The 103543-nt window shown below is 37.3% G+C and carries 82 protein-coding genes, 2 tRNA genes, 2 other RNA genes and 1 pseudogene; 52 read left to right on the forward strand and 35 right to left on the reverse strand.

Features of this window, described 5'->3' with window-relative positions:
• Nucleotides 1-115: DnaB-like helicase C-terminal domain-containing protein (locus tag ACFINU_RS04170; RefSeq protein ID WP_375667382.1), on the forward strand; the 115-nt coding region annotated here is incomplete at its 5' end.
• 224 nt (nt 116-339) lie between these two features.
• Here the strand turns inward: ACFINU_RS04170 and ACFINU_RS04175 are convergent.
• Nucleotides 340-416, reverse strand: a tRNA-Met gene (locus tag ACFINU_RS04175).
• 164 nt (nt 417-580) lie between these two features.
• On the opposite strand from ACFINU_RS04175, the gene ACFINU_RS04180 reads away from it, so the two are divergent.
• Together ACFINU_RS04180 and ACFINU_RS04185 are read left to right on the forward strand one after the other, a co-directional pair.
• Complete coding sequence (locus ACFINU_RS04180; RefSeq protein ID WP_375618255.1) at nt 581-1537, forward strand: Gfo/Idh/MocA family protein; 957 nt, start codon at nt 581-583, stop codon at nt 1535-1537.
• A 49-nt stretch (nt 1538-1586) separates the two neighbouring features.
• Entirely contained in the window at nt 1587-2705 is a 1119-nt protein-coding gene (locus tag ACFINU_RS04185) for a DegT/DnrJ/EryC1/StrS family aminotransferase (RefSeq protein ID WP_375618185.1), read from the forward strand.
• Nucleotides 2706-3029: 324 nt separating this feature from the next.
• Here the strand turns inward: ACFINU_RS04185 and ACFINU_RS04190 are convergent, their stop codons facing one another.
• The 3 genes from ACFINU_RS04190 to ACFINU_RS04200 are packed head-to-tail and all read right to left on the reverse strand — an operon-like array spanning nt 3030 to nt 4296.
• The gene (locus ACFINU_RS04190) at nt 3030-3296 is read right to left on the reverse strand and encodes a hypothetical protein (protein ID WP_375618186.1); all 267 of its coding nucleotides are present in this window, start codon (nt 3294-3296) and stop codon (nt 3030-3032) included.
• Entirely contained in the window at nt 3286-3672 is a 387-nt protein-coding gene (locus ACFINU_RS04195) for a hypothetical protein (protein ID WP_375618187.1), read from the reverse strand. Before ACFINU_RS04195 ends, ACFINU_RS04190 begins: the two co-directional genes overlap by 11 nt.
• Nucleotides 3673-3699: 27 nt before the next feature.
• Nucleotides 3700-4296, reverse strand: coding sequence for a DUF1134 domain-containing protein (locus ACFINU_RS04200; protein ID WP_375618188.1), 597 nt, complete (start codon nt 4294-4296; stop codon nt 3700-3702).
• A 214-nt stretch (nt 4297-4510) separates the two neighbouring features.
• Here ACFINU_RS04200 and chpT point away from each other — a divergent pair, with 214 nt between their 5' ends.
• Nucleotides 4511-5149: a histidine phosphotransferase ChpT gene (gene chpT / locus ACFINU_RS04205; RefSeq protein ID WP_375618189.1), complete on the forward strand. Its 639-nt coding sequence runs from the start codon at nt 4511-4513 to the stop codon at nt 5147-5149.
• A gap of 224 nt (nt 5150-5373) precedes the next feature.
• Here chpT and ctrA read toward each other — a convergent pair whose 3' ends face one another.
• Nucleotides 5374-6075, reverse strand: coding sequence for a response regulator transcription factor CtrA (ctrA, locus tag ACFINU_RS04210; protein WP_273790819.1), 702 nt, complete (start codon nt 6073-6075; stop codon nt 5374-5376).
• Nucleotides 6076-6640: 565 nt separating this feature from the next.
• Between ctrA and ACFINU_RS04215 the strand changes: the two genes are divergently transcribed.
• Nucleotides 6641-7027 carry a flagellar export protein FliJ gene (locus ACFINU_RS04215; RefSeq protein ID WP_375606932.1) on the forward strand — a complete coding sequence of 129 codons (387 nt, stop codon included), beginning with the start codon at nt 6641-6643 and terminating at the stop codon, nt 7025-7027.
• A gap of 124 nt (nt 7028-7151) precedes the next feature.
• On the opposite strand, the gene ACFINU_RS04220 is transcribed toward ACFINU_RS04215, so the two are convergent.
• Nucleotides 7152-7442, reverse strand: coding sequence for a DUF1153 domain-containing protein (locus ACFINU_RS04220; RefSeq protein WP_375618190.1), 291 nt, complete (start codon nt 7440-7442; stop codon nt 7152-7154).
• 389 nt (nt 7443-7831) lie between these two features.
• On the opposite strand from ACFINU_RS04220, the gene mnmA reads away from it, so the two are divergent.
• Nucleotides 7832-9055: a tRNA 2-thiouridine(34) synthase MnmA gene (gene mnmA, locus ACFINU_RS04225; protein WP_375618191.1), complete on the forward strand. Its 1224-nt coding sequence runs from the start codon at nt 7832-7834 to the stop codon at nt 9053-9055.
• A 274-nt stretch (nt 9056-9329) separates the two neighbouring features.
• Here mnmA and ACFINU_RS04230 read toward each other — a convergent pair whose 3' ends face one another.
• Nucleotides 9330-10139, reverse strand: a complete 810-nt coding sequence (locus ACFINU_RS04230; RefSeq protein WP_375618192.1) for a TrmH family RNA methyltransferase — start codon at nt 10137-10139, stop codon at nt 9330-9332.
• A gap of 764 nt (nt 10140-10903) precedes the next feature.
• Here ACFINU_RS04230 and ACFINU_RS04235 point away from each other — a divergent pair.
• The gene (locus tag ACFINU_RS04235) at nt 10904-11812 is read left to right on the forward strand and encodes a cation diffusion facilitator family transporter (protein ID WP_375618193.1); all 909 of its coding nucleotides are present in this window, start codon (nt 10904-10906) and stop codon (nt 11810-11812) included.
• A 718-nt stretch (nt 11813-12530) separates the two neighbouring features.
• Here the strand turns inward: ACFINU_RS04235 and ACFINU_RS04240 are convergent.
• Nucleotides 12531-13370 carry a DUF1460 domain-containing protein gene (locus ACFINU_RS04240; RefSeq protein ID WP_375618194.1) on the reverse strand — a complete coding sequence of 280 codons (840 nt, stop codon included), beginning with the start codon at nt 13368-13370 and terminating at the stop codon, nt 12531-12533.
• Between the two features lie 547 nt (nt 13371-13917).
• Here ACFINU_RS04240 and ACFINU_RS04245 point away from each other — a divergent pair.
• Nucleotides 13918-15138: an MFS transporter gene (locus ACFINU_RS04245; RefSeq protein ID WP_375618195.1), complete on the forward strand. Its 1221-nt coding sequence runs from the start codon at nt 13918-13920 to the stop codon at nt 15136-15138.
• Between the two features lie 869 nt (nt 15139-16007).
• Here ACFINU_RS04245 and carA read toward each other — a convergent pair.
• On the reverse strand, nt 16008-17204 hold the full coding sequence (carA, locus tag ACFINU_RS04250; RefSeq protein ID WP_375618196.1) for a glutamine-hydrolyzing carbamoyl-phosphate synthase small subunit: 1197 nt from the start codon (nt 17202-17204) through the stop codon (nt 16008-16010).
• Between the two features lie 259 nt (nt 17205-17463).
• Between carA and ACFINU_RS04255 the strand changes: the two genes are divergently transcribed.
• The gene (locus ACFINU_RS04255) at nt 17464-17916 is read left to right on the forward strand and encodes a GatB/YqeY domain-containing protein (protein WP_375609255.1); all 453 of its coding nucleotides are present in this window, start codon (nt 17464-17466) and stop codon (nt 17914-17916) included.
• Between the two features lie 675 nt (nt 17917-18591).
• Here the strand turns inward: ACFINU_RS04255 and ubiC are convergent.
• From ubiC to ACFINU_RS04275, 4 genes are all read right to left on the reverse strand, one after another.
• Complete coding sequence (ubiC, locus tag ACFINU_RS04260; RefSeq protein ID WP_375618197.1) at nt 18592-19098, reverse strand: chorismate lyase; 507 nt, start codon at nt 19096-19098, stop codon at nt 18592-18594.
• 1097 nt (nt 19099-20195) lie between these two features.
• Nucleotides 20196-20447, reverse strand: a complete 252-nt coding sequence (locus ACFINU_RS04265) for a GlsB/YeaQ/YmgE family stress response membrane protein (protein WP_375611967.1) — start codon at nt 20445-20447, stop codon at nt 20196-20198.
• Nucleotides 20448-21304: 857 nt separating this feature from the next.
• Complete coding sequence (locus tag ACFINU_RS04270; protein WP_375618198.1) at nt 21305-22996, reverse strand: Na/Pi cotransporter family protein; 1692 nt, start codon at nt 22994-22996, stop codon at nt 21305-21307.
• Nucleotides 22997-23065: 69 nt separating this feature from the next.
• A complete protein-coding gene (locus ACFINU_RS04275; protein ID WP_375618199.1) occupies nt 23066-24283 on the reverse strand; it encodes a mechanosensitive ion channel family protein in 1218 nt (405 codons plus the stop codon).
• Between the two features lie 134 nt (nt 24284-24417).
• On the opposite strand from ACFINU_RS04275, the gene dnaG reads away from it, so the two are divergent.
• The 3 genes from dnaG (at nt 24418) to ACFINU_RS04290 (ending at nt 29816) form a co-directional block, all read left to right on the forward strand.
• Nucleotides 24418-26355: a DNA primase gene (dnaG, locus tag ACFINU_RS04280; RefSeq protein ID WP_375618200.1), complete on the forward strand. Its 1938-nt coding sequence runs from the start codon at nt 24418-24420 to the stop codon at nt 26353-26355.
• A gap of 374 nt (nt 26356-26729) precedes the next feature.
• Nucleotides 26730-28745, forward strand: a complete 2016-nt coding sequence (gene rpoD / locus ACFINU_RS04285) for an RNA polymerase sigma factor RpoD (RefSeq protein ID WP_375618201.1) — start codon at nt 26730-26732, stop codon at nt 28743-28745.
• A 609-nt stretch (nt 28746-29354) separates the two neighbouring features.
• Entirely contained in the window at nt 29355-29816 is a 462-nt protein-coding gene (locus ACFINU_RS04290; RefSeq protein ID WP_375618202.1) for a YcgN family cysteine cluster protein, read from the forward strand.
• A 29-nt stretch (nt 29817-29845) separates the two neighbouring features.
• Here the strand turns inward: ACFINU_RS04290 and ACFINU_RS04295 are convergent, their stop codons facing one another.
• Nucleotides 29846-30589 (reverse strand): SIMPL domain-containing protein, encoded by a 744-nt coding sequence (locus ACFINU_RS04295; protein ID WP_375618203.1) that lies wholly within the window; start codon nt 30587-30589, stop codon nt 29846-29848.
• A 170-nt stretch (nt 30590-30759) separates the two neighbouring features.
• Between ACFINU_RS04295 and ACFINU_RS04300 the strand changes: the two genes are divergently transcribed.
• A tRNA-Ile gene (locus ACFINU_RS04300) sits at nt 30760-30836 on the forward strand.
• 1696 nt (nt 30837-32532) lie between these two features.
• On the forward strand, nt 32533-32715 hold the full coding sequence (locus tag ACFINU_RS04305; protein ID WP_273790801.1) for a hypothetical protein: 183 nt from the start codon (nt 32533-32535) through the stop codon (nt 32713-32715).
• Here ACFINU_RS04305 and ACFINU_RS04310 read toward each other — a convergent pair.
• Entirely contained in the window at nt 32639-32953 is a 315-nt protein-coding gene (locus ACFINU_RS04310; RefSeq protein WP_007347852.1) for a helix-turn-helix domain-containing protein, read from the reverse strand. The two genes, ACFINU_RS04305 and ACFINU_RS04310, sit on opposite strands and share 77 nt — an antisense overlap.
• Nucleotides 32954-33562: 609 nt before the next feature.
• Here ACFINU_RS04310 and ACFINU_RS04315 point away from each other — a divergent pair.
• The 3 genes from ACFINU_RS04315 to ACFINU_RS04325 all read left to right on the forward strand — a co-directional run bounded on the left by ACFINU_RS04315 (nt 33563) and on the right by ACFINU_RS04325 (nt 34576).
• Entirely contained in the window at nt 33563-33688 is a 126-nt protein-coding gene (locus ACFINU_RS04315) for a hypothetical protein (RefSeq protein ID WP_375618204.1), read from the forward strand.
• A gap of 15 nt (nt 33689-33703) precedes the next feature.
• A complete protein-coding gene (locus tag ACFINU_RS04320) occupies nt 33704-33958 on the forward strand; it encodes a hypothetical protein (protein ID WP_375640424.1) in 255 nt (84 codons plus the stop codon).
• Nucleotides 33959-34264: 306 nt separating this feature from the next.
• The gene (locus ACFINU_RS04325) at nt 34265-34576 is read left to right on the forward strand and encodes a hypothetical protein (protein WP_375613354.1); all 312 of its coding nucleotides are present in this window, start codon (nt 34265-34267) and stop codon (nt 34574-34576) included.
• Between the two features lie 753 nt (nt 34577-35329).
• Here the strand turns inward: ACFINU_RS04325 and ACFINU_RS04330 are convergent.
• Together ACFINU_RS04330 and ACFINU_RS04335 are read right to left on the reverse strand one after the other, a co-directional pair.
• Nucleotides 35330-35509: a YegP family protein gene (locus ACFINU_RS04330; RefSeq protein WP_375618206.1), complete on the reverse strand. Its 180-nt coding sequence runs from the start codon at nt 35507-35509 to the stop codon at nt 35330-35332.
• Nucleotides 35510-35898: 389 nt separating this feature from the next.
• Entirely contained in the window at nt 35899-36438 is a 540-nt protein-coding gene (locus ACFINU_RS04335; RefSeq protein ID WP_375618207.1) for a helix-turn-helix domain-containing protein, read from the reverse strand.
• A gap of 359 nt (nt 36439-36797) precedes the next feature.
• Between ACFINU_RS04335 and ACFINU_RS04340 the strand changes: the two genes are divergently transcribed.
• Complete coding sequence (locus ACFINU_RS04340; protein ID WP_375618208.1) at nt 36798-37850, forward strand: DUF475 domain-containing protein; 1053 nt, start codon at nt 36798-36800, stop codon at nt 37848-37850.
• A 451-nt stretch (nt 37851-38301) separates the two neighbouring features.
• Here ACFINU_RS04340 and pncA read toward each other — a convergent pair whose 3' ends face one another.
• Together pncA and ACFINU_RS04350 are read right to left on the reverse strand one after the other, a co-directional pair.
• Nucleotides 38302-38910 carry a bifunctional nicotinamidase/pyrazinamidase gene (gene pncA, locus ACFINU_RS04345; protein ID WP_375618209.1) on the reverse strand — a complete coding sequence of 203 codons (609 nt, stop codon included), beginning with the start codon at nt 38908-38910 and terminating at the stop codon, nt 38302-38304.
• A 46-nt stretch (nt 38911-38956) separates the two neighbouring features.
• Nucleotides 38957-39493 carry a hypothetical protein gene (locus ACFINU_RS04350; RefSeq protein WP_375618210.1) on the reverse strand — a complete coding sequence of 179 codons (537 nt, stop codon included), beginning with the start codon at nt 39491-39493 and terminating at the stop codon, nt 38957-38959.
• Nucleotides 39494-39653: 160 nt separating this feature from the next.
• On the opposite strand from ACFINU_RS04350, the gene ettA reads away from it, so the two are divergent.
• The 25 genes from ettA to ligA all read left to right on the forward strand — a co-directional run bounded on the left by ettA (nt 39654) and on the right by ligA (nt 72909).
• Nucleotides 39654-41303: an energy-dependent translational throttle protein EttA gene (gene ettA, locus ACFINU_RS04355; protein WP_375618211.1), complete on the forward strand. Its 1650-nt coding sequence runs from the start codon at nt 39654-39656 to the stop codon at nt 41301-41303.
• A 585-nt stretch (nt 41304-41888) separates the two neighbouring features.
• The gene (locus ACFINU_RS04360) at nt 41889-42827 is read left to right on the forward strand and encodes an ArsR/SmtB family transcription factor (RefSeq protein WP_375618212.1); all 939 of its coding nucleotides are present in this window, start codon (nt 41889-41891) and stop codon (nt 42825-42827) included.
• 650 nt (nt 42828-43477) lie between these two features.
• Nucleotides 43478-43738 carry a hypothetical protein gene (locus tag ACFINU_RS04365; protein ID WP_375618213.1) on the forward strand — a complete coding sequence of 87 codons (261 nt, stop codon included), beginning with the start codon at nt 43478-43480 and terminating at the stop codon, nt 43736-43738.
• 1578 nt (nt 43739-45316) lie between these two features.
• A complete protein-coding gene (locus ACFINU_RS04370; RefSeq protein WP_375618214.1) occupies nt 45317-45694 on the forward strand; it encodes a hypothetical protein in 378 nt (125 codons plus the stop codon).
• Nucleotides 45695-47063: 1369 nt separating this feature from the next.
• Nucleotides 47064-47573, forward strand: a complete 510-nt coding sequence (locus ACFINU_RS04375) for a lytic transglycosylase domain-containing protein (protein WP_375618215.1) — start codon at nt 47064-47066, stop codon at nt 47571-47573.
• Nucleotides 47574-47656: 83 nt separating this feature from the next.
• Nucleotides 47657-48047: RNase P RNA component class A (gene rnpB, locus ACFINU_RS04380), an RNA gene on the forward strand.
• Between the two features lie 265 nt (nt 48048-48312).
• The gene (gene rsmH, locus ACFINU_RS04385; protein ID WP_375618216.1) at nt 48313-49311 is read left to right on the forward strand and encodes a 16S rRNA (cytosine(1402)-N(4))-methyltransferase RsmH; all 999 of its coding nucleotides are present in this window, start codon (nt 48313-48315) and stop codon (nt 49309-49311) included.
• A complete protein-coding gene (locus ACFINU_RS04390; protein WP_375618217.1) occupies nt 49308-49712 on the forward strand; it encodes a hypothetical protein in 405 nt (134 codons plus the stop codon). Before rsmH ends, ACFINU_RS04390 begins: the two co-directional genes overlap by 4 nt.
• Nucleotides 49712-51454, forward strand: a complete 1743-nt coding sequence (locus ACFINU_RS04395) for a peptidoglycan D,D-transpeptidase FtsI family protein (RefSeq protein WP_375618218.1) — start codon at nt 49712-49714, stop codon at nt 51452-51454. Before ACFINU_RS04390 ends, ACFINU_RS04395 begins: the two co-directional genes overlap by 1 nt.
• A 23-nt stretch (nt 51455-51477) precedes the next feature.
• Nucleotides 51478-52929, forward strand: a complete 1452-nt coding sequence (locus ACFINU_RS04400) for a UDP-N-acetylmuramoyl-L-alanyl-D-glutamate--2,6-diaminopimelate ligase (RefSeq protein WP_375618219.1) — start codon at nt 51478-51480, stop codon at nt 52927-52929.
• On the forward strand, nt 52926-54347 hold the full coding sequence (murF, locus tag ACFINU_RS04405) for a UDP-N-acetylmuramoyl-tripeptide--D-alanyl-D-alanine ligase (protein ID WP_375618220.1): 1422 nt from the start codon (nt 52926-52928) through the stop codon (nt 54345-54347). The genes ACFINU_RS04400 and murF overlap by 4 nt, the downstream gene beginning before the upstream one ends.
• 22 nt (nt 54348-54369) lie before the next feature.
• A complete protein-coding gene (gene mraY, locus ACFINU_RS04410) occupies nt 54370-55440 on the forward strand; it encodes a phospho-N-acetylmuramoyl-pentapeptide-transferase (RefSeq protein ID WP_375618221.1) in 1071 nt (356 codons plus the stop codon).
• Nucleotides 55441-55444: 4 nt separating this feature from the next.
• Nucleotides 55445-56839 (forward strand): UDP-N-acetylmuramoyl-L-alanine--D-glutamate ligase, encoded by a 1395-nt coding sequence (murD, locus tag ACFINU_RS04415; RefSeq protein ID WP_375618222.1) that lies wholly within the window; start codon nt 55445-55447, stop codon nt 56837-56839.
• Nucleotides 56840-56981: 142 nt separating this feature from the next.
• Complete coding sequence (locus ACFINU_RS04420) at nt 56982-58136, forward strand: FtsW/RodA/SpoVE family cell cycle protein (RefSeq protein WP_015856642.1); 1155 nt, start codon at nt 56982-56984, stop codon at nt 58134-58136.
• Entirely contained in the window at nt 58129-59265 is a 1137-nt protein-coding gene (gene murG, locus ACFINU_RS04425) for an undecaprenyldiphospho-muramoylpentapeptide beta-N-acetylglucosaminyltransferase (protein ID WP_375618223.1), read from the forward strand. Before ACFINU_RS04420 ends, murG begins: the two co-directional genes overlap by 8 nt.
• Nucleotides 59249-60676 (forward strand): UDP-N-acetylmuramate--L-alanine ligase, encoded by a 1428-nt coding sequence (gene murC, locus ACFINU_RS04430; protein WP_375618224.1) that lies wholly within the window; start codon nt 59249-59251, stop codon nt 60674-60676. The genes murG and murC overlap by 17 nt, the downstream gene beginning before the upstream one ends.
• The gene (gene murB / locus ACFINU_RS04435; RefSeq protein ID WP_375618225.1) at nt 60654-61631 is read left to right on the forward strand and encodes a UDP-N-acetylmuramate dehydrogenase; all 978 of its coding nucleotides are present in this window, start codon (nt 60654-60656) and stop codon (nt 61629-61631) included. Before murC ends, murB begins: the two co-directional genes overlap by 23 nt.
• 237 nt (nt 61632-61868) lie before the next feature.
• On the forward strand, nt 61869-62789 hold the full coding sequence (locus ACFINU_RS04440; RefSeq protein WP_375618226.1) for a D-alanine--D-alanine ligase: 921 nt from the start codon (nt 61869-61871) through the stop codon (nt 62787-62789).
• Entirely contained in the window at nt 62777-63688 is a 912-nt protein-coding gene (locus tag ACFINU_RS04445) for a cell division protein FtsQ/DivIB (protein WP_375618227.1), read from the forward strand. Before ACFINU_RS04440 ends, ACFINU_RS04445 begins: the two co-directional genes overlap by 13 nt.
• Nucleotides 63685-64986, forward strand: a complete 1302-nt coding sequence (gene ftsA / locus ACFINU_RS04450; RefSeq protein WP_375618228.1) for a cell division protein FtsA — start codon at nt 63685-63687, stop codon at nt 64984-64986. The genes ACFINU_RS04445 and ftsA overlap by 4 nt, the downstream gene beginning before the upstream one ends.
• A 63-nt stretch (nt 64987-65049) precedes the next feature.
• Complete coding sequence (gene ftsZ, locus ACFINU_RS04455; protein WP_375618229.1) at nt 65050-66822, forward strand: cell division protein FtsZ; 1773 nt, start codon at nt 65050-65052, stop codon at nt 66820-66822.
• A 211-nt stretch (nt 66823-67033) separates the two neighbouring features.
• On the forward strand, nt 67034-67918 hold the full coding sequence (gene lpxC, locus ACFINU_RS04460) for a UDP-3-O-acyl-N-acetylglucosamine deacetylase (protein WP_375618256.1): 885 nt from the start codon (nt 67034-67036) through the stop codon (nt 67916-67918).
• 158 nt (nt 67919-68076) lie between these two features.
• Complete coding sequence (locus ACFINU_RS04465) at nt 68077-68970, forward strand: outer membrane protein assembly factor BamD (protein ID WP_375612003.1); 894 nt, start codon at nt 68077-68079, stop codon at nt 68968-68970.
• A gap of 6 nt (nt 68971-68976) precedes the next feature.
• Nucleotides 68977-70638: a DNA repair protein RecN gene (recN, locus tag ACFINU_RS04470; RefSeq protein WP_375618230.1), complete on the forward strand. Its 1662-nt coding sequence runs from the start codon at nt 68977-68979 to the stop codon at nt 70636-70638.
• 111 nt (nt 70639-70749) lie between these two features.
• Nucleotides 70750-72909 carry an NAD-dependent DNA ligase LigA gene (ligA, locus tag ACFINU_RS04475; protein ID WP_375618231.1) on the forward strand — a complete coding sequence of 720 codons (2160 nt, stop codon included), beginning with the start codon at nt 70750-70752 and terminating at the stop codon, nt 72907-72909.
• A 1979-nt stretch (nt 72910-74888) separates the two neighbouring features.
• Here the strand turns inward: ligA and ACFINU_RS04480 are convergent.
• The 3 genes from ACFINU_RS04480 to ACFINU_RS04490 are packed head-to-tail and all read right to left on the reverse strand — an operon-like array spanning nt 74889 to nt 78217.
• Nucleotides 74889-76715, reverse strand: coding sequence for an aminopeptidase P family protein (locus tag ACFINU_RS04480; protein ID WP_375618233.1), 1827 nt, complete (start codon nt 76713-76715; stop codon nt 74889-74891).
• Between the two features lie 22 nt (nt 76716-76737).
• Nucleotides 76738-77607, reverse strand: a complete 870-nt coding sequence (locus tag ACFINU_RS04485; RefSeq protein WP_375618234.1) for a 50S ribosomal protein L11 methyltransferase — start codon at nt 77605-77607, stop codon at nt 76738-76740.
• Between the two features lie 28 nt (nt 77608-77635).
• Nucleotides 77636-78217, reverse strand: coding sequence for an SCO family protein (locus ACFINU_RS04490; RefSeq protein ID WP_375618235.1), 582 nt, complete (start codon nt 78215-78217; stop codon nt 77636-77638).
• A 136-nt stretch (nt 78218-78353) separates the two neighbouring features.
• Here ACFINU_RS04490 and ACFINU_RS04495 point away from each other — a divergent pair.
• Nucleotides 78354-78983: pseudogene (locus tag ACFINU_RS04495) on the forward strand (DapH/DapD/GlmU-related protein).
• 56 nt (nt 78984-79039) lie between these two features.
• Here ACFINU_RS04495 and ACFINU_RS04500 read toward each other — a convergent pair.
• The 5 genes from ACFINU_RS04500 to ssrA all read right to left on the reverse strand — a co-directional run bounded on the left by ACFINU_RS04500 (nt 79040) and on the right by ssrA (nt 83040).
• Nucleotides 79040-81379 (reverse strand): ATP-dependent helicase, encoded by a 2340-nt coding sequence (locus ACFINU_RS04500; RefSeq protein ID WP_375618236.1) that lies wholly within the window; start codon nt 81377-81379, stop codon nt 79040-79042.
• A gap of 120 nt (nt 81380-81499) precedes the next feature.
• Complete coding sequence (locus ACFINU_RS04505; protein WP_273788067.1) at nt 81500-81751, reverse strand: ribbon-helix-helix domain-containing protein; 252 nt, start codon at nt 81749-81751, stop codon at nt 81500-81502.
• Nucleotides 81752-81761: 10 nt separating this feature from the next.
• Nucleotides 81762-81944: a DUF4169 family protein gene (locus ACFINU_RS04510; RefSeq protein WP_375612011.1), complete on the reverse strand. Its 183-nt coding sequence runs from the start codon at nt 81942-81944 to the stop codon at nt 81762-81764.
• An 8-nt stretch (nt 81945-81952) separates the two neighbouring features.
• Entirely contained in the window at nt 81953-82504 is a 552-nt protein-coding gene (locus tag ACFINU_RS04515; RefSeq protein WP_375618237.1) for an SspB family protein, read from the reverse strand.
• Between the two features lie 179 nt (nt 82505-82683).
• Nucleotides 82684-83040, reverse strand: a transfer-messenger RNA (tmRNA) gene (gene ssrA, locus ACFINU_RS04520).
• Nucleotides 83041-83138: 98 nt separating this feature from the next.
• Between ssrA and ACFINU_RS04525 the strand changes: the two genes are divergently transcribed.
• The gene (locus ACFINU_RS04525) at nt 83139-83444 is read left to right on the forward strand and encodes a DUF2853 family protein (RefSeq protein ID WP_375618238.1); all 306 of its coding nucleotides are present in this window, start codon (nt 83139-83141) and stop codon (nt 83442-83444) included.
• Between the two features lie 69 nt (nt 83445-83513).
• Here ACFINU_RS04525 and ACFINU_RS04530 read toward each other — a convergent pair whose 3' ends face one another.
• The 3 genes from ACFINU_RS04530 to ACFINU_RS04540 form a co-directional block, all read right to left on the reverse strand.
• Nucleotides 83514-84821 carry an MFS transporter gene (locus tag ACFINU_RS04530; protein WP_375618239.1) on the reverse strand — a complete coding sequence of 436 codons (1308 nt, stop codon included), beginning with the start codon at nt 84819-84821 and terminating at the stop codon, nt 83514-83516.
• A gap of 654 nt (nt 84822-85475) precedes the next feature.
• Nucleotides 85476-86786, reverse strand: a complete 1311-nt coding sequence (locus ACFINU_RS04535) for an MFS family transporter (protein ID WP_375618240.1) — start codon at nt 86784-86786, stop codon at nt 85476-85478.
• Between the two features lie 952 nt (nt 86787-87738).
• A complete protein-coding gene (locus ACFINU_RS04540) occupies nt 87739-89046 on the reverse strand; it encodes an MFS family transporter (protein WP_375618241.1) in 1308 nt (435 codons plus the stop codon).
• A gap of 213 nt (nt 89047-89259) precedes the next feature.
• Between ACFINU_RS04540 and ACFINU_RS04545 the strand changes: the two genes are divergently transcribed.
• The 7 genes from ACFINU_RS04545 to ACFINU_RS04575 all read left to right on the forward strand — a co-directional run bounded on the left by ACFINU_RS04545 (nt 89260) and on the right by ACFINU_RS04575 (nt 98155).
• Nucleotides 89260-90054, forward strand: coding sequence for a thymidylate synthase (locus ACFINU_RS04545; protein WP_375618242.1), 795 nt, complete (start codon nt 89260-89262; stop codon nt 90052-90054).
• Entirely contained in the window at nt 90051-90560 is a 510-nt protein-coding gene (locus tag ACFINU_RS04550) for a dihydrofolate reductase (protein ID WP_375618243.1), read from the forward strand. The genes ACFINU_RS04545 and ACFINU_RS04550 overlap by 4 nt, the downstream gene beginning before the upstream one ends.
• Nucleotides 90561-90679: 119 nt before the next feature.
• Entirely contained in the window at nt 90680-91819 is a 1140-nt protein-coding gene (gene hflK, locus ACFINU_RS04555) for an FtsH protease activity modulator HflK (protein WP_375618244.1), read from the forward strand.
• A gap of 2 nt (nt 91820-91821) precedes the next feature.
• On the forward strand, nt 91822-92760 hold the full coding sequence (hflC, locus tag ACFINU_RS04560; protein WP_375618245.1) for a protease modulator HflC: 939 nt from the start codon (nt 91822-91824) through the stop codon (nt 92758-92760).
• Nucleotides 92761-92909: 149 nt separating this feature from the next.
• The gene (locus ACFINU_RS04565; protein ID WP_375618246.1) at nt 92910-94433 is read left to right on the forward strand and encodes a Do family serine endopeptidase; all 1524 of its coding nucleotides are present in this window, start codon (nt 92910-92912) and stop codon (nt 94431-94433) included.
• A 778-nt stretch (nt 94434-95211) separates the two neighbouring features.
• The gene (miaA, locus tag ACFINU_RS04570; protein ID WP_375618247.1) at nt 95212-96084 is read left to right on the forward strand and encodes a tRNA (adenosine(37)-N6)-dimethylallyltransferase MiaA; all 873 of its coding nucleotides are present in this window, start codon (nt 95212-95214) and stop codon (nt 96082-96084) included.
• Nucleotides 96085-96355: 271 nt separating this feature from the next.
• Nucleotides 96356-98155 carry an acetolactate synthase 3 large subunit gene (locus ACFINU_RS04575; RefSeq protein ID WP_375618248.1) on the forward strand — a complete coding sequence of 600 codons (1800 nt, stop codon included), beginning with the start codon at nt 96356-96358 and terminating at the stop codon, nt 98153-98155.
• A gap of 672 nt (nt 98156-98827) precedes the next feature.
• Here the strand turns inward: ACFINU_RS04575 and ACFINU_RS04580 are convergent.
• The 5 genes from ACFINU_RS04580 to ACFINU_RS04600 form a co-directional block, all read right to left on the reverse strand.
• Nucleotides 98828-99655, reverse strand: a complete 828-nt coding sequence (locus tag ACFINU_RS04580) for a TauD/TfdA family dioxygenase (protein ID WP_375618249.1) — start codon at nt 99653-99655, stop codon at nt 98828-98830.
• A 202-nt stretch (nt 99656-99857) separates the two neighbouring features.
• Complete coding sequence (locus ACFINU_RS04585) at nt 99858-100406, reverse strand: MFS transporter (protein WP_375618250.1); 549 nt, start codon at nt 100404-100406, stop codon at nt 99858-99860.
• A 14-nt stretch (nt 100407-100420) separates the two neighbouring features.
• The gene (locus ACFINU_RS04590; RefSeq protein WP_375618251.1) at nt 100421-101011 is read right to left on the reverse strand and encodes an MFS transporter; all 591 of its coding nucleotides are present in this window, start codon (nt 101009-101011) and stop codon (nt 100421-100423) included.
• Between the two features lie 280 nt (nt 101012-101291).
• A complete protein-coding gene (locus ACFINU_RS04595; RefSeq protein WP_375618252.1) occupies nt 101292-102218 on the reverse strand; it encodes a D-2-hydroxyacid dehydrogenase family protein in 927 nt (308 codons plus the stop codon).
• 236 nt (nt 102219-102454) lie between these two features.
• Nucleotides 102455-103492, reverse strand: coding sequence for a tyrosine-type recombinase/integrase (locus ACFINU_RS04600; protein WP_375618253.1), 1038 nt, complete (start codon nt 103490-103492; stop codon nt 102455-102457).
• Between the last annotated feature and the right edge of the window lie 51 nt (nt 103493-103543).

Raw genomic sequence — 103543 nt, forward strand, 5'->3', positions numbered from 1 at the left:
GCAAGCCAAGGGCAAAGCTGAGGTTATTATAGCAAAACAACGCCATGGTCCGACAGGAATCGTTTCCCTTGCCTTTCAATCCGATTTTACATGCTTTAGTGATTTGGAAAAATAGGAGCAGAAAAACGCGTTAAAGGGAGCTTTAAATACCCTTTAGATAAGGTCTTTAAAGACCCTTTGAGAACACCTTTAAAACTCTTTGAAAAAAAATGAATTGGTACAAAACCTAGTGGCAAAATATACAAAACCTGCTGGCAAGCTACACTAGTGGCAAAATATACAAAACCCGCTGGCAAGCTACACCCGCTGGCAAGCTACATACACACAACAAACAAGTAATGGTAGCGGAGGAGGGATTTGAACCCCCGACACAAGGATTATGATTCCTCTGCTCTAACCTACTGAGCTACTCCGCCAAAATAAGCAATCATAATTGTCAATAATTACATCTTTTGCGGATATAAGGGGTAGAATAGTAAGATGTCAAGCATCGTTTTTAAGCTTTTCTCTTGTCATTCTATTTTATCCTCGATATGTAAAAGTGTAATTTTCATATGATAAAGTAAGGTAAGGCATGAAAATGGTGCCACGTGTAGCGGTTTTAGGATGCGGTCATTGGGGTGAAAATCATATACGGACACTCCACTCTCTCGGGGCTTTAGCAGCAGTTTCTGATATTGATAATGATCGTGCTGCTAGTTTTGCAACACTGTATGGTGTAAAGGTTGTTACACCAGATGATCTTTTTACTCATCGAGATATTGATGCGCTGGTATTAGCGTTGCCGCCACAATTGCATACGCAAAATGTGCTCCGTGCTGTTAAAAATGGTAAAGATGTTTTGGTGGAAAAACCAATAGCCTTGAATGTTTCTGATGCTAAACGCCAAGTTCAGGAGGCTGAGGCTTATGAGCGAGTTTTTATGGTGGGCCATATTTTGCGTTTTCATCCAGCTTTTGAAAAAATGTGTGAATTGGTGAAAAACGGAGATGTGGGAGATGTGCGATATATTTATTCTCATAGATTAGGCTTTGGAAAATTTCACACACACAGTGATGCTTTATGGGATCTTGCCCCTCATGATCTCTCAATGATTTTGGCGTTGACAGGATGTGAACCTTCCGAAATTCGCGGTGAGGGGGCTGCTGTCGTTGATCAGATTTCTGATTTTTCTCATATTCATATGATTTTTCCAAATGGCGTGCGTAGTCATCTTTTTACTTCACGCTTGAGTTCTTATCGTGAGAGGCGTTTAATTGTTGTTGGAACAAAGGCTATACTCGTTTTTGATGATATGGAACCGTGGAGTCGTAAATTGGCAATGCACTATTTTGCCGTTTGGAAAGAAAATCAAGAGTGGGCTTTTAGCATGGATGAGCTGAATTATATTGATGTTTGTGAAGATTTGCCGCTTACTTGCGAATTACGGCATTTCCTTCATTGTATTGAAACGCGTCAATCACCTCGTACAAATGGTGATGATGCTATTGCGGTTTTACGGATTTTAACAGCTGCTGATGTCAATTATGATAGATAAAAGAGATAGGTAGCGCTTTTGCATTCTTGTGATGATCAATGGAGTTAATATGCAATTCATCGACCTTGGGGCGCAGCGTGCGCGTATTGAAGATAAAATTAATTTTGCAATTGCGCATGTAGTCGCTAGTGGTAAGTATATTTTGGGGCCAAAAGTGACAGAATTTGAAGAGAAATTGGCAGAATATCTTGGCGTTAAACATGTGATTGCATGTGCTAATGGAACAGATGCTTTGAAGATGCCTCTTATGGCTAAAAATATTGGTCCAGGGGATGCTGTTTTTTGTCCTAGTTTTACATTTTCAGCAACGGCTGAAGTGGTTGCTTTGGTGGGGGCTAAACCTGTTTTTGTTGATGTTTTACCTGATACATTCAATATTGATGTTGAAAAACTTTCTCACGCTATCGAAATGGTAAAAAAAGAGGGCCGTCTAAAGCCAAAAGCTATTATTGCCGTTGATTTATTTGGGCTTTCTGCTGACTATGTGCAAATTGCTCAAGTGGCTGCAAAGGAAAATCTTTTTATAATTGAAGATGCTGCTCAATCTATGGGGGGGAGAAGCGGTAATACTATGTGTGGTGCTTTTGGTGATGTGGCTGCTACAAGTTTTTATCCTGCAAAACCATTAGGATGTTATGGTGATGGAGGCGCTATGATGACCAATGATGATCATTTTGCAGAACTTTTACGCTCTATTTTGTTTCATGGTAAAGGTGAAACGCAATATGACAATGTACGTATTGGTATGAATTCGCGTCTAGATAGCATTCAGGCTGCAATTTTACTAGAAAAGTTTGCGATTTTTGAAGATGAAATGGAAAAGCGTGTGGAAATTGCTCAACGCTATTCCAATGGCTTAAGAGATATTGTTACAGTTCCAGAAATAGGAGAAAATATTCGTTCTGCTTATGCACAATATACGATTAAGGTAAAAGAACGGGATAAATTAAAAGATTTTTTACAAAAAAATTCTATCCCTACAATGATTTATTATAAAACTCCTTTACATCAACAGCCAGCTTATAAACACTTCCCTTATGTAAAAGATTCCCTTTCTGTTTCAGAGTCTTTAGGAGAGTGTGTTTTAAGTTTACCAATGCATCCTTACTTGACACAAACGGATCAGGATATGATTATCAAAAAAATAAGAGATTTTTATCACTCTTGAGAGCGTGTTTTTATCCTTAAAATTATGGTCAAAGCTTTATTGGTGATTCATCTTAGAAGGTATTTTTTGTTAGAGTGTGTGGACAATGTTTTGGTATTATTTCCTTTCTAGGACCTATGAAATGTTGTCCTTTAGAGCGGTGATATGATTAGAAAGTGAAGCTTCTAGACAAGAAGATATTTTTTAACAGAACGGTATGGGCTAAAAAACTTTGTCCTTTAGCTTAGCAAAAAAGTCACGTTTAATAAAAAGGATTTGGGTTATGAAAGTTACAATGAACCTTTGTTGATTTTACTCTTCATTTAAGGTGTTTTAAAAGATAACTTATTTAACGGGGCTTTTGGAGAGAAAAGTTATTTTTTGGTGAATACGTGATGCTAGGTCATTTTTGCTTTTGGATTTTTGAATCAATGTGTTGATGGGTGATGTATTCCCCTCTTGTAGCGCTATTTGAGCTGCTAATGTTGCTGCAAGTTCTTTTGTTTCTTCTCGGAGTTCTTCTAGCAATTGGTGGTTAGCGGTCGTGTCCAGCTCATGAGTTTGGATTTTTTGTAAGCGTTGCTGATAGTGTGCGACTTTTTCACGCATCATTTGTCTTTCCTTTGGAAGTGTGTAGTGTGGCGATATTTTGTTTGATTGCTATCACTTCTTTGGTGAGAGTATCTTTTGTGGGGAGGCATAGCCGATAAAACTGTTCTGTTACTTGGCTCAGTTGTATTTTTTGTTGGACATATTTTTTTTGCAAAAATTCGTACTTTTGTTGGTTGTTTGCTAATTCTACAGCATGTTGTGCACGAAGAAAATCGTGATTTGCTTCTATTTCCGCGAGTGATAATGGCATTTTCGCACAAACATCTTTATACGCAAAATGAACGGCTTTACGCCAAATAAAAGGAGATAAAAGCACCAGTAACCAGGAAGTGAAAGCAACTCCAAGTATAAAAAAAAGAAATGATTGAATAAGCATAATACCCCTTTTCAAATAAGAATACGTTTAAAACGGATTCCATGTTGGTCTAGGTGTTAATTTTAAATATCCTATATTGATACCAAGGCGTGCGCCGACTCCTGTACGTATTGGGATTAACAAGGTATTATGGTATTTTAGGACATGAAAACCAACACCTGCAATTAAATAGGCCGAACCTGAAATACCACCATAGCGTCTCCATAAATTATTTATGCCATTAAGATTGTAAACTAAGATCATTAAACGGGAGCCTTGGCCGCCAAAATCCCATCCTACTGAGGGACCTTGCCAAAAAACTTTATGTTGACCATAGCTTTTGGTAAAAACCATTCCTTCGCCATAGGTTAATCCAGCAAAAAAGGCACCAGAAGCTTCTTCTCCTAAAATATAGGCATTGGGATAACCGTATTTTGAAAAAATATTTTGAATTGCAACAGCCAGACCACTAGCTGTTTTTCCAAAAAAAATATGACCAGAATCAATAATTTCTTGGAGTGAATAATGAGGTTCGTTTTGCTCTATTGGTTTTAGTCGAGCTTGTGTAGTGTTTATGGTGATGAATAAAAGGAAGATTAAAGATATAATATTTTTGTACCAGTATTTGAGCAGAGAGAGAGCCATGGAGTTTTCTCCTTTTATTAGTGATAAACAAAAAGATAATATTAGAATTTTCATTCTATTCAAATAAAAAATAAGCTATAAGGTTATTTAAATTCTTGAATTTATTTCTGAATTTTTTAACATGATTGTTAATGTTTCCTATTATGCATCAGATGTTAAGAGTTTTTCTTTAAAATAAAGTTTGTTTTTTTGAATCTAGGAGTTTTCAATCATTATGACGTTAGATATTTCTTTGAAGCCTATGGATCTTGCTGCTTTGCTTTGTAGTCGTATTTGCCATGATTTGATTTCACCTGTGGGGGCTATTCAAAATGCAATGGAGCTTTATGATGAAGGAGGAGCTGAAGAAGATGCTTTACAATTGGTGCGTTTATCCGTTGCGAGTGCTGCTGCACGTCTACAATTTGCGCGATTGGCTTTTGGTTTTGCTGGTGCAAGTGGAGGACAAATAGATACACGGACTGCAGAGCAGGTTGCTCAACAATATATGAAAGAAGAAAAAGCAACTTTAAAATGGCAAGCTTCTTCTTTATTGTTAGAAAAAGATGAAGTTAAACTTTTGCTTAATTTATTATTGATTGCAAACGCAACAGTTTCTCGTGGTGGTGAAATTGTTGTTATGATTTTGCAAGAAGAAAATAAACGTTCTTTTCGATTTGAGGTTTTCGGTAGAACTCTCCGTATCCCCCCTCATTTTCTTGCGTTATTTCATGGAGAAGTTCAAGAAGAGCTTATTGATGCACATGTCATCCAATTTTATTACACAATGTTACTTGCTCAGATGACAGAGATGAAAATAAATATTGATGAAAGTGATGGTTGTATTGTTTTAGAAAGTGTAAAAAAGCTTTGAATAAGAGAGAAGCGCTTAAGCTGTGTTGGGAAAAGTGGCTTCGATTGAACTTATGAGCGATAAGGTTATATGTGTAAATTGGGTGTGGTTACTTCTTAAGCTTTAAGCGCTTTCTATATGAGATTTTTAGTGTGCGAGTTCTCTACTTTTAATAGAGAAAAGATCTCGGGGAAAAAATCTCGGCCCGCTACACTCCGAGATTTTACAATGTGCATGTTCACTGCTTAAGCGGTTTTTCGTACGTTCTCTTCAACTGGATCACGTAATACATAACCACGTCCCCAAACTGTATCAATGTAATTTACACTGGAAGAGACTGCTTCCAATTTTTTCCGCAATTTACAGATAAAAACATCGATAATCTTTAGTTCTGGTTCATCCATTCCACCATAGAGATGATTGAGAAACATTTCCTTGGTAAGGGTGGTGCCTTTGCGTAAAGAGAGAAGCTCTAACATTTGGTATTCTTTACCGGTTAAATGAACAGGGCGCCCTGCAACTTCGACAGTTTTTGTGTCAAGGTTAACGGTGAGGTCTCCGGTAACAATGACCGATTGTGCATGTCCTTTTGAACGACGAACAACTGCATGGATACGTGCAATGAGCTCATCCTTATGAAAAGGCTTCGTCATATAGTCGTCTGCCCCAAAGCCAAAACCACGAACCTTGTCTTCAATGGCATTCATACCAGAAAGGATTAAGACAGGAGTTTTTATTTTTGCCAACCTTAGAGTCCGCAAGACATCGTACCCTGACATGTCAGGCAAATTCAGATCAAGCAAAATGATATCATAATCATAGAGTTTTCCTAAATCGATACCTTCTTCACCCAGATCAGTGATATAAACATTAAAGTTAGCCGACTTTAACATCAGCTCAATGCTTTGAGTAACTGCTCTATCATCTTCAATTAATAATACGCGCATTTTAGATCCCTCACTTTGCTCCTTCACGAATCATAAGGAGCATTTCTATTTTATATCAGTTGGCAAAACCACTGTTATAAAAACAATTCATTAAATCAAACACTTATAACAAAGCGTTTATGAACATTTCAGTAGTACGCGTAACAATCACTACTAAATTCCCCACTATCCATGATAGTGGTTAACAAAATATTTTTATTTTTGAAAGAGGCTACAAAATTATTTTAGAAAAATCCTATATTTTTTAACATAATAAAAAGGGAGAGCTTTTTCTATAAACTTTAACTTAAAAAAAATTTGTAAAAGAGCTTTATAAATTACTTTTTTACAATTTCAGTGTTTATTTACTGAGCTTTAAACCTCTTCAGTTTATAATGGGGGAAAAATTAAAGAAATAGTTATTGTTCTATTAAAGCAGATTGTATTTTCAGATGCTTTAATGAAAGGCAAAAATTATTATAATTTCAAGTTAATAGACTGTTTTTGTCGGATAGATATATAACTAAAAGATATTTATTGGGTGTGAATGCGAGTTTTGAGTTGGCGCAATCAAGGAGTAGTGAGTATGAAGCCACGAGAAAATATGGTGCGATTGAGGATGTTTCAAGTGCGTGGAAAGCGCCGTGAAATTGCACAGCTTGAGATGATGATCGCAGAATTTGAACGAATGGTGTTAGAGTTGGAAGCACAGATTACTCATGAAGAACGTAAATCTGGAAACAATGATGTTCACCATTTTGCTTATTCTGCTTTTGCGCGTGCAGCGCGGCAAAGACGTGATAATCTGATCAATTCAATTCGTGATTTAGAACTTCAAAAAACAAATGCTGAAATTGCTCTCCATGAAGCTAATACAGAGCTGCAACGTGCACAGCTTTTGGAAGCACGAGAAAAGAAGATTGCTGCGGATGATAAGGATATTTTGATTCAATCTAATTCAATGGTTGGCTAATTTAATGGCTGGATGATAAAAGAAATTATTGAAAAATCCATTCTTTCAGGTTTATCTTTTGGATATAGTATAAAACAGCCAAACTTTTATCAAGTTTGGCTGTTTTATAGATTGCTTTATGTTATTAATCAATGGCAACTTCATGCCTGTAGTGTTGAATCTTGGTCGTTCGTAATCCCGCTAAACCGTGTTCATCGATTAAACTTTGCCATGAAAGAAATTCTTCTACAGTCAAAGTATAACGGTGGCACGCTTCGTCAAGACTTAACAATCCACCTCTGACAGCCGCAACAACTTCAGCTTTGCGACGAATCACCCAGCGCCGTGTTGTTTGTGGCGGTAGGTCGGCAATTGTAAGCGGACTTCCATCTGGCCCAATAACATATTTCATTTGTGTTTTTATCAAGTTGCTCATTCGTATCCTCTACTTTAGTCAAGGACTTGATTCGTTTATAGAGCATGAAATTTAAAAAAGAGCTAAAAGCGCTGAAAGAAAAAATTAATAAAGTGATTGGGTATGTAAAAAGAAGCTCAAGTTGAAGTGTGTAGAAGAGATTCTTGCAATATTTTACTGGATTTTTCAAAAGAGAAAAAAGGATTTCTCCTAAACGATTACCATTATGCCTTATTTCCATCATTCTTTTTTTGTTTGCAGCAGCTCTTAAGAAAGTAATGCCTATGGTTGTGGAAAGGATAAAAAAATAATATAAAGACAATCAATCATGTAAAAGTGCTAAAGAGCGTGCATCAGAATGTCAACATATAGGTAGCCATTAAACAGAGCATTAAATAGAGAATGAATACATGTTTTTAAACAGTCTTGATTTACCAGGGCAACCTGAGGATTCTCGCATTGTTGTTGCAATGTCGGGGGGGGTTGATTCATCGGTTGTTGCAGGTCTTTTGAAAAAGGAAGGGTATAATGTTATTGGCATTACGTTGCAGCTTTATGATCATGGGGAAGCAACGCATCGGGTGGGGGCGTGTTGTGCAGGACAAGATATTGAGGATGCACGCCGCGTTGCAGAAACACTAGGAATACCGCATTATGTTCTTGATTATGAAAAGCGCTTTCGCGAAGCTGTTATTGATCCTTTTGCAGAAAGTTATGCTCATGGAGAGACCCCAGTACCATGTATTGCATGTAATCAAACGGTTAAGTTTGCTGATTTATTAGCAACGGCACGCGAATTGGGGGCAGATGCTTTGGCTACGGGACATTATATTCGTTCGCGTTCCCACGGAGCGCATCGAGCACTCTTTCGTCCTCTCGATAATGATCGTGATCAGAGTTATTTTCTCTTTGCAACGACACAAGAACAGATTGATTATTTGCGTTTTCCACTTGGTGACCTTCCAAAAGCCCGCGTTCGTGAAATGGCAGCAGAAATGGGCTTTGTGGTTGCCAATAAGCATGATAGTCAGGATATTTGCTTTGTTCCACAAGGAAAATATTCAGATGTTATCGCAAAACTGCGTCCAGAAGCAGCTAATCCTGGCGTTATTGTCCATATTGATGGAAAGATTTTAGGTAAACATTCGGGAATTGTTAATTATACGGTTGGTCAACGTCGTGGTATTGGGGTGTCAACGGGTGAAGCGCTTTATGTGGTTTATCTCGATGTGGAAAATGCACGTGTTATTGTTGGACCGCGTGAAATGTTAGAAACGCATAAGCTTTTTTTACGTGATGTGAATTGGCTTGGTGATGAGTCGTTAGATAATTTTCCTTCTCAAGGTATTGAGGTGGCTGTAAAGGTGCGTTCAACGCGTCCTCCTCACCTTGCGCGTTTACATTATAAAGAAGGTATTTTTTCCGTTGATTTATTGGAATGTGAAAATGGTGTGGCACCAGGGCAAGCTTGCGTTCTTTATGATGGAAATGGTCATGAGGCGCGTATTCTTGGGGGAGGATTTGTAACACATTCAGAACGTGCAGCCGATACTGAAATGATGTTGAAGCGCGTTTTATGCAATCTCGAAACAAAAGATTCTGTTTCCTCAGAACTAAAAACAACAGCTTTATAAAGCATAGTAAATTGATTTAATGATATCTTTTAACCTTAAACTTGAATGAGAGACTTCCGGAAGATTTTCTCATTGAAAATTTGTTTTATGATTGAATCCATCACATTATATCTTCTGCACGTCATAAGTGGGGTTAGGGTGTGGAAAGTGATGAAAAAAATGTAAAAATGTTTTTTATCAATGCTTTCAAAGGCAAAGGAACGGCAATATTATTGGAGACTGGTAGATAACACACAACATTAGGTATGTTCTATAACTTGAAGTGTTATCATCTTTAGTGGTCAAAGTTGGTAAAATGAGCAAGTGCAATACCTGAGGCTGTGGCAACATTGAGGCTGTCAAAACCGTCAGTCATGGGAATACGTAAGGTGTTTGATTGTTGTAGTATATGGGGTGGTAAGCCATCGCCTTCTGTTCCAAAAATAAGTGCCATTCTTTTGGTTTTGTTGGCTTGTTTGAGAGTGTGTGAGGCAGAAGGGGAGAGTGCATAAAGATGAAAGTTTTCATCGTTTAGAGCAGCTATAATGTCATCTATATCAGCGTTTTGTGTATAGGGTACTTTTAAAGCAGCGCCGGCAGAAACTCTTATTGATTTGCGATAAAGTGGATCGCATGAGGTTTTGTCGACAATAATGCCATTACTGGCAAAGGCTGCTGCATTACGAAAAATTGATCCCATATTATCATGATTCGAGATACCACATAAAACAAGAATCAAAGCTTTTTCTGGAAGATATTGTAAAAAACTTTGTAAAGATGGCAGTATTTTGCGTTTACCAATACCCAGAACACCACGATGAACATGGAAACCGGTGATATTATCCATAACTTTTTGTGGAACGCAATAAATGGGACATAGGGGCTGTGTTTTTTCTAAAAGCGGTAGAAGTCCAGAGAGACGGTTTGCTACGATAAGCAGTGAGATGGCAGAAAACTCTTTTGAGTGCAGTAATGCGGACAAAGTTACTTTGCCTTCAGCAATAAATTGATGTTGCCGTCCAACAAGATCTTTTTCACGGATATTATGATAGGCTTTTAGGCGTGGATCATCTGTTTCATTGATTGTTGTGATATTCAAATGCATGCGAGATTTTTAGTGCTTTTTTCTTATGATTTCCAGATGTTAGAATTTTTTTTATTTTAAAAGAGAGATAAAAAAATACTTTTTTAAAACTTATGGTAGAATTTATGTTGACAATATGCAACCATAGGTATAATGTGAAAATACTGATACGGAATCATATATTTTTCTCGTATCGGGTGCAGTGTCTTGGGTCCCCGCTATTTCCCAAGTTCTGTATGCCCTTAATTTCTAAGGGAAAAGAATCTGGGTCCCCAATGCCCAGATTCTTTTTTTTGAGGGTAATCATTGTTCTTCATTTCTATATCTAAATTTTTTAGTAAATCATATTTTAAAATCCAGTTGACCTGTAAGGTTACAGTAGAGTGCTAAGATATTTTTTCTAAGGTGCAAAGATGGCTTATAGATGGGTTATAATGCACATCATAAGACTAAAAAAATGCATGATTATGATAGATTTGAGCAAAAACAAGTTTTTCGTTTATGAGAAGTGAGATGGCTTTAAGTTATTCAGAAAACGATTAATAATGAAGGTTATGTGTTTGATTGCTCTTGGGAAAGCTCTTCTTTCTATTATTTTCTCTCTTCTTTATTTATTGGTGCTGTTCGTGTAACTGAGCAGTTTTTACGATAATAATGGTGAGCTGAAGCGTTTATTGTATGATGAAGCTTCTGTAATATTGAGGAAAGATCGTCGTTATGCCAAAAGTATAATGATATGGTTGAAAATATTAATTCCCTATTTCGTGAAGAAAAGGATGAGGTTCATGGATGTAAAAATCAATATACAAAGCTTAACTTTATACTCTATTTTTATTGCGTGTATTGTTTTTGCTTTGAAATATTGGGCATATCACATCACAGGTTCGGTTGCACTTTATTCTGATGCATTGGAATCAATCGTTAATATCCTTGCATCATTGGCAGCATGGTGGGCTGTTAAAGTAAGTATGAAGCCAGCAGATCATGATCATCCCTTTGGGCATCATAAAGCGGAATATTTTTCCGCAATTCTTGAAGGGGTACTCATTATTATTGCGGCAATTGTTATTTTAAGAGAAGCATGGATAGCTCTTTCTACCGTTAAATTGTTGCAGAAACCTGGAATATGGCTTGCTATTCATCTTATTGCAACTGTCATAAACTGTATGTGGGGAATGGTTCTTATTGGGCAGGGAAAACTCCATCGCTCACCGGCTCTTAAAGCTGATGGAGTACATTTTATAACTGATGTTTTTACGTCTCTTGCAATTTTAATTGGTTTGATTGCTGGTTTTGTCGGAGGATGGGGAGCTTTAGATCCAATTTTAGCGATAATCGTTGCTGTTAATATTCTCTTACAGGGCTGGAAGGTGATTAGAAATGCTGTTCAGGGATTAATGGATGTTGGCGTTGAATTGAATGAAAGCATGCGGATTCGGGAGCTGATTTCTGCAAATGCATCGGGTGCGCTTGAGGTCCATGATTTGCGGACGCGTGTTGCTGGGAGGGTTACTTTTATAGAGTTTCATTTGGTTGTGCCTGCTATAATGCAGGTAGGAGAAGCACATAAAATTTGTGATAAAATCGAAGCTGTTCTTCAAAAAGAATTTGATAATGTGCGTATTTCTATTCATGTCGAGCCTGAAGATGAGGCAAAATTGCCTCCTGGTACAACGGTGATCCCTTTTATATAAAAAGATTTTTTCAATTGGGTTGTCATGTTACGAACATTAATTTTTTACGGTGTGGCAACTCATATCTCTTGAAAATACGATGATGCTCTTTTGTTGATTGTATTTTTGCATCAATAAAGGGGAAGATTAAACAGAGTCTCTTAAGGCAAGATTTATTCTGTTATCGTACACTGTCATTTAAGGTGTGGTGAGATAAGACCTATAAAATTTGATCTCTTAAGCATTTTTTGAGTGCGCGGTCAATGCCGAGAAGTAAGGCTTGCTGGTGGCATTTAATTGAATTACATGAAATGGTTATCCGCTGAAATTGGCTTAAGAAGATGTATTGTTTACAGGGCTGTCAAGAATAGATCTCTTGTTTTTGAGGGCGAGAGGAAATAGAGCTTAATTATAAATTTTATATAAAATACTTTGTGAGACAATAATCATAACATACCTTATTTTACTTATGCTTGCAAAAAATATTTTTTATATTCATAAAGATTAGAATGGCGGTGGTCTATAGATAATTCTTAGCTCGAGCATATGAAAAGAAAGTATGATACAAGAAATAACAGAGTTTTGCTTGCCTTCAGCTTTCAGTCAGTAAAGGTAATTATAACCGCCATTCTTCAAATATGATTTTATCCGTGTAGATTATACAAAGTTAGACGTTTATCTGAATAGCTTCAGTATATCTCTATTAAGAATAGAAAAGCTATTTCATATCGCTATGATGTTATTCAAGGGCTCTTAAAACGACGATTCCTGGTGTTTTTGCAACATAATCCATAAAAGGGGTATCGACGACTTTTTCATTTTCTTTGTGTGAAGGAGCATGTCGTAACATCGGCCCTTTATCTGTCATGATAAAGAAACTCACATGTGTTACATCCAATCCAGCAAGTTTTGCATAAATGCCAATGAAATCCCCTGATTTTAAACGGCTTATAACCTCTTCATTAATAAAGTTACTTGGAATATACGTTATTGTGCGTTTCACAACTGGAAGTCCAGGAAGATAGCTTTCACCATCAGCTTTTTTGTTTAGATATTTTTCTATTTTTACCGCATGGGGACTTATTTCAGCGGTAATATCAGTGGCGAGTTTATATTCTCTATAAGCCCAATCCGTAAAAAAATGTTTCCGATTTAAAAAATCAACATTACCGTTAATATAACGCGTTTTTATGACGTTATTTATGAATTCTGTTTGGGATGTTGATTTGCGCAATGCTTCAACATAATCCATACAAGTGAAGTTATCTAAGCTTCTAAAATCAATAATCAGTTTTTCTGGTGTATTTTCTGAGCCATGTAACATATTAGCTTTGTAAGGTGTTCCTAAAAAAGCTTCAGAAAGAAAGTCAATCATGGCTCCTTTTTCGTGATCATTTATTTCTGAACGTTTTTTGAGAAGAGCATTTAATTTATTTAAAGTATAGGGATCTAGCTCTACGCTGGTTGTTTGTTGTGTTTCTATTTTATTTTCTATCCCCCCCTCTTGTGAATAAGAATTTTGGACATCACGTCCTATCACTAACATTAAAGTGAGAATTAATAGGGATATTTTTTGCATTTTATACACCATTTTTAAATTTAACAGTTCACGGACAACACGTACTAAAAGAACTGTTTTCTCATGCTTATTAGATTTGAATGTAATAATAACATATAATATTGATTGATTCAATAAATATAATCAGTTTTTACAGTATTAATATATTTTTACGATGATTATTAAATATTTAAATTATTATATGTTATTGATTTATATAATAGAGTTGATGTTTTAAAAATTAGCAGTATGATAAGTTGAATAATGTATTATAAAATTAATCATAATATCTATAAAATTATTTTGATATTCTATGTCTTACGAGGAGTTGTTAATGATTTATTCTCATAAGTATTTTTTTCATTTAATATAAAATATATTTTTTTATAATTTGATAATTATATATCAAGTAAAAATAATTTTATATTTTTATCTTGACTCTTTTTGTAATTTTTAATTTGTTATTATTTTGTATATGAAAAGTATAGGGTATAGAATACTTTTAAAAGGAAACGGGAGTTAAAAGAGAGCGGGGGAGTCATTGTATGCGTAAAATAGTGTGTATGTTATGCAAGACCAAATGCTCAATCCGAAATTTGTTCAGCGTGGGCTCATTTTAGTGTTCATCACTTTATTGTTAGATATTCTTTGTATTGCGATCATTTGTCCTGTTTTGCCTGAATATTTTTCTCAATTAACTGGAAAAGAGGTCAGTACATCTTTTGTAGAAAGAGGAAAATTACTTGCAGCTTATTCAGTGATGCAGTTTTTGTTTGCTCCTGTTATTGGCAATCTCTCTGATCGTTATGGTCGTCGTCCTATTTTGCTTCTCTCTATTATCTGCTTTGCTCTTGATAATCTCATATGTGCTATAGCATGGAGCTATTCTATGTTATTTATCGGGCGTCTTTTGTCAGGGATAAGTGGCGCTAGTTTTGCAACTTGTACAGCTTATCTTGCGGATATATCCGATGATAAAACCCGTACACGCAATTTTGGTTTGTTAGGCATTGCATCCGCATTGGGGTTTATTTTAGGATCGTTTATTGGTGGTTTTTTAGGTCAGTTTGGTCCGCGTATTCCGTTTTATTTTGCTGCTGGTTTTTCTCTCATTAATTTTATTTTTTCTTGGGTTATGCTTCCAGAAACCCTTTCTTTATGGAATAGGCGCTTTTTTGATATTAAGCGGGCAAATCCCTTAGGTGCTTTTTGGCATCTGAAACAATACCCGATGGTTCTTTGGGTGTTATTGGTCTTTTTTCTTTATTGGTTTGCGGAATCTGTATGGTTAAGCATTTGGGCTTTCATTGCAAAAGAACGCTATGATTGGAGTTCTTTTTCTATTGGACTCTCCTATAGTGTTTTTGGGATAGGCCAATTTATTGTAGTCGCTCTCATTTTGCCTTATTTTTCTAAACGATGGAGTGATTGGCATATTGTTATAGTGGGGCTTTTGTTTGCCTCTGTTGCTATGCTGGGCTATACATTCGCGACGCAGGGGTGGATGGTATATATGGTTTGTGTGTGTACTATGCTTGAGTATCTTGTTCATGCACCTATACGTGCTATTGCTTCAGCGCAGGTACCGACAAATGTACAAGGAGAACTGCAAGGAGCGATGACATCTGTTATTTCGTTGAGTTTAACATTTGGTTCTGTTTTTTATGTGTTTCTTTTTGAATGTTTTACAGATAAAAATGCACTGTTTTATTTTTCTGGTGCTCCTTTTGTTGGAGGCTTTTTTCTTCTTGTTGTTGCGACAGTTATTTTTGTCTTGCGGGTACGTTAATTTATTGAGAGGGGCTGGTACGTACTATTTTGCTAGAGAATGCACAAGATAAACAAAATGTATCATTTTATAGGCAGAAAGTTTTTTGTGATATTTATTTCACAAAGTGTTGTATAGAATATCGATATATCCTTCTCATTTAGTGAAAATAATTTTTTTATTTTGTGATATTGTTTGTATAGGGGAGTCCGTATTTTTTCTATTGCTTGCAAATTAATATCCAATGCTAATGCAGCAGCATATTGAAAACAAAGATTAAAACGTATCTGAGTTAGATTTATCAGTATTGTATGAACAATTCCAAATTTTATATGGAAAATTGGAAGTAAAATATTGCTTATATTTGTTGCCATAACTTCTGGAATCAAAAGAAAACCTCATTTTGGAAGAATATAAATTTGTAAAATTGAAAAGATGTTTTCTGTTTTGCGATTACTTTTTTATTCGACTTTACAGTTTTCAAAACCATCTACGGCAATATCTTTTAAAAAGTAGAGATTTATTGCATTGTCTCACACTTTATTTTTTTTATTCTTTAGGAGGGATTATGTTTCTCATGCACAATAGAATGCTTAAAATTGTACTGTGAATCAAATACTTATTTGAAGGTTAGGCACTTTACTCTTTTTAAAAATGGTTTTTATCGACCCACTTATCTTTCTTGGGGGGAGAAGTCAATGATTTTGATGGATACGACCTTAAGAGGAGAGGAATGAGAAAAATTTAAGCTATTCAGAGCGCTCTTTTTAGTTTCAGAATGATAAATAAGAATATTTATTCAATAAGTTGTAGGTATAAAAATAATATAATTGTGCGTAGGAAGATGATATAATTTGAAGGAGAGAAGCTAAAAGGTGAGGCTTTTTATTTTAAGATATTTTTTTATAATTCATAATGAGATCACTAAAATGCTGAAAGAGGTAGTGGCTATCTTGTGGTCCCGGAGAAGCTTCAGGGTGATATTGAACAGAAAAAACAGGTTTTCCAATGATTCGAATACCACAGTTTGAGCCATCAAAGAGAGAAATATGTGTTTCTTGAACATGTTGTGGTAAAGAGGCAGAATCTACGGCAAAACCGTGATTCATCGATACAATCTCAACTTTTCCAGTGTTAAGGTCTTTAACTGGGTGGTTGGCACCATGATGTCCTTGGTGCATTTTCACGGTCTTTGCACCAACTGTAAGAGCGAGAAGTTGATGACCAAGACATATTCCAAAAATTGGTAAATTATGATCAATTAATGTTTTGATTGTTGGAATGGCATATTGAGCCGTAGCTGCGGGGTCTCCTGGTCCATTAGAAAGAAAAACGCCATCAGGGTTCATTGCCAGAATTTCTTTTGCAGTTGTGTGGGCAGGCACAACAGTAATGCGGGCTTTTTGTGTTGCCATAAGGCGAAGAATATTACGTTTAATACCGTAGTCAATTGCAATGATATGAAGATTGTGCACATTGTTTGTACCGTATCCTTTATTCCAACTCCATGGTTTTTCATCCCATTGCATTGATGATTGAGATGTCACATCTTTCGTAAGGTCAAGATTGACGAGACCGTGCCATTTTTGCGCACGTTTCTTTAAAGAAGGAATATCAAAATTTCCATTAGAATCATGTGCAATGACAGCATTTTGCGCACCTTTTTCACGAATAAGAATTGTGAGCGCACGTGTATCAATACCACAAAGTGCAATAATTTTACGCATTTTAAGCCATTGATGAAGATTTTCATTGGCACGATAATTTGAAGGATTTGTAATATCTGCCTTGAAAATAGCGCCAACAGCACCATGACAATTGAGAGGAGAGAGATCTTCAATATCTTCGCTATTTGCCCCTACATTTCCTATATGAGGAAAAGTAAAATTAACGATTTGTTGTGTGTATGACGGGTCTGTGAGGATTTCTTCATAGCCTGTGATGGCGGTGTTAAAACACACTTCAGCTTCAGCGATACCTGTAGCACCTGCTCCTTTGCCTTCAATAACGGTTCCATCTGCTAAGACTAAGAGGGCTGTAGGTTTTTTGATACTCCAAGGGTGGCTGGGTGAAGTCGCTTGTATCATAGTATGTATCCACAATTTATTCTCTGAAAGGTATAATGATCAACTTTACACAAAAATCATACCTTTAGCAGATGCTGTGTATATTATTCTGGTAACGTTTTGCTTGAAGTAGGCAGTATAAGTACATTCCATGAAGAGGTAAAGTCTTGTTTTAGCTTTTCGAAGATCGAGTCCTTAATTATTTTTTTTATCCTCCATTGCAAGATGGATAAAGATTGGTTAAAAGGCATCTTCTTCTTGAACAAAATTGGATAAATTTATGTTGCGTAACCAGATTGATGGGGCTCTTAGGGCTGCTTTGAAAGCGCAAGATAGTGCGCGTCTTGCTACACTTCGTTTAATGAATGCTGCAGTTAGGGATCGTGATATTCTTTATTATGATGAGGGGAAGCTAGAAGTGGATGATCAGCAGATACAGTCTGTTTTCACTAAAATGCTTCAACAGCGTGAAGAATTGATGCGAGCCTATAAAGAGTCTGGTTGTTTGGAATTGGCAGAGAGAGGACAAGCAGAAATAGAAGTTATTCGTGAATTTCTTCCCTATCAACTTAAGGAGATGGAAGTAGAACAGGTTCTTTGTGAAGCTTTGGCACAAACAAAGGCTGAAAAATTACGCGATATCGGTAAGGTGATGGCATGGCTTAAGGAACGGTATGCGGGGCAAATGAATTTTTCTAAAGTGTGCAATAGTCTTCGTAAGAAATTGCAATAGATCTTGTTAATTCAAGGGGATTGGAAAATATTTTTTATTGTGCGTCGCCTTTGTAAGTCAGTAGGATGTTGATAAATTTCATTTATTTGTACACACATACTATTATAAAAAAAATAACTTTTTGATATCAACGAAACTTTTTGGGCTCTCATAGAGCAATGAAACATCTTTTATGTATTATATTTTCTGTTTTTCAAAGCTGTTAGACCATTAAAAAACAAAAGTATTATAGAGTTTTTACTTTTTTAAAAAGATCTATTGTCAGCACTGTTAAAAATTTTAAAATAGGATGATTAAGGTAATTGATACAGATTTCCAATTTTGGGGAGTGTATTATTGTCTTTTTTGCTGTTTCAAAGTATTTTTTTGATAAAAAGTTTCCGTATTTTAGAGTGGTGATTATTCAGCAAGAAATTTAAATATAGATGGTTTTATCAATATGGTGTGTATCTTTTTAATTCAAGTGCTGGTTTTAATGATAAGAAAATCAAAACTTTAAAACGTTTTTTCTAGGGAAGAGATTTTTAAGTTGAGTTTATGAAATAAAAAGATCTTTTGAAAAGAAGTCTCTGTTTGTAATGTGTTCTTGAGATAATTTTGAAATTCTTTTCTCTGATTAAATCCCTTATAAGCTATATAAAATCTATAAATTATGCAGAATAAAATGAGTAACCTCTATTTGTGGGGATACAGTGGTGAATCTGTTAAAAATAGTTCAGTTAGCAATAATGGCTTACCCGTTAACCGCAAGCGGGAACGACGTGCCCATAGTGCACCTTGTTGACCAATATGAATGTAATCGCGGGTTAATTTGTCATTGTTAAATAAATAATGTCCTAGAGGTACAGTTCCCAAATGCATTAAGGCTTGATTGTGTAGGAGGGTTTCTTGTGGAATTACAGTGCGTCCAAGGAGCCAAGGTTTATTATCTCCCATTAATATGACTTCACGTAGCCAATAATGCGCACTTTCGGGGAGATGCTCTGCTTCTTCTGTTAATTTATCTCGCGTAATAAAACATTCGCGTTGTGGTTGAACTTGGAGGCAGGTACAATATTTCTTTAATCGAAGCGTCATTGAGCCCGATTCCATGAGCCAATCGCGAACGTTTTCTGGTATTGGAGGACTTTGATCAGAAAACCACTTTAGAGGTGGTAAGATGGAATCTTCAAGATCAGACATCGTTTTACTCCACAGCTAAAGTCTTATTCCATATGTTATGTTGGGTTAAATAGATAGCTCTATTGTAATACAAGGAGTATAAAAGCAGCAAGATTTTAACAGGAAGATATCAAAGGGAAAATCGAAAGCAAAGGTCTTTAAAAGAAGATATGCAGGAAGTATATATTATAGGATTATTTTCATTTAAAAAAGCAAAATAAAGTATTATGTTTTGTTCAAGGCGCTTTCACAATGTGTTACGGAAATTTCTTTATCGCATGAGAGCAATGGGAAAAATGTTTCGTGCTTTAAAATTCGTTTGTAACGCATATAAAGAAGAGCTAAAAATTCATCTATGCAAGATGATATAAAGAGGAATTTTTAAGAGGAACAAAACTTTATTTTATACTTTAGAAAGTGAAGAGATATTCAAAACTTTTGAATTGAGATGTAAAGGAGATCGTATTCTTTATAATAAAGAAGTTTATATTAATGCATATATTTTTGAAAACTTTAAAATATATTATATTATTAAAATTGTTAAAAATTACTTCATATAACATAATATGTAGTAATTCTATAATAAAGTTACATTAATATTATTTCATATTTATTTTATATACTATTTTATTTCATAGATTAGAAAAAATTATTTATCATTTTGTTCTTTCCGTCTCTCTTTATTTCTTAAGATGCAAAAAAGCTCTTCGAGTTTTCTTGGTAAAAAGGGTATTGTTGATAGAGTGTAAGCTATTAAGCATTATACGGTAGAATCTTTAATCATCGTTAGTGATTTTTGTAACCTTATGGGTTGTTATTCCAGTGAGATAAGCTGGATTTGCGCACGTGGTACAAAAATCAGTTCGTATTTCGTTAAAGTAACGCAACATATCTCTCCTGATATGCGTAAGTTTATATAGGTATGAAATGGTGCGTTATAAAGTTCTTTACTGCATTTGGTTTTATAATACGGTGATGGTGTATGCCTAAAATCGCAGCTTAAGCATCTCACCATCATATCAAAATTGGTAACAACAAGTTACAGGGGAATATTTCAAACTCTGCTAGTTGTTTCCTAGTTTTGTATTGAATCCCAAAAGGTGTAAAAAATAAATACTCTATGATCGAATTTTTTGTCCTATCCATATAAGAATACAGGCTCCTATAAAACCTGAAATAAGATAGCCAAGCCAACCAGCAAAACTTACACCTAAAAGACTAAAAAGAAAGCTTGCTAGCGCAGCGCCAATAATCCCTAAGATAATATTTAACAATATTCCTGTTTGGCTTTTCATAATATACTGTGCTGCCCAACCTGCAATCCCGCCGATAATAATAGCTGCAATCCAACCTATGTTTGCATTTTCCATGATATCCTCCTTTGCCTGAATTTAAATTGTAACTAGAGTAAACTTTGTAAAAATCAAGATTTATTACTTTTTTACCCAGTGGAAAGGATATTTCTGTTAGAGATTTTACTTATTACTTTCCTTTATATTAAAATAATAATCACATTTATATTATATATAATAATTAATAAGTATAAATTATATAATACATTTTAATTTATAAACAAATTAATTAATTGAGAAATATGAATAAAAGAAGAAAATATTAGTGAAAATGTTTTAAGAACTCATAAAGTGTATTTATAAGCTTTTTAAGCTCTCTCTTACATTTAAAAAACAATTGTGATTAAAGTAATAAGTAAAATGGATATTTAAAAATTTGGAGCTTGCCAATTGATATCAATGATTTTTGAAATGAAAACTGTTTCGTTGACACGTTATAGCATGGCTGTATAGGTTGAACCTCTACCAATCTTGATATAAACGTTGCATTTTTGTGGGGTTTTGTATTCCTTATAGAGTATTTCTGTTTCGTTGCTACTGTGAAGCGGTTCCCTTTTTACAAGGCGGGTTTAGGTTAGAACTATCATACTCTTGACCTATTCTTTATGTGTTTAACAGTTTTGGCTTTGAGATGGTTAGGCATTTTTACGTCTTTCTTCAAGAGTTCTATTCTATATGCTGCTTTGTTTGTAATGTGCAAGCAAATGACTTTGAGCAATTCATCATGAATAGATTTTAAATGAAAGAAACTTACGATGAAGAAAGCTCATTTAAATTGTCGAATAATAAGATATTTTGATTAAATCAATATCTTGACCATATTCAAAATTGAATAATCGATGTGATGTGTGTTTTATTCAAGTTATTTGAAAAGTTTAATTTTTTTCTGCTTGTTCTTCAGCAGGGTTGCGTAGACGAGAATTTTGAAGAAGTCCCTGTTCTTCTAAAATGGGGTAGATCATTGAGGTCAAAAGAGAGTTGATTTGTTTGAGGTCGCGCACAGTGTCGAGATGAAGACTGGATGATTCTACATTTTTGAGATCCCCTTCACGCAGACGTTTAAAATGTTTTAAACTCATCTCTTTTTCTAAGTTTCGTAGTTGATCTTTTTTTTGTACCAATAGGTGTGCAGTGTGTGTATCACGTGAGACGAGAACGTTAAATGCTATATGCGCGTTGGCTAGTACAATGGCGTGGAAACGAAGGAGGTCACTCCAGCCCTCGCTGCTGAACTGTAAACCTTTTTGTTGTTTCTTTTTAACCAGCATCAACATATTATGAATAATGATATCGCCTGCTTGGTCTAATTTTATACAGGCGCCTAGAAGTTCTTGCGTTTGAAGAGCTTCTTCGTCAGATAATTTTTGTCCCGCTAATCGGGCAAGATAAAGTTTGATGGCGATATGTTTTTTGTCCAATATGGTGTTGAATTGGTTGAGTTCACGAATAATATTGGGATCAGGCTTTTCATAAAGTCCCATAATTTTTTCTAGCATGATGTCTACAAGATCACAAATATGAATGACTTCACGCATGACATTTGAGAGGGCGAGAGTTGGGCGATCAAGAACACTGTCATCAAGAGCTGTTTGATCAGATAAATTGAGCGTTTTGTCGGCTTGCATTTTTTTTGCACTTATATTCACGATCTGAGTGGTTAATTTTAAAACCCATTTTGAAAGCGGTATTCCAGCAAGGAGAATGAAAATATTAAAAATGATATGGGCGTTGATCACTTGAGTAGGGGCGTTATTGCCAAGCCATGTGATGGGAGGGTGAAAGGAGAGAAATAAGATAAGTATAAGGATTGACCCTGCCCCACGCATGAGTAAATTTCCTAAGGGAACGAGGCGGGTATTAGGAGAGGCGTTGCGCGTTAAAAGTGGTGCTATAAGAGAAGAGCCAAAGTTGACACCAAGAACCATGACAACACAGAGTTGCGTATGGATAAGATCGTAGTTGGCAAAATTGACCAGCAAAATGATTCCTGCAATGGATGAATGTAAGAGGTAGGTTAAGCCAGCAGCCAACAAAAAAGTGGAAATAGGATCGCTTGAAAGATAACGAATGATGCTAGGCAAAACTTCGCTTTCACGTAAAGGTTCTGTCGCGGTACTTATCATTTCTAAAGATAAAATCAAAAGACCAATACCGATGACAATACGTCCTATTTGACGCCATTCACGTTTTTCTGTTGCCATGAAGATACAAGTGCCAATTAAAAGACACAAGGGTACAACAAGAGTGAGGTCATAGGTGAGAATTTTTACAACGATTGCTGATCCTAATTCTCCTCCACGTACAGCCATAAGTCCTGCTACTCCAGAGACAAAACCAGATTCAACGAAAGAGCCAACGAGGAGTGTTATTGCTGTAGAGCTTTGTAAAATCATTGCTGTAAAAAGCCCAAAACTTACGGCAAACAATGGTTTTGAAACGACGTGGCACATTTTATATTTAAGTCTGTCACCATAGGCGCGTTCAACTCCTGTGCGCACCATGCGTGTGGCCCAGAGAAGTAAAGAAATAGCGCCGGCAAGATGAAGGAGTACCAATGAACCATTCATGATACTTTATTCTTTCTTTGTTGTTGTGAATGTGGTTGCCTCAAATTAATAAATTGAAGTTTATTGTTTTTATTTCACTTTTGCTTTTAATACTTGATTAAAATCATAACCGCTTGGATTTTGAAAAACCTTTAGACCGAAACAGGGTAGAATGGAATAGAGGTGATCAAAGATATCGCCTTGAATTTGTTCATAGTCGATCCAAACGGTGGTGTTCGTAAAGCAATAGATTTCTAAGGGTAAACCATTTTCTGTAGGAGGTAATTGTCGTGCCATATAGGTCATATTAGGGTTGATGTTTAGATGCTGTTGTAGATAAGCAAAAACATAAGCACGAAAAGTTCCAATGTTGGTTAAACGGCGCGTATTGGCTAAGATATCATGATTTTTATCTAATTGAGCATTCCATTGATCAATTTCTGCTACTTTTTGCGTGAAATAATTTTCTAATAAATTAAATCGGGAAAGATATTTTTGTTCTTCTTTTGTGAGAAAATGGATACTTGATTGATCAATAAAAAGAGAGCGTTTGATGCGTCTTCCACCCGATTCTTGCATTCCACGCCAATTTTTAAAAGGGTCGGTCACAAGTTTACGGATAGGAACTGAGGTGATGGTGTTGTCGAAATTTTGAACTTTAACAGTATGCAAGGCAATTTCAATAACATCACCATCGGCACCGAGATTGGGGATTTCAATCCAATCCCCAACACGAACCATATCAGTGGATGAAATTTGAATACCGGCAACGAGAGAAAGAAGCGTATCTTGAAAAATTAACATGAGAACCGCGGCCATTGCACCAAGACCGGAGAAGAGAATAAGAGGGGAGCGGTCAATCAATGTAGCGACCATTAAAATTGTTGCAACAGCAAAAAGTGCAATTTTAGCAATTTGAATATAACCTTTTATTGGTTTTAGTCGTGCTGTTGGTCGTTGTTCGTAAAGGATGTTAATGACATTGAGACAGGAAGAAATTGTCAGGACGACAAAGAAGATAATGAAGGCGTTAGCAACATTACCGATGATAGTGCTAAATGCATCGGGCAATGTTGAGATAAAATTAACACCAATTGAAAGAATAAAAGCTGAAATGATATCCGCTATGTATTGAATAGCATTATTAATATCGATCGTTGTATTTTGGGGGAGAAAAGAAGAGAGTTTTTTTGCTCCGTGAATAAGTAATTTTCGTCCTAGAAAGTTCACTAAAAGGGCAGCTATAATAAGAATAACAAGCCAAGAAATAGCCTCTAACCACGGATATTGAGCAATAAATTCGATCACTTTTTATTCTCCATTTCTAAAAATATATGCAGTTGAGGGTTTAAAATTTTACAACTGCTTAAGAGGAAGTATTGGAATTATGCTCTAAAGTCGTTAAATATGCAAAAAAGAATTTTCAAACTCTGTGAGAGATAATGCGTTTTCCGCCCGATTTCCTTAATGAACTGCGTACGAGACTCCCAATTTCAACAGTGATTGGTCAACGGGTGGATTTTGATCCTCGAAAAAGTAAGCCTTCACGGGGAGACTTTTGGTGTTGTTGTCCATTTCATGGTGAAAAAACGCCAAGTTTTCATTGTGATGATCATAAAGGGCGCTATTATTGTTTTGGTTGTGGTGTAAGTGGAGATATTTTTACCTTTTTGTGTGAGCTTGATGGACTGCACTTTTCAGAAAGTGTAGAGCGTTTGGCTGATTTTGCGGGAATGAAACTCCCTATTTTGGATTCACAAAGTCATAAACGTCAACTGGAAAAAGCTGACCTTTATGATGTGATGAAAATTGCCACAGATTTTTTTCAATATAATTTACGCGATAAAGGAGGTATGCAAGCACGTCGTTATCTGGATGCACGTGGTGTTACACCAGAGCTTGTAGAGCGTTTCCGCATTGGTTTTGCACCGGTAAGGCGTACAGCTTTGAAAGAAGCTTTGAGTGCACGGGGCATTTCAATAAAGCAAATGGAAGAATGTGGGCTTCTCTCAGTGCATGAGGAGAGCGCGGATTCTTATGACCGATTTAGAAATCGCATTATGTTTCCTATCGAAGATTTGCGTGGACGTGTGGTGGCTTTCGGAGGGCGTGCATTAGAGAAAGAGACACGAGCAAAATATCTCAATAGCCCTGAAACAGTGCTGTTTCATAAAGGAAATATACTTTATAACGCGGCAGCAGCTCGCAAAAATAGTCGCTTTGTTGGCGATGAAAAAATTCATTCACTCCTTGTTGTTGAGGGGTATATGGATGTCATTGCATTGACTAAAGCTGGTTTTGAAGGAGTTGTAGCACCCTTAGGAACAGCATTAACGGAAGCGCAAATTGAGCTTTTATGGCAGATGGGGAAGGAACCTATTTTGTGTTTTGATGGTGATGATGCTGGTTTAAAAGCTGCTTTTCGTGTTGCTGATCGTGTGTTGCCTCTTTTAAAGGCTGGGGTTTGTGTACGCTTTGTTTTGTTGCCACAAGGGAAAGATCCTGATGAAATTGTTTGTGCTGGTGGAGCACAGCTTTTTTCTTCTTTTTTGCAAAAAGCTATTCCTTTGAGTGAGCTTTTATGGTGGCGTGCTACCTATGGAAAGCATTTTGAAATTCCAGAGACACGAGCAGCGCTAGAAAAACAACTAAAACAACAAATTTTTACGATTAAGGATGAAGATGTCCGTCGTTATTATTTGCAAGATGTAAAAAAACGCCTTTTTGATTTTTTTCGTCCCTCTTTTTCGAAAAAAAGGGGGGAAGGGCGATATGGTCAATCTTCACCAAATAGGACCTTTAAAGATCAAACCTTTTCTCTGTTAGCAAATTCTGAAATAGTACGAAATTCTTCGCAATCTATCCCTTTGCGTGAAGCAGTGATTTTACTCACTTTAGCTTACTATCCTGAGTTGTGGTATGAAAATTTTGAAATTCTTTCTGAGTTAGAATTAAAAAATACTCAATTGATAATTTTTCATCAAGCTATGTTGGAAATTCTTGGGGACCAACAGCTTCATGATAAAGAGACGATGGTTGCATTCTTAGAAAAAAGAGGGCAAAAGGCTCTGTTAGAGCGTATGAAATATCTTGTGCAAAATATTGGTATGCGTATTATCCTTGGTGGAGCCCCTATAGAAAATGCACGTGCTATATTAAAACAAGCTGTCTACTTGCATCTTCAAGAACACCACCTACATAAGAGGTTACAGGATATTGAAGAGCAACTTGTAGAAAATCCTAAGAGTGAGGTTTTTGATCTGCTTCGTGAGGTAAAAAATGAGCTGGAACAGATGCAGGCAACAGAAGCGTTAATTGAAGGATTTGGAAGTTGGTTGGATGAAAAAATAGACGGGAATACACAAGATACGATAAAATGATTCGCTTTTTTAATGCGAATCAGTCACTTAAATTTTAGATGAGGAAGTTTATGTGGAGTGACATTTTTATAAAGATGACAATTAAATTTTAGGAAAAGCGGGTAAATTTTAGGAAAAGCGGGAAATTGGTTCTTACGATAGGGTGCAGAGATTATCTCAGAAGGGCTGAGAGGTGTCGGGGAAACTTCTGGAGTTTTCCCGCGTTTTTGTCTGGGTATCAAGTTTGTCTGGATGTCAGGGCGTATACAAAATGTATTCTTTCCAATGGTAATCTCTTAACAGGAAGTATATATTGAGTAACTATTGGTAGATTTTAGTGAGAACAAAAAAACTGGTCACATGGAAACTGTGAAGTGATCGAGTGGAGTTATGGTATGGCAACAAAGGTTAAACAGAAAGATAATGCAGAAGTAACAAACCAAGCGAGTTTGGATAGTCCTCTTCTTGATTTTTCTGATGATGCCATCAAGAAAATGATTAAACTTGCCAAAAAAAATGGTTACGTAACAATGGATGAACTCAATGCTGTTCTTCCTTCTGACGAGGTTACATCCGAACAAATTGAAGATATCTTGGCGATGTTCTCTGAGATGGGGGTTAATGTTGTGGATGATGAGGATGAAGTTGAGTCTGAAAATTATGAAGAAGAAGTTACGGTAGAGGGGGGTGATTTAGTAGAAGCCTCTAACCACGCAATTGCAACGACAACGAATAAACGCGAAGTAACAGATCGTACGGATGATCCGGTGCGTATGTATTTGCGTGAGATGGGAGCTGTTGAGCTTCTTTCGCGGGAAGGCGAAATTGCCATTGCTAAGCGTATTGAAGCAGGGCGTGAGACAATGATTGCGGGACTTTGTGAGAGTCCTTTAACTTTTCAGGCTCTTATTATCTGGCGTGACGAGTTAAAAGAGCAGCGTATTCTTCTTCGTGAAATTATTGATCTTGAAACGACTTATGCTGGTCCAGAAGCAAAGCAGGCTCCTGTTATTGAGCGAAGTGAAGTTGATAAGACCGTAGAAGAAAAAATGTCTTCTGGTATACGTAATATGGGGGAGAGCGCAGGAGAGAGAAACATTGAAGACGATGATGAAGAGGACGAGGACGATGTTAACTTATCGCTTGCTGCAATGGAAAATGAACTTTGTCCTCAAGTTATGGAAACATTGGATTTTATTGCTCAAACCTATGTAAAATTACGAAAATTACAAGATCAGCATGTTGAAAGCAGTTTGGCAGAGCGTAAAGAGGGGGCCCTTACATCTTCTCAGAAGAAGAAATATATTCAATTAAAGGGTGAGTTGATTCAAGCAGTAAAATCTCTTTCTTTAAACCAAAATCGTATCGAAGCTTTGGTTGAACAGCTTTATGACATCAATAAGAGATTGATTCATAATGAAGGTAAGTTGAAACGGATTGCCAATAGTTATGGCATTGGCCATGAGGACTTTTTAAAAGAATACCAAGGGCGTGAATTGGACGCAGATTGGATGAATTATATTGCTGCTTTGCCTACACCTGGTTGGAAAGAGTTTTCGGTGCGTGAAGCAAAAGAAATCCAAAAACTGCGAAGTGATATACAAAATCTTGCGCAAGAAACGGCTATTTCGATTGGTGAATTTCGTCGGATTGTTATGCAGGTGCAGAAAGGTGAACGCGAATCAACAATTGCAAAAAAAGAGATGGTAGAATCTAATTTGCGTCTTGTCATTTCAATTGCAAAAAAATACACCAATCGTGGTTTGCAGTTTCTTGATCTTATTCAAGAGGGCAATATCGGTTTGATGAAGGCTGTGGATAAGTTTGAATATCGGCGCGGCTACAAATTTTCAACTTATGCAACATGGTGGATTCGTCAAGCTATTACACGTTCAATTGCTGATCAGGCACGTACAATTCGTATTCCTGTTCATATGATTGAAACAATTAATAAAATTGTTCGTACCTCGCGTCAGATTCTCCATGAAATTGGACGAGAACCAACACCAGAAGAATTATCTAGCAAGCTTTCTATGCCGTTAGAAAAAGTACGAAAAGTTCTTAAAATTGCAAAAGAACCTATTTCTCTCGAAACACCTGTTGGTGATGAAGATGATTCCCATTTGGGTGATTTTATTGAGGATAGGAATGCGTTATTACCAATTGATGCTGCTATCCAAGCTAATCTGCGAGATACGACAACACGCGTTCTTGCTTCATTAACACCACGAGAAGAACGTGTTTTGCGGATGCGTTTTGGAATAGGGATGAATACAGATCACACGTTGGAAGAAGTAGGACAACAATTTTCAGTTACAAGAGAGCGTATTCGTCAAATTGAAGCAAAGGCACTTCGTAAATTGAAACATCCTAGCCGTTCACGAAAATTGCGCAGTTTTCTCGATTCTTAAATAAGGAATGCGTGTCCATTTTAATAACTTCCTCCTTCTTCTTAATGAAGGGGGGAGGTGCTTCATGTTGTACTTGGATACTTTCTTGAGAAAAACATAGGAAGAATTTGAACAATCTAGAAAGTTTGCGATGTTTAATGTTTTTCTTAGCTTTGGGGCTTTATACTTCTCTGTCTCAAAAGAATAGATATAGGGCAAAGGGTGGTTATGGAGTAGAGAGTAGGGGGCTTTCAAGAAATGAACGATAAAAACATTACCTTGCGTATAGCACGGCTCGTTTTTAAGAAATGAGATCTGTTAGGAATAAACTTATATTGCAACATACGGACTTTTTGATGAAAAATGTATATTCTTTGCGGAATTTTTCTATCATTTTAGGTGACGCATTTTATTCTTCGTTAAGTTTACAAAGAGATGTTTCAATAGGTTATGTTCATTTATATGCGCTATTTTTGAATATTCTCTTTTTATTCAGATAGCTTTTAAGAACATGGTTTAAAGTATACATTGAGTTGAATCTTTTTAAGAGACAGAAATAGATGAAATTATAGAAATTAAACGTTTCATTTTTTTTAGATCGTCTTAATTAAAAAAGGTGTGTCTGATTTTATGAGTGGAGAACTTCCCTTTTGGAAAGTAAAAAAATTAGAAGAGATTTCCATTTCTGAGTGGGAGAGCCTTTGTGATGGCTGTGGCCGTTGTTGTCTCCATAAAGTTGAGGACGATGATACGGGTGACCTTTATGCAACCAGTATTGCTTGTCGTCTTTTAGATGAGGAAACCTGCAAGTGTCGAGATTATGCTCATCGTAAATTAATTGTACCAGATTGTATATCGCTAGACATTACGATAGTTAAAACAGCGCGTTGGCTTCCAGAAAGTTGTGCTTATAGATTAATTTATGAGGGAAAAGATCTTCATTGGTGGCATCCATTGGTATCAGAGGATTGTCAGACGATACATACAGCGCATATTTCTGCACGCGGACAAATAGAGATTTACGAAGACGAATTATTATCTGAGGAAGATTATCTTTATCATATTACTGGTCTTCTACGTGAAGGCCAGTAATATGATTTTTTATACAACTTGTTTGTGACTTAATCGATCGCAAAGACTACAGTGACGCTCACGTTATAATTTAATTCACCACCTGCAAAATTTGTATTTGCGTAGCTTACATCTGCTGCTCTACTCATGAGACGTGGTGTTGGGTGATAGTAATCATCCTTTTCATTGATTTCAATAATTTTTCCTAATTTTAAATCGGCTGCTTGCGCTATCGTTTGCGCTTTTTCAATGGCTTCAGTAATGGCTTTTTTACGTGCTTCTTGATAAAATGGCTTTGTATCTGCGTTGGTAAAAGTAATGCCGTTAACTGAATTAACACCTAGTGTCATCGCTTGATCAAAGATTTTACCAGCATTGGTAAGATCACGAATGCGCACGGTTAAAGAATTTGAAACATGATAGAGTTTTTCATTATTCTTTTTTTCGTGGTGTTTATCAGAGGTCGACTGATAAATGGATAAGCCTGATGTTTGCAAATCATTTGCTTGGATGCCATTGTTTTTAAAAGCTTGTATAATATCATTGATGGATTGATTATTGGAAGCTAATGCCTTTTGGGCAGTTTTGTCATAGGTAACAACGGCTAGATTAATAATGGCCATATCCGGTGCTGCTTGACTTTCTCCGATTGCTGTCACTGTAATCGTTGCATTTTTTATTTTATTTTCTTCAGCATAAGCATGTACAGTCAACGATGTGGCTAAGAGTGTAAATGCTAATATAACTGTTTTAACCAGAGAACCCTTCAGTGGTTGAATTTTCTTTTCTATCATATCTATACCTTTATATTTGTCAGTTAATTATTCTCTCATTTTTAAGAGTTTTTGTAAAGAAATTAGAGCACTGAAAAAAAAACCAATAGAAAAGAGAAAAAGATGGGTTATAATCTTTGTCAGCTCTTGTATCATAGGGCATTTTAGTTTAGAGAGAAACAACCTATGTGGGGCCTGTAGCTCAATTGGTTAGAGCCAGCGGCTCATAACCGCTTGGTTGGGGGTTCGAGTCCCTCCGGGCCCACCAATAGGGAAATGTCCAATAGAAAAATGGATCGCTTATATAAAAGTTTTGAGATTCTACCTTTTTCGTTTTTTATTTATTTTCCTGTTTGTTTTAGAAGCTTTTGGTCGTTGTTTGTTGTAGTTTTTTCTCTCAGTCGCTTTAATATGATGGTATGTTTTCTTAGTCTCATCAAAGAAGTTCTCTCATTTGCAACCTTTTAGCATTTGGATTAACTGATATGTGTCGCTATTTACTTTCTTAATTCATATACTGTTTTGTGCTTTTTCTGTGTGGTGCTCTTCATAAAATAGAAGGCTAAAAGCTTCATTGGATAAGTTTATTTATACTTGTTCTGCAAATAAATAGACCTCAATAAAACCAATTTTAAAGATTGGACCTGTTCAGAACAAATGGCTCAAAAAACATTTAGTGTAAATTTGCTTTTTTCTTAAGTGATGTTAAGGTCTTTTAGACGTTCGAATAGCATCATCGTGATGAAAGGTTAGTGTATAAGAGAATGTGATCTATGGGCATTCATATGTATCATGGGGCAACGATGATAACATTTGTTGATATTTTCTTTTTCCCAAGAAAGGAATTCTATTTGATATTTTGAGAAATATTGTTCATAATGACGGGGGCGTGTTCTCTGAAAAGAATTTTATTAATTGTTCTTTGAAAAGTCAATTGAGTAATTATTTCTATCGCTTTGCATCATCCAGATTCTATTGTAATAAGCATTTTATTATTCTGTAAGAAATATTTTCTATGATATTGGAAAATTCATTAAAATGCCATTTTCTTTTTTTGTGTATTTTTTGCTTAATGTTTAAATTATAGAGTTTTCATGTGATCCGAATTATTATTGAAAAGCAGACGTCTTTTTTGATTTTACTCTCATAAGGAATTGGCAATATTGCGGTAACCCTAGCACTTTTTTGTATTGCTAACATTTTTCTCGTATTGATCGTATAGAGAGTTTTATCTTTATTATGAGTTTTTTCTCTTATGAAAAATTATTGGCAGGGAGGGTGTTTTTTTGGAAAAGTATACTTCTTCTTCAAAGTCATACTTTGAAAATATAATTCTTCATTTGCATAAGGGAATTTCTCTCTTGTTGTAAATCTGTATAAAATTTACGTACAAAGATTGTGCGTGGTGATTCGTTTTATTTTTTTATAGTATCATTTTTGCTTATGATAGAGACTTATATTAGTATTTACAAGGAGCGTTTAGAGGGGAGGTTACCTGTAAACGTGTTACAGAGTTTTAGGTAATGTGGCTCTGTCTATAAGAATTTATTCCTATAACATTGTTATATTCTTGCTTTGCAATATTGTTAAAAAAACATAGATGGTGCTATGTAGAATAAATTGTGATGTATTTTTTTCAAAAAGCTTTTTCGTGTTCTCTTATATAGAGTTCAGGAGTGTCTTCAGGGATATTTTCACATTAGTTTTTATTGGTCCGAATCGCAAGATCTGCGTAACATTATTCGCGTTTTTGATAGATTATACCAATTTTCATAAGAAGGTCTGGATCGTGTGATGCTTTCTGTTTCACCATGGTGCATGACTAATAGAACTTCATCTGATTTTGTAAAATAAGTTTGTATACAATTGCTTCCATACTGCCTATTGCAAATATTTTTTTCTAAGGTATGAGATATATTTTAAACGCTTTAGCGTTATATAGTGTGACTACATGGAGTATGACTATGAAGAATGATAAAAAATTTGAAACAACTTTATCTGATATTATTGTGAAATGGGAGTCTTTATCGACGTCTCAAAAGCAAGCGATATTGGATAAAGTAGAAAATTCTACAGATTCTGCTCATTCAACAGAACATTTAAGGCTTCAATCTTCTTTTTATCTCCAGACGAAATCAAAGTTATGAGTTTTAAGTCTTCATCGGAGATGTTGAAACCAGTTATTACATATATGGCACTAGCATTTCCCAGTGTATTCAAAATAGCCATGAGTTTATCTACAGAAGGCCTCTTGCCTCCATTTATCATTTGTTGGACGTAATTTTGTCCACAGCCTGCAGCTCTGCTTATTTCAATCATTGTTCGTCCGTCACTTTTTATCAATTCAACTAAGCGTTGGAACCAATCTTTTTCAGTCTTTGTCATTTTTAGACCTTTACATATTTACGCTATAGCGTTAATATTGCGTTGCGAATCCAGAATATATGATACAAGGAGCGTGAAAATATCCATGTGTAGCTCTTCGCTAAGGAAGCATATAGAGTTGTTTTTAACTAATAACAAAATGTCCCCATACACTTTCAGATTCGAATCAATAAAAATGGTTGCTTAGTTCCACGGTTGTGAAAAAGTAAATGTGTATACCAGAAAGGGCGATGCACACTCGTATGTTTATGAGATTTCACTATAATAGTATACGTAGCAGCATTATAAATCAAGATATACCCCAACATCAGAATTTGTAAAAAAAATTCTGCGTTGAGGTAGTGTGTGAATATAACGAAGCTTTAGAGCCTTAAGAGATAGGATAATGGCTGTAGAAAAAATGTAAATTGCATAGACAAAGAATACTGATTTCTTCTTTATTGTAATAAATTAGATCACTATCAGATGGTATATCGTATATATGCGTAAAAAAATGGGAAATATCAAAAAAGTGATCTTGGATATTTTATTAAACAGGAAGGTAATCTGATCCACAAAGGTGGTTGTTTGGTAGAATTGTACATTCGATCAATGCCCTTATGGCGATGAATGTGTTTTTATGATGCTGCGGTTTATAATGAAGTCTGTGTTTATAATGATGTTATTATTGATAAAAATGCATTAACATATGGTTGTTTAGTCGTTCGTAAGAGTTCGCATGTTTATGAAAAATAAGAACTTTATCGTTATTTGAATATGAGTGGAGATGCATATGTTTATGCTAATGCGGTCTTTTTTGATCAAGTTTTGAATGCTCAATGTATTGAATTTTGTGGTGATACTCGTGATTTTAGAAAGGCTCGAGTTTATAATGATGCTTTAGTTTGTGGTGATGTAAAGATTTGTGGGAAGGCAAAATTTTATAGAAATGCTGTGCTTTGTGACACTGAAGATTTTTGTAATAATGAAAAATTTTCATATATAGCCGCATTCCTCATGGCGTAAAAAAGGAAGATAGGAACGATTTGGGCAAGGCTTGTATGATTGGATTGCGTCGTTAGTTTTATTTGACGTTCCTTATTTTTTGTATTTTGTGTCAATAAACGTGTCGCAAATAATTGGTGTGAGTGTAGATTTAGCCTCTTTCAGAGATTTGTTTGCGTCATTTATCAATGCTTTAATGGAGAAAATAAGAACGCCGAGAGTGACTTTTCACACTTGGAACATGCAATTTATTGCATTCTTTTTTTGATTGAGGATAAAACAAATTGGTCAAGATGATCACTTGAGCGACAATTAAGGGAGATCCAAATGAGTGTAAACGAAATTTTATTGGGAGCAATGATTGTTGTTTTGTTGTGCAGCGGGGTTATATTTCGATTTTCTTTATATTATCGCAGTCAAGTGAAAATTTTAAAAGAGGAATCTAGAAGAATAAAGCATGAGTTTTTAAGAGATTCTATGAAGATGACTGAAGAACGAGATAGGGCTATTAGAGAGCAAAGTATGGTGATTAAAAGACGCGACCAAGCAATTGAAAAACTGAAAAAACAAATTAAGCAATATGAAAAAAATGAAAAGAAATATAAAAAAATGCTTAAATCTGAAGATGATAAAGAGTGATTGTATTCATATTTTGCATTAAAGGGTTTGGAAATGTGTTAGGAAGATTGGAATGACGAGAGAGATAAACTTTAATAAAGCCAATTATGGTGCTGATGGAGAGATTGTATTGGAAGAGAATATTCAAGTTTACTCTGATTTTATGACAACATTTAAGTTTATAAGACAGAGCGTCGTTGATTATAAAATAAGAGTTTATGATGATAAATCAGTTTATAGGTAGGCTGGTTATTAAAAAGCGCGTCTATACAATCCAGCAATTTTATATTATTACTGGAAACAATTTTGCACGTTCTTTTTAGATGTAAGGTATAAATGCTACGATAGTTTCAGCTAATAGGTATAAAAAATTGCATGATAATAGAAAGAAAGAGATATTTACTTTTTATGAAGATGAAATGGGTAAGTCAGTTATGATTATCAGATACAGAAGAGGAATATGAACGTAAAAGATATTAATATCTTGTAGAGTAAATATATTTCATCATTGATGATTTATCTTCTCTTCATGTGCGTTTATTTTTTATGGAAAATACAAAACTTAAAAGATTTTCTTTTTGATAAAGGCTATAGAGATTTGAGTATGATTGAAAATAAACATATAATCTGTAAGAATATGACTGTTATTTGTGAGCGTCAGAAATAATACAGAACTTCCTCTCATTGAGGGGAAATCAATCACTTTTCATTTGTCACAAAAGTGACTACCATACCATTATACAAAATAGACGCTTGTTTTAATGGTAAAGAACGTTAGGACTGTAGTTCTCTAATAAGAGCCTTATGTGTAATTTCTTTTATTTGCTCAATATTGATTAGGATATCTTGTTTTGTTGGATAACCTTTACTAGAAAAAGCAATTTTTTGTGCATCTCTTGAGATTAAACGCCAGTACCATTGATTGTGAACTCCTTGAAACACCTCAAAATACATGCTTCCCACCTCATAAAATAGCTGATAATTTTCAGGATAAATATTTAACTAATCCGCTTGTAAACATTAATGTATGTCTCTCTAGGAAGTCGTCAATATATTCCCCTTAAATTTTCTGACCTTAAAAAATAATTTCTATGAGAGCTATTATTCTTTTAACAAGAAAAAATTTATTGTCAATAAGATATGAATGAGAATTTTATACTATAAAATTATTTTTTTTAATTTAAAGACACTATACTTTCATTTACAACGCAAATATTTTTCTGTCGTTACAGAAAAAAGTTTATAAATTATATAAAATTTCACCAGCAAGGATAAAGTAAAAAATACTTTTTCCATACTGGTAGAGTTTAATCATTTCTTGTTTTTTCTTTTTAAATAGACGTTTATTGATTAGCTATAACCTCTTTTTGGGATACGCTTCGAATGAGTAAATCAATGAATAAGCTAAGGGTATAAGAATTGGCCATTTTAGCTTTTATATCGATAAGAGAGGTTGTAGTTTTAGGGTTAAAACCATTTGATAAACCTTGTCTTGACAAATATTGCTGCAGTTTTTCATAAGAACTGTCGATTTTTTCTTGATTTAGTTTTTCGTTACGATCACTATCGGCAAGAGTTTCTTCCAGTCCCTCGATTTTTTTAATAAAATAATTCCAGTCAAAATCACCTTTTGTATATTCGGTGTCAAACATTTTTCCTTGTCCAGTTAAAAGCCAATTAATATTGACACCATATAACGTGCGGTATGTTTGTAAGACACTAAGATTGGGTTCTCTCTCTCCACGCTCATAAAAAGCAATGGAATTTTTTGTCATGCTAAAACTTTTAGCTAAGGTTTCACGTGATGGATCGCCTAAAGCAAGACGTACATAACGTAAACGTTTTCCAAATATGGTTTTTGATTCAGTTTCAGGACGTGCCACGAATTATCTCCCTCGGTAAATCATCATGGTATAAATCATTAAATAATAAAAGCACACTATGTATTAATATTCTATGATATAATGTCAATATTATAGCTTTAATTTCTTGTTATTTTTTTTATTTGTGTAGATAGAAAGCAATCTTGCACTTATTGTATTGAAAATTGATATTCACTTCAAAACAAAATTCCTTGTTGCTACATTTGTCTCTTGCTTTTTTTGAGAGAATTTTCATGTAACTTTACCATATATATTCTATACACCTCTGCATTAATAGATGCAACTTTAAAGAGATGCAAACTTTGGATTGGTACTGGGTGTACTTAGATGAAGTAGAAAATAAACTTTGAGGAATGATCATGGCCCTATTACGCTATTTTGGGTTTGCTTTTTTTTTCACGATTATTGGTGTCTTTTTAGGAGGGGTTATTGGTTGGTTTGAAACGGAAAGTATTACTGGTTTTCTTAAATATTTTTTTATTTGCTTTGTTTTAGGAATTTTGGAAATTTCTTTATCTTTTGATAATTCTATTATCAATGCGCGTGTTCTTAGTAGAATGAGTCCATTGTGGCGTCGTCGTTTTCTTATGTGGGGCATTTTGATAGCTGTATTTGGGATGAGAATTGTTTTTCCATTATTGGTGGTTGTCGTTGCTGTTGGGATTAATCCAATTGCGGCAGTCAAATTAGCGATATGGGAACCACATCGATATGCTGAAGTTTTAACCGATGCGCATATGGGGATTGCTGCTTTTGGAGGAACTTTCCTTACGATGGTTGGCTTAAAATATTTTTTTGATTCTGAAAAAGAAGTGCATTGGCTTAATGTTATAGAGAGACCTGCTCAAAAGTTTGGGGCGCTTGTTGGAATTGATATTGCAATTGTTTTGATTTTGATCTTATTGGTTTCAGGTCAGATTGACGCAGAAAATAAAATAACTTTTTTATTGGCAGCACTTTATGGACTTTTAACCTTTATCGGTGTTGAAGTTGTCGGTCATCTTTTGGATACTCCTCAAAAGACTTTAACAACAGTAGCTCACGGGGGAGTAGGGGCGTTTCTTTATTTAGAAGTTCTTGATGCTAGTTTTTCTTTCGATGGCGTGGTTGGTGCTTTTGCCTTTTCACACAACCTTTTTATTATTGCGATAGGTCTTGGTATCGGAGCATTTTACGTTCGTTCTATGACAATTATGTTGGTTGAATCAGGAACATTATTGCATTATCGTTATTTAGAGCATGGTGCTTTTTATGCAATTCTAGTTCTTGCAGTGATTATGTATCTGCAAACGATTATATCGGTTCCTGAAGTTTTAACAGGACTTGTGGGAGTCTGTATTATTGGAATGGCATTATATTCTTCGATTCGTTTTAAGCATCGTCAATTAGATAAACATGTTGTATCTAAGTAATGGAGATTTCTCCCTTTTTCACACTTTTGTTTATCGCATATCTTTGAATAGAAAGAGGGCTTTTATGCAAAATAAAATACTATTTTATTGCTTATTTGCATTTTTTAAAGTTGAGTTCATTGCATAATACTACCCATGAAGGGAATAATATACAATCTCTAGAATACTTTTTGATCTAAATATAAGATAGAAAGCTGATGCTATAATTTTTACCAGCTTTCAATACTATGACAAGCTTTTGCATTAATAGTTCATAAGAGGTCTTTTTGCTGTTTTTTTGAATGATTTCTATTCATACATTGGATTCTCTTTGTAACGTGTAAGAGAATGGTTTTGAAACAGGTTTGAAATGAGAGAATTTACGATATTCTGGACTCTTACTTAAATATGTGCAAAATGATTTATCCTTTATAAATCAGTGTATTATAATGGTAGATTAGAGAAGGATATTTTAAGAGACCATTAAAAGTTCTATACCGGCTTCGTTCATTGTTTTAAGCATAGTGTTTAGTGATCCGTTTACATCAATACCAGCACAGGCATTTAATGAAACACTAACTTTAAAACCGCATTGCATAGCGTGAAGAGCAGAAAATCCGACACAAAAATCAGTTGCTAAGCCACACATAATGAGCTTAGTAAAACCATGTTCTTTAAGATAAACTTGTAAACCTGTTGGTGTTTTTTGATCATTTTCAAGAAAAGCAGAATAGCTATCCATTTTTTGATTATAGCCTTTTCTAAGGATAAGTTGTGCCTTTTCCACTCTAAGAGATGGATGAAATTCTGCTCCTTGTGTTCCTCGTATGCAATGATCAGGCCAAAGTATTTGAGGACCATAGTCAAGAGTGACTGTATCATAGGGCTTTTTTTCAGGATAGCAGGAAGCAAAGCTGCAATGGTTTTTGGGATGCCAGTCTTGGGTTAAGATAATGTGATCAAAATGATTTATGAGATTATTGACGGCGGGTAAAATAGCATCACCTTGTGGTACGGCAAGTGCTCCACCTAGTAAGAAGTCATTTTGAACATCAATGACGATTAAGGCTTTTTTTTCCATAAATATATTCCTATATGAGATGAGCTTTTATCGTATTTTTAAAAAGCTATATGTCGTCTTGAAGTTTTGAAATGATATGCTGGATATTGATATTATTTTTATAATTATCAAGCCAAAAGAGGGGAATGGATAAGTTTTTACAATTGGTTTTATAGTTTTTTACGAATTGTAACCACGTACCAATGGGAAGTGCACTGTATTCATTTGTTGCTACGTGTTGATGCAAAGCTTTCATGATCATTGGACTTGGAACGTCAGATCCCATAAGGCGGCGGTCGTTTTGTAAACGTAATTTAAGCCATATCAAGGCAAGGGGTGAAGTCCATTGCTTTCCGTAGCAAAAAATCGATGAAAAAAGAGAAGGATTTTTTACTGCGTAATATAAAGCCCATAAAGCGAGAAAAGAAGGCGCATAGAGAATTGCTTTTCTTTGTGGTACCATATTACATTGATAAGTCGGTTTAATACGATAAAAATACAATGTTATATCTGGTATGGAAAAGAGAGGCAATGTTTGATAACAGGTTTCAGGTACAGCTAAAAAGATTTGCTTTTTGCTCTTTAGGGGGATGTTTTTTTGCATTCAGGACCATACTGGGGCTTGTGAGATTAGAAAAAATGTACCAATATAAAGCGAAAGCTTTTGATACGACGTAAGTGCTATTTACTGTACAGTTTCAAAAAGCAAAAGCAGTTTTTTCAAAATCCTAATCTTTAATATCGCATAATATAAAGAGAAATTTATGGCACGTCAATTTATCTATCATATGGCTGGGCTTAACAAGTCTTACGGCAATAAAAAAGTTCTAGAAAATATTCATTTGTCTTTTTATCCAGATGCGAAGATCGGTATTTTAGGGCCGAATGGTGCAGGGAAGTCAACTATTTTACGTATTATGGCTGGGCTAGATAAGGAATATACGGGAGAAGCATGGATTTCTGAAGGAGCTCGCTGTGGTTATCTACCACAAGAACCTTTGCTTGATGCGAGCAAAGATGTGCGTGGTAATGTGATGGAAGGTGTTGCAGATAAACAGGAAGTTCTTGAGCGTTATAACGAATTGATGATGAATTATAGCGAGGAAACGGCTGATGAAAGTGCACAGCTTCAGGACATTATTGACAGTCAGAATCTTTGGGATTTAGAAAGTCAAGTGGAAATGGCTATGGCTGCTCTTGGCTGTCCGCCAGCCGATGGGGATGTAACAAAACTTTCGGGTGGTGAGAAGCGGCGTGTTGCACTTTGTAAATTGCTTTTGTCAAAACCTGATTTATTACTTTTGGATGAACCGACAAACCATTTAGATGCTGAAACGACGGCTTGGCTTGAGAGGCATCTACGTGAATATCCTGGGGCTGTGCTTTTGATAACCCATGATCGTTATTTTCTCGACAATGTAACGGGTTGGATTTTAGAATTAGATCGCGGTAGAGGTATTCCTTATGAGGGGAACTATTCTGCTTATTTGGGGGCTAAAGCCAAGCGTTTGGCTCAGGAAGGCCGTGAAGAGGCAGCGCGTCAACGTGCTTTATCACGTGAGCAAGAATGGATCGCTTCTAGTCCAAAAGGGCGACAAGCAAAGTCAAAAGCTCGGATTAAGGCTTATGATGAGTTGGTTCAAGCAGCACGTGAGCGCCGTCCTGGAGAGGCGCAAATCATTATTCCTATTGGAGAAAGATTAGGACAGGTTGTTATTGAGGTTGATAATCTCTCTAAAGCTTATGGTGAACGTGTATTGATTGATTCTCTTTCTTTTAAACTTCCTGCTGGTGGCATTGTCGGCGTTATTGGGGCCAATGGTATGGGAAAGTCGACCTTGTTTAAAATGTTGACGGGACAGGAAAAGCCCGATTCAGGTCAGATACGTATCGGTGAAACAGTTCACATGAGTTATGTGGATCAGAGTCGCGATTCCTTGGTGGGGGATAAAACTGTTTGGGAGGAAATTTCTGGTGGAAATGACATTATTAAATTAGGCAAATATGAGATGAATAGCCGCGCTTATTGCGGGGCTTTTAATTTCAAGGGGGCAGATCAGCAGCAGAAGGTGGCAAATTTATCAGGAGGGCAGCGCAATCGCGTACATTTGGCGAAACTTCTAAAAGAGGGGGGGAATGTGCTTCTTCTTGATGAACCGACAAATGATCTTGATACTGAAACATTGGGTGCATTGGAAGATGCATTGGAAAATTTCGCTGGTTGTGCAGTTATCATATCGCATGATCGTATGTTTCTTGATCGATTGGCAACACATATTTTAGCCTTTGAAGGTGATGGTCATGTAGAATGGTTTGAAGGTAATTTTGCTGAATATGAGGCTGATAAAGTTAGTCGTCTTGGGGCGGAATCTCTTAATCCTAAGCATGCAAATTATAAACCTCTTACACGCTAGAATTTTTATCTTATCTCAACTTTGTTGGAATAATAGTGTATTTTATTGCGTTTGTTATTTCATAAATAAAGAGTGTGTGTACTCTGTGGGAGTTTTTATTCATTGAAAAGAGTAAGAGACACTTTATGAAATTATAGCCTAAATAGGGTTGTTCTAATCATGATATATAACCGGTTATTTCTTGTAAAATTGCAATGAAAAGGAGGAGATGAAGAGTATAGCACTACTTCTACAAATGCTCTGGTCATTGAGCATTACCATCTTTACTTAATAAAAATGCAAGCTGGCATCATCATGTTATTTATTTTTTCTCAATGGTATACAGTTTTTGTTTTGAGGTGGGCATAAAAGATATTTTTATCTATATGTCCTCTCTGTTTATGAGCTGTAAGAGAATGATTTGGATTGATTTATCATGAATATTATAATGAGAAGCAGATGGATAAGATTTGTTCGTTTTTTACATTAGCCTATTTTTTTCATAGTATGATAAAATAGAGAGCACAAAATAGATGAGAATATGCGTTGTATACTTGAATTTTTTTCCTATAAACAAATGTTTATAGGAATGTTGAGGGGATAATTATGAAAAAAAGTGCAAGTTTAGATGCAATGGTTGAGCTGCTGAAAGCGGTCGCAGAAGTAAGCCATTTACGTGTTCTTAGGCTCTTACATCATGAAGATTTAACAATCCCTGATTTTATTTTTATTCTTGATCAGTCGCAAGCATGTATATCACGATATTTACGTTTATTGTACGAAGCACGATTGATTGAGCGTTATCAGAAGGGGGATAGCCTTTATTTTAAGCTTTGTCATGATTTTTGGGGTGAAGACATTGTGATGGGTGTTCTTTCGGCTTTGCCAAAGAATGATGTGTTGTTAGCGCATGATTTAGAACGTTTGAAGGATGTTAAAAAGCAGCGTCAAAAAACGAGGAAGAAGTATTTCTTACAAAATGCGTTGCAACGGGATGTATTACGGTCATCTTATATGGCAGATCATGGTGTAGAAAACGCTTTACTTGAAATCATTGGCGATAAACCATTTCAGACGATGCTGAATATTGGAAGAGGTGAAGACTCTATCTTAAAATTGTTTTCTAATCTTTATACGCATGGGGTTCAAGTCGTGCTTGATAGCAATGTTTTTCACTTGTCTGTTGGAGATACAACTTTTGATTTAGTTATTCTTCATTGGGTTTTACATTTTTTTGAAAACCCTGAAATATTCCTTCATGAGATATCAAGTGTTTTGCGTCCTCATGGCCGTTTATTGATTGTGGATTTTGGTTATCATGAAATTGAGTCTTCATATTCTGATCAAGTGCATATGCGTCTTGGATTTTCGGCTTTACAAATAGAACAATGGCTTAAAAATACGAGACTTGTTCTAGAACAAACGGTTTGTCTTACTCCTATACAAAATGAAAACAGTGAGAAAGGTATGGTTACGCTTTGGCTTGCTCGTGATCCGCGTTTATTAGTTGACGATATCAAAGATAAACAAGTCAATTTTGCATAAATCGCGTTTGTTGACCTGCTTTATTCTCTGATTTTTCTTAAGGAATAGCGTAGAGATAAAACTTTATTCAATCATTGATAATCTATTGTTTTTTACATTTGTATTATGTTTTTATATGAGAGTATTGGTGTTTTACAGGGGCTTGGTGGCTGTGTACTGTGTAATGAAAGCATCTTCTATAGAGTTAAGCCTATGAGGATCGTTATTTAAGGTGTCTTGATATCATATTTGTTTTATTAGCCAATATATTGATTTTTTAGATTTCAATGAGAGGCTCGAATATAGGAATATTTTTTCATTTCAAATTTCCTGTTTCAGAATCCAAAAGAGTCTGTTTGTTTGTTACAAGAGAAGATATTTATCTAAATAATACCGTTTGTAAAAGGAAATACATATTTCTAAATATGAGAGCGGCGGCGATATGATGTAATAGCGCACAATATAATATAGTGATGGCTCATACCTTCATAAATGTCAAAAATGGTGGTACCCAATAGATCTTACGATGTTTCTTTAAACAGGTGCTTAGATAAGAAGTACCTTGGAATTTTTAGTGAGGGGTGCAAAAAGATGCTCTAAAAAGACGAAGGGGTAAAAGGGTAAGACAATGCATGATTTTCATTATTTAAAACACAGCGTTATGAGCGTGTTTGAAAGTCGTAAAGGCAAATGAAAGGGATGGTAAAGATGGCAATAGGTTTTTATCTTTGGGCTTTTATGTTTCGTTCAAAATAAATGATGGCTTTTTTAAGATTACTCAAACAGACGTAAATATTTTTACTCTAATTGGGCATATAAAAGCTGGGACTGTTTACATGGTTCTCATTTGCTCTAGTCTTTATCTCAAGCATATTGCCATGTTAGGAGCAGGTCTTGATTTACAAGTAATAGCAAACGTAAAAGCTTGGTAGATGACGCCATAAAATTACTCATAAATTAGTAATGGATTGAAGTGATATTCTGAATTTTAAAAACATTTTGTACAACAATGGTTATAATAGCGTATCTGACTTTACGTTTATTTCTTCTTACAAGCATTCATATATGGCGTTTGTCTATGTGTTTTTCATTATATTCATAAAAATAAGATTGACGATAATCTATGGATAGTCCGTGGCTGAAAGTAGAAAAGAAAAGCGTGATATTACACTAAAGTTTCGTATCTCTTTATCATGAGAAGTATGAAGGTTATTAAAAAGGTTATTAAATAAGTCCATTTTTCTTGCCAAAAGTGATTTTTTCTTTTTATGCTTACTGCTCATTTTATGATGCAGCCCGTTAGTATAGCGTAAAATTGATAGGGCATCATCGTTTTATGTTTTTTATCCATATGCTTTTTCTTGTTTGTGATGTGCCGTAGTATGGCTATTCATTGATTCAATAGACGAAGGTTTAAAATAAGGGAATCTCACGTTCTTGAGATCTCTCATGTAAGTTGTAAAATGATGAGTTATGATTGTAAATCAATGCATTATTTACGTTAGAAGAACAGACTATAACAATTTTTGAGCATAGAAACTACTGTGTGTATTATTTTACGGGATCATTTAAATGATAGAGATTAAGAGAAACGGTCTGCATTGATCTCGGTTTGTTATGTTAAAATGCGTTAGAGCCTGTTGGTTATTGTAAAATAGTTTATCGTTATTTGGAATGATTATAGGACGTGATTCGAAAAAAATACCTTCAGAGTTCTCATTTTTTCATAAAATTAAGCTGTTTAAATTCTTCATTGATTGTTACATGAGAGATGCGACAATATTTTAATAATCATTTACAGAATTTTTTATGAAGATAGATAAGATTTTAAAAATCTACATTTTTATTTTTGTGGTGATTGCTGTTGGAAAAGTGATTCTACTTTTATATAGTTTGATTTTTATAGGGTGGATACGTAGAAATTACGGTTTTTTTTGATTATGATTATCAGAGTTATGAAAGAAACTATTTAAAAGTTATAATGATCGTAGATTCCAATTGATGCTTCTTGAAATAAAATTGCTTCAAATTGGGTCATTTTAAACTTTTTTTGCCTAAATTTAAACATTTTTAAACAATTTATAACTCTTTTATGTTTTTTTGCGTAGAAGATGATAAGAATTTCTTGTTGTTTAAAGAATTTTATTCCATAGCAAGAATATTGCATCGGCTATCTTAGTGGTTGATGTGAGAGGACGATCGGGGAACCTCCTCCCCCCCCCCCGCGTGGATCCCCTAGATTGTCTGGCCTGACTGAGGATTTCCTCAGTCAGGCTTTTTATAATTGTTTTGGGGGATGTTGTAGCGTGTTATTAGGGGAAGTGTAAGATCTGTTATTGTTTCGCCTATACTACCTAAATACATAGAGGGGCAGTTTTTGTTGGGCGGATAGTGTTAGCGTATTCATTTTCAATAATTTGATTTTTCTTTATTGAAGCATCGTTGAATGCTATAAGGAGAATCATAAAAGGAATCTATGTTTGTGTTCTATGATCTTTAGGTAAGAGATAATGGAATCTTTTTCGCGTCGTATTGTTTTTATTTTATTTGTATTTTTTATTTTTGGCGCTGTCTTTTTTGCTTCTCAAAGTAGTGCTGTTTATCAGTTTTTTTCCGGTCGCTCTTCTTTTTCTTCTCAGAAGCTTGATGTAACAGAGGAGGAGTTGTTAGAGAGATTGTCTGTATCTTTTCCAGATATTATCAAGCATCTTTCTAAGATGAGTCCTCAACAGCAAGAGGTGTTTATTGCGCAGCTGCGTCGTGATGTAATTGCGCTTGCTTTTAAAAGTGGTCAGAGTCGTGAGCAGGCTCACAAATCTGGTGAAACTGTTGCTATGGCTCTTTCAAAAGCGATTTCTCGTCCTTCCATTGCTAATGCTTATTTTTAGCTATTTTTTTAATCGCGCTTTTGGGTTTTATTTTAAGGAGCAAGAGCTTTTCGTGAAGTCTTGAAAAGTGTGAGGAGATAATTAATTTGTAAGGTATTAACAAAATTTATCTCTCAAAAGGTAAGCAATTGGAGTATAAGGGTAATGTTGCAATCATTACAGGAGTGATAGAAAGTCTATCAAGGGTATTGGTCCAAGTTAATTGCATTATCAATCGCTACAATGACAAAAGCAGTATTGACTATAAAAAACACGTTAACCGTGTTTTATATGCCGGTTATTTTTTTATTTGATATGAGAAAATAAAAATTTTTTAAAGGATTTAAGCTTTCTTTGTTCTACGGATTTTAGGATATTTATCCACTTGTATGATTTCTGAAAATGAAGTGCAAGGCTGATAAGATGGTAGTCTGTGACAAAGAAAAAAATATTTGAATGAAGATGAGGGTTTATTTTTATTTAAAAGGCTTTGGGGGTATTGAGTTTCCTAACATTTTTCAAAAAAACAGACAAAAGTAATTGTTAAGCTTTGTTGTAGAGATAAAGACGGATATAGCTTTTTTAGCATATTGTTTTATAATGGTAATTTGTCATTTTCATATTAAGTGAGAATCTTAAGAATTGCAAAATTCTCTCGTTTTAAATTTATTCATGGTGAAAAAATCAAAATCACTTTCTTGTGCACTACAAGTGAGAGGCTTGTGTGGATAAAAGCTCTTTCAAAAAAAGAAGTAAAAAGCTTCTTTGAGGCATCTTGAGAGCTAAAAGTCTGTTGCAATATTTTGAATTGGTAAAGAGTATGATGGTTTTAGTATATTTATGAATTTTTTATGCGCAATGATGGGAGCGGGGATTTGTTTTATGATTTGTTGGGGTTTTATCGGACATAAAGAGTGCTGTGGGTGTTTATTAACCAGAGAGAAGTATTGATAACAGTTTATATTTTTTGTGAAACTTTTTTGATATTGAGGATCTTCGGTAAAAAGATATTCTTGTCTCTCTTGCTTTGAGGGATTGATCTCAATAAAAAAATTAATAATCTTATGTAAAAAATGTTACATCTATTTAAGATGCGATTTTTCTAATATAAAAATTGATTTATAGAATAGCGATAGCCGCAATTTATAGATTATATCATTTTATTTAATACGCTATAAGATTAATTATAGTCTCTTTATTTTCTTTATTTTATGATATAGAGCAATCTATGATTTTTGCATAAAGAGATATTCTTTTATTTTATAATTTTAGCTTGAAATTGTCTTACTATTTCCTTTTTAAAGACGTTATTTTGCTTTCTTTTTTGTATAATACATTTGCAAATTACTTGCGGCTAGAATTTGAGAATGTTTGAGTGAAGAGAAAGAAAATGCAATTTTTGAAAATCTTGTTAAATACAGCGTGTGCTGTATTTTTTGTATTTGATGTAAGTTGGACTCATAGTGTCTTAAATGTTGCGGAATCAGGAGAATCCTCAGTGATTGTTGCTTCTAAGATTCCTGATCGTCCTTATGAGTTTCTTATTCAGAAATTTGCGAATAAATATAATGTTCCCGTTAATTTAGCACATGCTGTTGTAAAAGTTGAAAGTAATTATAAGGCAGGTATAAAGGGGGCTGCTGGCGAAATAGGTTTGATGCAAATTAAACCCTCTACGGCACGAGGGTTGGGCTTTAGTGGTTCTGTACAGGATTTGTATGATCCTGCGACCAATCTTGAATATGGTATGCGTTATTTGGCACGGGCCTATAAACTCAGTGGTGGAAGTACATGTGGTACAATCCTTAAATATAATGCAGGCCATGCTGCAAAAAAAATGAATTCTATTTCAGCGAAATATTGCGCAAAAGTAAAGACTTATCTGGCTTCATTAAAATAAAAACATCTGTTGAGAGAGGTTTGTCATAAAATATTTTAAGATGCTATTTTCACGGAGCAGAAAATGTTTTATAAATCAGTATGTCAGTCGGCTGGGCAGCCGCGCTTGTCTGATACTGAAATACGGCAGGTGAGGAAAGTCCGGGCTCCATGGAAAGACGGTGCCGGGTAACACCCGGCAGGGGTGACCCTAGGGAAAGTGCCACAGAAAGTAAACCGCCTATTTTTATAGGTAAGGGTGAAAGGGTGGAGTAAGAGCCCACCGCGCATTCAGTAATGAATGTGGCAAGGTAAACCCCACCGGGAGCAAGACCAAATAGAAATGACGTGCAAAATTTAATTTGCAGCCGATTTCCGGGCGAGTCATTCGGGTAGGTTGCACGAGGCGGATGGTAACATCCGTCCCAGATGAATGGTTGCCATGTAAAGTGTAAGCTTTACTCTACAGAACCCGGCTTATAGGCCGACTGATATTTCATGATGATAGGCGATATTTTATAAGATCAATTATATATGGTCTTTTATGGAGTCTATGTGTTTGAAATGGACACTTGAGCAAAGGGTGTTAAAAAAAAATTATAACATTTCTTTAAGTATAATGCGTTAGGATCTGTTTTGGGATAACTTTAGTTTTTTCGTTCATTGTGATTAATGTGAAAGTTGAAGACCAGGTTATTCTAAGATCAGTTGCCATGAGAGAGCTGTTGATTTAAGACAGCATAACTTCAAGACGGATTATTTTGATAAAGCAGGATCAAAGAGCTGAACGCCATATTCCAGTGTTGTTGCAGCCAGTTTTGGCTGGGCTTATGCCATTGGTTGGAGCAAAAGTGATTGATGGCACCTTTGGTGCTGGTGGTTACACGCGCGCTTTGTTAAAGGCAGGGGCACAGGTGATCGCTCTTGATCGTGATCCTCATGCTATCAGTGCGGGACAATCGCTTGTTGAAGAATTTTTTCCACGCCTTCGTTTGGTCCATATGGCGTTTTCACAGCTCGATCGTGTCGTTGAAGAGAAGGTGGATGCAGTTATTTTGGATATTGGTGTCTCTTCAATGCAGCTTGATGAAGCAGAAAGAGGTTTTTCTTTTCAAAAAGATGGTCCATTGGATATGCGAATGGCTCAGACTGGTTTTACAGCAAGCGATGTTGTCAATCATTTAAAAGCAAGGGATTTGGCACGTATTTTTAAGATATTAGGGGAAGAGCGTTATGCGGGGCGAATTGCACGGATGATTGAAAAGCGTCGTGTTGTACAGCCTTTTTTGCGTACAGGTGATTTGGCGTATGCTATCGAAGCGTTGATAGGACGTAAGCCGGGAGATCGCATTCATCCGGCAACACGTGTATTTCAGGCTCTTCGTATCTATGTTAATGATGAAATTGGTGAATTGGCATGTGGTTTATTTGCTGCTGAACGCGTTTTAAAAGCTGGAGGCCGTTTGGGGGTTGTCAGTTTTCATTCTATTGAAGATCGTATGGTCAAAAGATTTTTTTCGGCTCGTTCTAGAGAGTGTATGAGATCACGCTATCTTCCTGAAATAAAGGCTGCTCCAGCAACATTTTTCCCTTTGTTTAGAGGTGGGATCACGGCAACTAAAGAGGAGTTACAGAAAAATCCTCGTTCACGTTCTGCGAGGTTGCGTATTGGTGTACGGACTGAAGCAGAGGCTCTTGCAGCAGATATGAAATTATTTGGTTTAGCAGAGATTGCCAGTTTTGAAGGCAGTAAAAAATGACAGTTTTTCGTACATTTGATATGATTTTAGTGTTGATTATGATTTGTATGGCAGGACTTACTTATAAGGTAAAATATGATGTTCAAAAACGAATGAACGAAGTTCTTCATCTTGAGCATGAAATTGCTGCAGCAAAAAATACGGTAAGTTTGCTTCATGCTGAGTGGGCTGTGATGATAAGGCCTTCACGCATGCAAAAACTTGCGAAACGTTATCAGAAAGAACTTGGGTTAGAGGTTATACAGCCGCGTCAAATCGTGGAGTTTAAAGACATTCCGGTACGGATACATGATCAAATTGAAGAAGTGATTAAACAAAATATCTTGGAAGATAATCAGGATATTTTGACAAATAATCGGGCTTCTCAGATCAATAGTGTTGTCCAAAAAGGCGCGCAGTAATGAAATCGACTTTTTTATTCTCACAGAAGAAAAAGCGCTTAAAGAACTCGTTGAATAATCATAATGTTTCTGTTCGTCGTCCCTATTCTAGTCGTCCACGTTTGCTTTTTTCGTTGTTCTGCTTTTTAATTTTATATGGCATCATGGGGGCTTGCCTTATTTCTTATGGGTTGGAAGGCGGACAGATTGAAGAAGCAAAGGGGCCAGGAGTTCTTCAATTGATGGCACGGCCTGATATTGTTGATCGTAATGGTCGTTTATTGGCAACAGATATTAAAACTTATTCACTTTTTGCTGAGCCACGACGTATTATTGATGTGGATGAAACAATTGAATTGCTCTCAACAGTTTTGCCTGATCTTAATTGGCAGGAAACCTATAAGCGCTTAAAAAGAAAATCTAGTTTTTCTTGGATACAGCGGGGGTTAACACCAATGCAGAAGACGCAAATTATGGCTCTTGGTATACCAGGAATTGGTTTTCGGACTGAAATTCGTCGCTTTTATCCTGATGGACCTGTAACTTCCCATATTCTCGGTATGGTGAATGTTGATAATCAGGGCATTGCAGGTATGGAAAAATATATTGATGATGCGGGGTTGAGTGCTTTGCGTGCCGCTGGTCTTGCCATGGAAGAATCATTAAAACAAGTTCAGCTTTCGATTGATGTGCGTGTTCAGGCAATTGTTCATGATGAACTTATTCAGGCTATGAAGCGTTATAAGGCAATTGCTGCAGGAGCTGTTATTTTAAATATACATACGGGGGAAGTTTTGGCTTTGGCATCACTACCAGATTTTGATCCTGGAAATCCTATCGAAGCTTTAAAAAGTGATCGTCTCAATCGGATGACGGCAGGAGCTTTTGAAATGGGATCAATTATTAAAAGTTTTACGACCGCCATGGCACTTGATTCCAATATTTTTCATTTAAACAGTATTATTGATGCTTCAAAGCCAATAAAAGCAAGTAGTGGGTATACTATTCATGATTTTCATGGAAAAAATCGACCCTTAACGTTATGGGAGGTTTTTATTTATTCTTCTAATATTGGTTCTGCTAAAGAGGCATTGGCGATAGGGATTGATAAACATCGTGGTTTTTTACAAAAACTTGGATTACTGGATCGTCTCACAATAGAGTTGCCTGAAGTTGCCCACCCTATTGTGCCACATCATTGGAAGGATATACATTCTATGACGATTTCTTTTGGGCATGGTATGGCAACAACACCCTTGCAAACAGCTGTCGGGGCTGCTGCTTTAATGAATGGTGGTTGGTTAATTGCTCCGACATTTTTAAAACGGACAAAAGAACAAACTCTGCACCATGCAAAACGGGTTTTGCAGGCTAAAACAAGTCAAAATATGCGTTACCTTTATCAATTAAATAGTGATATTGGTTCTGGACGTAATGCAAAAGTAGAAGGCTATCGTGTAGGTGGTAAGACAGGAACAGCTGAAAAAGTTGAAAATGGAAAATATTCTAAAACAAAAAATTTCAATAGTTTTCTTGCTGCTTTTCCTATTGAAGATCCTGTTTATGTTGTTTTAACAATTATCGATGAACCAAAGCCAGAGGAGGGACAGCGTTCAGCAACAGCGGGAATGAATGCTGGACCAATGCTTGCTAATATTGTTCGTCGCACAGCTAGTTTTCTTGGTGTAAAACCCGATTTTAAAAAAGAATATGAGCTTCTTTTAAGTAAAAAGAGCAATTCAAGTTTCGTTAAACAACGGTAAAATGAATATAAAGGTGCGTTATCATGTTGTTGGGAACAGTTTTTACAGAATGTGTTGAAGATGAAAGTCTTTCTTCAATAGAAATAACAGGAATAAGTGTGGATTCTCGGCAAGTTTTGCCGGGCTATGTTTTTGTCGCTGTTCAAGGGAAAAAAAGTGATGGAAGACACTATATAGATGATGCAATAAAGCGTGGCGCACGAGCAATCGTTACAGACTGTCATGCTGTTCTTGAGGATTTATCTGTTCCCATTTTACGTGTTTCTAATGTTCGTCATAGTTTAGCGTTGGCAGCTGCACGTTTTTACGGTTCTCAGCCTGAAACGGTCGTTGCTGTGACTGGTACAAGTGGTAAAACATCTGTTGTCTCTTTTCTTCGGCAAATTTGGACTTATGCTGGATTTTGTGCTGCGAGTATAGGAACGGTTGGTGTTGTTTCTCCTAAACGGAATGTTTATGGTTCTCTCACAACACCTGATCCGGTCGTCTTGCACCGTCTTCTTTATGAAATTTCTCATGAAGGTGTGACTCATGCAGCTCTTGAAGCTTCTTCGCATGGGCTTGATCAAGGACGACTTGATGGAGTCCGTTTAACGGCTGGTGCCTTTACTAATTTAGGGCGAGATCACATGGATTATCACACGGGGGTAGAGGATTATTTGCGGGCTAAAATGAGGTTGTTTGATACACTTTTGCCTGTATCTGCTCCTGCTTTGATTTTTGCTGATGATGTTTATTCACAAAAGGTTATTGATGTTGTTACACAAGCGCGCCGCCGTGTTTTGACAATTGGTCGTAAGGGGCAATTTATCACGATTAATCGTGTCGAACATCAACGCTCAAAACAGTGTATTGAGTGTCGTGTGGAAAATAATATTTATACATTTGATTTGCCTTTAGCTGGAGATTTTCAGGTAGCCAATGCGCTTATGGCAGCGGGGTTAGCAATTGCAACGGGTACTTCACCTCGTAAGGTTTTTTCTGCGCTTGAAACTTTGCAGGGGGCACCTGGGCGGTTAGAGTTTGTGGGAAAGACAGAAAATAATGCCCTTGTTTATATTGATTATGCTCATAAACCAGAAGCTTTGGAGCAGGTTTTGCTTTCTGTTCGTCCCTTTACGCAAGGGCGCTTGATTGTTGTTTTTGGTTGTGGAGGAGATCGTGATCAAGGGAAAAGACCTTTGATGGGAAAAATTGCCGCGGATAAAGCGGACATTGTTATTGTAACGGATGATAATCCTCGCACAGAAATGCCAGAAAAAATACGCAAGGATATTTTACAGGCGGTGCCAACAGCAATAGAGATAGCAGATCGTGGTGAGGCTATTTCTTACGCGGTGGAGCTTTTGAAAGTTGGTGATACATTAATCATTGCTGGAAAAGGTCATGAGGATGGCCAAATTATAGGGCAGACAACTTATCCTTTTTCAGATCGTCTGAAAGCGATAGAAGCTTTAGAGGACCGAAAGAAATGACAGCTTTATGGGATAAGCAAGCACTTGTTGCTGCAGTTAATGGTGTTGTAATGGGAAGCCTGCCAGAAACTTTTTCTGGGGTTTCCATTGATAGCCGTACTCTTGCGGAAGGTGATGTTTTTTTCTGCATTAAAGGGCATCATCTTGATGGTCATGATTTTGCTGCGCAAGCTTATGAACGAGGTGCAGGCGTTCTTATCGTTGCGGAACACCGTTTGAGGGATATGAAAAAGATATCGGCTCCACTCATTGTCGTTCCTGATGTTTTGAAAGCTTTAGAACAACTTGCACAAGCTGCACGCAAACGTTCAAGAGCTAAGATTATCGCGATAACAGGATCGGTGGGAAAAACAACGACAAAAGAAGCTTTGAAACAAGCACTTGCAACGGCTGGGAATGTTCATGCGAATCTCGCTTCTTTAAACAATTGCTGGGGGGTTCCACTCACTTTAGCGCGGATGCCTGTGGAGAGTGATTATGGTATCTTTGAAATTGGCATGAATCATAGAGATGAAATTCGCCCTCTGGTCAAACTGGTTTGTCCGCATGTTGCTCTCATTACGCATATTTGTGCAGGACATATGGTTTTTTTCAAAGATCTTGAAGAAATAGCAAAGGCAAAAGCTGAAATTTTTGAAGGATTAGATGAAAAAGGAATTGCCATTTTAAATGCGGATAGTGATTTTTTTTCTTATCTCGTTCAAAAAGCAAAGAAATGCAGTGTAAAGAAGATCTTAAGCTTTGGTGAGACTAAAGATGCTGATTATCAAGCGGAAGATATACGTCTTCTAACTGATAGTACTTCTATGATTGTGCGTATTGGGGGGAGGGATAGGGAGGTTCAAATTGGTGCTCCCGGACGCCATATTGCGCAAAATAGTTTAGGGGTTATTGCTGCTTGTGATGCTATGGAGGTTGAGTTAGAGCCTGTTTTTCTTTCTTTTCGCTATTTTTCTTCTCAAAAGGGGCGAGGTGTTCGTTATCGACTGTCTTTATCAAATGGGGGTGAATTTTATCTCATTGATGAAAGCTATAATGCAAATCCTGCTTCTATGCGTGCTGCACTTGAGCTTCTTGCTACAGGACCTGTAGGGAAAGGGGGGCGGCGAATTGCTATTTTAGGAGATATGCTAGAGTTAGGGGAGTATAGTGAAAAGCTTCATCGTGATTTAATAAAACCAATACGTCTTTCTGGTGCTAATCCGGTTTTTCTATTTGGTGAGGCGATGAAATCTTTAGTCAGTGATTTGTCTTCTGGTGTTAAGGTTCATTATACTGAAAATATTGAGAAAATTTTACCGCTTCTTTTAGCAGAAATTTCTTCTGGGGATCTGCTGATGGTTAAATCATCCAATAGCCTTTGTTCATCAAATATTGTGACTGCATTGCTTGATCGCTATAAAGCGGTTTCTTCATAGTTTTAAGAGGTTTTTTTGTACAATGATGTTGTTTTTTTCTTCGTTTAGTGATTGGCTTCCAGGTGTGAATGTATTTCGTTATATTACTTTTCGCACGATAGCGGCTATGCTTACTTCGGGGCTTATCGTCTTTTTGTTTGGACCTAGCATCATTGCTTCTCTTAAATTGCGGCAGGGTAAGGGGCAACCGATTCGTGCTGATGGTCCTCAAACACATTTTAAAAAGGCTGGAACACCTACAATGGGTGGATTGATGATTTTAATCGGCATTGTGGTATCGGCATTTTTATGGGGTAATTTATCGAATATTTACTTTTGGGTATCGCTATTGGTTATGCTTTCTTTTGGGGGAATTGGATTTTATGATGATTATCTTAAGGTCGCAAAACAAACAGACAAAGGATTTTCTGGGAAAGCACGATTAAGCTTGGAGTTTTGTGTTGCGGCAATTGCGGCTTTTGCCATCTTGAAAATTGGTTCATCTGGATTAGCTTTGCCTTTTTTAAAAGATTATCTTATCAATTTGGGCTGGTTTTTTATTCCTTTTTCTGCTTTCGTCATTGTTGCGACGGGTAATGCGGTTAATTTAACGGATGGACTCGATGGGCTTGCTATTGTTCCTGTGATGGTTGCAGCTTTATCTTTTGCTCTGATTGCTTATCTTTCTGGTAATATGAATTTTGCTGATTATCTCCAAATCCATTATGTATCGGGAACAGGTGAATTGGCTATTTTATTGGGAGCTGTTGTTGGGGCAGGGCTTGGTTTTTTATGGTTTAATGCACCACCTGCAGCTATTTTTATGGGAGATACTGGTTCATTGGCTCTTGGAGGGCTCTTAGGGACTGTTGCGGTTGCTACGAAACACGAAATTGTTTTGGTTCTTATTGGTGGGCTTTTTGTTGTGGAAGCTTTTTCGGTCGTTATTCAGGTTAGTTATTTCAAATTAACAAGAAAACGCGTGTTTCTTATGGCACCGATACATCATCATTTTGAGAAAAAAGGCTGGACTGAAAGCCAAGTCGTGATACGCTTTTGGATTATTTCGATTGTTCTCGCTCTCATAGGTCTTTCAACACTTAAATTGCGGTGAGAATGTGATTTCTGTTACGTGTTATAAAGGTCAAAAAGTTGCTCTGTTTGGGTTGGGACAGTCTGGACTAGCAACGGCACAAGCATTGATGTGCGGTGGTGCAGAAGTGGTGGCGTGGGATGATAGTCCTTCAAGCGTGCAAATGGCTTTTCGGCACAATATTCCAACACGAGATCTCCGTTATGAAGATTGGTCAGAATTTGTTGCATTGATTGTAGCTCCTGGAGTTCCTTTAAATTATCCTCAACCCCATTGGGTTGTTGAAAAAGCACGAAAAAAAAATATAAAAATTATCGGTGATATTGAATTATTTGTTCGTGCGCGCCAGCATTTTTTACAGCATTATGGTTTTTGTGACCAAGATGTTCCTTTCATTGCGATTACGGGGACGAATGGCAAGTCAACCACAACGGCTTTACTTGCGCATTTGTTGGAAAAAATGGGCTATGATGTGCAGATGGGTGGAAATATCGGAAAGGCAATATTGACCCTTAAGCCCTTTGTAAAAAAACGTATTTATGTGATTGAATGTTCATCTTTTCAAATTGATCTTACTCCCTCTCTTCAGCCGACCATTGGACTTTTATTGAATTTAACACCTGATCATATTGATCGACATGGAAGTTTTTCCTGTTATGTGCAAACCAAAAGGCATCTAATTGCTCAGGCTTCTCAGGCTTTCATTTCAGTTGATGATGCAGCTTGTCGGGTTTTATATCAACAGTTACTTCATGAGGGGAAGCAAATTGAGGCAGTTTCCAAGGATCATTTTGTTGAAAATGGTTTTTATGCAGATGGGACCAAGCTCTTTTCTGTTCGTCAAGGACAGCGCCATATGCTTGCAGATCTTGCTCCTATGGCAGTGTTACGTGGGAGTCATAATGCGCAAAATGCCCTTATGGCATTGGCAACGTTGCAGGCTTTAAAAATAACCGATCCTTCTATGAACAAGCATTTAGCAAGTTATAAAGGGTTGGATCATCGTATGCAGCAGGTGCGTAAAATGGGGGCGGTTTTGTTTATCAATGACAGCAAGGCGACTAATGCAGATGCAACAGCTCCTGCGCTTTCCACCTTTAATGATATTTTTTGGATTGTTGGGGGACAGGCAAAAAAGGGAGGGATAGAGTCTCTTAGAGAATTTTTTCCTAAAATTCGTAAAGCCTATTTGATTGGGAGCGCGGCGGAAGAATTTGCTCGCACTATTGGATCTGCTTTTCCCTTTTCTATGAGCTTAACTTTGAAAAATGCAGTGCGTGAAGCAGCTGTTGACGCAATGGGTTTTCAAGCAAAAGAGGTGACGGTTCTTTTGTCACCTGCTTGTGCAAGTTATGATCAATTTAAAAATTATGAAATGCGAGGCGAAGCATTTGTCTCTTTTGTGATGCAGTTACAATAAAAAAGCATCAGTTATAAAAAAATATTTTTGCGTTAAGACTCCAGAATCTTTTTTTGTGTAATTTAGTTTTTAAAGTGTTTGTTAAATAGGCTGGGGAACCATATCACTTTGAGATATTTATAAAATGGATAAGGTGGATATCATGGTGACGCGTGCAGATAGAGATCCAATTGCTAATTGGTGGTGGACGATTGATCGCTCTATCTTTGCAGCTTGTTTAATTTTAATGGGAATTGGCATTATGCTGTCTTTTGCTGCCAGCCCTATTATTGCAAAAAAAATCGGAATTGCTGATAGTTTTTATTTTGTTCGGTGGCATATCATTTTTAGCATTTCAGCATTTTTTACGATGGTTACCATTTCCTTTTTTTCGCTTTCTAATATTCGTCGTTTATGTGCTCTTTTGCTCATTGTAACGCTTGCTCTTATGGTTGCAACCTTATTTTGGGGTCCAGAATTAAAGGGAGCACGGAGGTGGATTCTACTATTTGGTTTTTCTGTACAGGCTTCAGAGTTTATGAAGCCAGCTTTTGTGGTTATGTCCGCTTGGCTTTTTTCAGAACAGATACGCAGGAGGGGAATTCTGGGTTATACGTTAGCGATTCTACTTTATGCCATTTGTTGTGTGCTTCTGGTTTTGCAGCCTGATATTGGACAAACAGTTTTAATAAGTGCAACATGGGGGGGGCTATTTTTTATTGCTGGTGTACCTCTTACCATTATTTTTCTCTTTCTCATTTTAGGCGTTGTAGGAATTATTTTAGCTTATCTTTTTCTGCATCATGTGCGCGAGCGTATTAATGGTTTTTTGACAGGTGAAGGGGATACGTTTCAAGTGGATGTAGGACGTGAGGCTATTTTGAATGGTGGTTGGTTTGGGCAAGGACCTGGGGAGGGAACAGTAAAACGTATCATTCCTGATAGCCATACAGATTTTGTATTTTCCGTTGCTGCTGAAGAATATGGTATTATTCTTTGTTTATTAATTATGATGCTTTTTGGCTTTATCGTTATGCGTTCATTGTATATAGCCATGAATACACGTGATTCCTTTATACGTCTTGGTATTACTGGCATAGCAATGATGATTGGCTTTCAATCAGCGATTAATATGGCCGTTAATCTTCACTTAATTCCTCCAAAAGGCATGACATTGCCTTTTATTTCTTATGGTGGTTCTTCGATGGTGGCGATTGCGTTTTCAATGGGAATTTTGCTCAGTTTAACACGTCGTTGGCCAGAAGCGCGCCTTTCAGCTTTTTCTTCCTCTTCTGTCTTGGATACCCCTTATGAATGATAAAAAAGTTATTGTTTTGGTGGCTGGTGGTACAGGTGGACATCTTTTTCCTGCTGAAGCCCTTTCTGTTGAATTAAGGCAGCGTGGATATGATGTTCATTTAATAACAGATGAAAGAGCACGACCTTTTGTTCGGTGCTTTGATGAAGGGCATATTCATATCGTTTTATCGGCAACATTTACACGACGCCATCCTTTTGCTCTGATAAAGACGTTTTGGTCTTTGCTAAGGGGGATGGGGCAATCGTTGGCGTTGTTTTATAAATTACGTCCTGTTCTTGTTGGAGGATTTGGGGGGTATCCGAGCTTTCCTCCTCTTTTTATTGCGGCCTTAACGAGGCGTGTAACATTTATTCATGAACAAAATGCTGTTATGGGGCGTGCCAATCGGGTGTTGGCAATTTTTGTGCGTGCAATCGCTGGTGGTTTGTTGTCGCCAAAAGGCGCTTATGCTCATAAAATACTTTTGACGGGGAATCCTGTCCGTGAGGCTGTGTTGAAGGCGGCTAAAATTCCTTATCATTCTTCAGAGGGAGAAAAGCCATTTAATTTTTTGATTTTTGGAGGTAGCCAAGGGGCTTCTGCTTTTTCACATATTGTTCCAGAAGCTATTGCTTTATTTGATGATAAGAACCGTAAACGTTTACGAATTGTACAGCAAGTCCGCGGTGAAGCAGGAAGGTTGATCAAAATCTATCGTGATATGGGCGTACAAGCAGAAGTTGCTCCTTTCTTTGATGATATGGCTGAACGTATGGCGCATGCTCATTTTATTTTGTCGCGCGCTGGGGCTTCGTCCGTTTGTGAGATAGCGGTGATTGGTAGACCTGCTTTGCTTGTTCCCTATCCCCATGCTTTAGATCATGATCAGGCTGCCAATGCAGCTCTGCTTGCTCGTGTAGGTGGTGCGCAAATTGTATCAGAAAAAGATTTAAATGCACAAAAGCTTTTTTCTCTTTTAATGCACGCTTGTTGTGCGCCCCATTTATTGGAAAAACAAGCGCTTGCTGCAAAAAAAGTTGGACAACCTCATGCAACCCGTTGCCTTGCTGATATGGCTGAGTCCTTAATTGCAGGGCGATTGTTGTCAGATATAAAAGAGGAGCTTTTTAATGAAAATGCCACTTGATATAGGCGTTATCCATTTTATTGGAATCGGGGGGATCGGTATGAGTGGAATTGCGGAGGTTTTTTATAATCTTGGCTATAAAGTTCAAGGGTCAGATCAAGTTGAAAGTGCAAATGTTGAACGTTTGCGGAAAAAAGGAATTAACGTTCATATAGGTCATTGTGCTGAAAACTTAGGGAATGCAGAGGTTGTTGTTTTTTCTACTGCCGTTAAAAAAACAAATCCTGAGTATATTGCTGCAAAGGAAAGACATTTGCCGCTTGTCAGACGTGCAGAAATGCTGGCGGAGCTGATGCGGTTTCGGCGTGCAATTGCGGTGGGTGGTACACATGGTAAAACAACAACCACATCAATGGTCGCAGCCCTTCTTGATGCTGGTCATTTTGATCCAGTGGTGATTAATGGCGGTATTATTAATGCTTATGGTACGAATTCTCGTACAGGAGATGGCGATTGGATGATTGTTGAAGCTGATGAAAGTGATGGTACATTTTTAAAGCTGCCTGCTGATATTGCTGTTATTACTAATATTGACGCTGAGCATTTGGATCATTATGGAAGTTTTGATGCTGTGCGTGAGGCTTTTCGGCAATTCGTAGAAAATGTTCCTTTTTATGGTTTTGCTGTTTTGTGTCTTGATCATCCAGAGGTTCAGTCATTGGCGGGCCGTATTGATGATCGTTGGGTGATCACTTATGGTGAAAATCCACAAGCGGATGTTCGTTTTCTTAATCTTTCGATGGATGGTCAAAAAACGCATTTTGATGTTCTTGTTCGCTCACGCAAAACAGGAAGAAAGATTGAGTTGAAAAATTTGCTTTTGCCCATGGCAGGGCAGCATAATGTTGCTAATGCAACGGCGGCGATTGCTATTGCGCATGAACTTGGCATTTCAAATGAAGCTATAAAAAGTGGCTTAGCAGAATTTGGCGGAGTAAAACGGCGTTTTACGCGAACAGGAAGTTGGCGAGGTATTGAAATATTTGATGATTATGGACATCATCCTGTTGAAATAAAGGCTGTTTTGCGTGCAGCACGTGAGAGTGCAAAAGGGCGTGTTATTGCGATTGCACAACCCCATCGGTATTCACGTTTGTATCATTTATTTGATGATTTTTCTGCTTGTTTTAATGATGCAGATACAGTGTTGATTACGCCCGTTTATGCGGCTGGTGAAGAGCCTATTGTAGGATTTGGTTCTCAAGAATTGGTAGAGCATATTAAAATGGCGGGTCATCGTGATGTGCGCTTGATACATAGTCTGGAAGATGTTGTGTCTATTGTCTCAAAATTTGCTCAGGCAGAGGATTATGTTGTTTTTCTTGGTGCTGGCAATATCACACAATGGGCTTGTGCGTTGCCTCATCAATTAACGGTATTGGATGGTCATGGTAAATTTTCAGCACATTGATGGTGAGGCGCTATTGGCGCAATTGCAACCACTGTTGGGTGGCGTGAGAGGAAAGCTTACACCTAATGTTGAGATGCGTAAGGTAACGTGGTTTCGCACGGGCGGGTTGGCAGAGCTTTTTTATCAGCCTGTTGATGAAGAAGATTTGGCTCTCTTTCTTCAAAATTTGCCTGAATGTGTTCCTGTAACGATTGTCGGTATCGGTTCTAATCTTCTGGTGCGTGATGGGGGGATTCCTGGTGTTGTGATTCGTCTTTCGCCAAAAAAATTTGGGCAAGTGAAGCAAGTTTCTCCAAAAGGCTTTTTAGTTGGTGCTGGTACGGCGGATAAACATTTAGCTGCTGCCGCTTTAGAAGCTGAGATTGCAGGTTTTCATTTTTATCATGGTATTCCTGGAGGTCTTGGAGGAGCTCTCAAAATGAACGCGGGTGCGAATGGTGTTGAAACCGCAGCGCGTGTTGTTGAGGTCTATGCGCTGGATCGTAAAGGGCAACGTCATATCTTGAGTGTGAAAGATATGCATTATTCCTATCGCCATTGTGATATTCCTAAAGATTTTATTTTTACGGCTGCTTTATTAGAAGGAAGACTCGGCAATAAAGATGATATTCGTGCTGCTATGGATGAAGTTGCCCTCCACAGAGAAACAGTGCAACCTATTCGCGAAAAAACAGGGGGGTCAACTTTCAAAAATCCTGAGAATACATCCGCGTGGCGCGTGATTGATGAAGCAGGGTGTCGTGGTTTACAGATTGGTGGCGCTCAAATGAGTGAAATGCACTGTAATTTTATGATTAATACAGGGCAAGCAACAGGATATGATCTTGAAGCATTGGGAGAAACAGTGCGTGCGCGTGTTTTTGCAAATTCAGCCCACCTTTTACAATGGGAAATAGAGCGTATTGGTCAATTTGAGCGTGGTCGAAGTGTTTCTCTTTTTGATCCATTTCATTGATTTATTGTTCACTAAAAAAGTGAAAATAAAAAATTGAGTCATTTCAAAGAGATAATAAAAAAATCTATTAAGAATCAATAAATTAACAAAGAATCTCTTGCATCAGGCTTTTGAGTCTGATTCATTATGCAAAATGCTAGGTTATTGATTCGCAAGGATAAACTTTGTTTTTCCTGTATGTGGTGCTGATGTATTCTATATAGACTACATATAGTATGCGAAAGAGGGTGATTTATTATGAAAGATAAACATATAGCTGTGTTAATGGGAGGTTTTTCTTCTGAACGGTTTATAAGTTTATCTTCGGGGGCGGCGTGTGCTGATGTTCTAGAGATGCAGGGGTATCGCGTGAGCCGCGTGGATGTTGACGCTCATATTGCTTCTGTTCTTGAACAGTTGCAGCCCGATATTGCCTTCAATGCATTGCATGGTCCATTTGGTGAAGATGGCCGGATCCAGGGGATTCTTGAATATTTAAAAATTCCTTATACCCATTCTGGTGTGATGGCATCTGCTTTGGCAATGGATAAGGGACGTGCAAAAATTATCGTTGAAAATTTTGGGGTTTGTGTTGCTCCTTCTCGTATCATGAGCCGCTTTGCTTTGGGACAAACGCATCCCATGGAGCCTCCTTATGTAATTAAACCTGTGTGTGAAGGATCAAGTTTTGGTGTTGTCATTGTCCAGGAAAATGAAGCAGCACCGCCGCATAGTATTGGGGGAGCTGAGTGGGGGTATGCTGATGAGGTGATGATTGAAAAATATATTCCTGGTCGTGAATTGACTTGTGCTGTTTTGGGGAATGAAGTGCTGGATGTGTGTGAAATTCTTCCCGATAAACACTTTCCATTCTACGATTATGGCTCGAAATATAAAACGGGTGGTTCTCTTCACATTTGTCCTGCACAACTTTCACTAAATATTTACCAAAGTGTGCAAAGAATGTCTTTAGCAGCCCATCAGGCGATAGGGTGTCGAGGTGTTAGCCGTTCTGATTTTCGTTTTGATGAGAAAACGGGAGAATTGGTTTGGCTTGAAATTAATACGCAACCCGGTATGACATCGACGTCTCTTCTTCCTGATATTGCAAAAGCGAGCGGCCGTACTTACGGCGATATTGTTCAATGGATGGTGGAGGACGCATCATGTATGCGTTGAATGTTAATAAAACAAATGTTCCGATGGAGGTGCTTTCAGTGCCGGCTTTGCCACGTCTTTATCGTCGTTTTCTCCGGTTTATGTTTGAGTTTGTTTTTGTCAATATTCATATTCCACGCCATTTCGGCTCTTTTGCTGTTGTATGGTTTTTCTTTGTTACGGCTTTTTATGGACTTTCATCAAGTGGTCAGATGGCTGTGATCGTAAATACGATCATATTGGATAGTAGTTTTGTGGTCACTCATGTCGATATAAGCGGTAATAAGCGTTTGGCAAAGCAGGATATTTTTAAAATTTTAAAACTTGATGTTGCGCCTTCTATATTCACTTTTGATGTTGAAAGAGCACGTTCTCTTTTGGAAAAACAGGCTTGGGTGCAATCGGCTAATGTTCAGAAAATTTATCCCAATAGAATGCGCATTTCCATTGTGGAGCGTGAACCCTATGCCATTTGGCAACATGATGGCATAATGGATATTGTTGATAATACAGGTCGTGTCATTGTGCCTTTTAAAGGGGAAATTGTTCGGGATTTACCTCTTGTGGTTGGGCAGGGTGCACAAAATGCTGCTAAAGTGTTTATTCAAGCGCTGTCAGTTTATCCGGAAGTATATGATCGTATTCGTGCTTTTGTGCGGGTAGGTGATCGACGTTGGGATCTTGTTTTGAATAATGGAATGCGCGTTATGTTGCCTGAAAATGGTGCTCTTGAAAGGCTTTCTTCTCTTTTTTCGTCCGGTACAATGCAAGATCTTTTATCTCGCGATATTCTCAGTGTTGATTTACGTCTTGCTGATCGAATTACTGTTTCTTTATCAGATGAAACGTTGGAGCGTTATCATACTACTGTAGCAGAAGAAGAACGTATTTTAAAAGCGCGAAAGGCAGGAAGCCTATGATGCTGCTCAGATCACATCATTTGAAGGGGCGTAAAACACGTTTTTTAACGGTACTTGATGTCGGTTCAAGTAAGATTGTTTGTCTTATTGCTTGTTTGCGTCCTTTGAAGCATGCGCACTATTTACATGGTCGTACACATTCTACGGAAATTCTAGGCTTTGGAGTGCAGCGTTCACGTGGTATTAAATCTGGTGTTGTCATGGATATGTTTGCAGCAGAACAATCCATAAGATTGGCTGTTGATGCGGCAGAAAAAATGGCGGGTTTGGTGGTGGATTCAGTGATTGTGAATTTTTCCTCAAGTCGATTACAAAGTGCTTTGATTAATGGAAAGGTCCATTTGAATGGTCGTGAAGTCACCAAGCGTGATATGCGTATGGCCTTTTCAGATGTTTCGCGTAAAGCCTTTGATGCTGAACGTCATGTTATGCACTCAGTTCCAGTTTCTTATGTATTGGATGGAGATAAAGGAATTTTTGATCCTATTGGCATGGCAGGGGAAACATTTGGTGTCGACGTGCATGTGGTAACAGCAGAAACAGCCTCTTTGCGTAATTTAGAAACTTGTATTAATCGTGCACATTTGAGTGTTGAAGCAATGGTTGCTACTCCCTTTGCAAGTGGTCTTGCTGTCTTGATGAATGATGAGGCGCATTTAGGGGCTGCATGTATTGATTTTGGTGGTGGAACAACAACATTTTCAGTGTTTTTTGAGGGGAAATTTATTCATGCGGATGCTCTTGCTGTTGGGGGGCATCATGTGACTCTTGATGTTGCGCGCGGATTTTCTATGTCTTTAACAGAGGCGGAACGTTTAAAAGTTGTTTATGGTTCAGCACTTTTAACAAGTGCTGATGAGCGGCAAATGATTAATGTAGCAGAAATTGGGAGTGAACAGCGTGAAACTCAATATCCTCGCGCGGTTCTTGGGCATATCATTCGTGCGCGTGTTGAAGAAATTTTAGAAATGGTCCGTGATTGTTTAAATCGTTCTGGTTTTGGTCACATCATTGGTAAACGTGTTATTTTGACTGGGGGAGCAAGCCAGTTAACAGGATTGCCAGAAATGGCACGTACTATATTAGGAAGAAACGTTCGTATCGGGCGGCCTTTAGGTATTTCGAGGCTTCCTTCTCTTGCAAAAGGGGCGGCGTTTACATCTGCTGTTGGGTTGTTAATTTATCCGCAATTGGTGGGGTTTGAAGAAAAAACAATGCAGGCGGCAGGAAATCATTTATCGATGGGCACGCGTGGATATTTTCAGCGTGTTGGTCAGTGGTTGCGTGAGAGTTTTTAGTTAAGTCTAGTTGGATAAATTTCATCGCTTTGGCTTGCGGTGTCTTATGAGAAGGAAAAGAAAATGACGATTAATCTGCATCGGCCAGATATCGCGGAATTGAAGCCACGCATTACCGTTTTTGGTGTTGGAGGTGGTGGCGGGAATGCCGTGAATAATATGATAAATGCTGGTCTTCAGGGAGTTGACTTTGTTGTTGCAAATACGGATGCACAGGCTTTGGCTATGTCAAAGGCTGAACGTGTTATCCAACTTGGGGCAGCTGTGACAGAAGGTTTGGGTGCTGGGGCTTTGCCGGAAGTTGGACAAGCGGCGGCGGAGGAATGTATTGATGAAATTATTGATCATCTTGCAGACTCTCATATGGTTTTCATTACTGCTGGTATGGGGGGGGGAACTGGAACAGGAGCTGCTCCCGTTGTTGCTCGCGCAGCGCGTGAAAAAGGTATTTTGACTGTTGGTGTTGTGACAAAGCCGTTTCAGTTTGAAGGCGCACGTCGTATGAAAACGGCAGAGGCTGGTATTGAAGAATTACAAAAGTCTGTCGATACATTGATTGTTATTCCCAATCAAAATCTTTTCCGTATTGCAAATGATAAGACAACGTTTGCTGATGCTTTTGCTATGGCTGACCAAGTGCTTTATTCTGGTGTTGCTTCCATTACGGATTTGATGATTAAAGAGGGTTTGATTAACCTTGATTTTGCTGATGTTCGTTCTGTGATGCACGAAATGGGTCGAGCCATGATGGGAACGGGTGAGGCATCTGGTGATGGGCGTGCTTTGGCTGCGGCTGAAGCTGCTATTGCAAACCCATTGTTGGATGATACCTCTATGCGTGGGGCGCGTGGTTTATTGATTTCTATTACGGGTGGTCGTGATATGACTCTCTTTGAGGTTGATGAAGCTGCTAATCGTATTCGTGAAGAAGTAGATGCTGATGCGAATGTGATCTTTGGCGCTATTGATGATGAGTCATTGGAAGGTGTTATTCGTGTTTCTGTGGTTGCCACCGGTATTGATCGTGAAGTTAGTGATGTGGTTCAGTCCTCTCATCCTCAGATTCAAAGGCCTGCTTCTTCAATACGCAAGAGCGATCCTGGAACGTCACACAGTTCTTTTCATGTTCAATCATCGCCTCTGCGTTCTGAGTCAATGGTAGAAGTAATCGAATCACTTGAAATAGAGAAGGGTAAATCAACCGGAGAACAGTTCCGTCCCAAAAGTCAAATTTTTGCACATCCTGCAGACTCAATGACGACACGAAATGCGACGAATGCTGTTGCGTATGGTTCAAATGCTGTTCAGGAACAGAGATCAAATGTGCCTCGTATGCAAGTAAGCCGTGGTTCTCAACAGGTGATGACGGCTCCTGTGAGTATGGAGGCAACAGCGCATGTTCTTGATGAGATGACAGGGCTTGTGAAGCAAAAAGAAAAGCCAGTGCAACCAAAACAAATGCAACAAATGCAATCGCGCGCTCCAATGCGTATGCCTGAGTTAAAGGATTTTCCACCTGTTGCTCATGGACAAAGTCAAAGAACATTTGTGACTGATCAAGGTCCTCGTAATCTTTGGCAGCGTTTGAAACAGAGCTTGACACATCGTGAAGAAGCTGAGCCAGAAGCGAGGCTGGAGCCTGCTGTTAGATCGTCTCAGCAGAAAGAGTCTCATGTTTACAATAAAAATTCTCAGGCGCTTTCTCAAGATGCTTCTGTTTATGTTCCACGTCGTTCTGGTGAGCTGCATCCTCAGGTACCACAAGATCAGCGTACTTTTATAAGTGAAGAAGATCAGCTGGAAATACCAGCATTTTTACGTCGTCAGGCAAATTAATTGATGAAAAATGAGGTAAAGTAAGAAATTTTATTATTTCTTTAATGATCAGACAAAAATTATACAGTAAAATATATTACTGTTTTTTGGATAAAATACTTTTTAAAAAAAAACCGCTTATAATAAGCGGTTTTTTTATTATTTACTATGAATATTTTTTATAGTTTTATAAATTTTGTTAAAAGATATACAAGCAATTTAATAAAATGATATAATGAATTTAGTACCAAAATATCAGTCTACTCTTAAAAAAGCAGTAACATTTAAGGGGATTGGCGTTCACAGTGGCTGTTTGTCAGCGGTAAAGATTTGTCCAGCGGATGTTGGGTGTGGTATTGTTTTTAAGCGTTGTGGATTAGACGGAACAGAGAAAATATTTCAAGCCCATGCATCGCAAACAGGAGAAACTGAATTATCAACAGTACTTGGAGATGGAGATGTAAGGGTTGAAACAATTGAACATTTGATGGCGGCAATTGCTGCTTATAATTTGGATAATCTTGTTATTGATGTGTCACATAATGAGATTCCTATTTTGGATGGTTCAGCGTGGCTATATTGCAAAGCTTTTGAAGATGTTGGTATTGTACAGCAAAATGCGTTGCGTTCTTATTTCATTATAAAAAAGCCGGTGCGGGTTGAAGGAGCTCATGGTGTTGCAGAGCTTTTGCCATTCGATGGACGTCGTTTTGATATAACGATCTCTTTTCCTTCTTCTGCTATTGGTAAGCAACATTTCAGTTTTGATCTTACCACACGAGGGTTTAGGGATGATTTGTCACGTGCGCGCACTTTTGGTTTTATCAAAGACGTGGAAGAATTAAGGCTTTCTGGAAAGGCGAGAGGTGCTTCTTTGGAAAATTCTCTTGTTATCGACCTTAATGATAAAATTTTAAATCCCGATGGTCCTTATTGGGAGAATGAATGTGTTCGGCACAAGATGCTTGATGCGATTGGTGATACTGCTTTGTTTGGGGCACCTTTTATTGGATTATTTCGTTCTTATTGTAGTGGGCATAGAATTAATGCGCAATTGGTGAAGGCTGTTTTGGCAGACGAATCATATTATGAAAAAAGCTTTTTAGAGAAAGAGTAAAAAAATTGACAAGATTTTTTTATTGTTTATTTGATTTTTAAGGGGATGATTGACCTAAACTGCTAAATTGGTTATGTGGATTTTAAAGTGATATGGTATAAAACCTTTGATAAATTGTTTTTGCTACAAGGTGATATTCTGTGGAGGCCGGAAAAACTATGAAAAAATCTCATGTGTGCATTGGAAATATGACATATAGAAAATCTAACATTGTACGCAAGATATTGGGGGTGGTGCTTTTGGGAAGCACCTGTATGTTAGCGGGATGCCTCTTTAAAGAGAAAAATACCCTTGATCCATCTGCTTATGTTTTGAAAATAGAACCACCAGATGTTTTATATAATCAGGCGCTTGCTAGCCTTGAAAGTGGGCGGCTTGGGGACGCATCGAAGAAGTTTTTGAAGATTGAAAAACAGTACGCTTATACAGACTGGGGACGTAAATCTTTGGTCATGGGTGCTTTTACTAATTATCGACTCGGAAAGTATGATGATTCAATTAGTATGGCTCAACGCTATATTACTCTTTATCCGGGGTCGACTGACTCGGCTTATGCATATTATATTATTGGTCTTTCTTCTTTCCGTCGGATTCCTGATGTTACGCGTGATCAACGTGACACGAAACGTGCTATTGCTGCTATGCAGCTCCTTATAGAGCGTTATCCTAATTCTGAATATGTCAAGGATGCTAAGGATAAAATTCGTTTTGGGCGCGAACAACTGGCTGGTAAAGAAATGCAGATTGGCCGTTATTATGAAGAGGGACGGCGCTATCTTGCGGCAAGTAGACGGTTTCGTACCGTGGTTGAAGAGTATTCTGATACAAATCAAATTGAAGAAGCACTTTTCCGCTTGACTGAGGTTAATCTTGCTCTCGGCTTAACGGCGGAAGCACAGACGGCAGCAGCTATTTTAGGACGTAATTATCCCAAAAGTGAGTGGTATAAATTTTCTTATAATCTCTTGCAGAAGAATAAAATATCACCACGTGAGCATAAATCTTCTTGGATCTCAAATGCTTTAGGTGGTGACAAGAAGAGGGTACGTTGATTCTCTATGTTGGTACAGCTTTCGATTCATAATATTGTTTTGATCGAAACGCTCGATATTCATTTTACAGCGGGGTTGACGGTTTTAACTGGAGAAACGGGTGCGGGGAAGTCTATTCTCCTTGATGCTTTATCACTTGCTCTAGGGGGGCGGGGTGATGCTTCGCTTGTGCGTCATGGGGCTGACCGCGGGCAGGTCACAGCTGTTTTTGATGTGTCTGTTTCACATCCTGCACGTCAACTTATTCGTGAGAATGGTCTGGATGATGAGGGTGATATTATTTTACGACGTGTGCAATCAAGTGATGGGCGTAGCCGTGTTTTTATCAATGATCAGGTGTCTAGTGTTGCATTGATGCGGAGTGTTGGCCGTTTGCTGGTTGAAATCCATGGACAACATGATGATCGTGCGCTTGTTGATGTTGCTACACATCGCCAATTATTAGATGCCTTTGGTGGTCTTGAAGATGAAGTGGAAAATTTGCGTCAGTGTTATCACTCATGGCGTGAATTTGAGGAGCGTTTGCAACGGCAGCGTCTTAAAGTAGAGAGTGCTGTACGGGAGGTTGATTATCTTCGTGCGTGTGTAGAAGAGCTTGAAAAGCTTGATTTTAAAGTTGGTGAAGAGGAAGCTCTTTCTCTTCGTCGTGCCGATATGCTTAAATTAGAAAAAATAGCGACAGATATTAAAGAAGCAGATGATCTTTTAACGGGTCAAAAATCACCAATCCCAGTGCTTTCTAATTTGGTGAGGCGTTTGGAGCGGAAAATTCCTGAGGCGCAAGAACTTATTGCACCTGTGGTGAAATCTATTGATGAGGCATTGCATGCACTTGCAACAGCACAAGAAGGTATTGAGACGGCAATACGAGCATTAGATTTTGAACCTGATGAATTGGAACGGATAGAAGAGCGTCTTTTTTCTCTTCGGGGTTTTGCTCGTAAATATCAAGTTTCTGCGGATGAATTGGTTCAGTTATGCGATAAAATGGACGCAGAACTAGCTGATTTTGAAGAGGCTCAGACCATATTGACACGTTTTGAAGATGAGGCAAGACAAGCACAAAAAAATTATGATACGTTAGCGCAAGCGTTGTCAATAAAACGTCAAGAGGTTGCAAAGCACTTGTCTGTAAGTGTGATGGCTGAGTTGCCAGCATTGAAATTAGAGAGGGCTGAATTTATTGTTGAAATGCAAAGTGATATGGAAAAGCGGAGTGCAGAGGGATGTGATCGTATTGAATATTGGGTGCGAACAAATCCTGGAACACGTGCTGGGCCGATGCTTAGTGTGGCTTCTGGCGGTGAATTATCTCGTTTTTTGCTGGCATTAAAAGTTGTTTTATCTGATCGAGGATCAGCACCGACGCTGATTTTTGATGAAATTGATACAGGCGTTGGGGGGGCTGTTGCAGCGGCTATTGGGCAACGGTTGCAACGCTTATCAGAACATGTCCAAGTTTTCGCTATTACGCATGCTCCACAGGTTGCATCGAAAGCGCATGGTCATTTTCTTATTTCAAAAATTGAGAGTCATGATAAAGGACGCTTTGTTACTGCGATTCATAAAATGAAAGAACATGAGCGTGCAGAAGAAATTGCCCGTATGTTGGCTGGAGAACAGATTACTGAAGAAGCGCGTGCAGCGGCTCAAAAGCTGCTCGCATAAAGGTAATTAGTCAGCGATAAAAATACTGGAAAGCTTATATTTATTGAGATTCACTTGATGAGGAGGCGTGGGAGGCCCTTGTGGCAGTGCTTGTAATTTGGAATAGATTTTATGAACAAAGATGCAGATAAAAATCTCACAGCTGTTGAAGCAGAACGTGAATTAGAGTGGTTGGCAAAAGAGATTGCACGTCATGATGTGCTTTATAATCGTGATGATCAGCCTGAACTTTCTGATGCAGAATATGATGCTTTACGTCGTCGTAATGCAGAAATTGAAGCTCTTTTTCCAGAGCTTATACGTATTGATTCTCCTTCACATAAAATTGGGGCACCAATTTCTGAAAAATTTGAAAAATCTGTTCATGCACAGCCTATGCTTTCACTTGATAATGCGTTTAGCTCTAAAGATGTTACTGAATTTGTTGAGCGTATTCGTCGTTTTTTACGGCTTCCAGAAACACAAGTGTTGGAAATAACAGCGGAGCCAAAAATTGATGGTTTATCTTTGTCTTTGCGCTACGAAAAGGGGCAGCTTGTGCGTGCGGCAACGCGTGGGGATGGAACTGTCGGTGAAAATGTGACGGCAAATGCCCGAACAATTGCTGATATTCCACAAGTTTTGCAAGGTGATTTTCCTGATATCATTGAGGTGCGTGGTGAAGTTTATATGGGGCGGGAGGATTTCCAAGCATTGAATATCAGCCAACAAGAGAAGGGCAAGTTAACCTTTGCCAATCCTCGAAATGCGGCGGCTGGTTCTCTCCGTCAGCTTGATTCACGGATAACCGCTAGCAGAAAACTTCAATTTTTTGCTTATGCTTGTGGTGAGGTGAGTGAAATATTGGCAGAAAGTCAGATGGAGATGATGAAAAAGCTAAAAGAGTATGGCTTTGTTATCAATCCATTAACAAAAGTCTTTAAGACAGTAGAAGACATTATTTGCTATTATCACGATATCGAAGAATGCCGTCATTCTTTAAGCTATGATATTGATGGCATTGTTTATAAGGTTAATGATTTGATGCTCCAAAAGCGCTTGGGGTTTGTTTCTCGTTCGCCGCGTTGGGCTATCGCCCATAAATTTCCAGCAGAAAAAGCGATAGCGTTTTTGGAGGATATTGACATTCAAGTTGGGCGCACGGGAGCTTTGACACCTGTTGCACGTCTTACGCCTATTACTGTTGGTGGAGTGGTGGTGACCAATGCTAGTTTGCATAATGAGGATTATATTAAGGGAATTGGTCATAAAGGAGAGCCCATTCGTGAAGGACGTGATATCCGTGTAGGCGATAGCGTGATTGTACAACGTGCTGGTGATGTGATCCCTCAAGTTATTGATGTTATCATTGAAAAACGCCCGAAAGATGCTGCTGTTTTTATTTTTCCTCATTTGTGTCCAGCTTGTGGGAGTCATGCTGTTCGTGAAGTGGGAGAAGCCGTGCGTCGCTGTACAGGAGGGCTTATTTGTCCTGCACAAGCAATTGAACGTATTCGTCATTTTGTTTCACGCAATGCTTTTGATATTGAAGGCTTGGGTAAAAAACAGGTAGAGTTCTTTTTCCATGTTCAAGATGAGGCACTTTGTATTCATACACCAGCCGATATTTTTACTTTACAACGGCGCCAAGAAAAATCTTTGATACGTTTGGAAAATATGGAAGGTTTTGGTACTGTTTCAGTGCGGAAATTGTATGATGCCATTAATGCGCGCCGAGAAATTCCGTTGAGCCGTTTTTTGTTTGCATTGGGGATTCGTCATGTTGGCGAAGTGAATGCACGCCGCCTTGCGCGCGCTTATAAAAATTATACAGCTTTTGAGACTGCGGCTATGGAAGCATTTATGCCATGTGATAAGGAAAATGAAGAAGGAAATGAGGCTTGGATGGAGCTTACCAATATCGAAGGAATTGGACCACAGGTAGGGAGCGCAATTGTTGATTTTTATCAAGAAGAGCATAACCGTGAGATTTTATCTGTTTTGCTTGAAGAAGTAATACCTCTTGATGAGGAGCCTATCATAGCAGATTCTTCACCAATAGCGGAGAAAATCATTGTTTTTACAGGAACTTTGGCGCATATGTCACGCGATGAAGCAAAAGCATTGGCAGAGCGATTAGGGGCTAAAACATCTGGTTCACTTTCTAAAAAAACAGATCTTCTTGTTGCAGGACCTGGAGCGGGCTCCAAATTGGCTAAAGCTGAGAAATTAGGTGTTGAGGTTATCGATGAAGAGGCTTGGCTACAGCTGATTGAGAAACATAATGTTTAGAGGGATTTTTCCAGAAGATCGTATGCTGTTTGTATGATTATCTCTCTTACATTTTGGGGGATGAAATCAAAAAGGAGGATAATAGGGGCTGTTTTTTGCAAAAACAGAGCGCCATATATTTTGATATTTATTAAGTTATTAAAAATGATTAACGTTGAACTTAAATATTAAACTTAAACTATTATGATGAAGAATATACAAGATTATTATTATTAAAAGATATAAATTATTACTGTGAAGAAAGGTAAATTTTTTGAACAAATATGTATAATTTAATCCAAAATACCGTAATAAACCAATTATAATGACGTAATAGAAATATAACGCGGAAGATTACAAAATATAATAAAACATTCTGCTATAAATGAATAAGGGATATAACTGCGAGTTGTTTATTATGTTGAATTTATAAAAGACTACTGGTATCTATGCTTATCAGGCATTATTAGATGGTACACTTGTCCAATTTCATTACAAAATTTCGGATATTCGTTAATGCGTCTAGCAGCATAATTTTTTTTCTGACTTCCTTCATCTCTCTCAAATTTCTCAGCATAGAAAATTTCGTTTATTAGAGCTAGTATTTGGACTGAGAATATTTCAGAATTAAATACCATTCGTGCATATCTAAACATTGGATCTGTCGAGTTCATGACCAGATTTTTTGCCCAAATGAAATCGCTTTCTTTCCAATTATATTGAGAACGTAACTTATGTATGTAGGTAGGTAGGGATAATGCTGGAAATTTTTTATTATACTCTCTCTGTAATAAGTCCACAAGGCATGCACACCAAACAACTTTCGCATGGATAAGATTTATTTTCAGGAATTAGCACTATCATACCAGGGTTTAGAACATGATATACACCATAACTCTTATTATCCAGATATTTTTTCGCAATTTCTAGACGCTCTTCGTATATATTATCAGGATATTGTGTCTTTACGTACTCTTCGTATAATTTATCGTACTTATTTGGAGTAATGACTTGATTTTCAGAAAATACAGCAATAGGAACTCGCTTAAATTTAGTAATTTCCTTCAATACAGAAGGCCCAATATAGTATCCAAAAATAATATTATGGAACAAAATAAAACTATACGCATTAGGATAATCACTTTATTTCTAAAATACTGGATAAGGATATAGCTTATTAAGATCTGTGCTTAAGATTTTGTTAACTAACAAGCCATAAGATACACGCTTTATTGTGTCTTTTTCAAAGTATTTGTGAAATTTTGTAGAGAGTTTGAATCTCCTTTACTTATGTGACTGTTTTTGTGTTATGTAGTTTTTCATATACTCTGTTATTGTTGTTAATTTTTTAGCTGAATGACATGTTCAGGTAAAAACATATACCTCCATATATGTTGTTTTCATACTGTGCAGTTGGAAACTATTTATATTGTGGATAACGTTTTTCAAAAATAAGTAATAGTCTAGAAAATAATATTGTACTGTTAACTATGCAAATAAATAAAAAACCTTAACGCTGATGTTATCATCATGCTATTTCTTTTAAATTCTAAATACTTAACTTTTATTTCATAGCAGATTCTATTTTATTGTAGCAATATGTATTATAAGGAATTACAGCTGTTGAAAATAACTCAAGAATTTAAAAATATAAATTATCATTATGAAGCAAACAAAAAGGTAAAATTTATTCGTAATAAGCTGGTTATAATAGGTGTTTTAGAAATACGATGCGGAGGATTACAAAATATAACGAAAGTTTCCATATAAAAGAAATAGGGATATAATAATGTCTAGATGGAGATCGCCAAGATAAGTATTACCACGTATAGGTGTATCTCATCTTGCTTCACCGAGGTTAGCGTTTACCGTACCAGCAAAAAACTTGAAGTATCTTGTAGAAATATTTTTTGTATTTTCTGATGCAGATACATATTTTTCCCTTAAAAAGAGAAGATCCTGTGTTTTGTAGAAAGAGTAAAAGTTATACGTTGCTTCATTTAAAGGGGCATTGTTGCTTCTTTTGCCCATTTTTTATCTTCTTCGTTCAAGTAAGGTGCATTCATCTGATAAACGCGCGCATGGTAATCATTGAGCCATTGCCGTTCTTCTTGTGTCAAAAGCTCTGGAAGGATTAACCGTCGATCAATGGGGCAAAGTGTGAGTGTTTCGAACGAGAGCATTTCTATATCTCCACCATCAATTTTTTGTGCTGGCTTCACAATCATCAAATTTTCAAGACGGATACCAAAAGCGCTTTCGCGGTAATAGCCTGGCTCGTTTGAAAGAATCATACCGGAGATGAGTTCTTGGCACCCTTTGCGAGAAATATTTTGCGGTCCTTCATGGACAGAAAGATAAGATCCAACTCCATGACCCGTGCCATGGGCATAATCAAAACCAGCTTTCCACAATGCAATGCGTGCAAGAGCATCAATGTCTTGTCCTCGTGTGCCTTTTGGAAATCTGATAGTTGAAAGCGCAATCATGCCTTTGAGGACAAGCGTAAAACAGCGTTTTTCTTCTTCTCCAATATTCCCAATTGCTACGGTGCGTGTGACATCAGTCGTGCCATCACGATATTGTCCACCTGAATCAACGAGGTAAAGTTCACCGGCTTTGAGTTGTTTATTTGTTTGCGTTGTTACACGATAATGAATAATGGCACCATTTTCTCCTGTTGCGGAGATTGTATCAAAAGAAAGATCTTCAAGTTTTTCTCCCATTTCTTTTGCTGTATTTATGCGAAATTCTTCTAATTTTTGAGCAGCAGAAATTTCACTTATTGACCCTGGTATTTGTTTATCTAACCAAGAAAAAAAACGGGTTAGGGCAACACCATCGCGTAGATGCGCTTTGCGTGCGCCATTGAGTTCTGTATCATTTTTAACGGCACGTGGTAGAGCAGCAGGATCGGTAAGTGTGATAAAAGAGCTATTTTTTTCTTCAATAACAGTTCGTAATTTTTCGCATGTTAGCTGTGGATCTAAGGCAAACACTGTCCCTTTTTGAACATACTCTTTGATCTTGGGAATAAGCTGTTCTGGTTCATATAATTTTGCATAACGTTCTAGATATTGTTTCTGTTCTACACCAAGTTTTTTGCTGTCAATGAATAAAGCTGGTGTTTCGTTAAGTGGAATGAGAGCAAAACAAAGGGAAAAAGGCGTGTTGGAAACATCATTGCCCCGTATATTGAATGTCCATGCAATGGAAGAGGGGTCTGTAAAAATAAAAGCATTTGCATGAGTTTGCTGTATATCTTTGTAAATCAAAGCGAGTTTTTCATCTGTATCGCACCCAGCATATTTGAGAGGGTGAATTGATAAGGCAGATTGTGGTAATTTTGGTTGATCATGCCAGAGCAGATCAATGGGATTATGTTGAACTTCTACAAGTTTTCCACCTGCTTTCATTTCTAATGCGTTTTTTAATGCATCGGTGGCAGCAATCGTGTGGAGCCATGGATCAAAGCCAATAGAAAGTTTTTGACCATTTTTTTCAAGCCATTCTGAGGGAGGACAAGTTATGAGATCTTCATAATTAAAAATATCAGGATCAGTTTGTTGGCGAACTTGGAGCTTATATCGCCCATCTGTAAATATGATGGCTTTGTTTTTTAAAATCAGTGCAATCCCAGCTGATCCAGTAAAGCCGGTTAACCAGCTAAGGCGTTGAGCATGAGGAGGGACATACTCTCCTTGGTGTTCATCGCACCGCGGAACAAGAAAACCATCGAGTCCAAGGTGATCGAGTTCTTTACGAAGGCAAGAAATGCGTTCTGCTGCATAAGCAGGATTTGTTGTCGCCTCAAAAGATTGATACATAACGACGTCCTTTTCTTTTATTTTATTTCAGGTGTATCGTAACCCATCCTTGCCGGAGGTATGTTTCGATATACTTCAGTCCTTGTTTTATATAAGTCTCCAAAACATGGGCATGTTGTTCTTCAAGAATTCCAGAGAGTATAAGTGATCCCCCTTTTTGAAGTGCCGTTACCACTTCTTGCGCAAGTTCAATAAGCGGATTAGCAAGGATATTGGCAACAATGAGATCAAAAGGGGCTCGTGATGCAATTGCATCATGGGCAAAACCTGTTGCTGTAATAGCTGTAACATATTCATTGACACCATTGAATTCGATATTGTGTTGTGCAACTTGAATAGCAATTGGGTCAATATCGGATGCAAGCACAGTAATTGGTTTAAGCATTGCTATGCCAATGGCTAGTACACCGCTCCCAGTACCAAGATCAAGGGCATTTTGGGGATTTTCGTGTTTCATGACTTTGGCAATCATTTCTAAACAACCGGCTGTTGTTCCATGATGTCCGGTGCCAAAAGCTTGATTAGCTTCAATTTCAATAGGGAGAACATTTGCTGGAATGGCGTTTCGGTTGTGACTTCCATGAAGGAAAAAAGGACCGGCTTGCACAGGTTTTAGTCCTTCTAGGCTTTTTTGTACCCAATCAATGTTGGGTAAAATTTCCATATTAATTTTATCAAAATCTATAGAAAGAATTTTGGCAAAACGTTTTAATGCATTCTCTTGATTGTCTTGATCGATATATAGAGAAAGCTCATATACAGCATTTTGTTCATCTATCTCTGTAAGAGCAAGAGGATAACCTTCTTCGTCAAAGGCTGTTTCTATAAGGGTATAGAACCGTTCTGCTTCATTTTTAGAAGCAGTATAATAGAGGCGAATTTGTTGCGACATGCTGTTCTTTCTTTTGATCGGCTTTTTTTTAGTTTAAGATAAGTTTTTTTAACCGTTCAATGGCGATTTCATCTTTTAATTCGCTATCGCTTTCTTTCGTGTCATAACGGATAACGCCAGCTAATTTTCCACCTTTTTTGAGTAAAAAAATTGCTGCTGTATGGTTATATGTATAGTTTCCATCTGTTTCAGGGACTTTTTCAGCAACGATGTTGAAAGAATTGACCATTTTATGAACTTTATCAGGATCTCCACTAATGCCAACAATTTTATTGTTAAAATTACTGAGATAATCATGGAGTACTTTTGGTGTGTCACGTTCAGGATCAACAGTCACAAACCATATACCTAATTTATCAGCTTCAGGCCCAAGGGCTGTAAGCCATCGATCAAGATTCATCAGTGTGGTAGGGCAGCTTTCAGGACACATAGTGAAGCCGAAAAAAATTATTGAAGGCTTGCTTCGAACATCAGCCTCAGTAATATTTTTCCCATTAGAATCAGTGAGAGTAAAGTTATCACCTAAAGGTTTATTTGTCAGCGTATCATAACTAAAAACACCTGCAAGAAATATGATTGTCAGCCCCAAGATGCGTATTACATTTTTCATAGTTTGACTCTCTTAGATAGATCGAGAAATTGTAACATCGGCAGGTTTGTTTTGCAATGTTTGTTTCATGGTTGATTTTATTGGCTTGATTGGTATGTCTTTCCATATCTATTGATGAAACATTGGTGAAAGATGTATGAATATTGAGAAAGATCTTCGATTTCATGAAAGTGAGCCTCGTATCCATACGACAGCGCGGCTGCATGGTTGTAAATTAGGGCGCTATGTGGAAATTAATGAGCGGGTGATTTTACGGGATGTAACCGTTGGAGATTTTTCTTATTTAGAGCGTAATAGTGAGGCTATTTATAGCGATATTGGGCGTTTTTGTTCTATTGCATCTCATGTACGGATGAATGCGCTGGAGCATCCTATGGAGCGCGTTTCAACGCATAAAATAACCTATCGTCCAAACGAATATTTTCGTTATATGGCATTAGATAGTGGTTTTCGTGAAAGGCGTTGTGCAAAACGTGTTATTATTGGGCATGATGTGTGGATTGGACATGGTGCGGTTATTATGCCTGGGGTGACAATTGGTCATGGCGCTATCATTGGCGCGAACGCTGTTGTAACGAAAGATGTTTTGCCTTATATGATTGTCGTTGGGGTGCCTGCTAAACGGTTGCGGATGCGTTTTCCCAATAATGTGATAGAATGCCTTTTAGATATGGCTTGGTGAGATTGGCCGCTTGATAAAATTCACAACGCATTGTCTGATATGCAAAATTTGCCCATTGAAGCCTTTGTTCGTAAATGGAAATGACATTCAGAATAAAATAAAGTGGTTTCTTGAAAAAACTGATCGTGGTTTGCTTGTAATTAAGCTTTGTTTACAAAATTGTTTAGTACACGCTTTTCTCCGGCTTTTTCAAACATTATTGTCAATTTATGATCGTCTATTGCTGTAATATGACCATAACCAAATTTTATGTGAAAAATCCGATCATTGACAGAAAAATCTGATGGTGCATGAGAGATTGATTGAGAGATAACTTTCCCTTCAATATTCTTGTTTTTTTGTGCACGCTTTTGTCTTGCTGTTGCATAGTCACTATAAAAGGAATCGTGATGTTGAAAGGAAGATTTTCCATAACCACCATAGGATGTTTCCATTTCTACAACTTCTATATGTTCTGCTGGTAATTCATCTAGAAAACGGGAGGGAAGAGCAGGTTGCCAAAGTCCATGAATTCTTCGATTCGATACAAACCATATATGCAAATGTTTTTTTGCTCTTGTTAGACCTACGTAAGCAAGGCGCCGTTCTTCTTCTAATCCTGAACGTCCACCTTCATCTAATGAGCGTTGGTGGGGAAAGAGTCCTTCTTCCCAACCTGGAAGGAAAACAGTTTCAAATTCAAGTCCTTTGGCTGAATGAAGTGTCATGATGTTGACTGCATCCATATTTTCATTATTTTCCGTTTCCATAACGAGTGCAACATGTTCCAAAAAACTTTGAAGATTTTCAAATTGTTCCATGGAACGAATCATTTCTTTAAGATTTTCTAATCTTGTAGGAGCCTCTGGTGAACGATCTTCTAACCACATGGTTGTATAACCAGAATCATCAAGGACGATCTCGGCAAGTTCTCTATGAGGAGTGTCTTGAAGCATATTTTGCCAGCGGCGGAAGTTTTCAATAAGGCTTCGTAACGCACTGCGTGCCTTAGGCTTTAATTCATCTGTTTCAATGATGTCAGCGGCAGCAGAAAAGAGAGGAACAGCACGTGCACGTGCACTCTCATAAAGAATGCGCAGGGTTGCATCTCCTATGCCGCGTTTTGGTGTATTAATAACACGCTCAAAAGCTAAATCATCAGTAGGTTGGACAATAACGCGTAAATAAGCCATGGCATCACGTATTTCCATTCGCTCATAAAAACGAGGACCACCAATGACGCGATAATTAAGGCCAAGTGTTACAAAACGATCTTCAAATTCACGCATTTGAAATGATGCGCGTACCAATATAGCCATATGATTTAATGCATGACCGGTTTGTTGTGCGCGTTCGATTTCTTCTCCGATTGCTCGTGCTTCTTCTGCCGAATCCCATGCTGAATGAATTTTTACCTTTTCTTCCTCACTCTTTATTTGAGAAGAAAAAAGGACTTTTCCCAGTCTTTCTTCATTATGAGCAATGAGATGGGAGGCGGTTTTAAGAATATGAGATGTTGAGCGATAATTGCGTTCTAGACGAATAATTTTAGCAGAAGGAAAATCTTTTTCAAAACGTAATATATTTTCGACTTTTGCACCACGCCATCCATAAATGGATTGATCATCATCACCAACACAACAAAGATTAACATGTTGACCTTGAGGATGTTGGGATAAAAGGCGAAGCCAAAGATATTGTGCTGTATTTGTATCTTGATATTCATCGACAAGAATATAACGAAATTGAGAATGATATTCGCGAAGAATATCTGGATTATGTTGGAAGATAGAGATAGAATGAAGTAGAAGGTCACCAAAATCACAAGCATTAAGATCTTTTAATCGATTTTGATAACTGTGATAAAGTTCACGTCCCATGCCGTTGCCAAAGGAATGAGCATCACTTTTTGAGATATGTGTTGGTGAAAGTCCTTGATTTTTCCAAGAATCAATCATCATGGCAAGGTTTCGTGCGGGCCAACGCTTATCGTCTAATCCTTCAGCTTGAATAAGTTGTTTTAAAAGTCGAAGAACATCATCGCTATCGAGAATTGTAAAGTTTCTTTTTAAATCAACAAGCTCTGCGTGACGGCGTAAAATTTTAGCTCCAGTGGAATGAAAGGTTCCAAGCCAAGGCATACCTTCAACAACTTCTCCAATAAGTTCACCAATACGTATTTTCATTTCACGTGCTGCTTTGTTGGTGAAAGTGACAGCAAGTATTTGCTGAGGAGAGGCAAGTCTAGAGCGTAAAATGTGAGAAATACGGGTTGTTAAAACGCGCGTTTTTCCTGTACCAGCACCTGCAAGAACTAAAAGAGGTCCCTCAGTATTCATAACAGCTTGTTGCTGTTCTGGATTGAGTTGTTCTAAATAATCTGTGTTATATGATTTTTGTTCTTTTAGAGTATGGGAGAAAAAAACAGAGCTCTTCTTATCATGGTCTGGAGGGGAATCTTCTTCAAAGAAAGGTATGGTGTGATCAGAAAAATTACTCATTATCTCTCTTTTGTAGTCTTTTTTTTATTGAAGTTCTAGATTAAAAAAACTTCTCTTAAAAAGTCACAACAGTTTCAGTTGAACAGACAGAAAGAGAACGTAAAAAAATAAGCACAAACATTAAAGGCGTTGGGTGAGAACGCTTTGAAGGGCATAAACGCGTAACGAAGCCGAAAGATTTACTTGTTGTGGTCTTTTGCTATCAATATCGGTGATAATAAAGGCTAAAGATTGTCCTTTTTTGCGGGCTATATCTTTTAGAATATCTAAAAATGGTGGTTCTAAAGAGACGCTTGTTGCGTGTCCATCAACGCGAACAGATATCTTTCGTGGAATGACTTTTGACCAATCGATAGAATTATTTTCGTGCATTTTTCCACCTTTATTCGTCGTTTCGTAAACGATTTTGATCAAGAAATTTTTGCATTTTTAAAGATTTTTGCTGCTCAAAATTTTTTTCAGTTTTTGTTCGTCCAAAACGATAACGATTTTGCTCAGCACAAAGAGATTTTTCTGTACGTTTTTTTTGTTTTCGAAATTGGCGAAGATTAATCAATTCAGTCATGAGAAAAATTATTTTTTCCGAAAGGAATCTAAAGAGACAACGTCAGCACTTTGACTTTGTTTTGCATCGTTATTTGAAGGTTCTTTATTTGTACTGAGATTTTGTTCTTTTGTAAGCGTATTTTCTTTTTTTTGTTTGTTTGATAAAGTAATGGGCGTAGTTGAGGTATTTTTTGAATTTTCACTTTCTCCAGAGGTCAGATTTGAGGGCAGATCAAATGCTGCTTCAAATGCTGCTACAGGATCGTAAAAGACCTGAATGGAAGTAAAAGGAATCACGAGCTTTTCGGTTATTTCCCTGAAAGAGAGAGTTACTTCGAAAGCTGTTTCTGAAACACTGAGATCTCTAAATTGATGTTGTAAGACGATTGTCATTTGCTCGGGATAGCGATTTTTTAGCCGAGGAGAAATTTTAACGCCTGGGGCATTTGTCAAAAAAGTTATAAAAAAATGATGATTTCCCGGAAGACCAGCTTTGGCAACTTCCGATAAAACTTTACGGATAACTCCACGAAGCGCATCCTGAACGAGAATATCGTAACGGATTTGATCTTTAACCATCGAAGTTTATTCCTTTTATTTCACGTAGCAGAATGGGGCGTATTGATATTGTGTGATAGAATATATTTTAAATTAGCAGATTTTTTCTACGATGCACCTCAATAAATCGAATAAATACGAAACTCTATGGTAAATAATGTCTGATAATGTCTGAAAGATCAATCAACAACATTTAAAAAAGTGAAGGCTTCTGTTGCCAGGTGCCTCCGAACCCCGCTTAAACCTGCGACGGTTTAAGGCTCAAATTGAAACATTCACACCACCTTAAGCGGCGAGACGTGCTTCCGCATAGTTGTCATTTGCAACTACTCATTTAGCCCGATAACGGTGGTACAATGCCGAGTAAAAGAGCGATCTTTACACCCTTGTCGATCCTATTTCGCCCCCACCAAAATATAACTTTGGTTTCTTATATTTTGGTGGAGGCGCCGGGTACCGCCCCCGGGTCCAATAGGTTTATTTCATCGTCTATTTATTACCATAGCTGGTAAACCAGCCCTCTAAATATAGATGAAGAACAGTCTTAGGAAAAGGGGGGGGTTGTTAATATTTTTAATCCTCTAATTATTTATGGAGCTATATGGTGCGGCTGTAAAGTATAGTCCGCTCATTTTTGGAGAGGAGATGATGCAAAATGACAAATAATTTAGCAGATATTAAACTATATGATTCAAATCCCGATGAAGCAGCAGTAGAACGACTTAGCCGTCGTTTAGCTTTGGTGATGAAAAAGCAGGATGCAGCGCTTGTTGCTACGTCGGATCCAAAAGAGTTAGAACGTGTTGAAAAATGGGTTCAAGATGTTTTAGAAGCTGATGAGAAGAGTGCTAAAATGGCTGTTTCAAAAGTGGCTGAGATGATGTCTGGAGAGCGTAGAAAAAGTCGTATGACTTTTTATTATCTAGTTGCTAAGCAACTTAATGCACTTCATAAAATTTAAACAATATTAAATTTGTGATAATGATAAAAAAAAGCCCAATTTCTTGGGCTTTTTCGTTGATAAAAAGGATTAATGTTTTTCATCCTCTTGGAGGTAGCCTCCTTTATGCATACTTGGGACAAAAAGAAGAGCAATGAATGCCATGATCATCACGACGGTTATATAAAAATAAAAGAGTGATTCATGACCGTACTTTTTTAATCCAAGCGCAACGTATTCAGCAGAACCACCAAATAAGGCGTTACCAATGGCATGAGAGATGCTAACGCCTAATGCGCGTATTGAAGAGGGAAACATTGCTGATTTTACGACACCAGAGATGGATGTATACATGCTCATAATGAAGAGCAAGCCAATAATGACGGAAAAGGCAATCCATATATTATGCGTATTACCGATTATCCAGAGTCCAGGAAATGTAAAGATGACAGAGAGTATACTCCAAATGATAAGTAAAGTTTTTGTTCCAATTTTATCGGCTATGATACCAGCTATGGGTTGGAATAGGATGAAAATAAATAGTACAGCTGTCATAATCGTTGTTGCGGTATGTTTATCAAAGCCGGTGGTTGTGATCAGATATTTTTGCATATAAGTCGTAAAGGTGTAAAATGTGAGTGATCCTCCTGATGCAAAGCATGCAATTACGACAACGGCTTTTGTATGCTTGGTGAGTAGTTCCTTAAGACTGCCAGAGTGTTTGTGAGAGCGGCTTTCTTTCGTGGTTGTTTCGTGGAGAGAACGGCGCAGATAAATCGCAATCACTGCCCCGAATCCACCAATTACAAAAGGAATGCGCCATCCCCATGCTTTTAACTGATCTTCAGAGAGATAAGATGCTAGAATAAATATAATGAAGCTGGCAAGAAGTTGACCTGTAATAAGGGTGGCAGATTGGAAAGAAGCAAAAAGCCCACGATGTTTTTTGAGGGCAACTTCGCTCATATAAGTGGCTGCTGTACCATATTCACCACCTGCTGAAAGTCCTTGCATCATCCGAGCTAAAAGTAAAAGGATTGCTGATGTTATTCCTAAGGTTTCATAGGTGGGAAGTATGGCGATGAAAAAAGAGCCACCACACATCATAAAAATGGATATAAGCATCGAGCGTTTACGTCCATAACGATCGGCGACAAACCCTAAAAACCAAGCTCCAATAGGGCGCATAAGAAAGCCAATAAAAAACACACCCGCGGTTTTTAACAGTGGCGTAATCGTATCACCATTGGAGGGAAAGAATTGTGATGCAAAATAAATTGATGCAAATGAGTAAACGTAAAAATCATACCATTCTACGAGATTTCCTGATGCGCTTGCTATAATAGCAAAAACACGTTTTCTTGCATCCTGTGATGCTGAAGTTGTTTCATTTTTCATGAATTGTTCCCCTTTTGGATTTATAGTTCATGTTTTCTAAACATAATTGTTTATGATTTCCAGAAAAATTCAATTGTATTATAACAATTTCTTAGGGAAACTCTTTAAGATGATCTATTAGAGTTATGTTGTCATTCGTTTTAAGATTTTTACTTGTGTTGTAGAATAAAAAGTTATCATATTGCATTTAAAGGGAGAAAACATTGAAAAGTAGATCAAGATACCTTTAAACTTTATGAGAAGAATGCAATTATTGGAATCATACCGGAAGATCATAGAAGAGATGGTCTTTATGAGCAGAAAGCCCCAAAACTGAAAATATTTCAAAAAGCTTAAGTAATGTAAAAGGGGATTTTGTGTCCTTACTTGTCTTATTGTATCATAACACATCATCATTTAGGAGGGTGATGTAAGCCTCAGATAAGGTTTTCCGTATGAGGTGTTTTTTAGATATCGTGATAAATATTTAGGGTAGGGCTGCCCATAGAATCTTATCAAGTAAATTACATAAAGAGAGCAGTAACTATAGATAATTTAAGAGAAACTGAGTTGTTTGTAAGACGAATGCGGGGCGGGCTTTTCGTTCTTTACTAGGGTGGAGAGGAGATCAAAAAAAGCCCAATTTCTTGGGCTTTTTTTATCCAGAAAATAAGTTTAATGAAGTCTATCGTCTTTATCGAGATATCCTCCTTTATCTATATCGGGCATAAGAAGAATGGAGATGAGTGCAATGACCATCATACCAACGATGTAAAAAAAGAAAACAGATTCGTATCCCATATTTTTTAATCCAAGCGCTACATATTCAGCAGAACCGCCAAAGAGTGCGTTGCCAATGGCAAAAGCAAATCCAACACCAATTGCTCGGATTGAAGCAGGGAACAATTCTGCTTTTATGATACCAGCAATGGACGTATAAAAACTCATAACACAGAGTATTCCAATAATAATTAAGAGTGCTGTCCATGGATTATGGGCATTACCGATCATTTTAAGTACAGGAATGGTGCAGATAATGGATAATGCTCCCCAACTAATGAGTGAAGCTCTTGCTCCAATTTTATCGGCTAGGGAACCAAAAAGGGGTTGGAGTAGCACAAAAATAAAGAGGGCGGCAGTCATTATTGTTGTTGCGGTTTGTTTATCAAAGCCCGTGGTTGTGATCAGATATTTTTGCATATAAGTGGTGTATGTATAAAATGTGAGTGATCCACCAGCTGTAAAGCCAACAACCAAAAAGAAAGCTTTTTTATGATTGCGAAAAAGTTCTCGAAGACTACCAGCATGTTTTTCAGAGCGGCTTTTGTGGGTTGTTGTTTCATGGAGCAAACTACGCAGATAAATTGCAACGATTGCTCCAAAGCCACCAATGACAAAAGGAATACGCCATCCCCACGCTTTTAACTGATCTTCAGTAAGGTAAAGGGCTAAAATAAATATTATAAAACTTGCGAGAAGTTGACCTGAGATCGTTGTTGCATATTGAAAAGAAGCAAAGAGCCCGCGACGATTTTTCGGTGCAACTTCGCTCATATAAGTTGCTGCTGTACCATATTCACCGCCAACGGAAAGTCCTTGAAACATACGGACTAAAAGGAGAAGAAATGCTGCTGTTATTCCCAAGGTTTTATAAGTGGGAAGTATGGCAATGAGAAAAGAGCCACCACACATCATAAAAACAGAAATAAGCATTGAGCGTTTACGTCCATAACGATCCGCAATGTATCCAAAGAGCCATGCCCCAATTGGACGCATAAGAAAGCCAATAAAAAAGATTCCTGCCGTTTTTAACAGTTGTGTAACAATATCTTCATCTTCAGGAAAAAATTGTGATGCAAAATAAACTGATGCAAAGGAGTAAGCATAAAAGTCGTACCATTCTACCAGATTTCCTGATGCGCTGGATATGATAGCAAAAATACGTTTCCTTGTATCATGTGGATCTAAAGTTGTTTGATTATTCATGAAGTACTCCCCTTTTAGATTTATAACTTTTCTTCTTTTTAAAGCTATTTACGATGTGCATTATAAAAACGCCATTGTATCATGATAATTTTTCAGGGAAACATAAAGATTTTTTCTAGAGCTATCAGTGGTGTTTTGGGCTTATGGTGTTGTTATATTGCGTAAATCATGAGCTTTTTACTATCCTTAAGGAAATATTATTTTTTGTTTGATTGTGAATTATTTGTATATGCAGAGTGTTTATGAAGATATGATACTCTTTAGTTTATATGCTTGATGTTGTTTCGTAAAATGATGTTATTGACTATTGCATGCGAGGTTGGTGTATCAGTTAAAATACTTTTTAGGAATGATCTTAAGTGTTAAGGGGGAGTACAATATTAAGAGTTCGTCAATAGTATAATGATAGCGGCTTGCACTTTTATTAATTGTAAAGAGAGTAGTGCCCATGTTTATACTTTACGGGGCTTTTACGTTATGTCATTCACGGGTGCCGTTGTGAAATGGAGTTGGGTGCATTGAGAAATGTTTCTCAAAAAAGTGTGTGAATTCATAATATAATGGTATTTTCTATTTTTCATGAAAGGATTTGTGTTGCATGAGGGGTACCATTAAGAACGTATTAAACAAAATCATGAGTGTAATCTTTATTATTGATAAAATTTCTTGAAAGCTAATCACTTTTCTTCGACTTTGAGTGGGAATAGGAATATTAAAATAAATCAAACGTTTTTTATCTTTAGTGAATTAAATTCAGCAAAAGAAGTATTTATTACATAATAATATGAAGCCATTTATTTTTATAAGCGGCGTGTGCAGGAGGGAATATTGCTTCTTTAGAGTGTTTGAAGGGATAAAAAATTGTGAGCTTTAAACTTCTATCGGAAAGAATATAAAAAAGCCCAGAATACTGGGCTTTTTTGTTAAAATCCTTGTTTTTTAACATTAAAGGTTAATGAATATCGTCTCCTTGTAAATACCCTTTTTTGCGAGCATCTGGCATTAAGAGAACAGCGATGAATGCAATAATCATCATGCCGGTTATATAAAAATAGAAGACAGATTCATATCCAAGATCTTTTAATCCAAGCGCAACATATTCAGCAGAACCGCCAAACAGTGCGTTGGCAATAGCATAAGAGAGCCCAACTCCTATTGCTCGTACTGAAGCGGGAAACATTTCTGATTTTACAATGCCAGAGATAGATGTATAAAAGCTCATAATGCAGAGCATTCCAGTAATGACTGATAAAGCAATCCATGTACTATCAGTACTACCAATCATATTAAGTCCAGGAATGGTAAAGATAATAGATAAGACACTCCAAATAAGGAGTGAAGTTCTTGTTCCAATTTTATCTGCAAGAGCACCAAAGAGGGGTTGGAGTAACATGAAAACAAAGAGTGCAGCTGTCATGATTGTTGTGGCTGTATGTTTATCAAAGCCAGTGGTTGTGATCAGATATTTCTGCATGTAAGTCGTATAGGTGTAGAATGTGAGCGATCCTCCAGCTGTAAAGCCAATAACCAGAAAGAAAGCTTTTCGGTGGTTGCTCAGAAGTCCCCTAATACTACCAGCTTGTGCACTAGAACGACTTTCTTTGGTCGTTGTCTCATGGAGTGTGCGGCGTAGATAAATCGCAACAATTGCGCCACATCCACCAATGGCAAATGGAATACGCCAGCCCCACGCTTTTAGCTGATCTTCGGTGAGATAAAGCGCTAAAATGAATATAACGAGACTGGCTAGAAGTTGACCACCAATCAGTGTGGTATATTGGAAAGAGCTAAAAAATCCTCGGCGATTTTTGAGGGCGATTTCGCTCATATAAGTTGCTGTTGTACCATATTCACCACCGACAGAAAGCCCCTGAAGCATTCTGAGTAAAAGTAAAAGAATTCCTGCTGCCACTCCAATGGTTTCATAGGTAGGAAGTAGGGCGATTAAGAACGAACCACCACACATCATAAAAACAGAGATAAGCATTGAGCGTTTGCGTCCATAACGATCGGCAATGAAGCCAAAAAGCCATCCGCCGATTGGGCGCATAAGAAAACCAATAGCAAAAACACCCGCCGCTTTTAAAAGTTGCGTAACGTCATTGCCATCTGAGGGAAAGAATTGTGATGCAAAATAAATAGATGTAAAGGAATAAACATAAAAGTCATACCATTCTACTAGATTACCTGATGCACTGGACACGATAGCCCAGATACGTTTTCTTGTATCATGTGGTTTTAAAGCTTCTTGTTTTTCCATAGTCGATCCCTTTATTTCATGTTCATCCATCTTTGTTCATTTATGTCATTTTTTTAGAAGCTGTCTATAGTATTTTATCTTTTGCATCAAAAATTTAGTCAGATCATGATAATTTCTTGTGTAAGATGTTTTTGGAAAAAGATTTGAATTATCTTTGTACGGATTTTACAGTTTTTATTTTCTATAATGAGAAGAATCGGACATAATAGCCCTATGAAATCATATCTTGCTCTTTTATCTCATGTTTTAAATCAGGGTATTGATCGGACAGATCGAACGGGTGTTGGAACGCGATCTATTTTTGGGTATCAGATGCGCTTTGATTTACAAGCAGGATTTCCGTTGTTGACAACAAAGAAACTACACTTACGTTCAATTATTTATGAACTTTTGTGGTTTCTTAAAGGTGATACAAATATCGCTTGGTTGAAAGAGCACGGTGTGTCAATTTGGGACGAGTGGGCTGATGAAAAGGGAAATCTTGGTCCTGTTTATGGTTATCAGTGGCGTTCTTGGCCTGCTCCTGATGGACGCCATATTGATCAAATTAACAATCTTTTAACGATGATTAAGGAAACGCCAGATTCTCGTCGCTTGATTGTGTCAGCTTGGAATCCTGCATTAATAGAGGAAATGGCGTTGCCTCCGTGTCATTGTCTTTTTCAATTTTACATTGCGGAGGGGAAATTATCTTGTCAACTTTATCAGCGTTCGGCGGATATTTTCTTAGGTGTTCCATTCAATATTGCATCCTACGCATTGCTAACGATGATGATTGCGCAAGTAAGCGGTCTTAAAATAGGCGATTTTATTCATACTCTGGGAGATGCTCATCTTTATTCTAATCATTTTGAACAGGCAAAATATCAATTGTCTCGTATACCAAATGCTTTGCCATGTATGCGCATAAATCCAGCGGTAACAGATCTTTTTTCTTTTCAATTTGAGGATTTTGAGTTGCTTAATTATGAAGCACAACCCCATATTAAAGCGCCGGTAGCAATATGACGATTTCCATTTGTTTAATTGCTGCTGTTGCAGAAAATGGTGTTATCGGTCGTGAAGGTGCAATGCCGTGGCATTTATCGACGGATTTACAACGCTTTAAAGCTTTGACGTTGCGTAAGCCCATTATTATGGGAAGAAAAACTTGGGATTCTATTGGGAGACCTTTACCAGAGCGTACAAATATCGTCATTACGCGTGATTGTACCTTTTGTGCTGAAGGGGCTGTTGTTGCTCACTCTTTATCGCGAGCTTGTTCTCTTGCAACAAATGTTGCTTCTCAAAATGATGTAGAGGAAATTTTTATTATTGGTGGGGGTGAAATTTTTCAACAAGGGTTGCATATGGCTGATAAAATATTCCTTACAGAAGTTTTAGCTTCTATAGAAGGTGATAGTTTTTTTCCTGTTTTTGATAAAGAAAAGTGGACTATTGTGCAAACACAAGATATTCCAAAAGGGGATAAAGATAGTCATCCGACACGTTTTGTTGTTTATGAGCGGAAATAATTTTTTGTAATATGAAGTGGAAGGGTTTATCAGTTGTATTGTAATGAGGTAAGAGACACCCTATAAGATCAAGCAAATGGTTGGTGTTCGAGTAGTGGTAATCAGTTAAAGAGGTGATAATGCCCTGGACAAATCAAAATGGTGGTGGCCCGTGGAGTGGCGATAAAAACAGTGGTGACAAAAAAACACCAGCTAAGAATCTCTTTGGTTCTGGTGGCGGTAATGGTGGCGAAAATGGTCCTAATCTTAATGAAATTTTGCGCAAAGGGCAGGATCAGTTTAAACAATTCGGGAGAAGTAGTCTTTCTGTTTTATTCTTTCTGCTTATTGTGTTTTTTTGGCTATACCAGTCAATTTATATTGTTCAGCAAAATGAACAAGCGGTAGAGTTGCGCTTTGGCATCCCTAAAGAAGGCATTATTGGTGATGGGTTGCATTTTCATTTTTGGCCAATTGAGACCTATATGAAAGTACCTTTAACGGAAAAAACAATCGCGATTGGTGGGAAGCCCGGTCAGGCGCAACAAAGTGATGGTTTAATGCTTTCGAGTGATCAAAATATCGTTAATGTTAATTTTTCCGTTTATTATCGGATTTCATACCCTAGTCAGTTTTTATTCAATGTGAATGATCAAGAGGGAACTGTCCGCCAAGTTGCTGAGAGTGCAATGCGTGAGGTCATTGGTTCGCGGCCGGTTGATGATGTTTTACGTGACAAGAAAGAAGAAGTTGCTAATGACGTTAGAAAGATTATCCAGTTGACTGTGGATAAATATCAACTTGGTGTCGAAATAAGCCGTGTTTCTATCAGTGAAGCTGCTCCTCCGACAAAGGTTGCTGCTGCGTTTAATTCTGTTCAGCAGGCGGAGCAGGAACGTGGAAGAATGATTGAAGAGGGGAATCGTGTGCGTTTTACGAAAATTGGTTTAGCAAATGGTGAAGCTTCACGCACACGGGAAATCGCAAAAGGTGAAAAGGCACAAATGGTTGAAGAGGCAACAGGGCGTGCTGAACGTTTTCAGGCGATAGCTCGAGAGGCTGCGATTTCACCAGAAGCTGCTCGCTACCGTCTCTATATGGAGACGATGGGGCGGATTCTTTCTTCACCAAATAAGCTGGTTCTTGATCAGGCAAATTCTCCAGCGATGCCTTATTTGCCTTTGAACGAATTGTTGCGTAGCAAGTCATCGGAAAAAGTAAAGGCAACATCAGCGCGTCCTGCGTTACTCTTAGATTCTCGTATTTCTGGAGGAGATTAATTATGCAGCAATCTCGCTTTTTGTTTGTTTTTAGTGCTATAGTATTTGTTTTGATGATTTTGTGGATGTCCGTTTTTATTGTCTATCCTCGTCAACAGGTAGCAATTAAGCGTTTTGGACAAATTGTTCAGGTAGAATCTAATCCTGGAATCTATTTCAAGGCGCCCTTTATCGATAAGATGATCATTGTTGATAATCGGTTATTGCGTTACGATGTTCCTACACAATCTGTACAGGTTCGTGGTGGTGCGTATTATGAGGTGGATGCGTTTTTTATTTACCGTATTACAGATCCTAAGTTGTTTTTACAGCGCATTGCTTCTGGGCGTCCACAAATTGCGGCACGTGAAAACCTTGCACCACGGTTTATTGACGCTTTGCGTGCTGTTTATGGTAAGCGAGAATTTAAAGCAGCCTTATCGGATGAACGAGGCGCGATGATGGCTGAAGTACAGAAGCAGTTTTCTGTAGATGCAGGTTCGTTGGGTATTACCATTGTTGATGTGCGTATTCGTAAAACCGATTTGACAGATGCTGTTTCAGAAGATGTTTATCGGCAAATGGCAGCTGAACGTGAAGCTGCTGCGGAAAATATCCGGGCTCGTGGTCAGCAGGAGCGAGATCGTATTGTGGCAGAAGCTAATCGTGAATATGAAGAAATTGTAGCAGCTGCAAAGCGTGATGCTGAAATTACCCGTGGTGAAGGTCAAGCTGAAAGTATTCGTCTTTTATTGAATGCGAGGGAGGCTAATCCGTCTTTTTACGATTTTTGGTTGGCGATGGAACAATACAAGAATTTAGAAAAAACACCGATGGTGATTTCTCCAAATGAGGATTTCTTTTTCTATTTTCGTAATCCGCTGCAGGCAAATAAAGCATTCTTACCAACAATGAATACTGGCCTCAGTAAAACTGATCCAAAATCGGGAGAGAATAGATAAAATAATGGATTGCAGATACGAGATTTTGCATGAAAAGAATGATCTGTGACCATTTTTTTATGGTAAAAGTGCTAGAGAGTATCGAGCCGTGCTGGTTTTACGTAGATAAATTTAGTGGGGCTCTTTGCATCTTTGATTAAAGGCATGTCATGGATAGAAGTGTCGTGAGTAAAAATACGTTTTTAAAGTTTTTTATCACAAGAGTTGTTTTTTGTGTGACTTTGTTTCTATCAGGATCAGAGAGTTTGTCTTGGGGAGCCGAGACAAGCAAGGCATTGCTTTCTATTCCTGATTTAGCTTCTGAGCTTTTGGAAACAGTTGTGAATATTTCTACGGCGCAGACTGTTGAAGGAACAGAACAGGATGCAAACACCTCGGTACCCGTTATCCCAAAAGATTCATTGCTGGAGGAATATTTTAGTGATTTTTTTACACCCAAGGATGGTCAAAAAGATAGTCAATTTCAAAAGGTGCGTTCTTTAGGGTCTGGTTTTGTGATTGATGCGCAAAAAGGGATTATTGTTACAAATTATCATGTTATTGTAGATGCTGATGATATTGAAGTTAATTTTACGGATGGTACAAAACTAAAGGCAATGCTTCTTGGAAAGGATAGCAAAACTGATTTGGCGTTGCTTCAAGTCGATGCAGGAAGTAAAAAATTAAAAGCTGTGCGTTTTGGTGACTCAGAAAAAGCACGTATTGGTGACTGGGTTATGGCTATTGGTAATCCTTATGGTTTTGGTGGAAGTGTGACGGTTGGTATTATTTCTGCACGTAACCGTGATCTTAATGCTGGTCCCTATGATAATTTTATTCAAACAGATGCAGCAATTAATCGGGGCAATTCTGGTGGTCCGTTATTTGATAGAAATGGTGAAGTCATTGGCATTAATACAGCAATTGTTTCACCTTCGGGAGGATCTATTGGTATTGGATTTGCTATTCCATCGGATATGGCTCTTTCTGTTATTAATCAATTGCGTGATTTTGGAGAAATAAGGCGTGGTTGGTTGGCTATTCGTATTCAGCCGGTAACAGAGGATATTGCAAAAAGTTTAAAATTGGAAAATGCTGTGGGAGCATTGGTGGCTGGTAAAATAGAACAAATGGAAGAAAATAATGTAGATAATAGCCAGTTACAAACTGGAGATGTTATTCTTTCCTTTGGTAATTCCAAAATTAAGCATGCACGTGATTTGCCGCGTTTAGTTGCAGAAAGTTCAGAAGGAAAAGTGGTGGACGTTACTATTTTACGCAATGGGCAAGAAGAAACAGTAAAAGTTAAGCTTGGACGTTTGATTGAAACAGATCCAAATGAAGATACAGAAGAAGTTACTGATAAAAAAAATCAAGATCTGTCGAAAAACGTGACAATGCAATTTATGGGAATGACGTTATCTGAACTGACAGAGGATTTGCGTCATCGTTATTCAATTTCAGATAAACTTCGAGGATTAGTGGTGACAGCTGTTGCACAAAATAGTGCAGCGGATAAAAAGCGTATTCGCGTTGGTGAAGTGATTGTTGATATCAATCAGAGTTCTATCACAACAATTGATGAGGCTAAAAAACGTATTCATAAATTACGTGAAGCTGGACGCAAAAATGCTCTATTTATTGTAGCGCGTCCAGATGGAGAGTTACGGTTCGTAACGCTCCTAATGGATTGATCCTTAAAAATTATTTTTTTGTTTTTTATCAGCCTTAGTAATGGGATATTTTGCAAGTCAGGCATGTGATGTCCAATGTTTCTCAAGCTCATTTCACGATAGAGAGCATGGGGTGTGCAATATAAAATCCATTGGGCAGCTCTGTTTCTACGTTAAATAAAAGTAAAAGTTAGTATCATCATAGATTTGCTAGTTTCCAATCTTGCAACAGCCTAGACTTTGAAATGCTGCATAAGAGATCTATGTTTTGTGTTTAAGTCAATTATTATTATAAATAATGTTTTATTTAGTGAGACTTTTAGTCCTTTGTGATTGTACTTTATGTGCTATGGAGAACGTTTTTTTTCACTTCAGTTTGAAAAAAACTATCTTAGAGAAAAATCATATTAGACTAAATTAGTTATATATATATATTTACACCTTTCTTGGTGATGGATGAAGAAATAGTTATAAAAAAGAGAGCCTGAAGAAGACAATTTCTGAATCTCCTATTATAAATCAGATTAGTATACTGTTTTTATAGGAAAAAATAAAGCTGTTTGATTGTATAGGTTAAGCTCAGTATTATTTTCATAAATGATGACAAAGAATATATTTGTTTTTAATGGACTAACGGACAGAATGATTATGACTGTAGTTTACTATTGAACTATGATAGCAAAAATGCTTGGAAATTCCTTTGGTGTTGTTATTAAGCCCATTTTTTATAAATTTCATAGGGGGCTTTGGTGGTGTCTGCATGTTGCAATAAGTTATTGATTGGGAGAAATTGCTATTCATGACACAGAGAACAGTTACATTAATAGCGGGGCCAACGGCAAGTGGGAAGTCAGAATTTGCCTTGCAAATGGCTCAAGAAAAGAATGCTCTCATTGTTAATACTGATTCAATGCAGGTTTATGATGTTTTAAATATTTTAACGGCACGGCCGGGGGAGGCTGATACCGCGATTGTTCCCCATTATCTTTATGGTCATGTGAGTCCTACTTTGAATTATTCAGTAGGGCAATGGTTGTGTGATGTCGAGAAGCTATTGGCTACTTTTTCTTTAAGATCAGTTATTTTTGTTGGTGGGACAGGACTTTATTTTCGTGCTCTTTTAGAGGGGATTTCGGAAATCCCTCATGTTCCAAATGTTGTGCGGCAGAAGTGGCGTTTGCTGCTTGATAAAGAGGGACCTGAAAGTCTTTATCGCCAATTGTTGCAGATTGATGCTGTTGTTGCTGAAAAAATTTCTTCGCACGATAGACAGCGTATTGTCCGTGCTTTGGAAGTTTATGATGCAACCGGTAAGACGCTCAGTTGGTGGCAGAAACAAAAAACAATACCTATTATTGCGCCGAATTTGACCAAAAAAATTCTTCTCATGCCACCACGTCCTCTGCTTTATGAACGTATTCATAAACGCTTGGATTCTATGATTGAAAGAGGAGCTTTAGAAGAAGTGGTGGCTATGAAAAAACTTAAACTTTCCCCTTCTTTACCAGCAATGAAGGCTATTGGTATACCTGAGTTTATGGCTTATTTGGATGGATATAGAAGCTTTGAGAATGCTCTTGAAGCGGTAAAAATACAAACGAGGAGATATGCAAAAAGACAAATGACATGGTTTCGTAATCAATTTGATGAAGAATGGGTGCTTACTTTTTGATAAAAGAGTTAGAGCTTTGCAAAGAAACTTATCGAAAGATAAAAGATAATTCGTGAAAAAGAAATTTTTTAGAAAATATAATTTTTTATTGACGAATGGTATCAATGGAATTAGAAATCTTTCTAAAAGGAATTTTTTATATATTTTATACGTTGGAATAATGGGGGGTAATCATACAGTATGTGTTGTGTAATGGGCTCCTTTGGGGGCTTTTTTTATGGGCTCCGTTAGGGGCTTTTTTATTGTCCTATAAAGTAGGTGAGTGGGAAAAATGAGAAATGATCCAAGAAAGCAAGAGAGTGCAGATGGAAAAATAATGTCGGGCGCTGAAATAGTGGTTCAAGCTCTTATAGATCAAGGCGTTGAACATATTTTTGGTTATCCTGGTGGGGCTGTTTTGCCTATTTTTGATGTTCTTTATCACCAAGATACACTCCAGCATATTTTGGTGCGCCATGAACAAGCCGCAGGGCATGCGGCTGAAGGCTATGCACGCAGCACAGGGAAGGTAGGGGTTATGCTTGTGACTTCTGGTCCAGGGGCAACGAATGCTGTTACACCTTTGCAAGATGCTCTTATGGATTCGATACCTCTTATTTGTTTTTCTGGGCAAGTGTCAACAACGGTGATTGGAACAAATGCTTTTCAAGAGGCTGATACAGTTGGAATTACAAAGCCTTGTACGAAGCGTAATTGGCTGGTTAAAAATGTCAATGATCTTGCGGCTATTATTCATGAAGCTTTTTTTCTTGCTCAATCAGGTCGTCCTGGGCCGGTTTTGATTGATATTCCTAAGGATGTTCAATTTGCTTCAGGATTTTATAGAGCACCTCAAGTTCAGGAGTCTTTACATTCTTTTCCATCGATGAAAGGGAATACTAAGGCTATTGTATCTGCCGTTTCTCTTTTAGTTGAGGCAAAACGCCCTATTATTTATTCTGGTGGTGGTGTTATTTCATCGGGGATGAAAGCTATACAGCTTTTACGTAATTTGGTTCAATTGGGGGATTTTCCGATTACTTCAACATTAATGGGACTTGGTGCTTATCCTGCTTCCGGTAAAAATTGGCTTGGAATGCTTGGAATGCATGGAACCTATGAGGCTAATATGGCCATGCATGATTGTGATGTCATGTTAGCTGTTGGAGCACGATTTGATGATCGTATCACGGGGCGCCTTGATGCATTTGCACCTCATGCGCGTATTATTCATATTGATATTGACCCTTCTTCTATCAATAAAATTGTAAAAGCAAAAGTTCCAATTATTGGTGATGTGGCTTGTGTTTTAGGAGATATGACGCAACTCTTAAAGATACAGCAACCAGCGTTTAACAGTGAAGTCCGTGAGGCGTGGTGGACGCAAATTAACCGTTGGAAAGCTCGTAATTCATTGGCATATGCGGAGAAAAAAGATGTCATTATGCCGCAATATGCTCTTGAACGGCTGTATGCTCTTACCAAAGATGCGAACGCTTATATCACAACGGATGTCGGGCAGCATCAGATGTGGGCAGCGCAGTATTATCATTTTGATGAACCAAAACATTGGATGACTTCTGGTGGTCTTGGAACGATGGGGTATGGTTTACCTGCTGCTATAGGTGTTCAAATAGCGCATCCTGATGCGCTTGTTGTGTGTATTTCTGGTGATGCCTCCATTCAGATGAATATTCAAGAGCTTGCAACAGCTATTCAGCATGACACACCGGTGAAAATTTTCATTTTAAATAATCAGTATATGGGAATGGTCCGCCAGTGGCAGCAATTGCTGCATGGTAATCGTCTTTCTCATTCTTATACGGAATCTATGCCTGACTTTGTGAAATTGGCACAAGCTTATGGAGCCGTGGGAATTCATTGTTCAAAACCCGATGAACTTGATGATAAAATTCAGCAGATGATTGATTGTGATAAGCCTGTTCTTTTTGATTGTCGTGTTTATCATTTAGAAAACTGTTTTCCTATGATCCCATCGGGATGTGCTCATAATGAGATGTTATTACCCGATGAGGCAAGCGAAGAAGCTATTGCAAATGCTATTTCTTCTGAGGGAAAGATTCTTGTATAAAATGAATATATTAATAAAATAGTGAAGGATGGTGATGATGAAGTCTTTGGAGTCTTCATCTCTTTCTCTTCTTTGTGGAGAGTTTCTATTATCCTTAGAGCTCATTTTATGATTTTCATTCTGTGTTTAAAGACATGGGGTGTATTATTATTTGTTCATCTAAAAAATGTTATAAGTCGTGTGCCCAATTATGTTTGAATTTATTTGTACGCGATGTTTGTTTTTTTAATTCATATGTTCACATTAATAGCTATCTCGTTGCATTTTTTAGATAATACATTGAATTATCTGTTATAAATTAATTATGTTGTCTCATATATGAAAGATTCCATCGTGCAAGAAAAAATCCACTGTGCTTGAAGGGTGCAACCATGCAAACCGTCATACTTGTGAAAACAATAGAAAAGTTTGTCACTATGTTTTGGTTTCGCATTATGAAATTACTTCAAATCGCTCTTTCAAGGGCTTGATAGGAGAATCCCCCTAGCGGACTGAAGGAAGGGCAGAAATAATAAAGACCAAATACAGCCATGGAAAATCAATTGGCCACCATAGCTTATAATCAGGTAGTAACCTCACCTGATTATGTGGGAGAAATTTATACATATGAGATGTATCATCAATATATATATAAACCAGAATAATACTCAACATCATATCATTATCAGGACATTAACATTGAAAATCAAATACTCTTTCTTTTATTTGTTCTATATATCTATGATTCCATAAATCTGCAGACACAAACACTCTTTGAATCCATCGCATTGGATTTTTATAACTATCAAATGATCCAAAAAATTTATCTCTAGAGTGTAGGGACATTCTATTATCAATGTATAATAATCTTCCTGGTTGTACATCAATTCCAAAAGATACAGCCTTAATAGCTTCATAAAAATGATCTAAAGCTTCCTTGGCTTTTTTTGACTGTGGCTCTAACATGTCTGGATAAAAAACAGCGCTGATATCTGGGAATTCACCGTCCCCTTGAGCGAGGGGTACTTTACTTGTAGAGGTTACCCCATTTTTTCTCCATCTATAGGGAACATTAATTATATATAAATTATCCCTTAAGCTCCTCAAATCCTCCTCATTTAAAAGTTTTAAAGCGAGACGTGCATCAGATATTCTCGTTAACGGGCCATCAACATCATTGCGAACACCAGATAAAAGGATCCCTTTAGGAGATAAATTTAAACCTCTTATAAATTTTAGTGCAGCATTTTCTATATGAAAATCTAACTCAACTTCAGATCCTAATCCTGTATAATCTTTTTTATTATCCTCTAAAGGAACTAGGTTGTTTACTATATGTTCGCCTTCAAATTTAATTGAATAAGGCTCTCCGATTAATAAAGAAAACATCATAATTAAATTTTCGCTAATATAGCCACTTTTACAAGACGCATCTAAATTATAAGGATTAGGTGACGTATTAATTTGTCTATCAATTGGAAGGTTTTCAAAGATTAAATATGCTCTAGGGGTAATAGACATCTTTTGATTCATAAGAATTGTCAATATTCTATGGGGTAGCAGCGAAAATGCTATTTTTTTTTAGCTTAACCGAATATTCAATACCACCGTATGGATCATAAATAACATGGTCCAAAGCCTCCCAAAGTTTGTCTCTTTCGCCATTGCTCAACTCAAAAGTATTTTCATTTATTACTATAATTTCCTCCCCAATTATATTTCCCTACTTTTTTATTAAGAAAAGTGAAAAAACAATAATTAAAATTAGCCATGTTAGTACATAAGTGTCTGTAAAATCTTGGATTAATCCAAATAATGGTGGAGCAGTAATAATTGCGATTTGATTTACAGACATTGCTAAACCCAGAGAAAATCCAACGCTTTCTTTCGGCGAAGAGTCTACAATATAAGCAACCCAAGGGCCATACCATCCTAATCCAAAAAAACCTAACCAAGCAGATAAAATAGTTAAATAAATTATGGATCCACTCATGCCTAAAATTAATATTAAAAATCCAAAAACGACTGCAATCATGCAAAACAAGACAGGAAAAAATCGTCCTTTTCTACAATGATCACTCCACGCTGCTAAAATAATTTTTCCTAAGGCACCAGAAGCCTGTGAAACAAAAAACAAATAAGCACTTTTATTTAAGGACAGCTGATAGATTCTATAAAAATAAATCGTTATAAAAATGGTTAAAACATATTGAACGATCACAAGTGAAACGCCTGAAAAAATAATATTCTTCATATGCGGTGCAGTTAACATCGCAAGACGAGACTTTACATTTGCATAGAACGAAACTTTTGCCTTGCTTTTTGGAACGATAGCGACAACTTTTGCTGGTGCGTGATAAAAAATAATAAAGATACATCCCCTAAAAAAGAAACGATGGCACCGACCAAAAACGCACCTTGTATGCCATAGACAAGCGCACTCGCAGGAAGAACCATCCCAGCTAATGCCCCATCTAATGGTAGCCCCGCTTGCCTTATTCCCATTGCAAATCCGCGTTGCGATTGTGGAAACCATGCAGAAACAGATTTAGCGCCACCAGGTTGAGCAGAACTATAAAATCCCCCTACAATGAGCAAACAAACCAAAAGGGAAATATAGTTTTCTGCAATTGCTCCCAATAAAAGAGCGATAGAAACGCCGAGTGCGCCAACGCCAACAATATAGCGCTCGTTAAACTTGTCTAGTAATTCACCAGCTACAAGTAATCCAATAATAGGTAGGAACTGCGCTGCTGAAGACAGCAAACATATTTGAGAGTCACTAAGCGAGAAATCCTTCTTAAAAAATTCAGCTAAAGGACCAATCCCTTGAACAAAGAAGCAGGCTGATGCTTGAGCGATAGTGGCAACAAGCAATACAATCCAATCTATAATAATTTTTTTCTATAAATTTATTATTGCTCACTCAGCCCCCCTCCAATTAAATTGTATTCCAATAAAGTAGCCTTTTTTAATAATGCTTGCAACAATAAATTAGGTATTTTATGCTGATTACATAAAAATCTGTCAATACGATTGGTCTTAATGTGAAAGCTAAGGAATATGCTTAATTTAAGGAAATAAGCTATTATGTGTCGTGCAAATTTGATACGCTAGCGATATAAGATAAATTTTACAAACATTGGCTCAGCCAGCATTAAGTGCTCTTTATAAAAGAAGCTATATTTTGGCAAGCTTTTTCAAAATAATTCTCAAAGCTTTCTTCAGTCACATAGCCCAGATGCGGTGTGCAAAGAACTCTATCTGATTGCAATAATTTGCTCTCATATACTGGCTCGCTGTCATAAACATCCAGTGCAAAGTAAGTTGAATTTTCCAAACTGAGTATTTTTTCTATCGCTCCTTTTTCAACCAAAGCTGAACGTGCTGTGTTGACAAAAATAGCATGAGGTTTCATGCTCAATAGATCATCTAATTGAATGATTTCTCTGGTTTTATCACTTAAACGTAAATGGATGGATATAATGTCAGGACGTGTAAAAAATTCATCTTTTGAATGCGTAAAATGATAACCTAAATTTCTTGCTTCTTGCGTTGAATGCTCGCTCCCATAAACCAAAATGGACATGCCAAAAGCTTGAGCATATTGAGCAACCATTTTACCAATACGCCCAAATCCGAATATTCCAAGAGTAGCCCCTTTCATTTGGTTGCCAAATGTTGTTTGCCATCGTCCTTTTTTCATATCAGATACAGATTTATAGAGTTTTCTACGCGCAGACATAATTAAGAGCCACGCAAATTCAGCAGCAGAAGTTGGATCTCCACCACCGTCTAATATTTCAATTTCTAAGTCTCTACAAGCTTCTATATCAATATGTGAACCTATAGGGACTGTTTGGCAGATTAATTTTAAATTTGGCAGTTTCAGGAGAAGATTTCTATCAACTATAGTCCGCTCTCTGATTAAGATAAGAATATCGATCTCTTTGAGCTTATCTTCTAAATCACATTCTTTAGCTAAATTATTTATAACCAGCACTTCATGTGATGTCATTAATTTTGTAATAGACTGTAATGTTAGAGTGGCTTTTTGATAGTCATCTGGAATTAATATTTTCAATTTAAACCTTCCGTTTCATTCATCAATATTTGAGCTCATTATTTCATTTCTAAAACAACCAAAAAGCAATCTCATCGCTGATATTTTGACATAACGCCAAGCCTATTAACAAATTATACCCCTTGATTTATTGTTATTTCTAGCAACGGTAACAAATAATAATTAAATCAAAAAGTTATATTTGTAGTAAGGGATTAGGTGCTTATTGATTCTATTATGTTTTTTTGTCTCTATCCCTAACTTTTTTGGAGCTTTTGTATCGATTCAAGAGCGAGTTTTTTGCGATCTGCGCTCTTGGTATAAAGAGATGCCATACTGTCATTTGTCCAGCCAAAGAGTGCTTTCAATTGCGATACCGTTGCACCCGAATTTGCTGCGCGTGTTGCTGCTAATTTTCTTAAGCCATGCGCTGATTTTTTGATACCTGCTTGGGTACAAGCATTATAAAATGTAATTCCGAAGCTTTTTTTGGGTATTTTTTTCCCGCGTTTACCACAAATGAATGTTTCTTCTCCAATAGGACCAACTTCAAGCGTTTTGGCTAATTCTGGCAAAATTGGGAGAAAGACATCTGTTTTAAATTGGCTCTTTTCTGTTTTGATGTGAATGATATTATCTTTGACGTCTTTCCAGCCAATGCGGACCGCATCACCACGACGCAGACCCGTGTAAAGAAGAACATCAATCCAAACACGTTCATGGGTACCATGTGACCAGCGTTGGTAATATTTTTCAACATCTTCTTCTGTCCAAACGGGAAAGCCCTCTTTATTTTTAAGAGGAGGTCTTGTGATACCTAAAGTAGGGTTGCTTTCCAAAAGTCCTTGTTCAATCGCCCATTTAAAAAGCCCATTTAGGGATTGTAGAAAGTCTCTAGCCATTGCTGGTGTTTCTTTGCGCCGTTCAACACCGGCTATGATATGTTTCTTTTCTATTGCTTGGTATGAAATGTGTCCTATAGTATCGCACACTTTCATAAGAGTGTATTCTCTTTGTCTCTTTGTGGCTTTAGCGAGGCTATGCCAATTGGAGCTGTTAAAATACTGTTTAAGGAGCCATGCGAATGAACCTTCGACTAGCTTACCAGTTTTTGATTTAGGAAGTATAAGCCCTTGTAACTCGGCAAGTGCGCTTTTGTAGTTATCAACAAACTCTTGCGTTCCATAGGTGCCGCGTATTCTAATACGTGGTCCATGACCAATACGTACATACCATATAATTTTACCATGACGTGTGACTTCTTTGACAAGATGAGGAGGACGTGGTTTAGGCATGGTATTTTACATCTTAGAGAGTGCGGTTTCGTAATATTCATTCTTTGACAA

It is taken from the genome of Bartonella sp. AC130YNZD (assembly GCF_042196865.1).
Lineage (GTDB): Bacteria > Pseudomonadota > Alphaproteobacteria > Rhizobiales > Rhizobiaceae > Bartonella.

Coding starts and splice junctions, on each gene's coding strand:
- murB (WP_375618225.1), top strand. CDS start 60,654: ATGGTAAATTTTCAGCACATTGATGGTGAGGCGCTATTGGCGCAATTG.
- ACFINU_RS04340 (WP_375618208.1), top strand. CDS start 36,798: ATGGCCCTATTACGCTATTTTGGGTTTGCTTTTTTTTTCACGATTATT.
- ACFINU_RS04305 (WP_273790801.1), top strand. CDS start 32,533: ATGAAGAATGATAAAAAATTTGAAACAACTTTATCTGATATTATTGTG.
- hflC (WP_375618245.1), top strand. CDS start 91,822: ATGCAGCAATCTCGCTTTTTGTTTGTTTTTAGTGCTATAGTATTTGTT.
- ftsA (WP_375618228.1), top strand. CDS start 63,685: ATGATGCTGCTCAGATCACATCATTTGAAGGGGCGTAAAACACGTTTT.
- carA (WP_375618196.1), bottom strand. CDS start 17,204: ATGATACAAGCGACTTCACCCAGCCACCCTTGGAGTATCAAAAAACCT.
- ACFINU_RS04465 (WP_375612003.1), top strand. CDS start 68,077: ATGAAAAAATCTCATGTGTGCATTGGAAATATGACATATAGAAAATCT.
- ACFINU_RS04240 (WP_375618194.1), bottom strand. CDS start 13,370: ATGCAAAAAATATCCCTATTAATTCTCACTTTAATGTTAGTGATAGGA.
- ACFINU_RS04515 (WP_375618237.1), bottom strand. CDS start 82,504: ATGGTTAAAGATCAAATCCGTTACGATATTCTCGTTCAGGATGCGCTT.
- ACFINU_RS04575 (WP_375618248.1), top strand. CDS start 96,356: ATGAGAAATGATCCAAGAAAGCAAGAGAGTGCAGATGGAAAAATAATG.
- ACFINU_RS04510 (WP_375612011.1), bottom strand. CDS start 81,944: ATGACTGAATTGATTAATCTTCGCCAATTTCGAAAACAAAAAAAACGT.
- ACFINU_RS04290 (WP_375618202.1), top strand. CDS start 29,355: ATGAGTGGAGAACTTCCCTTTTGGAAAGTAAAAAAATTAGAAGAGATT.
- ACFINU_RS04440 (WP_375618226.1), top strand. CDS start 61,869: ATGAAAGATAAACATATAGCTGTGTTAATGGGAGGTTTTTCTTCTGAA.
- ligA (WP_375618231.1), top strand. CDS start 70,750: ATGAACAAAGATGCAGATAAAAATCTCACAGCTGTTGAAGCAGAACGT.
- ACFINU_RS04200 (WP_375618188.1), bottom strand. CDS start 4,296: ATGGCTCTCTCTCTGCTCAAATACTGGTACAAAAATATTATATCTTTA.
- ACFINU_RS04360 (WP_375618212.1), top strand. CDS start 41,889: ATGAAAAAAAGTGCAAGTTTAGATGCAATGGTTGAGCTGCTGAAAGCG.
- ACFINU_RS04565 (WP_375618246.1), top strand. CDS start 92,910: ATGGATAGAAGTGTCGTGAGTAAAAATACGTTTTTAAAGTTTTTTATC.
- ACFINU_RS04330 (WP_375618206.1), bottom strand. CDS start 35,509: ATGTATTTTGAGGTGTTTCAAGGAGTTCACAATCAATGGTACTGGCGT.
- ctrA (WP_273790819.1), bottom strand. CDS start 6,075: ATGCGCGTATTATTAATTGAAGATGATAGAGCAGTTACTCAAAGCATT.
- ACFINU_RS04485 (WP_375618234.1), bottom strand. CDS start 77,607: ATGTCGCAACAAATTCGCCTCTATTATACTGCTTCTAAAAATGAAGCA.
- ACFINU_RS04505 (WP_273788067.1), bottom strand. CDS start 81,751: ATGCACGAAAATAATTCTATCGATTGGTCAAAAGTCATTCCACGAAAG.
- ACFINU_RS04190 (WP_375618186.1), bottom strand. CDS start 3,296: ATGATGCGTGAAAAAGTCGCACACTATCAGCAACGCTTACAAAAAATC.
- recN (WP_375618230.1), top strand. CDS start 68,977: ATGTTGGTACAGCTTTCGATTCATAATATTGTTTTGATCGAAACGCTC.
- ACFINU_RS04500 (WP_375618236.1), bottom strand. CDS start 81,379: ATGAGTAATTTTTCTGATCACACCATACCTTTCTTTGAAGAAGATTCC.
- ubiC (WP_375618197.1), bottom strand. CDS start 19,098: ATGTCTGATCTTGAAGATTCCATCTTACCACCTCTAAAGTGGTTTTCT.
- ACFINU_RS04540 (WP_375618241.1), bottom strand. CDS start 89,046: ATGGAAAAACAAGAAGCTTTAAAACCACATGATACAAGAAAACGTATC.
- ACFINU_RS04490 (WP_375618235.1), bottom strand. CDS start 78,217: ATGAAAAATGTAATACGCATCTTGGGGCTGACAATCATATTTCTTGCA.
- rpoD (WP_375618201.1), top strand. CDS start 26,730: ATGGCAACAAAGGTTAAACAGAAAGATAATGCAGAAGTAACAAACCAA.
- dnaG (WP_375618200.1), top strand. CDS start 24,418: ATGCGTTTTCCGCCCGATTTCCTTAATGAACTGCGTACGAGACTCCCA.
- ACFINU_RS04600 (WP_375618253.1), bottom strand. CDS start 103,492: ATGCCTAAACCACGTCCTCCTCATCTTGTCAAAGAAGTCACACGTCAT.
- ACFINU_RS04480 (WP_375618233.1), bottom strand. CDS start 76,715: ATGTATCAATCTTTTGAGGCGACAACAAATCCTGCTTATGCAGCAGAA.
- ACFINU_RS04325 (WP_375613354.1), top strand. CDS start 34,265: ATGAGTGTAAACGAAATTTTATTGGGAGCAATGATTGTTGTTTTGTTG.
- ACFINU_RS04370 (WP_375618214.1), top strand. CDS start 45,317: ATGGAATCTTTTTCGCGTCGTATTGTTTTTATTTTATTTGTATTTTTT.
- ACFINU_RS04265 (WP_375611967.1), bottom strand. CDS start 20,447: ATGGAAAATGCAAACATAGGTTGGATTGCAGCTATTATTATCGGCGGG.
- ACFINU_RS04215 (WP_375606932.1), top strand. CDS start 6,641: ATGAAGCCACGAGAAAATATGGTGCGATTGAGGATGTTTCAAGTGCGT.
- ACFINU_RS04530 (WP_375618239.1), bottom strand. CDS start 84,821: ATGAAAAATGAAACAACTTCAGCATCACAGGATGCAAGAAAACGTGTT.
- ACFINU_RS04315 (WP_375618204.1), top strand. CDS start 33,563: ATGTGTTTTTATGATGCTGCGGTTTATAATGAAGTCTGTGTTTATAAT.
- ACFINU_RS04255 (WP_375609255.1), top strand. CDS start 17,464: ATGTTGCGTAACCAGATTGATGGGGCTCTTAGGGCTGCTTTGAAAGCG.
- pncA (WP_375618209.1), bottom strand. CDS start 38,910: ATGGAAAAAAAAGCCTTAATCGTCATTGATGTTCAAAATGACTTCTTA.
- murG (WP_375618223.1), top strand. CDS start 58,129: ATGAATGATAAAAAAGTTATTGTTTTGGTGGCTGGTGGTACAGGTGGA.
- ACFINU_RS04230 (WP_375618192.1), bottom strand. CDS start 10,139: ATGCATTTGAATATCACAACAATCAATGAAACAGATGATCCACGCCTA.
- ACFINU_RS04420 (WP_015856642.1), top strand. CDS start 56,982: ATGGTGACGCGTGCAGATAGAGATCCAATTGCTAATTGGTGGTGGACG.
- ACFINU_RS04375 (WP_375618215.1), top strand. CDS start 47,064: ATGCAATTTTTGAAAATCTTGTTAAATACAGCGTGTGCTGTATTTTTT.
- ACFINU_RS04395 (WP_375618218.1), top strand. CDS start 49,712: ATGAAATCGACTTTTTTATTCTCACAGAAGAAAAAGCGCTTAAAGAAC.
- murF (WP_375618220.1), top strand. CDS start 52,926: ATGACAGCTTTATGGGATAAGCAAGCACTTGTTGCTGCAGTTAATGGT.
- mraY (WP_375618221.1), top strand. CDS start 54,370: ATGATGTTGTTTTTTTCTTCGTTTAGTGATTGGCTTCCAGGTGTGAAT.
- ACFINU_RS04235 (WP_375618193.1), top strand. CDS start 10,904: ATGGATGTAAAAATCAATATACAAAGCTTAACTTTATACTCTATTTTT.
- ACFINU_RS04400 (WP_375618219.1), top strand. CDS start 51,478: ATGTTGTTGGGAACAGTTTTTACAGAATGTGTTGAAGATGAAAGTCTT.
- ACFINU_RS04185 (WP_375618185.1), top strand. CDS start 1,587: ATGCAATTCATCGACCTTGGGGCGCAGCGTGCGCGTATTGAAGATAAA.
- ACFINU_RS04445 (WP_375618227.1), top strand. CDS start 62,777: ATGTATGCGTTGAATGTTAATAAAACAAATGTTCCGATGGAGGTGCTT.
- ACFINU_RS04350 (WP_375618210.1), bottom strand. CDS start 39,493: ATGCAAAAAAACATCCCCCTAAAGAGCAAAAAGCAAATCTTTTTAGCT.
- ACFINU_RS04580 (WP_375618249.1), bottom strand. CDS start 99,655: ATGTCTATTACCCCTAGAGCATATTTAATCTTTGAAAACCTTCCAATT.
- ACFINU_RS04545 (WP_375618242.1), top strand. CDS start 89,260: ATGAAATCATATCTTGCTCTTTTATCTCATGTTTTAAATCAGGGTATT.
- ACFINU_RS04550 (WP_375618243.1), top strand. CDS start 90,051: ATGACGATTTCCATTTGTTTAATTGCTGCTGTTGCAGAAAATGGTGTT.
- mnmA (WP_375618191.1), top strand. CDS start 7,832: ATGTTTTTAAACAGTCTTGATTTACCAGGGCAACCTGAGGATTCTCGC.
- ACFINU_RS04295 (WP_375618203.1), bottom strand. CDS start 30,589: ATGATAGAAAAGAAAATTCAACCACTGAAGGGTTCTCTGGTTAAAACA.
- ACFINU_RS04220 (WP_375618190.1), bottom strand. CDS start 7,442: ATGAGCAACTTGATAAAAACACAAATGAAATATGTTATTGGGCCAGAT.
- ACFINU_RS04270 (WP_375618198.1), bottom strand. CDS start 22,996: ATGAATGGTTCATTGGTACTCCTTCATCTTGCCGGCGCTATTTCTTTA.
- chpT (WP_375618189.1), top strand. CDS start 4,511: ATGACGTTAGATATTTCTTTGAAGCCTATGGATCTTGCTGCTTTGCTT.
- ACFINU_RS04390 (WP_375618217.1), top strand. CDS start 49,308: ATGACAGTTTTTCGTACATTTGATATGATTTTAGTGTTGATTATGATT.
- ACFINU_RS04180 (WP_375618255.1), top strand. CDS start 581: ATGGTGCCACGTGTAGCGGTTTTAGGATGCGGTCATTGGGGTGAAAAT.
- ACFINU_RS04535 (WP_375618240.1), bottom strand. CDS start 86,786: ATGAATAATCAAACAACTTTAGATCCACATGATACAAGGAAACGTATT.
- hflK (WP_375618244.1), top strand. CDS start 90,680: ATGCCCTGGACAAATCAAAATGGTGGTGGCCCGTGGAGTGGCGATAAA.
- ACFINU_RS04585 (WP_375618250.1), bottom strand. CDS start 100,406: ATGTTAACTGCACCGCATATGAAGAATATTATTTTTTCAGGCGTTTCA.
- ettA (WP_375618211.1), top strand. CDS start 39,654: ATGGCACGTCAATTTATCTATCATATGGCTGGGCTTAACAAGTCTTAC.
- ACFINU_RS04310 (WP_007347852.1), bottom strand. CDS start 32,953: ATGACAAAGACTGAAAAAGATTGGTTCCAACGCTTAGTTGAATTGATA.
- ACFINU_RS04245 (WP_375618195.1), top strand. CDS start 13,918: ATGCAAGACCAAATGCTCAATCCGAAATTTGTTCAGCGTGGGCTCATT.
- ftsZ (WP_375618229.1), top strand. CDS start 65,050: ATGACGATTAATCTGCATCGGCCAGATATCGCGGAATTGAAGCCACGC.
- ACFINU_RS04525 (WP_375618238.1), top strand. CDS start 83,139: ATGACAAATAATTTAGCAGATATTAAACTATATGATTCAAATCCCGAT.
- ACFINU_RS04195 (WP_375618187.1), bottom strand. CDS start 3,672: ATGCTTATTCAATCATTTCTTTTTTTTATACTTGGAGTTGCTTTCACT.
- murC (WP_375618224.1), top strand. CDS start 59,249: ATGAAAATGCCACTTGATATAGGCGTTATCCATTTTATTGGAATCGGG.
- miaA (WP_375618247.1), top strand. CDS start 95,212: ATGACACAGAGAACAGTTACATTAATAGCGGGGCCAACGGCAAGTGGG.